The 115343-nt window shown below is 60.4% G+C and carries 113 protein-coding genes and 2 tRNA genes (1 of these 115 running past the window's edge); 33 read left to right on the forward strand and 82 right to left on the reverse strand.

What is annotated here, in order from left to right; translation table 11 throughout:
* The first annotated feature begins 150 nt into the window (after positions 1-150).
* The 26 genes from ACESUZ_RS02700 to ACESUZ_RS02825 all read left to right on the forward strand — a co-directional run bounded on the left by ACESUZ_RS02700 (position 151) and on the right by ACESUZ_RS02825 (position 22678).
* A tRNA-Ala gene (locus ACESUZ_RS02700) sits at positions 151-223 on the forward strand.
* A gap of 75 nt (positions 224-298) precedes the next feature.
* Positions 299-2332: an ABC-F family ATP-binding cassette domain-containing protein gene (locus tag ACESUZ_RS02705; protein WP_373198303.1), complete on the forward strand. Its 2034-nt coding sequence runs from the start codon at positions 299-301 to the stop codon at positions 2330-2332.
* On the forward strand, positions 2319-2615 hold the full coding sequence (locus tag ACESUZ_RS02710; protein WP_226802852.1) for a hypothetical protein: 297 nt from the start codon (positions 2319-2321) through the stop codon (positions 2613-2615). The genes ACESUZ_RS02705 and ACESUZ_RS02710 overlap by 14 nt, the downstream gene beginning before the upstream one ends.
* 9 nt (positions 2616-2624) lie before the next feature.
* Positions 2625-3308, forward strand: coding sequence for a site-2 protease family protein (locus tag ACESUZ_RS02715; RefSeq protein WP_373198306.1), 684 nt, complete (start codon positions 2625-2627; stop codon positions 3306-3308).
* A gap of 84 nt (positions 3309-3392) precedes the next feature.
* Positions 3393-4205 carry a segregation and condensation protein A gene (locus ACESUZ_RS02720; protein ID WP_373198307.1) on the forward strand — a complete coding sequence of 271 codons (813 nt, stop codon included), beginning with the start codon at positions 3393-3395 and terminating at the stop codon, positions 4203-4205.
* A gap of 11 nt (positions 4206-4216) precedes the next feature.
* Complete coding sequence (scpB, locus tag ACESUZ_RS02725) at positions 4217-4945, forward strand: SMC-Scp complex subunit ScpB (RefSeq protein WP_089571912.1); 729 nt, start codon at positions 4217-4219, stop codon at positions 4943-4945.
* Positions 4932-5897 (forward strand): pseudouridine synthase, encoded by a 966-nt coding sequence (locus tag ACESUZ_RS02730; protein WP_373198309.1) that lies wholly within the window; start codon positions 4932-4934, stop codon positions 5895-5897. Before scpB ends, ACESUZ_RS02730 begins: the two co-directional genes overlap by 14 nt.
* A 66-nt stretch (positions 5898-5963) precedes the next feature.
* Positions 5964-6650, forward strand: a complete 687-nt coding sequence (cmk, locus tag ACESUZ_RS02735) for a (d)CMP kinase (protein WP_373198311.1) — start codon at positions 5964-5966, stop codon at positions 6648-6650.
* 3 nt (positions 6651-6653) lie between these two features.
* Positions 6654-7382: a lysophospholipid acyltransferase family protein gene (locus ACESUZ_RS02740; protein ID WP_373198313.1), complete on the forward strand. Its 729-nt coding sequence runs from the start codon at positions 6654-6656 to the stop codon at positions 7380-7382.
* A 2-nt stretch (positions 7383-7384) separates the two neighbouring features.
* A complete protein-coding gene (locus tag ACESUZ_RS02745; RefSeq protein ID WP_373198315.1) occupies positions 7385-8284 on the forward strand; it encodes a 4-hydroxy-3-methylbut-2-enyl diphosphate reductase in 900 nt (299 codons plus the stop codon).
* 2 nt (positions 8285-8286) lie between these two features.
* Entirely contained in the window at positions 8287-9729 is a 1443-nt protein-coding gene (locus tag ACESUZ_RS02750) for a DUF512 domain-containing protein (RefSeq protein ID WP_373198317.1), read from the forward strand.
* Positions 9730-9739: 10 nt separating this feature from the next.
* Positions 9740-11074, forward strand: a complete 1335-nt coding sequence (gene der / locus ACESUZ_RS02755; RefSeq protein WP_035138458.1) for a ribosome biogenesis GTPase Der — start codon at positions 9740-9742, stop codon at positions 11072-11074.
* A complete protein-coding gene (gene plsY / locus ACESUZ_RS02760; protein ID WP_349114115.1) occupies positions 11067-11750 on the forward strand; it encodes a glycerol-3-phosphate 1-O-acyltransferase PlsY in 684 nt (227 codons plus the stop codon). The genes der and plsY overlap by 8 nt, the downstream gene beginning before the upstream one ends.
* 9 nt (positions 11751-11759) lie before the next feature.
* Positions 11760-12767: an NAD(P)H-dependent glycerol-3-phosphate dehydrogenase gene (locus tag ACESUZ_RS02765; protein WP_373198319.1), complete on the forward strand. Its 1008-nt coding sequence runs from the start codon at positions 11760-11762 to the stop codon at positions 12765-12767.
* An 18-nt stretch (positions 12768-12785) separates the two neighbouring features.
* Positions 12786-13457, forward strand: a complete 672-nt coding sequence (rpe, locus tag ACESUZ_RS02770) for a ribulose-phosphate 3-epimerase (RefSeq protein WP_373198320.1) — start codon at positions 12786-12788, stop codon at positions 13455-13457.
* Positions 13458-13463: 6 nt separating this feature from the next.
* Complete coding sequence (locus ACESUZ_RS02775) at positions 13464-14642, forward strand: cysteine desulfurase family protein (protein ID WP_373198322.1); 1179 nt, start codon at positions 13464-13466, stop codon at positions 14640-14642.
* Entirely contained in the window at positions 14639-15448 is an 810-nt protein-coding gene (locus ACESUZ_RS02780) for a Nif3-like dinuclear metal center hexameric protein (protein WP_373198324.1), read from the forward strand. The genes ACESUZ_RS02775 and ACESUZ_RS02780 overlap by 4 nt, the downstream gene beginning before the upstream one ends.
* Positions 15445-16164, forward strand: coding sequence for a zinc ribbon domain-containing protein (locus ACESUZ_RS02785; protein ID WP_271760390.1), 720 nt, complete (start codon positions 15445-15447; stop codon positions 16162-16164). Before ACESUZ_RS02780 ends, ACESUZ_RS02785 begins: the two co-directional genes overlap by 4 nt.
* 26 nt (positions 16165-16190) lie before the next feature.
* Positions 16191-17381 (forward strand): bifunctional phosphopantothenoylcysteine decarboxylase/phosphopantothenate--cysteine ligase CoaBC, encoded by a 1191-nt coding sequence (gene coaBC / locus ACESUZ_RS02790; protein ID WP_373198326.1) that lies wholly within the window; start codon positions 16191-16193, stop codon positions 17379-17381.
* An 80-nt stretch (positions 17382-17461) separates the two neighbouring features.
* Positions 17462-17538: transfer RNA gene (locus ACESUZ_RS02795), tRNA-Pro, on the forward strand.
* 292 nt (positions 17539-17830) lie between these two features.
* Positions 17831-18535: a CDP-alcohol phosphatidyltransferase family protein gene (locus ACESUZ_RS02800; RefSeq protein WP_040359866.1), complete on the forward strand. Its 705-nt coding sequence runs from the start codon at positions 17831-17833 to the stop codon at positions 18533-18535.
* Between the two features lie 66 nt (positions 18536-18601).
* Positions 18602-19036: an FHA domain-containing protein gene (locus ACESUZ_RS02805; protein ID WP_006236002.1), complete on the forward strand. Its 435-nt coding sequence runs from the start codon at positions 18602-18604 to the stop codon at positions 19034-19036.
* A gap of 3 nt (positions 19037-19039) precedes the next feature.
* Entirely contained in the window at positions 19040-19918 is an 879-nt protein-coding gene (gene ftsR / locus ACESUZ_RS02810; protein WP_138112611.1) for a transcriptional regulator FtsR, read from the forward strand.
* A 40-nt stretch (positions 19919-19958) separates the two neighbouring features.
* Positions 19959-20489, forward strand: coding sequence for an adenine phosphoribosyltransferase (locus tag ACESUZ_RS02815; protein ID WP_271731607.1), 531 nt, complete (start codon positions 19959-19961; stop codon positions 20487-20489).
* A 59-nt stretch (positions 20490-20548) separates the two neighbouring features.
* Positions 20549-21649, forward strand: a complete 1101-nt coding sequence (locus tag ACESUZ_RS02820; protein ID WP_373198330.1) for a coiled-coil domain-containing protein — start codon at positions 20549-20551, stop codon at positions 21647-21649.
* Positions 21650-21811: 162 nt separating this feature from the next.
* The gene (locus ACESUZ_RS02825; RefSeq protein WP_373198332.1) at positions 21812-22678 is read left to right on the forward strand and encodes a DegV family protein; all 867 of its coding nucleotides are present in this window, start codon (positions 21812-21814) and stop codon (positions 22676-22678) included.
* A gap of 73 nt (positions 22679-22751) precedes the next feature.
* On the opposite strand, the gene ACESUZ_RS02830 is transcribed toward ACESUZ_RS02825, so the two are convergent.
* Both ACESUZ_RS02830 and ACESUZ_RS02835 read right to left on the reverse strand, forming a co-directional pair.
* Positions 22752-23363 carry a DUF1836 domain-containing protein gene (locus ACESUZ_RS02830; protein ID WP_368142304.1) on the reverse strand — a complete coding sequence of 204 codons (612 nt, stop codon included), beginning with the start codon at positions 23361-23363 and terminating at the stop codon, positions 22752-22754.
* Between the two features lie 153 nt (positions 23364-23516).
* Positions 23517-24455 carry an NAD(P)/FAD-dependent oxidoreductase gene (locus tag ACESUZ_RS02835; RefSeq protein WP_373198334.1) on the reverse strand — a complete coding sequence of 313 codons (939 nt, stop codon included), beginning with the start codon at positions 24453-24455 and terminating at the stop codon, positions 23517-23519.
* A 222-nt stretch (positions 24456-24677) separates the two neighbouring features.
* Here ACESUZ_RS02835 and ACESUZ_RS02840 point away from each other — a divergent pair, with 222 nt between their 5' ends.
* Positions 24678-25874 (forward strand): MGDG synthase family glycosyltransferase, encoded by a 1197-nt coding sequence (locus ACESUZ_RS02840; protein ID WP_373198336.1) that lies wholly within the window; start codon positions 24678-24680, stop codon positions 25872-25874.
* A gap of 440 nt (positions 25875-26314) precedes the next feature.
* Here ACESUZ_RS02840 and dut read toward each other — a convergent pair whose 3' ends face one another.
* The 3 genes from dut to ACESUZ_RS02855 are packed head-to-tail and all read right to left on the reverse strand — an operon-like array spanning position 26315 to position 27707.
* Complete coding sequence (gene dut, locus ACESUZ_RS02845; protein ID WP_373198338.1) at positions 26315-26758, reverse strand: dUTP diphosphatase; 444 nt, start codon at positions 26756-26758, stop codon at positions 26315-26317.
* A 4-nt stretch (positions 26759-26762) separates the two neighbouring features.
* Positions 26763-27206 carry a transcriptional regulator NrdR gene (gene nrdR, locus ACESUZ_RS02850; RefSeq protein ID WP_022093781.1) on the reverse strand — a complete coding sequence of 148 codons (444 nt, stop codon included), beginning with the start codon at positions 27204-27206 and terminating at the stop codon, positions 26763-26765.
* Between the two features lie 51 nt (positions 27207-27257).
* A complete protein-coding gene (locus ACESUZ_RS02855) occupies positions 27258-27707 on the reverse strand; it encodes a LysM peptidoglycan-binding domain-containing protein (protein WP_373198341.1) in 450 nt (149 codons plus the stop codon).
* Positions 27708-27870: 163 nt separating this feature from the next.
* Between ACESUZ_RS02855 and lexA the strand changes: the two genes are divergently transcribed.
* Together lexA and ACESUZ_RS02865 are read left to right on the forward strand one after the other, a co-directional pair.
* Positions 27871-28515, forward strand: coding sequence for a transcriptional repressor LexA (lexA, locus tag ACESUZ_RS02860; RefSeq protein ID WP_040359862.1), 645 nt, complete (start codon positions 27871-27873; stop codon positions 28513-28515).
* A complete protein-coding gene (locus ACESUZ_RS02865) occupies positions 28515-29219 on the forward strand; it encodes a heparan-alpha-glucosaminide N-acetyltransferase (protein ID WP_373198343.1) in 705 nt (234 codons plus the stop codon). Before lexA ends, ACESUZ_RS02865 begins: the two co-directional genes overlap by 1 nt.
* Here the strand turns inward: ACESUZ_RS02865 and hflX are convergent.
* The 42 genes from hflX to pyrR form a co-directional block, all read right to left on the reverse strand.
* Positions 29204-30493, reverse strand: coding sequence for a GTPase HflX (gene hflX / locus ACESUZ_RS02870; protein WP_373198345.1), 1290 nt, complete (start codon positions 30491-30493; stop codon positions 29204-29206). The two genes, ACESUZ_RS02865 and hflX, sit on opposite strands and share 16 nt — an antisense overlap.
* Entirely contained in the window at positions 30493-31431 is a 939-nt protein-coding gene (gene miaA, locus ACESUZ_RS02875; protein ID WP_373198347.1) for a tRNA (adenosine(37)-N6)-dimethylallyltransferase MiaA, read from the reverse strand. The genes hflX and miaA overlap by 1 nt, the downstream gene beginning before the upstream one ends.
* A complete protein-coding gene (gene miaB, locus ACESUZ_RS02880; protein ID WP_055285164.1) occupies positions 31431-32801 on the reverse strand; it encodes a tRNA (N6-isopentenyl adenosine(37)-C2)-methylthiotransferase MiaB in 1371 nt (456 codons plus the stop codon). The genes miaA and miaB overlap by 1 nt, the downstream gene beginning before the upstream one ends.
* Before the next feature lie 49 nt (positions 32802-32850).
* Positions 32851-33168 (reverse strand): stage V sporulation protein S, encoded by a 318-nt coding sequence (locus tag ACESUZ_RS02885; protein WP_006235982.1) that lies wholly within the window; start codon positions 33166-33168, stop codon positions 32851-32853.
* Between the two features lie 74 nt (positions 33169-33242).
* Positions 33243-34328 (reverse strand): ATP-binding protein, encoded by a 1086-nt coding sequence (locus ACESUZ_RS02890; protein WP_373198350.1) that lies wholly within the window; start codon positions 34326-34328, stop codon positions 33243-33245.
* Position 34329: 1 nt separating this feature from the next.
* Positions 34330-35880 (reverse strand): ribonuclease Y, encoded by a 1551-nt coding sequence (gene rny / locus ACESUZ_RS02895; protein WP_089573375.1) that lies wholly within the window; start codon positions 35878-35880, stop codon positions 34330-34332.
* A gap of 257 nt (positions 35881-36137) precedes the next feature.
* Entirely contained in the window at positions 36138-36830 is a 693-nt protein-coding gene (locus tag ACESUZ_RS02900; RefSeq protein ID WP_373198352.1) for a regulatory protein RecX, read from the reverse strand.
* A gap of 11 nt (positions 36831-36841) precedes the next feature.
* Complete coding sequence (gene recA, locus ACESUZ_RS02905) at positions 36842-37990, reverse strand: recombinase RecA (RefSeq protein WP_022094695.1); 1149 nt, start codon at positions 37988-37990, stop codon at positions 36842-36844.
* Positions 37991-38247: 257 nt separating this feature from the next.
* Positions 38248-38778 (reverse strand): CinA family protein, encoded by a 531-nt coding sequence (locus ACESUZ_RS02910; RefSeq protein ID WP_055309901.1) that lies wholly within the window; start codon positions 38776-38778, stop codon positions 38248-38250.
* Positions 38779-38790: 12 nt separating this feature from the next.
* Positions 38791-39339, reverse strand: coding sequence for a CDP-diacylglycerol--glycerol-3-phosphate 3-phosphatidyltransferase (gene pgsA, locus ACESUZ_RS02915; protein ID WP_373198474.1), 549 nt, complete (start codon positions 39337-39339; stop codon positions 38791-38793).
* A gap of 99 nt (positions 39340-39438) precedes the next feature.
* Positions 39439-40788 (reverse strand): 30S ribosomal protein S12 methylthiotransferase RimO, encoded by a 1350-nt coding sequence (gene rimO, locus ACESUZ_RS02920; RefSeq protein ID WP_138112638.1) that lies wholly within the window; start codon positions 40786-40788, stop codon positions 39439-39441.
* A gap of 27 nt (positions 40789-40815) precedes the next feature.
* The gene (locus ACESUZ_RS02925) at positions 40816-41313 is read right to left on the reverse strand and encodes a YajQ family cyclic di-GMP-binding protein (protein ID WP_373198354.1); all 498 of its coding nucleotides are present in this window, start codon (positions 41311-41313) and stop codon (positions 40816-40818) included.
* A 26-nt stretch (positions 41314-41339) separates the two neighbouring features.
* The gene (locus ACESUZ_RS02930) at positions 41340-42851 is read right to left on the reverse strand and encodes a helix-turn-helix domain-containing protein (protein WP_373198356.1); all 1512 of its coding nucleotides are present in this window, start codon (positions 42849-42851) and stop codon (positions 41340-41342) included.
* Positions 42851-45631 carry an FtsK/SpoIIIE family DNA translocase gene (locus ACESUZ_RS02935; protein ID WP_373198358.1) on the reverse strand — a complete coding sequence of 927 codons (2781 nt, stop codon included), beginning with the start codon at positions 45629-45631 and terminating at the stop codon, positions 42851-42853. Before ACESUZ_RS02935 ends, ACESUZ_RS02930 begins: the two co-directional genes overlap by 1 nt.
* Position 45632: 1 nt before the next feature.
* Positions 45633-47303, reverse strand: coding sequence for a ribonuclease J (locus tag ACESUZ_RS02940; protein ID WP_006235967.1), 1671 nt, complete (start codon positions 47301-47303; stop codon positions 45633-45635).
* Between the two features lie 637 nt (positions 47304-47940).
* Entirely contained in the window at positions 47941-50187 is a 2247-nt protein-coding gene (locus ACESUZ_RS02945) for a polyribonucleotide nucleotidyltransferase (RefSeq protein ID WP_373198360.1), read from the reverse strand.
* A 149-nt stretch (positions 50188-50336) separates the two neighbouring features.
* On the reverse strand, positions 50337-50615 hold the full coding sequence (gene rpsO, locus ACESUZ_RS02950) for a 30S ribosomal protein S15 (protein WP_035138510.1): 279 nt from the start codon (positions 50613-50615) through the stop codon (positions 50337-50339).
* Positions 50616-50753: 138 nt separating this feature from the next.
* Positions 50754-51503, reverse strand: a complete 750-nt coding sequence (gene recO, locus ACESUZ_RS02955) for a DNA repair protein RecO (protein ID WP_373198363.1) — start codon at positions 51501-51503, stop codon at positions 50754-50756.
* Between the two features lie 15 nt (positions 51504-51518).
* Positions 51519-52586, reverse strand: a complete 1068-nt coding sequence (era, locus tag ACESUZ_RS02960; RefSeq protein WP_373198365.1) for a GTPase Era — start codon at positions 52584-52586, stop codon at positions 51519-51521.
* Positions 52587-52598: 12 nt separating this feature from the next.
* Complete coding sequence (locus ACESUZ_RS02965; RefSeq protein ID WP_055309897.1) at positions 52599-52976, reverse strand: diacylglycerol kinase family protein; 378 nt, start codon at positions 52974-52976, stop codon at positions 52599-52601.
* 9 nt (positions 52977-52985) lie between these two features.
* Positions 52986-53495 carry an rRNA maturation RNase YbeY gene (ybeY, locus tag ACESUZ_RS02970; RefSeq protein ID WP_373198368.1) on the reverse strand — a complete coding sequence of 170 codons (510 nt, stop codon included), beginning with the start codon at positions 53493-53495 and terminating at the stop codon, positions 52986-52988.
* Complete coding sequence (locus tag ACESUZ_RS02975; protein WP_195644940.1) at positions 53492-54478, reverse strand: PhoH family protein; 987 nt, start codon at positions 54476-54478, stop codon at positions 53492-53494. The genes ybeY and ACESUZ_RS02975 overlap by 4 nt, the downstream gene beginning before the upstream one ends.
* Complete coding sequence (locus ACESUZ_RS02980; RefSeq protein WP_373198369.1) at positions 54459-55751, reverse strand: MiaB/RimO family radical SAM methylthiotransferase; 1293 nt, start codon at positions 55749-55751, stop codon at positions 54459-54461. The genes ACESUZ_RS02975 and ACESUZ_RS02980 overlap by 20 nt, the downstream gene beginning before the upstream one ends.
* Before the next feature lie 9 nt (positions 55752-55760).
* Positions 55761-56909 (reverse strand): molecular chaperone DnaJ, encoded by a 1149-nt coding sequence (gene dnaJ, locus ACESUZ_RS02985; RefSeq protein ID WP_373198371.1) that lies wholly within the window; start codon positions 56907-56909, stop codon positions 55761-55763.
* An 81-nt stretch (positions 56910-56990) separates the two neighbouring features.
* On the reverse strand, positions 56991-58094 hold the full coding sequence (locus ACESUZ_RS02990; protein ID WP_172676294.1) for a DnaJ domain-containing protein: 1104 nt from the start codon (positions 58092-58094) through the stop codon (positions 56991-56993).
* 58 nt (positions 58095-58152) lie between these two features.
* On the reverse strand, positions 58153-59385 hold the full coding sequence (hemW, locus tag ACESUZ_RS02995; RefSeq protein WP_373198374.1) for a radical SAM family heme chaperone HemW: 1233 nt from the start codon (positions 59383-59385) through the stop codon (positions 58153-58155).
* Positions 59386-59387: 2 nt separating this feature from the next.
* Entirely contained in the window at positions 59388-60431 is a 1044-nt protein-coding gene (dusB, locus tag ACESUZ_RS03000; protein ID WP_055285151.1) for a tRNA dihydrouridine synthase DusB, read from the reverse strand.
* A gap of 4 nt (positions 60432-60435) precedes the next feature.
* On the reverse strand, positions 60436-62247 hold the full coding sequence (gene lepA, locus ACESUZ_RS03005; protein ID WP_373198376.1) for a translation elongation factor 4: 1812 nt from the start codon (positions 62245-62247) through the stop codon (positions 60436-60438).
* A gap of 96 nt (positions 62248-62343) precedes the next feature.
* A complete protein-coding gene (gene rpsT / locus ACESUZ_RS03010) occupies positions 62344-62610 on the reverse strand; it encodes a 30S ribosomal protein S20 (protein WP_022094714.1) in 267 nt (88 codons plus the stop codon).
* 134 nt (positions 62611-62744) lie between these two features.
* Positions 62745-63707: a DNA polymerase III subunit delta gene (gene holA / locus ACESUZ_RS03015; RefSeq protein WP_138374181.1), complete on the reverse strand. Its 963-nt coding sequence runs from the start codon at positions 63705-63707 to the stop codon at positions 62745-62747.
* Between the two features lie 78 nt (positions 63708-63785).
* The gene (locus ACESUZ_RS03020) at positions 63786-66089 is read right to left on the reverse strand and encodes a DNA internalization-related competence protein ComEC/Rec2 (protein ID WP_373198379.1); all 2304 of its coding nucleotides are present in this window, start codon (positions 66087-66089) and stop codon (positions 63786-63788) included.
* On the reverse strand, positions 66086-66799 hold the full coding sequence (locus ACESUZ_RS03025) for a ComEA family DNA-binding protein (RefSeq protein WP_195520386.1): 714 nt from the start codon (positions 66797-66799) through the stop codon (positions 66086-66088). Before ACESUZ_RS03025 ends, ACESUZ_RS03020 begins: the two co-directional genes overlap by 4 nt.
* Before the next feature lie 213 nt (positions 66800-67012).
* Positions 67013-68257 (reverse strand): tRNA uracil 4-sulfurtransferase ThiI, encoded by a 1245-nt coding sequence (thiI, locus tag ACESUZ_RS03030; RefSeq protein WP_006235944.1) that lies wholly within the window; start codon positions 68255-68257, stop codon positions 67013-67015.
* Positions 68258-68539 carry a DNA-directed RNA polymerase subunit omega gene (locus ACESUZ_RS03035; RefSeq protein WP_035138532.1) on the reverse strand — a complete coding sequence of 94 codons (282 nt, stop codon included), beginning with the start codon at positions 68537-68539 and terminating at the stop codon, positions 68258-68260.
* Between the two features lie 5 nt (positions 68540-68544).
* Positions 68545-69114, reverse strand: coding sequence for a guanylate kinase (gene gmk, locus ACESUZ_RS03040; RefSeq protein WP_006236131.1), 570 nt, complete (start codon positions 69112-69114; stop codon positions 68545-68547).
* Entirely contained in the window at positions 69115-69423 is a 309-nt protein-coding gene (gene mihF, locus ACESUZ_RS03045; RefSeq protein WP_006236130.1) for an integration host factor, actinobacterial type, read from the reverse strand.
* A gap of 239 nt (positions 69424-69662) precedes the next feature.
* Entirely contained in the window at positions 69663-70379 is a 717-nt protein-coding gene (pyrF, locus tag ACESUZ_RS03050) for an orotidine-5'-phosphate decarboxylase (RefSeq protein ID WP_148346226.1), read from the reverse strand.
* On the reverse strand, positions 70373-71281 hold the full coding sequence (locus ACESUZ_RS03055; RefSeq protein WP_006236128.1) for a dihydroorotate dehydrogenase: 909 nt from the start codon (positions 71279-71281) through the stop codon (positions 70373-70375). Before ACESUZ_RS03055 ends, pyrF begins: the two co-directional genes overlap by 7 nt.
* Positions 71282-71295: 14 nt before the next feature.
* A complete protein-coding gene (locus ACESUZ_RS03060; RefSeq protein ID WP_373198476.1) occupies positions 71296-72063 on the reverse strand; it encodes a dihydroorotate dehydrogenase electron transfer subunit in 768 nt (255 codons plus the stop codon).
* A 116-nt stretch (positions 72064-72179) separates the two neighbouring features.
* On the reverse strand, positions 72180-73469 hold the full coding sequence (locus ACESUZ_RS03065) for a dihydroorotase (protein WP_373198381.1): 1290 nt from the start codon (positions 73467-73469) through the stop codon (positions 72180-72182).
* Complete coding sequence (locus tag ACESUZ_RS03070; protein ID WP_373198383.1) at positions 73453-74397, reverse strand: aspartate carbamoyltransferase catalytic subunit; 945 nt, start codon at positions 74395-74397, stop codon at positions 73453-73455. Before ACESUZ_RS03070 ends, ACESUZ_RS03065 begins: the two co-directional genes overlap by 17 nt.
* A 4-nt stretch (positions 74398-74401) precedes the next feature.
* Positions 74402-74986, reverse strand: a complete 585-nt coding sequence (gene pyrR, locus ACESUZ_RS03075) for a bifunctional pyr operon transcriptional regulator/uracil phosphoribosyltransferase PyrR (RefSeq protein WP_117800135.1) — start codon at positions 74984-74986, stop codon at positions 74402-74404.
* Between the two features lie 451 nt (positions 74987-75437).
* On the opposite strand from pyrR, the gene rpmB reads away from it, so the two are divergent.
* The 3 genes from rpmB to ACESUZ_RS03090 all read left to right on the forward strand — a co-directional run bounded on the left by rpmB (position 75438) and on the right by ACESUZ_RS03090 (position 79645).
* Entirely contained in the window at positions 75438-75626 is a 189-nt protein-coding gene (rpmB, locus tag ACESUZ_RS03080) for a 50S ribosomal protein L28 (RefSeq protein WP_022094725.1), read from the forward strand.
* Positions 75627-76143: 517 nt separating this feature from the next.
* Positions 76144-78792, forward strand: coding sequence for a bifunctional acetaldehyde-CoA/alcohol dehydrogenase (adhE, locus tag ACESUZ_RS03085; protein ID WP_373198385.1), 2649 nt, complete (start codon positions 76144-76146; stop codon positions 78790-78792).
* Between the two features lie 88 nt (positions 78793-78880).
* Positions 78881-79645 (forward strand): aminoglycoside phosphotransferase family protein, encoded by a 765-nt coding sequence (locus ACESUZ_RS03090; RefSeq protein WP_006236119.1) that lies wholly within the window; start codon positions 78881-78883, stop codon positions 79643-79645.
* A gap of 178 nt (positions 79646-79823) precedes the next feature.
* Here ACESUZ_RS03090 and ACESUZ_RS03095 read toward each other — a convergent pair whose 3' ends face one another.
* The 26 genes from ACESUZ_RS03095 to rpsP all read right to left on the reverse strand — a co-directional run bounded on the left by ACESUZ_RS03095 (position 79824) and on the right by rpsP (position 106554).
* Complete coding sequence (locus ACESUZ_RS03095; RefSeq protein ID WP_373198387.1) at positions 79824-81545, reverse strand: proline--tRNA ligase; 1722 nt, start codon at positions 81543-81545, stop codon at positions 79824-79826.
* Complete coding sequence (gene ispG, locus ACESUZ_RS03100; RefSeq protein ID WP_373198388.1) at positions 81546-82610, reverse strand: flavodoxin-dependent (E)-4-hydroxy-3-methylbut-2-enyl-diphosphate synthase; 1065 nt, start codon at positions 82608-82610, stop codon at positions 81546-81548.
* 31 nt (positions 82611-82641) lie between these two features.
* The gene (locus ACESUZ_RS03105; protein WP_373198391.1) at positions 82642-84003 is read right to left on the reverse strand and encodes a M50 family metallopeptidase; all 1362 of its coding nucleotides are present in this window, start codon (positions 84001-84003) and stop codon (positions 82642-82644) included.
* A 25-nt stretch (positions 84004-84028) separates the two neighbouring features.
* Positions 84029-85216: a 1-deoxy-D-xylulose-5-phosphate reductoisomerase gene (gene dxr, locus ACESUZ_RS03110; protein ID WP_373198393.1), complete on the reverse strand. Its 1188-nt coding sequence runs from the start codon at positions 85214-85216 to the stop codon at positions 84029-84031.
* The gene (locus ACESUZ_RS03115) at positions 85216-86115 is read right to left on the reverse strand and encodes a phosphatidate cytidylyltransferase (protein WP_373198396.1); all 900 of its coding nucleotides are present in this window, start codon (positions 86113-86115) and stop codon (positions 85216-85218) included. Before ACESUZ_RS03115 ends, dxr begins: the two co-directional genes overlap by 1 nt.
* A 2-nt stretch (positions 86116-86117) precedes the next feature.
* Complete coding sequence (uppS, locus tag ACESUZ_RS03120) at positions 86118-86912, reverse strand: undecaprenyl pyrophosphate synthase (RefSeq protein ID WP_055309876.1); 795 nt, start codon at positions 86910-86912, stop codon at positions 86118-86120.
* A 1-nt stretch (position 86913) separates the two neighbouring features.
* Positions 86914-87450 carry a ribosome recycling factor gene (gene frr / locus ACESUZ_RS03125; protein ID WP_006236112.1) on the reverse strand — a complete coding sequence of 179 codons (537 nt, stop codon included), beginning with the start codon at positions 87448-87450 and terminating at the stop codon, positions 86914-86916.
* A 2-nt stretch (positions 87451-87452) separates the two neighbouring features.
* Complete coding sequence (gene pyrH, locus ACESUZ_RS03130) at positions 87453-88175, reverse strand: UMP kinase (protein WP_035138557.1); 723 nt, start codon at positions 88173-88175, stop codon at positions 87453-87455.
* Between the two features lie 117 nt (positions 88176-88292).
* On the reverse strand, positions 88293-89162 hold the full coding sequence (tsf, locus tag ACESUZ_RS03135) for a translation elongation factor Ts (RefSeq protein ID WP_022094736.1): 870 nt from the start codon (positions 89160-89162) through the stop codon (positions 88293-88295).
* A 45-nt stretch (positions 89163-89207) separates the two neighbouring features.
* Positions 89208-89936 (reverse strand): 30S ribosomal protein S2, encoded by a 729-nt coding sequence (gene rpsB, locus ACESUZ_RS03140; RefSeq protein ID WP_006236109.1) that lies wholly within the window; start codon positions 89934-89936, stop codon positions 89208-89210.
* A 219-nt stretch (positions 89937-90155) separates the two neighbouring features.
* A complete protein-coding gene (locus ACESUZ_RS03145) occupies positions 90156-91076 on the reverse strand; it encodes a tyrosine recombinase XerC (protein ID WP_373198478.1) in 921 nt (306 codons plus the stop codon).
* Complete coding sequence (trmFO, locus tag ACESUZ_RS03150) at positions 91073-92410, reverse strand: methylenetetrahydrofolate--tRNA-(uracil(54)-C(5))-methyltransferase (FADH(2)-oxidizing) TrmFO (RefSeq protein WP_260698842.1); 1338 nt, start codon at positions 92408-92410, stop codon at positions 91073-91075. The genes ACESUZ_RS03145 and trmFO overlap by 4 nt, the downstream gene beginning before the upstream one ends.
* Positions 92411-92424: 14 nt before the next feature.
* Positions 92425-93357, reverse strand: a complete 933-nt coding sequence (locus ACESUZ_RS03155; protein WP_373198402.1) for a DNA-processing protein DprA — start codon at positions 93355-93357, stop codon at positions 92425-92427.
* Entirely contained in the window at positions 93357-94880 is a 1524-nt protein-coding gene (locus tag ACESUZ_RS03160) for a YifB family Mg chelatase-like AAA ATPase (protein ID WP_373198404.1), read from the reverse strand. Before ACESUZ_RS03160 ends, ACESUZ_RS03155 begins: the two co-directional genes overlap by 1 nt.
* Positions 94880-95365, reverse strand: a complete 486-nt coding sequence (locus ACESUZ_RS03165) for a YraN family protein (protein WP_035138570.1) — start codon at positions 95363-95365, stop codon at positions 94880-94882. Before ACESUZ_RS03165 ends, ACESUZ_RS03160 begins: the two co-directional genes overlap by 1 nt.
* 189 nt (positions 95366-95554) lie before the next feature.
* Complete coding sequence (rnhB, locus tag ACESUZ_RS03170) at positions 95555-96343, reverse strand: ribonuclease HII (protein WP_373198407.1); 789 nt, start codon at positions 96341-96343, stop codon at positions 95555-95557.
* Between the two features lie 93 nt (positions 96344-96436).
* Positions 96437-96778 carry a 50S ribosomal protein L19 gene (gene rplS / locus ACESUZ_RS03175; RefSeq protein ID WP_006236098.1) on the reverse strand — a complete coding sequence of 114 codons (342 nt, stop codon included), beginning with the start codon at positions 96776-96778 and terminating at the stop codon, positions 96437-96439.
* 210 nt (positions 96779-96988) lie between these two features.
* Positions 96989-99739 carry a pyruvate, phosphate dikinase gene (gene ppdK, locus ACESUZ_RS03180; RefSeq protein ID WP_373198409.1) on the reverse strand — a complete coding sequence of 917 codons (2751 nt, stop codon included), beginning with the start codon at positions 99737-99739 and terminating at the stop codon, positions 96989-96991.
* A 343-nt stretch (positions 99740-100082) separates the two neighbouring features.
* Positions 100083-100958, reverse strand: coding sequence for a pyruvate, water dikinase regulatory protein (locus ACESUZ_RS03185; RefSeq protein ID WP_373198411.1), 876 nt, complete (start codon positions 100956-100958; stop codon positions 100083-100085).
* 34 nt (positions 100959-100992) lie between these two features.
* Positions 100993-103089 carry a glycine--tRNA ligase subunit beta gene (gene glyS / locus ACESUZ_RS03190; protein WP_373198414.1) on the reverse strand — a complete coding sequence of 699 codons (2097 nt, stop codon included), beginning with the start codon at positions 103087-103089 and terminating at the stop codon, positions 100993-100995.
* A gap of 3 nt (positions 103090-103092) precedes the next feature.
* Positions 103093-104004, reverse strand: coding sequence for a glycine--tRNA ligase subunit alpha (locus ACESUZ_RS03195; protein ID WP_006236091.1), 912 nt, complete (start codon positions 104002-104004; stop codon positions 103093-103095).
* A gap of 59 nt (positions 104005-104063) precedes the next feature.
* Entirely contained in the window at positions 104064-104627 is a 564-nt protein-coding gene (gene lepB, locus ACESUZ_RS03200) for a signal peptidase I (RefSeq protein WP_055285127.1), read from the reverse strand.
* Positions 104628-104629: 2 nt separating this feature from the next.
* Positions 104630-105388 (reverse strand): tRNA (guanosine(37)-N1)-methyltransferase TrmD, encoded by a 759-nt coding sequence (trmD, locus tag ACESUZ_RS03205; RefSeq protein ID WP_118385180.1) that lies wholly within the window; start codon positions 105386-105388, stop codon positions 104630-104632.
* A gap of 10 nt (positions 105389-105398) precedes the next feature.
* Positions 105399-105920: a ribosome maturation factor RimM gene (rimM, locus tag ACESUZ_RS03210; protein ID WP_271738388.1), complete on the reverse strand. Its 522-nt coding sequence runs from the start codon at positions 105918-105920 to the stop codon at positions 105399-105401.
* Between the two features lie 4 nt (positions 105921-105924).
* A complete protein-coding gene (locus ACESUZ_RS03215; protein WP_171021534.1) occupies positions 105925-106170 on the reverse strand; it encodes a KH domain-containing protein in 246 nt (81 codons plus the stop codon).
* Positions 106171-106212: 42 nt separating this feature from the next.
* The gene (gene rpsP / locus ACESUZ_RS03220) at positions 106213-106554 is read right to left on the reverse strand and encodes a 30S ribosomal protein S16 (RefSeq protein ID WP_022094749.1); all 342 of its coding nucleotides are present in this window, start codon (positions 106552-106554) and stop codon (positions 106213-106215) included.
* A 201-nt stretch (positions 106555-106755) separates the two neighbouring features.
* Here rpsP and dinB point away from each other — a divergent pair, with 201 nt between their 5' ends.
* The gene (gene dinB, locus ACESUZ_RS03225) at positions 106756-108009 is read left to right on the forward strand and encodes a DNA polymerase IV (protein ID WP_373198417.1); all 1254 of its coding nucleotides are present in this window, start codon (positions 106756-106758) and stop codon (positions 108007-108009) included.
* A gap of 219 nt (positions 108010-108228) precedes the next feature.
* Here the strand turns inward: dinB and ACESUZ_RS03230 are convergent, their stop codons facing one another.
* The 9 genes from ACESUZ_RS03230 to ACESUZ_RS03270 form a co-directional block, all read right to left on the reverse strand.
* Positions 108229-108978 carry a transposase gene (locus tag ACESUZ_RS03230; RefSeq protein WP_349073938.1) on the reverse strand — a complete coding sequence of 250 codons (750 nt, stop codon included), beginning with the start codon at positions 108976-108978 and terminating at the stop codon, positions 108229-108231.
* 227 nt (positions 108979-109205) lie between these two features.
* Complete coding sequence (gene rsfS / locus ACESUZ_RS03235; protein ID WP_006236081.1) at positions 109206-109661, reverse strand: ribosome silencing factor; 456 nt, start codon at positions 109659-109661, stop codon at positions 109206-109208.
* A 27-nt stretch (positions 109662-109688) separates the two neighbouring features.
* Entirely contained in the window at positions 109689-110222 is a 534-nt protein-coding gene (yqeK, locus tag ACESUZ_RS03240; RefSeq protein WP_368135829.1) for a bis(5'-nucleosyl)-tetraphosphatase (symmetrical) YqeK, read from the reverse strand.
* Between the two features lie 87 nt (positions 110223-110309).
* Complete coding sequence (gene nadD, locus ACESUZ_RS03245) at positions 110310-110987, reverse strand: nicotinate-nucleotide adenylyltransferase (protein ID WP_373198420.1); 678 nt, start codon at positions 110985-110987, stop codon at positions 110310-110312.
* A gap of 3 nt (positions 110988-110990) precedes the next feature.
* Complete coding sequence (gene obgE / locus ACESUZ_RS03250; protein ID WP_373198421.1) at positions 110991-112457, reverse strand: GTPase ObgE; 1467 nt, start codon at positions 112455-112457, stop codon at positions 110991-110993.
* Between the two features lie 85 nt (positions 112458-112542).
* Positions 112543-112800, reverse strand: a complete 258-nt coding sequence (gene rpmA / locus ACESUZ_RS03255) for a 50S ribosomal protein L27 (RefSeq protein ID WP_006236075.1) — start codon at positions 112798-112800, stop codon at positions 112543-112545.
* Positions 112801-112833: 33 nt separating this feature from the next.
* Complete coding sequence (rplU, locus tag ACESUZ_RS03260) at positions 112834-113208, reverse strand: 50S ribosomal protein L21 (protein ID WP_035138585.1); 375 nt, start codon at positions 113206-113208, stop codon at positions 112834-112836.
* Between the two features lie 67 nt (positions 113209-113275).
* Positions 113276-114088, reverse strand: a complete 813-nt coding sequence (locus tag ACESUZ_RS03265) for a TIGR03936 family radical SAM-associated protein (RefSeq protein WP_055285117.1) — start codon at positions 114086-114088, stop codon at positions 113276-113278.
* A protein-coding gene (locus ACESUZ_RS03270; protein ID WP_373198425.1) for a TIGR03960 family B12-binding radical SAM protein crosses the window boundary here: on the reverse strand, positions 114085-115343 show its 3' portion. The gene runs 619 nt beyond the window's last position; 1259 of the gene's 1878 nt are visible here — the last part of the coding sequence; the start codon falls outside the window, past its right edge; it ends in the stop codon at positions 114085-114087. Before ACESUZ_RS03270 ends, ACESUZ_RS03265 begins: the two co-directional genes overlap by 4 nt.

Genomic DNA, 115343 nt, shown 5'->3' on the forward strand with positions numbered 1-115343 from the left:
CGCGCCCCGCGGGCCGGATCCGGCATCGCGGGTCCCTTGCCCTCGAGTCCGCGCCGCGCTCTCGTCCCAGCGGCGCCCGCGCCTCCGGAAAGTTTTTCCAAAAATGTCCTTGCATCGGCGGGGGAGTTCCCGTATAGTACTTTTTCGCACGGGGGCGTAGCTCAGCTGGGAGAGCGCTTGACTGGCAGTCAAGAGGTCAGGGGTTCGATCCCCCTCGTCTCCACCCGAGCATTGAATGAGGCTCCAACGCAAGTTGGGGCCTTTTTTCATATAGGCACACAAGGTCAAAGGCGGCACCATGATCCTTCTGGTCGACAAGATCGAAAAAAGCTTCGGCGCACGCGTCCTCTTTAGTGGCGCGTCCTTCCAGATCAACCCCGGCGAGCGTTTCGCCCTCGTGGGTCCCAACGGCGCCGGTAAAACCACCATGCTCAAGATCATCATGGGCATCGACAGCCCCGACGCCGGCCAGGTCCAGTACGCCAAGGACTGCCAGGTGGGCTACCTAGAGCAGGAAACCAACCTGGAGCATAAGGACACCACCATCCTCGCCGAGGTCATGGCGGCCGCTAAGGAAATCCGCCGCATGGGCGAGCGCGCCAACGAGCTTCAGGCACAAATCACCGAGCTCTCCGAGCAGGGCAAGGACGTCGACGCACTCCTGAACGAATACGGCCAGGTCCAGGACCGCTTTGAGCACCTAGGCGGCTACGAGCTCGAAAGCAACGCCCGCAAAATCCTGTCCGGTCTGGGCTTTAAGGTCACCGACTTTGAGCGTCCCTGCTCCGAGTTTTCCGGCGGCTGGCAGATGCGCATCGCGCTCGCCAAGCTTTTCCTGCGCCACCCCGACCTGCTGCTCCTGGACGAGCCCACCAACCACCTGGATCTCGAGAGTGTCCAGTGGCTGCGCGGCTTTATCGCCAGCTACGACGGCGCCGTCCTCATCGTCAGCCACGACCGCGCCTTCATGGACGCCTGCGTCGACCACGTCGCCGCGCTCGAGAACCGCCGCGTGACCACCTACACCGGCAACTACAGCAGCTACCTCAAGCAGCGCGAGGACAACCTTGAGCAGATGCGCGCCAAGCGTGCCGCCCAGGAGCGCGACATCGCCCACATGCAGGTCTTCGTCGATAAGTTCCGCTACAAGCCCACCAAGGCCGCCCAGGCCCAGGAGCGCATCCGAAAGATCGAGCAGATCAAAAAGGAGCTCGTCATCCTGCCCGAGGGCCACAAGCAAATCGACTTTAAGTTCCCCGACCCGCCGCGCTCGGGCGATATGGTCGTGGGCCTCGAGGGCGTCTCCAAGTCATACGGCGACAAGCACATCTACAGTGACATCGACCTCAAGCTCTACCGCGGCGAGCATGTGGCGCTCGTCGGCCCCAACGGCGCCGGCAAGTCCACCCTCATGAAGATCCTCGCCGGCCTGGAACCGCCCACCACCGGCACCCGCGACCTGGGCACCAACGTGGGTGTGGCCTACTACGCCCAGCACGCGCTCGAGGGCATGACCGAGTCCAACACCGTCCTGCAAGAGATCGACACCGTCACGCCCAAGTGGACCGTGCCGCAGCAGCGCAGCCTGCTGGGCGCCTTCCTATTTAGCGACAACGACTCCATCGAGAAGCAGGTCCGTGTCCTCTCCGGCGGCGAAAAGGCGCGTCTGGCGCTTGCCAAGATGCTCGTGGCCCCCGAGGCGCTCCTGTGCCTGGACGAGCCCACCAACCACCTGGACATCGACTCGGTAGACATGCTCGAGAACGCCCTGCAAAACTTCCCCGGCACCATCGTGCTGATCAGCCACGACGAGCACCTGGTACGCGCTGTGGCCAACCGCATCATTGACATCCGCGATGGCAAGGTCACGGTCTACGACGGCGACTACGACTACTACCTCTACAAGCGCGAGGACCTCGCAGCCCGCGCCGCGGCCGATGCGGCAGGGGAGAGCGCACCGGCCGCGACCAAGTCCGCTAAGGTCACCGCGGCCCAGCCCGACACCCCCGCCACCGCCTCCAAGCCCGCCGAGGGCAAAAAGACCAAGGAGCAAAAGCGCGCCGAGGCCCAGGCCCGCGCCGCGCTCAACAAAAAGCTCAAGGGCGTGCGCAACCAGCTCAAGAAGATCGAGGCCGAGCTCGACAAAAAGCGCGCCCGCTATGACGAGCTTATGGAATTGATGGCGAGCGAAGAGCTTTATGCCGATCAGGACAAGTTCAATGCCGCGCTGGGGGAATATAACGGCCTTAAGCAAGAACTGCCCAAGCTCGAGGACGAATGGCTGGAGCTTTCCACCCAGATCGAAGAGGAGACCGCGCGTGAATTCTCGTAAGGCCGCTGCCGTGGCGATGAGCGTCATCGCCATCGCCTGTCGCATCTGCGGCATCTTTATGAGCGCGATGACCGTGCTGCTGTGCTTTAGCGGCCTGACCGCCAAGCTGCAGATTGTCGGCTTTGTCGTTGAGCTTTCTCGCGCGCTGCCGAGCGCCATCGCCGGCTACGGCGTCATCACCTCACCCTTTGGCGGCGTTTTCCGCTTGGATTACGCCATCGTGGCCGTCATCCTGTTTGTAGCTGACTACCTGCTCACGCGCGCCTCGCGCCGCGTCCGCTAGGGGAGCGCCATGTCCAGCAGCTACATCATGAACCTGCTCGCCAGCGCCGTCGCCGTCATCGTGGGCATCGTCATCCACGAAAGTGCGCACGCCGCCGCGGCCTGGGCACTCGGCGATAAGACAGCCCGTTCGCGCGGCCGCGTGTCACTCAACCCGCTCAACCATATCGATCCGTTTGGCACTATCATCCTGCCGCTGCTCATGCTCGCCGCCGGTGGCCCGGTGTTTGCCTTCGCCAAGCCCGTGCCCGTCTACCTCAACAACCTCAAGCACCCCAAGCGCGACGAGGTCCTGGTGAGCGCGGCCGGCCCCGCATCGAATATCGCGCTCGCGTGCCTGGCTGCAGCCCTCATGCACCTGGCCTATGGCAACCTCTACGCCAGCATGTCCTTTGCTGTGGCGTCTCAAATCATGAACTTCGGCGCCACGTTTATCGTGGTTAACCTGTCGCTTGCGTTCTTTAACCTTATTCCGATTCCGCCGCTTGACGGCTCGTCTATCATCGTGCCGTTCCTTAAAGGCAAGGCGCTGACCAACTACTACCACCTGCAGCAATACGCTATGCCCATCCTCATCCTAGTGCTGTACCTGCTGCCCATGTGGACCGGCATCGATGTGATCGGCCGCTATTTCGACGTTACCGTGTATCCGCTCGCTGAGCAGATGCTCAACTTCGCAATCGCCGGCATCTAAGGTAAACTTACAGGTCGACCGTGCAAAACGGTCGCAACATGCACCCAAACCGCGCCGCGAAGGCGCCGTCAAAGGAGGTCGAAGATGTCGTATCGCGTGTCGACGCAGGTCTACAGCGGACCGTTCGACCTGCTGCTGCAGCTGGTAACCCGCCAAAAAGTAGATATCGGCGCCATCTCCATTAGCGAGGTGGCCGAGCAGTACCTTGCCGAGGCCGAGCGCATCGAGGCGCTGGACCTGGACGTAGCAAGCGACTTTTTGCTGGTCGCGGCAACCCTTTTGGACATCAAGGCCGCCTCTCTGGTGCCGCAGGAGGCCCCGCGCAAAGTCGATGACGACGATGACGAGTTCGACGAAGACCTCGAAGAACTCAGTGCGCTCGACGGCGACGCCTTGCGCGAGGTCCTGATCCAGCGCCTGATTGCCTACAAGCAGTTTAAAGGCGCGGCGTCAGCCCTCGGTGCCCGCATGCAGGCCGAAAGTCGCATGCACCCGCGTGTGGCCGGCCCCGACCCCGAGTTCTTGGGCCTAATGCCCGACTATCTGGCCGGCATTACCCTGCGCGGCCTGGCCGTCATCTGCGCCGACCTGGACGGCAAGCGCCAGACCTTCCTGCTGGAGGCCGAGCATGTGGCGCCGCATCGCGTGCCGCTCGACCTGACCGTGGCCTCAGTCGACCGCTTTACCATGGCGCACCAAACCTGCACCTTCCGCGAGCTACTGGACGGCGATGCCACCACCGAGCAGCTCGTCGTCACCTTCCTAGCTATGCTTGAGCTCGCCAAGCGCGGCTCGCTCACGCTGAGCCAGGACGAGATCTTTGGAACCATCCGCATCAACCGCGTCGAGGGCGCCGAGGCCTATGTGCCCGGCGAGGGCCCCGAGCTCACCGAATAGGAGCCGCAACCATGTCAACCCTTTCCACGCTGGAGGCAAACAGCCTCAAAGGCGCCCTCGAGGCACTGCTGCTGGTGTCGAGCGACCCGGTGAGCGCGCCCGCGCTGGCAGGCGCGCTGGATATCGCCCCCGGCGAGTGCGCGTCGCTGCTCGCCGAGCTCAAGGTTGAGTACGAGGAGGCCAACCGCGGCTTTCAGCTGCGCGAGGTCGCCGGCGGCTGGCGCCTGTTCACGCACCCCGCTTACCACGACGTGGTCGAGGCCTATGTGTTGAGCTGGGACACACAAAAGCTGTCGCAAGCGGCGCTCGAAACCCTAGCCGTCATCGCATACCACCAGCCTGTGACGCGCGAGGTGGTCAAGGGCATCCGTGGCGTCAATTCCGACGGCGTCATCGCGTCACTCGTCGACAAGGGCCTGGTGCGTGAGCTCGGCCGCGACCCCCAGCGCGGTCAAGCCATCATCTACGGCACGACCAACGCCTTCTTGGAAAAGTTCGGTCTGCGTTCCACCCGCGACCTGCCCGACCTGGAGCAGTTTGCCCCCGACGAGCAGTCGCGTCAGTTTATCCGCGAGCGCCTGAGCGGCCGCAGTATTCAGTCCACGCTCGAGGAGCAGGCCGAGGACCTGGACGAAGAGCGCGAACTACTCGATACCGATGTTGAAGATGTTGAGGCAGTCGAGGACTTGGAGACCCTAGTCGTCGACGAGACCTCGGAGGATTTGCATGACGAGGACTAACGAAGTAGGGGAGACGCGCGCGTCAGCCGCTCCGGGCACCGCAGCGCCCGATGCCCAGCACGTCTATCCGCACACCATGCGCCTGCAGCGCTTTTTGGCGCGCGCGGGCGTGGCGAGCCGCCGCGGGTCGGAGGACCTGATGACCGCCGGCCGCGTGACCGTCAACGGCCAGGTCGCGACCGAACTGGGCACCAAGGTCGACGTCGACCGCGACCATATCGAGCTCGACGGCACGCCCGTCGAGCTCAACCAGGGCGCCGTGTACCTGATGCTCTACAAGCCGACCGGCTACCTCACCACCATGAGCGATCCGCAGGAGCGCCCTTGCGTGGCCGACCTGGTCCCCCGCGACCGCTTTCCGGGACTTTTCCCGGTGGGCCGCCTGGACCGCGACACCACAGGCCTTTTGCTCTTTACCACCGACGGCGACCTATCGCAGGACCTGCTGCACCCCAGCAAACACGTCTACAAGACCTACCAGGCGCTCGTGGACGGAGACTTGTCCGACCGCGATCTTACCCCGCTACGTCGCGGCATCGAGCTCGACGACGGCCTGTGCCAGCCGGCAATCTGCCGTGTCATCAACGCGCGCGAGGCAGAGGCCGTGGCTCCGCAAGGCGTAAAGCCCGGTACCACCGCCGTGGAGGTCATCATCCGCGAGGGTCGCAAGAATCAGGTCAAGCGCATGTTGAGCAAGATTCACCATCCGGTAATCCGTCTGCATCGCTGCAACTTTGCCGGCCTGGAGCTCAAGGACGTGGCCAAGGGCTCGTGGCGCGAGCTCACCAACCGCGAGGTGCAGATTCTCAAGGACGGCGGTATCCCGCCCAAGCAGGCCAGCTCCAAACGCGGCACCGCGCCGGCGACTAACACCGCCAGCCGCACGCGTCATCACGGCAGCCACGGCTCCGCGCCCAAGCGCAACACCTACCGCGAGCGCTACACGGGCTAGGCAACCCGCCGCGCCCCAACGCCCGCGAACCATACCAGCACGCCAACCATCGAAAGGAAGCATTGCATGATCGTCGCCATCGACGGCCCCGCCGGTTCCGGCAAGTCCACCATCGCCAAGGAGATCGCCCGCCAGCTGGGCTTTAACAAGCTCGACACGGGCGCCATGTATCGCGCCGTCACCTTCGCCGCGCTCGACCGCGGCATCGATCTGGATAACGAGGCGGCCATCGACGCCCTCGCCGAGCAGATCGAGATCCGCTTTACCAACGGCGCCGGCGAGGACACGCGCCTGACCATCGACGGCCAGGACGCTTCGGCTGCCATTCGCACCCCGCAGGTCGACGCTAACGTGTCTAAGGTCTCGGCCTACCCGGGCGTGCGCGCCGCCATGCTCATCCATCAGCGCCGTGCCGCCGAGGACCGCGATATCGTGGCCGAGGGTCGCGACATCGGAACCGTCGTGTTCCCTAACGCGCAGGTCAAGGTCTTCCTGACCGCCGACCCGCGCGAGCGCGCCCGCCGCCGCGTGCTGCAGCGTCACCAAAACGACGCCCAGCCGCTCACATCCGCGCTGCTCGAGGCCGAGGTCGACGAGACCCTCGACGCCCTTAAGCAGCGCGACAAGCTCGACAGCAGCCGCGAGGTCGCCCCGCTCGTGCCCGCCGAGGACGCCGTGCACGTCGACTCCACCGCCCACACCATCGACGAGGTCGTCTCGATAATCGAGGACCTCATTAACCAAAGGAGGTAGCCCATGCGCCTGTTTAAGCAGACGCCCGAGGACTATTACAACGCCCCCTACGCCGAGTTCCCGGCTCTCATCCGCGGCACTGTCGTCGTGGTTATGGCCATCCTTTGGGCCTTCTCCAAGCTCATGTGGCGCTGGAAGGTAGAGGACGCCGACCTGCTGTTTGAGCGCCAAGAAGGCCGCGGCAGCGTGGTCATCTGCAACCACACCTCGATGGCCGAGCTCTTGGCCGTGGAGACGGCGCTGTTCTTTGGGGGGCGCCGCATTCGTCCCATCTTTAAGTCCGAGTTCGCCAAGAGCAAGATTGTGCGCTGGGCCTTTAGCCGCGTTGGCGGCATCCCCGTGGAGCGTGGTACTGCCGATATGAAGTGCTTGCGCGCCGCCCAACATGCGCTGCAGCGCGGCGAGGACGTTCTGATCTTCCCCGAGGGCACGCGCATCCGCTCGCGCGAGATCAAGCCCGAGGTCCACGGCGGTTTTGCGCTCATCGCTCAGATGGGCAAGGCGCCCGTTAACCCGCTCGCCATCTGCGGCTGGTCCGACATCACGCCCTCGGGCAAAAAGATCATGCGTCCCAAGAAGTGCTGGATCCGCGCCGGCAAGGCCGTCTCGCTTTCCGACGCACCGGCTGGGCTTAAGCGCACGGAGCGCCTGGAATGGTTTGAGTCCGAGGCCATGAACCGCGTCTACGCCATGCGAGACGAGCTGTGCGCCGAGCATCCGGGCAGGTTCTAGCCATGAGCGAGAACGTGACGAACACCACCGCGACTGTGTCCGGCCAGGCAACCGCGCCTACCATCGAGATCGCCGCCCACGCCGGCACTTGCTACGGCGTACAGCGTGCGCTCGATATGGCGCTGGCCGCTGCGCCGCAGGCAGAGGAGTGCACTCAAGTTCACACCTTGGGGCCGCTCATCCATAACCCCATCGTGGTGCGCGAGCTTGCTGAGGCAGGCGTCGGTCTGGCCGACACCTTGGACGACGCCGCAACCGGCACCGTGATCATCCGCGCCCACGGTGTGGTGCCGCAGGTCGTCGATGCCGCTCGCGAGCGTGGCCTTAACGTCATCGACGCCACCTGCCCTTACGTCAAGAAGGTTCACGTGGCAGCCGAGCGCCTGGTGCGCGAGGGCTACCACGTGGTGGTCGTGGGTGAGCCGGGGCATCCCGAGGTCGAGGGCATTCTGGGTCACGCCGGCAATGATGCGCAGGTCGTGAGCTGTGCCGCCGATGCCAACGCTTTGCCGCTCAAGGGCAAGGTGGGCTTGGTTGTGCAGACCACCCAGACCGCGCAGAACCTCGCCGAGGTCGTGGCTGCCATCACCCCGCGCGTGCAGGAGCTGCGCGTGATCAACACCATCTGCGCCGCCACGAGCGAGCGTCAACAGGCAGCAGCCACACTTGCCAAACGCTGTGATTGCATGGTCGTCGTGGGCGGCAAGAACTCGGGCAACACCCGCCGCCTGGCTCAGATTTGCGCAGACGCCTGCGAGCATACGCATCACATCGAGGAAGCTTCCGAGATCCAGGCCGCGTGGTTTACCGACGCTCACCACATCGGCATCACCGCCGGAGCCTCCACCCCGCAAGAACACATCGAGCGTGCCGTTGCGCGCATCAAGGAGCTTTGCCGCTAACCATGGACCAGACCGTACCCGCATACGCCGCCGAGGTGGCCGATTACGGGCGCAGCCGCGACCCCGAGCCGGGTGAGGGCGCGCTCGTAAAGAACGTGCGTCCCGAATCGCCCGCATGGGATGTGGGTATCGAGCCGGGCATGCGCGTGCTCACGGTCAACGGTGAGGCGCTCACCGACATGATCGTGTGGCTCTGGGAGGCCGACGACGATACCGTCGAGCTGGAGGTTTTCGATCCGCGCGACAACACCGTCACGCCCGTCGAGCTCGACCGCTTTCCCGGCGAGGACTGGGGCCTGGAGTTCGACGGCCCCATCTTTGACGGCATGCGTACCTGTGTGAACGCCTGCGTGTTCTGCTTTATGACCATGCTGCCCAAGGGTGGCCGCTCCACGCTCTACATCCGCGACGATGACTATCGCCTGAGCTTTTTGCAGGGCAACTTTGTCACGCTCACGAACCTCACCGACGAGGACGTGCAAAACGTCATCCAGCGCAACATGAGCCCCATGAACGTGTCGGTTCATGCCGTGAGCCCCGACGTCCGCCGCCGCATGATGGGCCGCAACGCTCAGCGCGGCATGGACGTACTCGAGGCCATCATGGCCGCCGGCATCGAGATTCACGCGCAGATCGTGTTGTGCCCCGGCATGAACGACGGCGAGGAGCTGGAAAAGACCCTGCGCTACTGCGAGGAACATGAGCAGATCACCAGCCTGGGCATTGTGCCGCTTGGTTTTACCAAGCATCAGAACCGCTTTAGCTGGTCATACAGCGACAAGCCCGAACTGGCACGCGAGACCATTACCATGATCCGTCCCTACCAGGACCGCGCCTTCGAGCGTTTTGGCCGCCACACCTTCCAGATGAGCGACGAGTTCTACCTGGACGCCGGCATCGATCCGCCCGAGGCGGACTTTTACGACGGTTACCCGCAGTACTACGACGGCATCGGCATGATCCGCTCGTATCTGGACGAGACCGACGACGTGCTTACCGCCGACGCCGAGCGTCTGCGTCGCGTTCGCGAGACAATCGCCGAGCGCAACCAGCACCTGCTGTGCCTCTCGGGCGCCAGCGCACGCGACACGGTGGCCCGCTTTGTGGAGTCACCCCAGGGACTAGCCGGCACTGTCACGGCCATCAAGAACCGCTACTTTGGCGGCAACGTGGACGTGACCGGCCTCATCGTCGCGTGTGACATTCTGGAGCAGCTGCCGCAGGATCTCTCTGGGGTTATGCTCTTTGTGCCTAAGCTCATGTTCAACGCTGACGGCATGACACTTGACGAGTATCATCGTGACGATTTACTCGCAAGCCTTACCAGTCGCGGCGCCGAGGTTCATGTGGTGTCGACCATGCCGCATGAGCTGCTCGATACCCTAGAGCGCATCCTTGGCATTGTGCCCGCAGACTCTAACACTTCCACTGACCCTACCCATTAAAGGAGAGCAGATGAAACCTATCGTCGCCGTCGTCGGACGCCCAAACGTGGGCAAGTCCACGCTCGTTAACCGCCTGGCCCAGACCTCGGACGCCATCGTCCACGAGTCACGCGGCGTCACGCGCGACCGCTCGTATCACACGGCCGATTGGAACGGCCGCGAGTTCACCATCGTCGACACGGGCGGCATCGAGCCGCTCAAGAGCGATGACGTCTTTGCCACGTCCATCCGCGACCAGGCGCTCGCCGCCGCTGAGGAAGCCGCCGTCATCCTGTTTGTGGTCGACGGCCGCACCGGCGTCACCGAGGAGGACGAGTCGGTCGCCCGCATGCTCAAGCGCTGCGACAAGCCGGTCTTTCTGCTGGTGAACAAGCTCGACAACCCCGATCGCGAGAACGACAGCATCTGGGAGTTCTATTCGCTCGGCATCGGTGAGCCCACGCCGCTCTCGGCCCTGCACGGTCATGGCACGGGCGACCTGCTCGACGATATCGTGGCCCTGCTTCCGGAGGAAGAGGACGAGGTCGCCGATGAGTTCCCCGACGCGCTGAACGTTGCCATCATCGGCCGCCCCAATGCCGGTAAGTCGTCGTTGTTCAACCGCATCTTGGGCGCCGACCGCTCCATCGTCTCGAACATCGCCGGCACGACGCGCGACGCCATCGACACCGTCGTGGAGCGCAACGGCAAGCACTACCGCATGGTCGACACTGCGGGCATTCGCAAGAAGAGCACCGTGTACGAGAACATCGAGTACTACTCCATGGTCCGCGGCCTGCGCGCCATCGATCGCGCCGACGTGGCGCTGCTCGTCGTCGACGCCTCCGTGGGCGTTACCGAGCAGGACCAGAAGGTCATGGGTCTTGCCATCGAGCGCGGCTGCGCCATCGTTGTGCTGCTCAACAAGTGGGATCTGCTCGACGACGACCGTAAGCGCGAGGCCTGCATGGAGACCATCGACCGCCGTCTGGGCGTCATGGCTCCCTGGGCCCAGTACCTGCGCATCTCTGCCCTGACCGGCCGCAGCGTCGAGAAGATCTGGGCGATGGTCGACGCCGCCGAGAAGACGCGCTCGCAAAAGATCAGCACCTCGCGCCTCAACACGTTCCTCACCGACCTGCGCGAGTTCGGTCATACCGTGGTGGACGGCAAGCGCCGCCTGCGCATGCACTACGTGACCCAGACGGGCGTAAACCCGCCGACGTTCACGTTCTTCGTCAACCACAGCGATCTGGTCAACGACACCTATCAGCGCTACATCGAGAACCGCATGCGCTCGACCTTCGACTTTGCCGGCACACCCATTCGACTCTTCTTTAGAAAGAAGGAGCAAAAGGATGCATAATCCGATTCTGCTGACCGCCATCTGCGCCGTGGTCTCGTTCTTTATCGGGGCGATTCCGTTTGGCCTGATCCTGGGCCGCGTGTTCAACCACACCGACATTCGCAAGGCGGGCTCCGGCAACATCGGCACCACCAACGCCCTGCGTGTGGCCGGCCCCAAGGTGGCCGCGCTCACGCTGCTGCTCGACTGCCTTAAGGGCGCCATCTGCGTCCTTATCGCCCGTCCACTCATTGCCGACTTGGGCTATGGTTTTCCGCCGAGTATTATGGCCCCCGGCGCCGCCGGCGACTGGATGCTCGGCGTCATTTGCCTGGCAGCGGTGTGGGGCCATATCTTCTCGCCCTACCTCAACTTCCATGGAGGCAAGGGTATCGCCGTGGGTCTGGGCGTTATCCTCGCCTGGTACTGGCCCATTGGTCTGTCGCTGCTGGGCATGTTTATCGTGGCCGTCGCCATCACCAAGTTCGTGTCGGTGGGCTCGCTTGCCGCGGCCATCGGTCTTCCCATTGCCGCTTGTGCGGTCTTTCCGTACAGCAGCCTAGGACTTAAGTTTTGCATGGCGATGATCGGCATCACCGTGGTGTGGGCCCATCGTGCGAACATCAAAAAGCTCATGACCGGTAAGGAGTCCAAGCTCTCGTTTACCAAGCGCGTCACCGAGCCCGACGATAAGTAGGAGAGAGTCATGAATGTTGCGCTGATTGGCTCTGGCTCCTGGGGAACCGCCGTCGCCGGCCTTGCCGCCGCGCGAGCCGAGCGCGTGACCATGTGGGCCCATAGCGAGCAGACGGCCGCCGGCATCAATGGCGAGCACCGCAACCCCCGCTACCTTGTGGGCTACGAGCTGCCCGGCAACGTCGTCGCCACCACGGACCTGTCGCAGGCGCTCAACGGCGCCGAGGCCATCATCTTTGCCGTTCCATCGACGCACCTTCGCAGCGTGTGCCACCAGGCGGCGCCCTTTATCGCCGCCGATACCCCGGTGCTTTGCCTCACCAAGGGCATTGAGCCTGAGTCCGGCCTGCTCATGAGCGAGGTCATCGCCAGCGAGATCGGCAACGAGGCGCGCGTGGCGGCCCTCTCTGGCCCCAACCATGCCGAGGAGATTTGCCGCGGCGGACTTTCTGCCGCCGTCATCGCCAGCGAAGATCCGCAGATAGGGGAGGCCTTTAAGGACCTGCTCCTGTCCACGGCCTTCCGCATCTACCTGTCGCAGGACATGACCGGTGTCGAGGTCTGCGGCGCCATGAAAAATGTCATCGCCATCGTGTGCGGCATCTCCGCCGGCACCGGCGCGGGCGACAACACGCTCGCCCTCATCATGACGCGCGGCCTAGCCGAGATCAGCCGTCTGGTGCACGCCCGCGGCGGTCAAGCTATGACCTGCATGGGACTTGCCGGCATGGGAGACCTCATTGCCACCTGTACCTCGGAGCATTCGCGCAACCGCACCTTTGGCTACGAGTTTGCCCACGGCGTTTCGCTCGACGAGTACCAGACGCGCACGCATATGGTTGTCGAGGGCGCCGTCGCGGCCCGCAGCGTCAGCGAACTTGCCCGTTCACTGGGCGTAGACATTCCGCTCACCTTTGCCGTGGAGCAAACGCTCTACAACGGTGTTACTTTGGATAGGGCACTCGAGATTCTTACCGACCGCGTCCCCTCTCAAGAGTTCTACGGACTCACCGACTAGCGCAGAAAGGCTTCTACCATGGGTTCCATCAAAATCGCTCCGTCCGTCCTTTCGGCCGACATGGCCAACCTCAAGGGTGAACTCGACAAGATCGTCGGTGCCGACTACGTGCATTTCGACGTTATGGACGGTCACTTTACCGGCAACCTGACCTTTGGCGTTGACATCCTTAAGGCCGTCAAGCGCTCCACCGATGTACCGGTCGACGCGCACCTGATGGTGTCGAACCCCGACGAGACGGTCGATTGGTACGCCGACGCCGGTGCCGATATGATCACCGTCCACTACGAGGCCTCCACGCACTTGCACCGCACGCTCACCCATCTGCAGCAGCGCGGCGTCAAGGCCGGCGTGGTGCTCAACCCCGCCACCCCCGTGTGCGTGCTCGAGAGCATCATCGACGTCGTCGACATGGTGCTGCTCATGAGCGTGAACCCCGGCTTTGGCGGCCAGAGCTTTATCCCGGGCACTCTGCATAAGCTCCACGAGCTCAAAGCCATGTGCGAGCGCCACGGCGTGTCGCCCATGATCGAGGTCGATGGCGGTATCTCTTCCAAGAACGTCGCCGAAGTTGTCAAGGCTGGCGCCAACGTACTCGTGGCCGGTTCCGCCGTATTTAAGTCCGAAGATCCCGCCGCCGAGGTTGCGCTGCTGCAGAAGCTGGGCAACGAGGCTGCACAGGAGGCATAAATCCTTATGACCGCAGGTCAAAACCGCATACCCGTGAATCTTGACTACGCCGCCTCGACGCCCATGCGCGCCGAGGCGCTCCTTGCGCAGCGCGAGTACGACGACAGCGAGCTTGCCGGCGTCAACCCCAACTCGCTACACTCGCTTGGCCGCAAAGCCGCCGCGCGTCTGGAGGTTGCACGTCGCGAGATTGCCCGCAGCTTTGGCGCGCGCGTCCGCCCGTCCGAGATTGTCCTGACCAACGGCGGCACCGAAGCCAACCAGCTGGCGCTGCTCGGTCTTGCCGAGGGCGCTCGTCAGCGCGATCGCAAGCGCGATCGTGTAATCGTGTCGGCCATCGAGCACGATTCGATTCTGGACAACCTGCCGCTGCTGCGTGCCGCCGGATTTACCGTCGACCTGGTGCAGCCCTGCCGCATGGGCTACATTGAGCCTGCCGCGCTTGTCGAGCTGCTGGGCGACGACGTGGCGCTCGTGAGCATTATGGTTGCCAACAACGAGACCGGCGTGGTGCAGCCCATCCGGGAGCTTGCCGCTGCCGCACACGCCGCCGGCGCCCTGATCCACACCGATGCCATCCAGGGCTATCTGCATATTCCGCTCGATGTCACCGAGCTGGGCGTCGATGCCATGTCCGTCGCGGCCCACAAAATTGGCGGTCCTGTGGCATCCGGTGCGCTCTACCTTAAGACCCGCACCCCACTGCGTCCCCGCATCTTTGGCGGAGGACAGGAAGCCGGACGACGTGCCGGCACGCAGGACCTGCGCACGCAGCTGGCCTTTGCCGCTGCCGCCTCGTCTCTGGCGCCCCATGTGGCTCAGGAGCGGGCGACGCTGCAAGCCCTTTCCGACAAGCTCTACGCCACGCTAACGGCCCACCCGCGCATTCACGCCACCATGGGCGACTACGCACAGGCCGATCGTCTGCCGGGCATGGTTTCCATCTACGTCAACGGCATGGACTCCGAGGAGCTCATCGTCAAGCTCGACGCCGCCGGCTTTGAGGTATCGGCAGGCTCGGCGTGCTCGAGCGGCAGCATGGACCCGAGCCATGTTTTAAGCGCGATGGGCATCGGTCGCGAGCAGGCATTGGGCGCACTGCGCATTTCCTTTGACGACCGCGTGAATCCGGACGATCTGGACGAGTTTGCCCAGACGCTGCTCTCGATCGTAGGCGCCGCATGATCGTCGCCGAACTCGAGCGCGCTCTGCTTGCGCGCTATCCCAAGGCGGACGCCGAGGGCTGGGATCACGTTGGGTTATCAGTGGGAGATCCCGCTGCTGAGATCACCGGTGTTGCCTGCGCACTCGACGCGACCGAGGCCAACGTGCACCGTGCTCTTGGGGCCGGCGTCAACGTGCTGCTGACGCATCATCCTATCTACATCAAGGCACCCGAGGCCTTTTGTCCGGCGGATGCCGCACGCCCCCAATGCAGCGCGGCGCTCTACGAGGCAGCGCGTTGCGGCGTGAGCATCATATCGCTCCACACCAACTTGGACCGCTCGCACGAAGCCCGTGTCTGCCTGAGCAAGCTGCTGCGTTCTGCAGCCGTGAGCTCACTGGAGCACGTGGACGACCCCGAGGCCACCGGCCTGGGCGCGCTTGCAACGCTCAACGACCCGTGCACGCTGCGCGATCTTGCCACCCGTGCTGCCACGGCCTTCGGCAGCGACCCGCGCGTGTGGGGCGAAGCCGAGCACGCATGCCGAACCGTCGCTATTTTGGGCGGCTCCCTGGGCGACTTTGGAGAGCTTGCCATCGCCGCGGGCGCGGACGTTGTCGTGACGGGCGAGGCGGGCTACCACGTGGCGCAAGACCTTGCCTTACGCGGGCTGCCGGTGATCTTGCTCGGACACGATCGCTCCGAGGAGCCGTTCGTTGATATATTGATGAACTCTGCAGTTGACGCCGGGGTCGACCCCCGTCATGCGATTAAAATACTGAACCCTTGCCAATGGTGGACTGTGACAAAAGGAGAGAACTTATGAGCGCCGGCGCTACGCTACTCAAGCTGCAACAGATCGATTTGGAGCTCGCCCGCAACAAGAGCGAACTTGCCAATATGCCGGAGCTCAAGGAGCTCGCTTCCAAGCGCAAGACCTATGTGAAACTCAAGTCCGAGATGACCAAGCTCTACGCCCAGCGCAAGGATCTGGACATTGAGCTCGACGATCTCAACACCACCGAGATTCAGACCAACAACGCCATTGAGGCTGCCAAGAAGCGTCACGTCGACGGCTCCGACTACCGCGAGGTTCAGGACCTGGAGAATGAGCTCGCCACCTTGGCCAAGCGACTGGACAAGATTGAGCACACCCGCAAGGACGTCGTTGTCGCCCATAAGGAGGCGCTCGACCGCGAGACCCGCGCGCAGGCCATCATCGCCAAGTTCGAGGAGGGCGTGAAGGCCGATACCAAGGCCGCCCGCGCCAAGGCTGCCGACCTGCAGGCTCAGATTGACGCCGCCACTAAGGAGCGCACCGCGCTTGCCGCCACGCTGCCGGCCGACGTGCTCACCGACTACGAGCGTCTGCTCAAGCAGTTCCGCGGCCTTGCCGTCGAGACCATCCAGGGCAACATCCCCACGGTTTGCCACACCGCGCTGCAGGCATCGTCCATGAGCGACCTCAACCACGACGGTAGCGAAATTACGCACTGCCCGTACTGCCACCGCCTCCTGGTACTCCCGAGCAAGGAAGCCTAGCGATGACGGCGGCATCCAACAATTCAATGCAACTTGAGGGAAAAACGATCCTGCTGGGCATTACCGGCGGGATCGCCGCCTATAAGTCGTGCAATATCGTGCGCCTGCTCCAAAAGCGCGGCACGCGCGTCAAGGTCGTTATGAGCGAGCATGCCACCGAGTTTGTGGGCCCGCTCACTTTCCGTGCGCTCACCAACGAGCCCGTTGCCGTGGGCCTATTCGACGATCCCTCCGACCCCATCCACCACATTTCGCTGGCGCAGGAGCCCGACCTGGTGGTCGTGGCGCCCGCGACGGCCAATATCATCGCCAAGATGGCCAACGGCATCGCCGATGACCTTATCTCCACCACGCTGCTTGCCACGCCGCGTCCCATCGTGATTGCGCCGGCCATGAACAATGGCATGTGGAAGGCGCCGGCCACGCAGGCCAACATGGCCACGCTGCGCGAGCGCGGCGTCCACGTAGTGGGGCCCGGCAGCGGCTACCTTGCCTGCGGCGACGTGGACACGGGACGCATGAGCGAGCCCGAGGACATCGTCGAGGCTGTCTGTGAGGTGCTCAACCCCGCGCCTCAGGACCTGGTAGGCAAGCGTATCGTGATTACCGCCGGCCCCACGCACGAACCGATCGACCCGGTGCGCTTCATTGGCAACCGCTCTTCGGGCAAGATGGGCATCGCCCTGGCGGGGGAGGCTGCTCGCCGCGGTGCTGCGGTCACGCTCGTGCTGGGACCGACATCGCTCGATGTTCCCCGCGGCGTGGCGTGCGTACGCGTGCAGACCGCCGCAGAGATGCTCCAGGCGGCACTGAGCGCCTTCCAGACAGCCGATGCGGCCATTTGCGCGGCCGCCGTCGCCGACTATACCCCCGCCACCCCTGCGGACCATAAGCTCAAAAAGGCCAACGAACGCCTGGATCGCATCGAGCTTGTCGAAACGGTCGATATTTTGGCCGAGCTCTCGCGCCAGAAGGGCGAGCGGTGCGTAATCGGATTTGCGGCCGAGACCGATAACGTTGTCGAGTACGCCGAGCGCAAATTGGCCCGCAAGGGCTGCGATGCCATTATCGCCAACGATGTCTCGCGCGCCGATTCGGGCTTTGGAACCGACACTAACAAGGCCTGGATTGTGAGCACAACGGGTACGCAAGAACTTCCCGTGCTAACAAAACCCCAGCTCGCAGATACAATTTTGGACTTGCTTCAAAATTTATAAAAAAGTTCTTGCACAAGTCTAAAGTTTCGGGTTAATATACTCCCTGTTGCAAGCGAGAGCAGAGCAACAAACATAAGCTTCGGGACGTGGCGCAGCTTGGTAGCGCACTTGACTGGGGGTCAAGGGGTCGCTGGTTCGAATCCAGTCGTCCCGACCAGAAGTTTTCAGGTCAGGCACCTAGTGCCTGACCTTTTTTGTTTTCAGTCATCATGATTAATTTGCTTAAAGCAACAACGTTCCCGATCGATGTAATCACCGAATAAAAACGTGTACATCAGCCACCAAAATCGACATTTTTCGACATGTTTGGAGGCAGATGTACACGAATGCGAAATCCCCCGCCTAATAGCGCCCTCCACATGTCTGGACTCTCTATGGCTGCGCTGGATAGACATCGCCGGAACGGGTATAGTATCGAAAGTTTTGTCGTTAACCAGCGGGGGAGTCCTGTGGGCATCAAAAAGAAGATCAAAAAGGAGCTTATCGGCACTTCCGATTACCCGTCGAATAAGATCTTTACGATCTCCAATTTCATCACCTTTACGCGCCTGATCCTCACCCTGGTATTTCTGTACCTGTTTGTGACGGATAACAACCGCGTCATCGCCATCGTTATCTACGCCGTTGCCGCCTCCACCGACTGGATGGACGGTCAGATCGCCCGCATGACCAAGACGGTCTCATGGCTCGGCAAGGTCATGGATCCCATTTGCGACCGTGCGCTGCTGTTCACCGGCGTACTTGGACTGGTGGTCCGCGGAGAGCTGCCCATCTGGGTCTGCGTACTCATTATTGGCCGCGACATCTATCTGGGCATCGGCACGCTTATCGTGCGTCATTATCACCGTCGCCCCATCGATGTGGTCTTTCCCGGAAAGATTGCCACGGCGCTGCTCATGACCGGCTTCTCACTCATGCTGCTCGGTTTCCCCGTTATTGACGGCCTGCACCTTTTATCTTCAACCCTTACGGCCTTCCCGGGCCTCAACGGAAGCTCGGTGCCCCTCGGCATCTTCTTTGTGTACGGCGGCGTGATCTTCTCCATGCTCACGGCTGTCATCTACTCCATTAAGGGCGGAGTGGCCATTAAACAGGCTCTCGCGCATCCCGAGGACGAGGACATCGACTTTCTGAACCCTGAAATCGAAGACTGATTCGTTGGGGTATGATTACGTACGGTTCATTATTTGCGGCACGTCCGCGATAAGTTAGGGGTTGTCATGGACAACATGGTTAACAATATGCCTCAGAATGATAAGACTGCTGACGCTACCTGCGTATTCCGCGTGCCTTCAAGCGACGTCACCGTTCCCGACCTCATGGCCAACGTACGCATCACCGCCCCCGTCCTGTCCATCGTCAAGGGTCCGCAGACTGGTGCCGCCTTTGAGCTCGAGGACGACGTGACCACCATCGGCCGCGATCCCGCGAACGGCATCTTCCTTAATGACATGACCGTTTCGCGCAGCCACGCGCGCATTATTCGCGAGGGCCTCGGCGCTCGCATCGAGGACCTGGGCTCGCTCAATGGTACCTGGGTCGACGGTGCCATTGTCAATGCAGCCCCGCTGCACGACGGTTCTTCCGTTCAGATCGGTACGTTTACGCTCATCTACCACGAGAGCACGCCGGAGCGCATCGAAACCGGTGAGTAGGGCATGGCCGAACGCAACTATCTGAGTATCGGCCAAGTCGTCAACCTACTTCGAGGCGCATACCCCGATCTTTCGAACTCAAAAATTAGATTTCTAGAGGATGAGGGGCTCATTACCCCTCATCGTACGCCTAAGGGATACCGTCAGTACTCTAAGGAGGACGTTGATCGTCTGGAGGTCATCCTGCACTTGCAGAAGACCCGCTACATGCCGCTCAACGTGATTAAGCAGCGCTTGGAAAACGCCACGGACCTGTCAACGCTCGCCTACGAGGTGGGCTTGCTATCCGATGTTCCGCTCAAGACGGAGCCCAAGGAGACTAAGCAAAAGCTGCATCCCATCGAGACCATTCCCGATATGTTGGGCGTCGAAATTTCGTTTATCCGCTCGCTCGCCGAGAACGACCTCATTCGCATCATCAAGAGTCCGCAGAATCGCGAGCTTGTCGATGGTCGCGATTTTCCGATCATCCGCTACTGCTCCGAGCTGTCGCGCTTCCATATCGAGCCGCGCAACCTGCGTCAGTACGTGTCTTCCGCCAACCGCGAGTCCTCGATGTTTGAGCAGGTGCTTGTGAGCATGCTCGGCATGGATACCTCCGATGACGAGCGCGACGCCAAGCTCGAGCGTGCGTTTAAGAAGCTTCACGACCTGACGGAGGGCGTGCACACCGCGCTGCTCAAGAACCGCGTTTTTGAGTCGCTCAACGCCGTGGTCGAGGACGCCGACATCGATGCACTCGATGAGGAAATCACTCGCTCCGAGTCAACCAAGGCCAAAAACGAAGAGATAGGCGCGCCGGCTTCGCACGAGGATTCCCTCGTAAAGCCGCTCAAGGTCGTCACCCCTTCGCAATCCGGCACCGCCACCGCGGGCAAATAACAGCTGCCGCTTATCCGGCAACCCATTGAAAGGTCATGCAATGTACGACTTCGAATCTCAAATCGTCGACATCCCCGACTATCCCGAGCCCGGAGTCATCTTTAAAGACATCACGCCGCTCTTTGGCAATCCCGAGGCGCTCAAAGCCATGACCGATGCCCTCGCCGAGCACTTTGCCGGCATGGGAATCACCAAGGTCGTGGGCCCCGAGGCTCGCGGCTTTATGGTTGGCGTACCGGTGGCTGTAGCCCTTGGCGCCGGCTTTGTTCCCGCACGTAAACCGGGCAAGCTACCGCGCGAGACCGTGAGCCAGAGCTACGAGCTCGAGTACGGAACGGATTCCATTGAGATCCATGCCGACGCTATCAGCTCTAAAGATACCGTGTTGATTCTGGACGACTTGGTCGCGACGGGCGGAACCGTCGAGGCAACAGGTAAACTGGTGCGAGATATGGGCGCAAAGCTTGTAGGCTACGGTTGTATCCTTGAGCTTGCGTTTCTCAACCCGCGCAAGAAGCTCACGCCTTCTAACGAGGACGTTGAGCTCTTTAGCCTGGTAACGGTGGACTAGCCGCTACCCTTAGATACCGGAAAGGAAGCTACATGCGCACAGCAAACACGCACAGAAACATGGCACGCTGCGCTGCTACGGCAACCCTCGCTTGTGTTTTGGGCCTGGGCCTCGTGGCTCCGGCCTACGCCGATACCGCATCCGACCTTGCCGCTGCTCGTACCAAGCTCGAGCAGATTGGCACACAAACCCAGCAGATTTACGATGAGCTCGCCACGCAGACGCAGGCACTCGATCAGACTGCTGGCGAGATCACGCAAAAGCAGCAGGAGATCGCCGATGGTCAGGCCAAGCTCTCAACCTATGTCGCCGGCGAGTACAAAACCGGTGGTCTGAGCCTGCTTCAGGTTCTGACGGGTGTCGATGACCTGAGCGATATGCTCAACCGTCTGTTCTACTACGGCAAAGTTTCCGACAAGCAGGCTCAGACCATTCAAGAGGTCAAGGAGCTTAAGCAGCAGCTCACCGATAAGCAGACCGAGCAGGAAAAGAACGTCGCCGCCACGCAAAAGAAGGTCGACGAGCTTAACGCTCAGCAGGCTGAAGCCCAGAACGTCGTAAACTCCCTGGATTCACAGCTGCAGGCCGAACTTGCCGCCGAGGCCGAGGCCAACGCCGCGCTACAGGCCGGCATCAACGCCAGCACCGCCGAGAAGGCCACGGTGAGCAACGAGACTGCCGGTACGACCGAGAACACCAACAATGGTGGCCAGACCAGCAATAACAACAACCAGGGCGGCAACACTCCGGCTCCTACGCCGGCACCTGCTCCGACGCCGCAGCCTTCCACGCCCGCTCCGGCTCCGACGCCTTCTGCTCCGAGCCAGTCTGTTGATGGCGGTTCTGTTGTCTCGCGTGCATACAGTAAGCTTGGTTGCGCTTATTCCTGGGGCGGAATTGGCCCGAACAGCTTCGACTGCTCTGGTTTTGTTAGCTATTGCCTCACTGGTCGCTATTGCCGTCTGGGCACCACGGGTACCTTTATGGGCTGGACGCGTGTGTCCGATCCGCAGCCCGGTGACGTTGTTGTCAACTCGTACCACACCGGCATTTACATCGGTGGTGGTCAGATGATTCATGCTTCCGACTACAACACGGGTGTTATCATCAGCTCCGTTGCCGCCGGCATGAACAACAACTACATTTTCGTGCGCTACTAAGTATTCAGATAAAGCAAAAGAATGGACCTCGTGGCTTTGAGTCATGGGGTCCATTCTTTTGCCTTTCGTGCAGTCCGCTATCTAGTTTTGAATACTAGATAGCGGCCCAATCGGTCTGCAAGATGGCTATAATTGAATGGGAACGATTAGAAAGGACCCTCTATGAGCTGGGCACTTATCTCCGATTCAAGCTGCAACCTCCGCGATTGGCAACCGACCGCGCCCCATACCACCTTTGCATTTGCACCCCTCAAAATTCGAGTGGGGGAGCATGAATTCGTCGATGACCTTTCGCTCGATGTTCATGAGCTCAACTGCGCTGTTCAGGCGGAGACGAACGCTTCTTCGAGCGCTTGTCCCAGCGTAGGGGAGTGGGCCGAGCTCTTCAAATTGGCAGACATGACCATCTGCATGCCGATCTCTGAGGGCGTGTCGGGCAGCTACAACGCGGCAGCCACGGCTCGCGATATGGTTCTTGCCGAGGAGCCCGACCGACAGATTCATCTAGTCAATTCACGCGCAGCTGGCGGCAAAATGGACCTCATTTTCTTGCTGTTCGACCGCTATCTTGCAAGCAATCCGAATGTCTCATTCGAGGATGCCTGCGCATACTTCGATAGCCTTGAACAGAACAGCAAAATCCTCTTCAGTTTGTGCAATTACGAAAACCTCGCCAAAGCCGGACGTATCCCTAAGGCAGCCGGCGTCATTGCCAACAAGCTCAATATCCGCATTTTGGGCACGGCGAGTGAGGCCGGTAAAATCGAACTCGTCGGGCACACGCGTGGCGAAAAGAAGATGCTCAACAAGATCATCGACACTATGGAAGCCGAGGGCTTTACGGGCGGTGAGGTCGTCATCGATCATGTGGAGAATGAGGCAGGCGCCCAAGCACTTGCCAGGCGCATTGTGGAGCGATGGCCAGGCTCCAAGACTATCATCATGCCCTGTAACGGGCTAGATTCATACTATGCCGAAATGCATGGGCTCATTATCGGCTACGGCATGGGCGTAGCTTCGGGCCAATAAAGTCCAACCAAGCAAAATTACGGGCGGGACAAAGAGACAGCTGACTCTTTGTCCCGCCCGTTTTATACGTCGGCTAGCTATTAAACCCATTGAACTTGAGATAGCTCATCAGGTACGCCTTCGAAACGAAGGACGATACCGCGCTGCGCACAAGCAGCGACTCACGCGTTACCTGATGCGCCGTATCGGGAACCGGCGTCTGCTCGACAGAAAACGCCGAACGAATCGATGCCTCGAGCTGATCGACCACATAATCAAAGGCCGTCGGGGCATCGTAGCTCAAACGCTGAATGTTAAAGAGTGCCTGTACCGCAGCAATAGGTAGCACCTGCTTAAAGATGCAGATAGCAATCAGGCGGGCAATCTGCTCGCGGCCATATTGCTTTTTGACCGGAGCAGGCACTAGGCCGACCTTTACGTAGTTATTGATCATCGATGGCGTAATGATAGGCTGCTCAACGCAAATGGACAGCGGCTCCATCCACAGCGCAACATACTCAATGACCTGGTCGCGGTAGAGCGTCACATTGGGCAACTGGTCATAGCGCGGCAGACTCAACGTATTGAGTTTGCGTACGATATCGGACTGAATAAATGCATCGGGCAACACAGTAGGCTGAATATCCTCAGGCTTAATGCTGACCGACGAATCAGACATCGGAATAACGTGTTTAACGTGGTTCATAAAGGTCCTCCGTTCATTTTCTATATTGTATTCTACGTTATCTAGTTTTGCATACCACATAGCAGGCAAGAAAATTGGTGGGACAACGCACTGATGCATCGTCCCACCATTTAGTTAATTGATAACAACCTTACATAAGATATATTATCGTACTTATCTACGGAGAAATGCGTATGCGCTGGTTGCCGCTATGGCTCCGTCAGAAACCGCGGTCACAACCTGGCGCAAACGCTTGGAACGGATATCGCCTGCGGCAAATAGACCTGGCGTGCGGGTCGCCATGGATTCATCAGTCAGAATGCCGCCATCAGGCGCCAGATCGACTAGATGCTCGACAAGTTCGGTATGGGGTTGCGTCCCGGTATAGACAAAGATGCCGAAAGAGCCGGGCTCAAATGACTCGGTATGAATTTCCCCGGATGAATTGTCCTTAAAGGCGATCGTCGTTGGCATGGCTTCGCCCGAGAGCTCCACAATACTAGTTTGGTACCTAACTGTAATATTGTCCTTTTCGAGTACTTTCTGAACAACACCATCAGGCGCACGGAACTGGTCGCGGCGCAGCACGATGGTCACACTGCTGGCAATGTCTGACAGGAACAGTGCCTCTTCGCATGCCGAATTGCCACCACCGATTACAAAGACCTGTTTGCCGCGGAAGAACATGCCGTCACATGTTGCGCAATATGAAACGCCACGACCGCGATAGGTATCCTCGCCAGCGAAACCTGCCGGACGCGGGGTGGCACCCATGCAAGCGATAACGCTCGAGGCCAGCGTATCGCCCATGTCGTGATGCACTGTAAACAGCGCTGCATCGGCATCGTAATCGATACCCGTAACCATGCTCCATGCGACCTGCGCTCCCAGGCCCTCTGCATGCTGCTGAAAACGCTCGCCGAGTTCGGCGCCACTCAAGAGCGGAATGCCCGGATAGTTCTCGACTTCATTGGTCGTGGCGATCTGTCCGCCCGACATGCCCTGTTCAATCACGGTCGTCGTTAGGTTGGAGCGCGCCGCATAAATGGCCGCAGCATAGCCCGCAGGGCCGCCACCGATAATCGCAACATCGATCGGCTGATCGGTAGTCATGAAGAGACCTCCTGTCGAAAGATTGGCGTTCTTTGCGCTCATACCCAAATTTAGGCGAACGTGACACTCATGCACTACAATGATTCATTGCGAAACAAAGATGAAGGGGAGTTATCGATGGATCAAACGCAGACGAGCAACGACGCTCCCCTGCCAACGCAAAGCACTCCCCAACCGGAGCAAATGACCGTTTCACCTGCACAAAAACCCCTAGTAACCATTGTGCACGCATCGGTTGGATCGGGCCACAAAGCCGCCGCCAACGCGATTGCACAAGCATTTGATCTTATCCGCGGCACCAAGGGAATCCCTGAGGATATTGAAATTGAAGTGCTCGATATCCTTGATTTTGGACGTATTAAATTCGACGGCAATAAGACCGCGGCTTCTTTTACGGGAGCCACACGCCCCATTTACGACCTGACCTGGCGATATACGTTTACGGGACATCTGCTCTGGGGTGGCGGCACGGCATGGTCACGTATTATGTTCCCCGCCTTCAACGATTATGTCCGCACCCGCAGGCCCATGGCCGTGGTTGCAACACACATTACGGCAGCCAATGTTGCTGTGGGCGCCCGCGTCATCACGGGTATCGATTACCCGGTCATCTGCGTACCAACAGACTATGAAGTCGAAGGCTTTTGGCCCCACAAGGACACCGACCTGTTCTGCGTGGCCAACGAGTTTATGGCCGAAACGCTGCGCCCGCGCAAGGTTCCCGAGACCAAAATCCGCATTACAGGCATCCCCATCCGCGCCGGGTTTGATACGGACTACAATCGCGAGGAAGAACTCGAGAAGTTCAATCTCCCCACCGACAAGACCATTGTGCTGATGATGGCCGGCGCCAGTTTGCCTCAACCGTACGTTCGCTTTCGCGCGGAGATGGACCGCACACTTCCCTTCCTGCGCAGCTTCGAGGACATGCACTTTGTCTTTTTGCCGGGCAAGGATGAGGAATACGCCACCCGCCTCAAGACGCTCTTCGACGCCATGAAGCTCGAAAACGTCACGGTTCTGGACTACGTGGACGACATGGCAGCCCTCATGCACGGCTGCGACCTGGCAATCCTCAAATCGGGCGGGCTCACCGTCACCGAGTGCCTGTGCGCTCATCTGCCGATGATCCTGCTGGGCAAATCATACGGTCAGGAAAAGGCCAACACCACGATGCTCACCGGCATGGGCGCCAGCATGCATGTCACCACCGCACGAGAACTCATCGTAACCCTGCGCCATCTGCACGATCATCCGGAGTCGCTCAAGGCACTGCTCATCAATGGCGAAGTGCTGCGCCGCCCACGCGCAGCGGAGGACATCGCCATCGCAACCATGGAGCTCGTAGGCAAACCCCAAAAGCGCAAACGAGCCTTCTGCCGCTTCTACTGGGGCGGAAAGCCCGCGCATATCCGCTAGTCGAATGTCCGCCGCTCTGCCGGAGCCGCCCTTATATCATTCCATGCTCAAGCATTCTCGCTTCGCAGGGCGCACTAATCCCTCCCGTCCGGGGCTCACCCATATCATTCCATGCTCAAACATTCTCGCTTCGCTGCGCTCGCTGCGAAACTGCGCGTGGAACGATATGGGTGAGCCCCGGACGGGAGGCTTCTTGCTTGAAAACAAATTGAAATCCAACTAGTAAGCCGGTGCGACAAAGGAGAAATCCCCTTGTCGCACCGGCTTACCAATTGATTAATGCTAACGGTTACCAGCGAAGATACACGGTAGTTGCAAGCATGCAAACGTAGCTCACCCGTGGGAGGTCCCTATATATCGTTCCACGCGCAGTTTCGCAGCGCAGCGAGAATGTTTGAGCATGGAATGATATATAGGGGCCTCCCACGGGTGAGCGGACATTACAATACGCCGCTAGAACCGAAACCGCCGACTCCTCGGTCGGTTTTGTCTAGTTCTTCTACTTCTATGAGGTTGACCGTGGGGACTTCTTGGATGACGAGCTGGGCTATGCGGTCGCCTTTGTTGATTTGGATGTTGTTCGTGAGGTCTAGGTTAATGAGGATGACTTTGAGCTCTCCTCGGTAGTGGGCGTCGATGAGGCCAGGAGTGTTGACTATGGACAGGCCTTGCTTAATGGCCAGGCCGCTGCGGGGCTGGACAAAGCCGGCGTAGCCGTCGGGCAGGGCGATGGCCAGCCCAGTAGAGACCAGACGACGTTCGAAGGGCTTCAGGACGCAGTCCTCGTTGGAGCGCAAATCCAAGCCGGCATCGGTGGGATGGGCGTATTTGGGAAGCTCGACGGTGGGGTCGAGACGCTTTATGTTGACGGTAATGTTGGGCATGGAATCACCTTAGCTTGTCGAGCTCTTGCAGAAACTCATCGACGTCTTTGAAATCGCGGTAGACCGAGGCAAAGCGGATGTACGCCACCTTGTCGATCTTGGCCAAGCGCTTGAGCACCATGTCACCCAACTCATGGGACGTGACGGCCGTAAGCGTACGAGAGCGCAGCTCGACCTCGATGTCGTCGATAATCTCATTGAGCTTCTTAGTGTCGATATCGCGCTTGATGGTGGCGCGCATCAAGCCGACGAGCAGCTTATTGCGATCGAACCGCTGCTTGGTTCCGTCTGACTTAATGACCTCGATTGGGTCTTCACATCGCTCGAACGTTGTAAAGCGGTAGTTACACGAGCAACATTCGCGACGGCGCTTGATGGTGTTATTTGACTCCTGCATACGGGAATCAACAACGCGGGTATGTGCCTTGCCGCATTTGGGACAGCGCATGGTACCTCCTCTTAAACGATAACAAGGGTACCATGCGCAGCGCGATAATGATTACGAACGAGCAGGAACCTTAAGATGCGCACCGGCGGCGAGCGAACCATGCTCCAGATGATTGACGTTACGGATCATGTCGGAAGTCTCTTGCGTGGAAAGGCCTTCGATAGGATATTCCTCGGCAAGCGACCAAAGAGAATCACCAGGCTGAACGCGAATGGTCTCGTAGGTAACGTTGGAAACGGACTCGGCATACGAGGCGTGACGAGCGCTAAAGACCGACGTAGCGAGGACAACGAAGAGCGTAAGCGCAACGGCAACGGCGACAATCGTCGGAACCTTCAGGGCAACGCGGGCCGGCGCAACTACAGCCTGCTGATTGCGAGCAGGCTTTACGGTCAAAGGCTGAAAGCCGGAGCGGCCACCCCGAACAACCGTAAAAGTGGGTTCTGCAGGCGTCTCGAGCTTAAGGGCGAGGTTTCCCTGGACCATATTCGTTGCGTTCATCATGTTCTCCTCTCGCGTGTTTTGCTGAGAACAGTTTTATCAAGCCGCGCAGACAAAAATGTCTAGCGCGAGAACGAATGTTCGGTTATTATTATCTTCGAACAGTTGTTCCTGTCAAGCAAAATTCGAACATTTGTTTGACATGGGTAGAGAGGATGCCCTGATGGCTCGCAAAATTACCAAGCGTCAGCAGCAAATTTACGACTTCATCAAGGAATATCAGCAGGAGAAGGGTTATCCGCCCAGCGTGCGCGAGATGGCTTCTGCCGTGGGCCTTTCCTCCCCCAGCACCGTGCACGCCCATCTATCTGCCCTGGAGGCACGCGGGCTTCTCAAACGCGATGCCACCAAACCGCGCGCCCTGGAACTCTTTAACGAGGACGGTTCCTCTGTCTCAATTTCTAAATCTGACGAGCCCACCGCACCTCGCGGAACGGTCTCGCTACCGCTCGTTGGTCGCGTCGCGGCTGGGATTCCCATTCTGGCCGAGCAGAATATCGAAGACACTTTTACTATCCCGACCGAAATCGCCACCGATCAGGGTTCCTTTATCCTTGAGGTGCATGGGAGCTCAATGATCAATGTCGGCATCTTCAATGGCGATTACATCATCGTCCGTGAACAAAAGAGTGCCATGAACGGCGAAATTGTCGTGGCCATGATTGATGGTTCAGCGACCGTCAAGACGTTCTACAAGGAGCAGGGACGCGTACGCCTGCAGCCCGAGAATGACACCATGGAGCCTATCTATGCAACAAATCCCGTTATTTTGGGCAAAGTCGTCGGCTTGATGCGCCGGTTCTCGTAATGCAAAAACGCATCACCATCTTTGATACCGTCCGCGGGTTTACGATGATTTCAATGGCAGGTTTTCACGCTTGCTACGATCTCGCCTACCTGTACGACTGGGATATGCCCTGGTTTACCCAGACTGTCTTTCAAGACATCTGGCGCGCCAGCATCAGCTGGGTATTTTTGTTTATCGCGGGTTGGATGTGCACTCTTTCGCGCAACAATATCAAACGTGCCGCCAAATACGCCTTAGCAGCACTCGTCGTCTGGTTGGCAACAACACTTGTCTCAGTCGACGATTCGGTTAATTTTGGCATCATCTACTGTATGGCCGCATGTACCGGCATCGTAGCGTTGACCAATCCCGTCCTTAAGAAGATTTCAGCGAGATGGGGCATGTCCTTATGCCTTGTGTTGTTCGCCCTCACCTGGAGCATCCCCAAAACGACCTACCCTGTCCCCTACCTAGCGTGGCTAGGATTTCCGAGCCCTGGGTTTGTTTCAGGTGATTACTACCCCATCATCCCGTTTTTCTTTATGTATCTTGCAGGATACTTCGCCGCACACATAGCGCAGGGAATCGATAAGACCATCCCAAGCTGGGCCTACGCCAATCCCATCCCGGCGCTCGCCAGCCTTGGACGTCACGCACTCCCCTTTTATCTACTGCATCAGCCCATTATTCTGGGCTTTTTGGAGCTCGTCTACTCGGTGCGATAACGCTTGAGCCGCGGCGCGATACGAGCCGACAGCTTCGCAACAATACGAACGCCGCCCTCAAGATACTCCTCGTGCAAAAGGGTTCCCTGTTCATGCACCAGCGTGATGAGGGCGCCCTCGCGATACGGGATATCAGCGGAGAGCAACACATCGGTGGCAGCCGCCTCACGAGCAATACGGTCGACGAGATCGTCGAGCCCCTCGCCCGTCTGGGCCGAGAACAGCACGGCCTCGGGATAGCGACGACGGAAACTCAATCGATCAACGCTATCGAGAAGATCGATTTTATTGAATACGGTCAGCGTTAAACGCTCTCCGGCGCCGATCTCATCAAGCACGCGGTCGACAGCCTCCAGCTGCCGCTCATAGTCCTCGTCAGACGCATCTACGACTTTGAGAATTAGATCGGCACCCAACACCTCGGACAGCGTCGATTTAAAGGCATCAACAAGACCATGCGGTAGCTTTTGAATAAAGCCAACGGTATCGGTAATCGTCATGCCGCGACCGCCGGGCAGGCGATACGAACGCGTCGTCGGGTCGAGCGTAGCAAACAGCTTGTCCTGCGAAAGTACCGTAGAGCCGGTCAGGCGATTGAGCAACGTCGATTTACCGGCATTGGTATAACCGGCTAACGCGACGCGAAACGCCGGTGACTCAATGCGGCTCTTGGACTGGACATCGCGACGCTGCTCAACCTGCTTAAGCTCACGACGAAGCGCGGCAATCTTATTGCGAATGAGTCGACGGTCAACCTCGAGCTGGCTTTCACCCTGGCCAAAGCGCGAACCGATGCCGCCGCGCGTCTGCTCCTTGGCAAGATGGCTCCACATGCCACGCAGACGAGGCAAAAGATATTGAAGCTGCGCCAGCTGTACCTGTAGGCGTCCCTCACGCGTCTGAGCATGCAGACCAAAGATATCCAAGATCAGTGCTGTACGATCGATAATCTTTACCGGCTCGCCCACGGCTTTCTCCAAATAGGATTGCTGTGAGGGCGTCAGGTCGTCGTCAAAGATAACGACATCGGCATCCATGCGATGCACCAGGCCGCACAGCTCTTCAACCTTACCGGAACCGATAAACGATTTTGGATACGGCTTAACCAGACGCTGTGACAAACGCGCCACGCACTGGGCGCCAGCCGTATGGGCCAGGCGCTCAAGCTCGTCAAGCGAACGATCGAGCGGCCATGCATTGTCGCGCCACTCAACACCAACTAATATGGCACGCTCGGGCTCGGGTGCCGTGGGAACAAGGGGGAAACGGGCCATTAGGCAGCCTCAATACGATGCAGGATGTCCTCAATGACCTCATCGATCGTAAACTCGTCCATATCAAACCACACGATACGGTCATCGCGCTTAAACCACGAAAGCTGACGTTTGGCATAGCGACGCGAACGCATCTTGATGAGTTCGCGAGCCTCATCCATAGAAATCACGCCATTGAAAGCATCAATGATCTCTTTATAGCCAATTGCCTGCATCGACGTCAGGGCATCTCCCAGCCCCTGGTCCATAAGACCGCGAACCTCATCAACAAGACCCTGTTCAAACATCAGATCGACGCGCAGGTTAATGCGCTCGTAGAGCACCTCGCGATTACGCGTCAGACCAAACCATAGAGCATGATAATGCTCGCGCGGAACACTAAACTGACTTTTTTGCTGTGCATAGGAGATACCATCATCATGCATCTCGAGCGCACGAATCACACGGCGCACGTTATGGGAATGAATAACAGCAGCCGATTCTGGGTCGCGCTCGGCAAGCAGGGCATGCAGTTCTTTCTCGCCAATACGCTCGGCAAGCTCCTGATAGCCCGCACGGCGATCGTCCTCAAGTTCACCCGAGGGAAAGTCCATCTCATCGAGAGCAGCCTTGAGATACAGCCCCGTACCTCCGCAAAAAACCGGCAGGCGACCCGAACCAAGGAGACGTTCAACATGCGCGCGAGCGTCAGCCTGATAAAGCGCAGCAGAATATGGCACACCCGGCTCTACAATGTCGACGAGACGCAGCGGCGCCGTACACTCATTGGGCGCCATCTTTGCGGTACCGATGTCCATGCCGCGATAGATTTGCATCGCATCGCACGACAGCACTTCGGACGAAAGACGAGCGGCCAAACGGTCGGCAACATCACTCTTACCAACCGCCGTCGGACCGACGATCGCAACGGCGGAAAGACCTGCCCCGGAAGAAACCATTAGCGCGGCTCGCCCACAACGGAGCCGGACAAATACCAGGTCTTGGCAACGTCAACGTCAACATCAACGATCTTGCCAACAAGCTGATCGATGCTGTAACCCTCGGGGATAGGCGCATGCACGGTCTGATTCTTGGGACTCTTGCCCAGCAGGACCGCATCGTTCTTCTTGCTCGTGCCCTCAATGAGCGCCGGCACCACAGTATGAAGCTCACCCTGGTTATACTCATGTGCCGTGGTCTCGATAACCTTAACCAGGCGGTTGAAACGCTCGAGAATAACCTCATGCGGCGTAGGATCGTCAATCTCTGCGGCCGGGGTACCGGCGCGCTTGGAATAGATGAAGGTATAGGCCTGGGCATAGCGGACCGTCTCGGCAAGTGAAAGCGTCTGCTCAAAGTCTTCTTCAGTCTCGCCCGGGAAGCCAACGATAATGTCGGTCGAGAGCGCGATATCAGGCATACGGTTGCGAATGCGATCGACCAAGCCCAAATAGTCCTCGCGTGTATAACGGCGATTCATCTCTTTGAGGATCCGCGTCGAACCTGACTGGACGGCCAAGTGCAGCTGCGGCATAACGGCAGGCGTTTCGGCCATGGCGTCGATGGTCTCGGGCAGCAGATCCTTGGGATGCGAAGACGTAAAGAAGATGCGCTCCACACCCGTATCGCCCACGGCACGCAGCAGATCGGCAAAACGCGGCTTACCAAACAGATCGCGACCATAGGAGTTAACGTTTTGGCCCAGCAGCGTAATCTCACGCACGCCCTGGCGCACCAAACCAGTCACCTCGTCGACAATCTCCTCGAAGGGGCGGCTCTTTTCGCGACCGCGCACGTACGGAACGATGCAATAGGTACAGAAATTATTGCAGCCCGTCATGATGGGCACCCAAGCGTGATACTGGGTCTCGCGATGCCACGGCATGCTCATGGCATCCGTATCCTCATGCTCATTGGTGCGGATATGACGCTTACCATCAAGGAACGCCTCGGCAATGAGCTCGGCCACATGCGCGATGGAATGCGTGCCAAAGATAACATTGACGTTATCGACGTTGGTGAGCAGGCCCTCGCCATCACGCTGCGCAATGCAGCCGCCCACGGCAACCACACGCTTGCCCGAAGGCGAAGGCGGCAGGCTTTTGCAGGAATTACACTGACCGTACAGGCGAGTATCGGCGGCCTCACGCACACAGCATGTCATGAAGACAACGATATCGGCATGCTCGGGATCGAGCGCCATGAGGCAACCATACGAATCGAGCAGACCGCTCACGCGCTCGGAATCGTGCTGATTCATCTGGCAGCCAAAGGTGCGGATAAAGTAGGTTTTACCGGCAAGAATATCGCGTACGGAACGCTGGTCCATGTGCATAAGTCCTAACGATGGAAGGGAGGCGAATCGAGGCAAGCAGAAGCTATGCCACAGGCTTAACATCATCCATGACGACGTTATCCATAGCAGCTCGATTGATCTGGTGAACGTAGATAGAAAGGCGGATGGCCGTGCGCGACTCCCCGTTAATGAGGATGTCGGAGAACACGGGCGCGCAGGAAATATCAAAACCGGTTGGAATCAAAAAACCGCGCGCGATAGCCACGGCCTTAATGGCCTGGTTGACCGCACCGGCGCCGACACACTGGATGTTGACGGGTACACCATCCTTGACCATGCCGGCGATGGCGCCGGCAACGGACGCGGGCGATGATTTGCTTGATACCTTCAGGCAATCCATGAAGAAACTCCTGCGTTTAAAAGTACGTTTTAACTGCAATAACTTTATCGTACCGAGAGGACTCGGTAAAGGCACTATTCCTCTTTGGCAAGATCGAAAGTCACAGTGATTCGATCACGCGAAACACGAATCTTTGGGTCGCCGCAAAGGTTGAGATAGTACCTGGCGGCAAGGTCATTGAAGTCCCGCTCCACAGCACGCGAAAACTGTGCCATGTCATCCTTGGCAATACGTAGCCCGCGACGATCCTTCGCGAGATCGACAAGAGCCGGCGCATGCGAGGACGAATCACGCTCGCGCAGCAGACGCGCGGTCACACCGCGAACGGGCTTAATCTGCCCTGCCAAAATGCGATGTGCCGTGCGCTCGGACATCTCAAGACCCAAACCCGAGCAGATACGGATAAAGTCCTCGGCATCAGAGGCAAGGCCTAAACGATCGATAACCGGAAGCTCGCTCTCGTCATCAATAAACAGGAGACGAGACGTATCGAGCCTACTTGACGCCTGAGCATAAAGGGTCGCGGCAATCTCAGACGGAGAACCAAGATAGACATCGCAACCACGCAACTCCTCGAGCGCAAACTCACAAGCAGCGCGAATAATATTATGCGGGCCGCGAGCACAAACATAACGTCCGTCCTCATCCTTGACGGCCTGGGGCCAGCTGGACTGATCGGCACGCTCACTGAGGCGGTCGGCCGCAACGCTCACCTTAAAGGCCGAGCCAAGGTCGACACCAGACGTGACCACACGGGCCTCGTCGGTGTTCTGCTTGATCGAAAACAATGCCATGCCACGACCGTGAACGCCCCAACGGTCCATCTTCATGCTCTCGAGCTTGGAGGTAACGCGGGCATCGAAGATTCGCTCCTGCATATCCTGCGGAACGCCCGAACCGTTATCCAGAAAGACAAGCGTGCGGACGCCATCTTCCTTGGTCGTAGCGAGATAGACTTTGTCGGCGCCAGCATCGCGAGCATTACGGAGCATTTCGATGACGATATCCTCGACATGCTGAATGTCGTGCTTTGCCTGGCGCCGTTCGGCCTCCGAAACGCGGAGGCGGACATACCCCTCGCCAAGGTTCTCCTCGACGCGAAGGTTGCCCTCCCCCGACATCGACGCGATAAATGAGATGAGCTCGTTCGCGTCGCTCATGTTATTTAGCGATATCGACAGCGCGGCTCTCGCGAATCACGACGACGCGCACCTGACCGGGATACTCCATCTCTTCCTCGATCTGATGGGCGATATCGTGAGCCAGGACCGTGGACTGGGCATCGGAGATCTTGTCCGGCTGAACCATGACGTGGACCTCGCGACCGGCCTGCATGGCATAGGTACGCTCGACGCCGTCATGGGAGTTGGCAATCTCCTCGAGCTTCTCAAGACGCTTGATGTAGTTCTCGGCAGACTCGCGACGGGCACCGGGGCGAGAGGCAGAGACAGCATCGGCGGCCTGTACCAGGACATCGAGCACCGTGTTGGGATCGACATCGGCATGGTGAGCCTCGATAGCGTGGACGATAACGGGCTTCTCACCATAACGGCGGGCAAGCTCGGCGCCGATGACGGCATGCGGGCCCTCGACGTCGTGGTCGATTGCCTTGCCCAGGTCGTGCAGCAGGCCGGCGCGCTTGGCGGTCACAACGTCAAGGCCAAGCTCGGAAGCCATCACGCCGCACAGATCAGAGACCTCGAGGGAGTGCTGAAGAACGTTCTGGCCAAACGAGGTACGGTAGCGCAGGGCACCAAGTGTCTTGACGATCTCGGGATGCAGGTCGTGGATGCCGGTATCGAAGGCAGCCTGCTCGCCAGCCTCGCGCACGCGCTGCTGAACCAGGTCGGCAGCCTTGTGATACATCTCCTCAATGCGGGCGGGGTGAATGCGGCCGTCGGCGATGAGGTTCTCGAGGGCAACACGGGCGGTCTCACGACGGACCGGGTCGAAGCTCGAAAGAACGACGGTCTCGGGCGTGTCGTCGATCACGAGGTTGACGCCGGAAACCTGCTCGAAGGTCCGGATGTTGCGACCCTCGCGACCGATGATACGGCCCTTGAGGTCATCAGAGGGAATATGCACGGAGGTAACGGTGACCTCGGCAGTGTGGTCGGCAGCGCAGCGCTGAATCGCCAGGGACAGAATCTCCTGGGCGGTCTTGTGGCACTCGGCGCGAACCTGCTGCTCGGACTCACGAATGATCGTGGCAGCCTCGTGGGTGACCTCGCCGCGAACCTTGTCGAGGAGCTCCTTGTGGGCGTCCTCGCGGGTCAGGTCGGCGATACGCTCGAGTTCGGAGGTCTGCTTTGCGCAGAGCTCCTCGAGCTCACGGGAGCGCTTCTCGACCTGACCGGCCTGGCTGGACAGCTGGTGCTCGCGCTTGTCGAGAGCGTCGTTGCGGCGATCGAGGGATTCCTCGCGCTGCATCACGCGGTTCTCGAGCGTACGAATCTCGTTCTTACGCTGCTTGTCCTCGGCCTCGGCGGCCTGCTTGTTCTTGATGATCTCCTCTTTAGCCTCGAGTAGAGCCTCTTTTTTGAGGGTCTCGGCCTGACGCTTTGCATCACCGATCAGGGACTCAGCCTGTGCGTGTGCCGACTGGATCTTTTCGTCGGCCTCGTGAAGACTACCCTGCTTGGCGGTGCGCATGTAGGCAATGGCGGCGATGGCACCCAAAACGATGCCAACGAGCGCTGCGATGATAGGCATGCTCACTCCTTTTTATGGATTCGTTACACAACAAAGCGAACCGTCCTTACGAACGGCTCGCGACATTTGAGTAATATGGGCGCAGCTTATGCGGGTCGGATACAGATAAACATATAAACAAACTCATAACAGATGAGCACATATCACAAAGCAAATGACAGTGTTTATCGTACGTTGAACCACAACAACTGTCAAATAAATGGCCCCGGCACGGCGGCTAAAACGCGGTGAACGGCAGGGCCACAAAACGCATACGCCTAAACCGCACATTCCTCGCGTTCTGCATCGAGACGTGCCTTAACGGCATCGGCGGCGATGTGATACGAGAAGCCCTTGCCCATCAAAAACCGAATCAGTTTTTCGAATCCGCGCGTCTCTGGAACACGCCGCTTGGCGAGCAGGGCTGACGCACGCGACAAATCGTCTTCGACGGCAAAATAATCCTCGGGATAACCGGGAATGTCATCGAGCACGACATGACGGCGCTTGAGCTCGGTCTCGATTTTGCGCTGTCCCCAACCGCGCCGCTTGCGCTCCTCGATAAAGTACGAGCAAAAGCGGTTCTCGTCTAAAAAGTGATACTCGGTGGCGCGCTCGACGGCGAAATCAATCGCGGGCTGGTGAAAGCCGTAGCGAGCCAGCTTGACACGGACCTCACCCGTCGCATGGTCGCGGCGCGATAACATCTCGGTCACCATGGTAAGCGCACATTTACGCTCGATGAGCTGTACCGCCTCACGAAAGTTATCCCAATCGCAGGGCAGATCGGGGCGATTTTTGACATACAGGCGCGCGACCCGCACGGGAATCCAAATGGACCGCTCAAAACCGCCCTCAAGCTCACAATCGATATGTGCGCAAGGCTTTTTGGACGCATACCCACTCGAGAACGAGGAGGCCGCCTTCTTATCGGGAAAGACGACCGTGGCCTCGGTCACCGTATACGACATGAGCGTAACCGCTACTCGTCGTCATCATCGAGCATGGCGGAACCATCGATGGCGTAAAGCTCGTCAAACTCCTCAGGCGCAGGCTGATCGGTCAGCTCGACCTCGGACGGAGCATCGTCATCAAACTCAAGTCCGCAGGCAAGGCGGACCTTATGCTCAATCTCGTCAGCGCAATCGGGGTGTTCGCGCAGGAACGCCTTGGCGGCCTCGCGACCGTTGCCGAGCTTGTCCTCGCCATAGGCAAACCAGGAGCCCATCTTCTTGCAGATGCCGCACTCGACAGCCATGTCCAGAATCGAGCCCTCCTTAGAGATACCCGTACCGTACATGATGTCGAACTCAGCAGAACGGAACGGAGCTGCCACCTTGTTCTTAACGACCTTGGCGCGCACGCGGTTACCGATAACCTCGTCCTTAAGCTTAATGCTGTCGATACGGCGAATGTCGATACGCACCGAAGAGAAGAACTTAAGGGCGCGGCCGCCCGTCGTAGTCTCGGGGTTGCCGAACATGACGCCGATCTTCTCACGCAGCTGGTTAATGAAGATGCACGTCGTGTTGGACTTGGACAGCGAGCCGGCGAGCTTGCGGAGCGCCTGGCTCATCAGGCGAGCCTGAAGACCGACCGTAGTGTCGCCGATTTCTCCCTCGATCTCGGCACGCGGGGTCAGCGCGGCGACGGAGTCGACGACGATGGCATCGATGGCGCCGGAACGCACGAGCATGTCAACAATCTCGAGCGCCTGCTCGCCCGTATCGGGCTGGGAAATGAGCACCTCGTCGATATCCACGCCGATGCGCGCGGCATACGTGGGATCAAGCGCGTGCTCGGCATCGATAAATGCCACAACGCCACCCATTGCCTGGGCCTCGGCCAGGATCTCGAGCGAAAGCGTCGTCTTACCGGAGGACTCAGGACCGTAAATCTCGACGATACGGCCGCGCGGCACGCCGCCGATACCCAGCGCGGCATCGAGGGCCAGGGCGCCCGTGGGAATGGCCTCGACCTCGAGCTCGGGACCACCGTCGCCGTACCTCATGATGGAACCCTGGCCGAATTTCTTCTCGATCTCGGCCTTGGTGGTGGCGATCATCTCATCGCGCTCTTTACCCGTCGTGCGAGCATGAACGGTACGTACGGGACCTGAATTCTTGGCCATGAATAGCCCTCCTCTTAACAACCTGCATCGATAATAAACGAACGGCTGTTCGTGGTCAACCGTTCAGGCCAATCATATGCAGGCGGTCTTTCCAAAACCCAACCAAACGCCGACCAAACACTGACCAAATGCTTGACCACAAAGGACCAAATATGAACAAGGCAAGCAATAATACATCTACAACCAGCACAAACGCCAAATGAGCCTAAGGTCCCTATCTCCACAATTAAGGGGCTCGGAGGCCCCTTAAAACACGTCTATTCCATAGAGTTGAGCACAAGGGCAATGCGACCCAATGCCTCCGTGACCGCATGGGCACGAACACACGAACGGTCGCCCTCATAGTGGCAGCGCACAGAGTCCACGACCGGCACGCCCCCATCGGCGGAACGATGCGCCCAGCCAATATAGAAAGTGCCCGCCGGATCGTCCTCAGTGCCACCGCCGGGGCCGGCATAACCCGTTGCGCTCACTGCAATATCGCTCTGGTACAGCTCCAGCGAACCCACCGCCATCTCGCGCGCGGTCTGATGCGACACCGCGGTATAGCGGTCGAGCGTCTCCTGCTCAACACCAAGAACACGATGCTTAATCTCATCGCAATAGGTCACCGCACCGCCACGCAGCACCGCCGAGGCGCCCGGGATATCGGCAATCGTCGAGGCGATCATACCCGCCGTCAGCGACTCAGCCGTCGAAACCGTCACGCCCCGAGCGCTCGCGCGCTCGACAATATCACGCGCCAGCTCCTCGTTATGTGCGGAAATCTGCTCAAAAGAGTCCGTCATACCCACCAGGACCTAGACCGAAAAGACGATCTTGCGGCAGTTCCAGAAGTACTGGGCGCCCGAGATAACGGTCAGGACAACGGCAACGGCGTACAGGAAGCGCGACACCGAGTAGATGCCGAGCGTCAGCGCCACCGGGCCAAGGTGCAAGCCGGCCATAGCAAAAACGCACAGGTAACCGCAAATGGAGACCATCGTGGTTGCCGTCTTATACTTGCCGAGCTTATCGGCCGCAACGACCACACCGGCCGCACTCGCGACCATGCGAAGGGCGCTCACCAGCAGCTCGCGGAACAGGATAATGAACACGGACCACACGGTCACCGCGCCAAAATCCAAGAACAGCAGCAGGGCCGAGAACACGAGCAGCTTATCGGCGATGGGGTCCAAGAATTTACCGAAGTCGGTGATCTCGTTGCGCGAACGCGCCAGATAACCGTCGACCTTATCGGTGCACGACAGGATCACATACAGAATGAAGGCAGAGGCGGCGAGCGGGCCGTCGAAGGTGCTCCAATCCGTACCGGCAACACTCGTGTGAGAAAGCGCCGACACGATCATGAACACCGGGATAAAGACGATGCGAACGCACGTCACGATGTTGGCGGGCGTCCAGACACTCGTCAGTTCCTTATTGCTCTCGTTAGCCACGACGCTCTCCTACTCCACAACATGACCGATAAGCTCATAGCAGAAGCTATCGGTAAACTCGACGGTCAGAATATCGCCCACGGACGCCTCGCTGGCGTCCAGATGCACCGCGCCATCGGAATCGGGCGCCTGGAACCAGGCATGGCCGATCAGCTCGGCGCCATCCTCGGTCTCTTCGATACCGTCGACGATCACCTGGGCGCGCTCGCCCACATGTGCGGCGGTGGCGGCAAAACCGAGCGACTCGGCCAGGTCCATGGCCTCCTGGGCGCGCTCGAGCTTGACCTCTTCGTCGACCTGACCCTCCATCTTAGCGGCCAGGCTGCCCTCCTCCTGCGAGTAGGCAAAGACGCTCGTGTAGTCAAAGCCGACGGTGTCCATAAAGTCGATAAGGTCGCGGAACTCGTCGTCGGTCTCGGTCGGGAAGCCGACCATGGCCGTGGAACGGATCACGATGCCGGGGATACGCTCACGCAGATCGCGGAACAGGTCCTCGAGCTCCTGGCGCGAACCAGAACGGCGCATAGCCTTGAGGATGCGCGCGTCGCAGTGCTGCACGGGGATATCGATATAGGGCAGCACCTCGGGCGTATCGCGAATCGTCTCGATGAGTTCGTCAGTCATGCCCTCGGGCTGCAGATAGAGCACGCGGACCCAGACGTTGTGCGGGCGCACGGCCTCGGCGACGGCACGCAGCAGCTGCGCCAGATTGCGCGGCGAGCCATCGGCGACGTCCTCGTCGGCAAAGTCGGTACCCCAGATGCCCGTGTCCTGGCCGATCAGCACGATCTCGCGCACACCGCCGGAAACCAGGTCGCGCACCTCGGAGATGATGCTCTCGGCATTGCGCGAATGATAGCGGCCGCGGATGTAGGGAATCATGCAGAAGCTGCAGAAGCGGTTGCAGCCATCGGAAATCTTGACGTAAGCGACAGCACCCTCGACGGTACGTTTGACCTGCGGGATATAGGCTGCAATCTCGCGCTCGACACCCAGCACGCCATCGATGACCGCCACGATGCCATCTTCCTCGTCGGCCTTCACAAAGGCAGCGACCTCGGGCAGCTCGTCAGGCAGGTCATCGCCATAGCGCGACGGCACGCAGCCGCACATGACGATGGGACAAGAACGAACGCCGTCCTGAACCTCGTTGGCGAGCTCGAGCGTGGTCTCGATGCTCTCGGACGTTGCGGAGGCGAGGAACGAGCAAGTATTGACGATGGCGATATCGGCATCCTGCGGGTCGAATGCCTCCTCGTAGCCCGCGGCGGTCAAAAGAGAACGCATGCGGTCGGTGTCAACCTCGTTCTTAGCGCACCCGAGGGTGATGTAGAGCACGGAGCCCAACGGTGTATCCATGTTGGAGAGCGGTCCTTTCGATTGATATTAGCGGTAGTTGGTGAACTGCAGCGGCTGGCCGTAGTCCTGGGCGCGCAGGAACTGAATCACGGTCTGCAACGCGTCCTTCGAAGCAGAGGAAACACGCAGTTTGTCGGCCTCGATGGTCACCTTGACCTTGAGCTTTTGATCCTTGATGTCCTTGTTGATCTTCTTGGCGGTCGCCTGGTCGATACCCTCGACGATATGGCCGAGCACGCGCACGGTGCCACCCGATGCCGCCTGCGGAGCATCCCACGAGACAGCCTTGAGGTCGATGCCGCGCTTGATGAGCTTGGAGCTCAGCACGTCAACAATCTGTTTGGAGACAAAGTCGGCCGGGGCGTTGATCGTAAAGAGCTTGTCGCCCTTCGAAAGCTCGATCGTGGCGCCGGAATCCTTAAGGTCATAGCGCTGGGAAATCTCGCGCGTGGTCTGCTGGAAGGCGTTGTCGACCTCTTGCATGTTGACCTCGGACACGACGTCGAAGCTGGAATCTTTAGCCATGATGTTTCCTTTCGCGTACGAGCGGCCTAGTAGCTATCGTACGAATTGTCGGTAGAATCGGTGGGTGTCTGACCGTCAGTTGCGGTATCGGCGCCATCCGTGGACTGGGCATCGGTACCGTCGGTGGTATCGGTACCATCGGTGGTGTCGGTACCATCAGAACTTTCACCATTCTCGGAATCAGACGTCTCCTTCTTGGGAACGGTGATCGTCACACGCGCCACGCCCGAGGTCTTGGTATCGTAACGAACCTTTTCACCGTTCTTGGTAACGGTGACATCGGAAGGCTTGGACGTGGTGATCTCGATCGAAGACTCGGGCGTGTACTCCTGCTCAAAGGGGCCAGTCGCCTGGGCGCCATAGACCGACTTGCCGTCAACCTTGACCTCAATCCACGCGGTCTTTCCCTTGGCAACGGAGACTTTGACCTTCGTGACCTCGTTCTCTTCCTTCTTGGCCGTCGTCTTGGTAGCGTCCGAATCAGTCGACTCATCCGTCGCCTCATCGGTGTCATCGTCCTCGTCGACCGTTTCGGTCTTCTTAGAAGACTTCTTGGTCGTCATCTTGGTAGCAGTGGGCGTCTCGGGCGTGTTCTCGGGCGCCGAAGATGCGCAGCCACGTAGAAGCACCACGATGAGCACAATCAACAGCAGCACAACGGCACCGATGCCGGCGTAGACGATACGCGGATCGAGCCCGTTGTTTTGAGGAGTACGTGATCCGCCGCGTCCACGACCGGAACTGCTGCGGCCGCTTCCCTGAGGCATACGACCGCGATTGCTATCGGAACGGCCGCGATAGCCACCCTGGCCCTGAAGGCTGCGCTGACCCGAGCGGGGCGCAAGTTCACCGCGGCCTTGATAGCCACGCTGGCCCGAACGCGGAGCCGAAGAACGCTGGCCATACGGCTGTGATTGAGAGAGAAGACGCGGCGTCACCTGCGTGGTATCGGCATCCGCATAGCCACCGCGAGAGCGTCCCGTAGAGGCACCACGGTAACCGCGATCGGAATAGCCGCCGTCGCCGTAGCCGGCACGAGGGTCACGCGCCACGCCTCGGGCAGCGGGAAGTGCACGGTCCTCGGGCATCGGCGTACTGCGGAACCGGTCACGCTGTGAGCGAATCTCCTCGCCCGAACCCGTCTCGGTAATATAACCGGCCTGCTGAGGACGCTGTCCATAGCGGGTCGAACGACCGCCCTGAACCATCAGGAAGCGCCCGTTATCGACCGAGGAACGCGAATTGACGTAGCCGGCGGCGTCCTGAAAACGACCGCCCTGCTGCGACGTCTCGCGTTCGTATGCCATCAGATCGTCAAAGTAGGCATTGACGACCTCGCGCGGATTGAGGCCCAAAAAGCGAGCATAGCTCGAAATCATGCCCTGCGCATAGCCGCGCGGCGGCATCGAAGCAAAGTTACCGGTCTCGAAAAACTCGATGATCTGCGGCCTGATTTTGATGGTGTTGGCGACTTGCTGAATGGAAAGGCCCATTCGGCGACGCTGCTCAAGCAGCATGTCACCAAAGCGTGCAGCCATCAGAATCCTCCAAACTCACGATCTTCACGTGCCATCTCGGCGTCGACAGACTCCAGCGCGGCAAGCCCCTCCTCGTCCAACAGGACCTCGCGCGGCTTGGAACCGTCGGGCGGGCCGACGACACCCTTTTCTTCCAGCATATCCATAATACGCCCGGCACGCGCATAGCCAACCTTCAGACGACGTTGCAGGCCAGATGTGGAGCCAAGCTGCGATTCCACCACAATATGGGCGGCTTCCCAAATGAGCGGATCATCGTCTTGCGGCTCGGCGACTCCGGTACGGACAATGCCGCCGCCACCCGCCATGGACATGGAAGCGGGCGCCACGGCAGACAGGATCTCCTCGTGGTAGTCGGGCTCGCTCTGCGACTTGACGAACTCGACGACCTCGTTGATTTCATCATCCGAGACAAAGCAGCCCTGGATACGGCGAGGCTTGCCCCAGTCGACCTTGGAGAACAGCATGTCGCCCAAACCGGTGAGCTTTTCGGCACCCATCTGGTCGATGATGACGCGCGAGTCGATGCCCGTGGCGACATTAAAGGCGATGCGGTTGGTGATGTTGGCCTTGATAAGGCCCGTCACTACGTTGGAACTGGGGCGCTGCGTGGCCACGATAAGATGAATGCCGGCGGCACGGCCCAGCTGCGCAATACGCACAATCGAGGCCTCGACATCCTTACCGGCGACCATCATCAGGTCCGAGAGCTCGTCAATGATGATGACCAGGTAGGGCATCTTTTGCGGCGGGTTGTCGTAATGCTCAAACTCGCCGGCGGCCTGCTTTTCGTTGTAGGTCGAGATCTTACGCACGTTGAGACGCTCGAAGACCTTCAGGCGACGCTCCATCTCGGACACGGCCCATTGCAGAGCGCTCGCGGCCTGCTTGGGCTCGGTCACCACGGGCACATAGAGATGCGGCAAACCGTTATAGCCCGCAAGCTCGACGCGCTTGGGGTCGACCATGATCAGGCGAACGTCCTCGGGAAGTGCGCGCATGAGCAGGGTCGTGATGATGGAGTTGATCATCACCGACTTACCAGAACCGGTCGTGCCGGCGATCAGCAGGTGGGGCATCTTGGCAAGGTCGGCGACGACCGGCGTGCCCTCGGCATCTCGACCGATGGCCAGCTCGAGCGGACCGCCCTTCACATAGGGAAGCACGTCGCCCAGGTTGACGTTCTGGCGCTTGCGATTGGGGATCTCGATACCCACAAGCGAGGTACCGGGGATCGGGGCAAAGATGCGCACCGACTGAGCAGCGAGCGAAAGCGCGATATCGTCCTCGAGGCTCGAAATCTTGCTCACGCGCTCGCCCTCGCCAGGTTGCAGCTTAAAGGTCGTCACCGTGGGGCCGGCGATCCAGCCGACCACGCGGGCACTGCGGCCAAACTCAAGCAAGGTGGATTGCAGTGACTCGGCAGTCTGTTCCAGCTCCTTGTCAGATGACGCGGAGGACGCCGACTGCGGGTTGGCGTGCAGGATCTCGAGCGGCGGAAGCTTGAGGCCGTCCTCTTCTTCGCCCTCGTTATCTGCGGCGCCGCCGTCCGCTCCCCCATCGCTAGCCGCAGCCGATTCGACAGCACTCGAGGCAAACGCATCGGCAACCTTGGGATGCTTCAAGAAGTCGGGGATCTGAGGTGCTGCCGAAACAGGATTCACGGCAAACGGCGGCTCGGACTCGTCGATCTTATCGGGGTCGTCTTCCATCGAAAGCTGACCGGTTACCTGGTCGCGCTTTGCATGGCGGCGCGGCAGCAAAGTTGTCTTTGCGGTCTCAATCGGAGCCTCGTCATCCTCGTCATCGCCCTCGGTGAGCTCAATCTCGCTATCGGACCAAGACGGGTCGGGCTCGCTTGTATTGAGCTTAGGCGCAGCCTTGCCCTTCTTGGCATGGCGGCGCGGCAGCAGCGTCGTCTTAGCGCGCTCAACCTCAACCGACTCGGACACGTCGACAAACGGATTCTCGTCCTCGTCGTCATCGTCCAAAACCGGGTCCACATCGTTGCCCATGACCGTGGTCACGGCAGCATCGGAGCCCTTTTGACGAAGAATGCTCAGGTGCGGACGGGCAACGCCGGGCACCGACAGGGCTTCGTCGTCACCCCACGGGCTGGCGTTGACATCGGCACGACGGCGCTCGGCAAAATCGGCCGCACGGTCGCGAGCAGAGCGCAGCACGCCACCCACCGAAAAGCCGATGATGACCAAGCCCACGACGACAAGGCCCAACAGGACTACCATCGCGATAGGCTTACCCAGGGCATTCTGCAGCGCACTCGCAATAAACGCACCGATGTAGCCACCCGAGGCGGACAAATTTTGCGGCGTGAACATAAGGTCACACGAGACACTCGTACCCGGCACCATCAGCGAAAGAATGGAGACGACGGCGATAAAGACCACGGCTCCGCCCGCAACAGAGCGCACGTTGAGCGGCGAGTCCTCGCCTAAAAAGAGCGTGGCGGCAAACAGCAAAATAACGATCGGCAGCACGTAGGCGCCCAGACCAAAGCCCAGGTGGTAGAAACCGGCAACCGCAGCCGTAACGGGTGCAGTCGCCGGCGAAATCACGGCAATGAAGGACGCAATCGCCAAAACGGCGATGACCACGCCGGCGATATCGCGGTTGGCCGAGGGCTCGACCAGGGGCTCAAAATCGTCGAAGTCGGTCTCGTGGCCCTTATTGGCACGAAGATGGGAACCGGCACCCTTAGCAGATGCCGGTTGGTTGTTGGCTTTATTGCCTTTGGCGTTTTGTGCAGATCCGCGCGCCAAACTAAACCTCCATGACGACCGGGATGATCATCGGACGAGTGCGCGTACGACTCCAGATAAAGTTAGAGAGCGAGTCGCGCACGGCCTTGCGAATGGCATCGGAACCGCTGCTCGTAAAGCTGAACTTGCCCTTCTCAATCGTCTTCATAATAGACGCGGAGGCATCCTCGGAGAACTGGTCGTCGATGGCAAACGAGACGCCGCGGCCCGAGAACTCGATGGCCTCAATCTTCTTGTGCTTGAGCGAGACGATGGCGACGGCCGTGACCATACCGTCATTGGCGAGCTTCTGGCGATCGCGCAGGACGATGGGGTCGGTATCGCCGATACGCAGGCCGTCGACGTAGACGACGCCGGACTCGACGGGCGTACCACGCTTGACGATACCACCGCGCATCTCGAGCGTGTCGCCGTTATCGAGGATAAAGATGTGATCATCCTTGATGCCCATCTTGCGGGCCAGCTGGGCATGGGCGCGCAGATGCACGGCCTCACCGTGAACCGGCATAAAGTACGTGGGCTTGGCCATGGCCATCAGGAGCTTAAGCTCCTCCTGGCTGCCGTGGCCCGAGACGTGGACAAGAGCACGGTTCTTATCCCACACGTCGCAGCCGAGCTTGGCCAAGCTGTTGACGACCTGCTGAACCGCTTTCTCGTTGCCGGGAACGGGAGTTGCCGAGAGGATGACGGTATCGCCCTCGTGGATAGAGAGCGTCTTGTGCTCGCCATTGGCCATGCGGGACAGGGCCGACAGCGGCTCGCCCTGAGAACCGGTGCACATGACGACGATCTTGTCGTCGGGCAGGTTATCGATATCGAAGGCATCGATGATATCGGCATCGTCGATGTTGAGGTAGCCCAGCTCGCGCGCGACGCGGGTGTTGGTGAGCATGGAGCGACCGGTCACAACGACCTTACGGCCGCACTTGCGGGCGGCATCGCAGATCTGCTGCAAACGATGGATATGGCTCGAGAACGAAGCGACGAACACGCGACCCGGGGCGTTCTTGATGGCATGCAGTAGGTTGGGACCAACCTCGGCCTCGGACTTGGTAAAGCCGGGAACCGTGGCATTGGTGGAGTCGGACAGCAACAGGTCGATGCCCTGCTTGGCAAAGCGGCTGATAGCGGCATAGTCGGGCGTGACACCATCGATGGGCGTCTGGTCGAGCTTAAAGTCGCCAGTGTGCATAACGGTGCCCTGATTGGTGCGAATGAACACGCCCAGAGCGCCGGGGATGGAGTGCGTCATCGAGAAGAAGTCGAGCGAGATGCCGCCGAGGTTGACATGGCTGCCGCCCTTAACCTCGCGGAACTTGGGTGCGCGGATGCGGAACTCAGAAAGCTTGCCTTCGATAAAGCCAAGCGTCAGCTTGCTCGAGAAGATGGGCACCTTGTTGTTGAGGTCCTGCAGCAGATACGGAAGCGAACCGGTGTGGTCCTCGTGGCCGTGGGTGACGACGATACCGCGGAGCTTCTCCTCGTTCTCCAGAACATAGGTGTAGTCGGGAAGCACCAGGTCAATACCGGGCTGGGAATCGTCGGGGAACATGAGGCCAGCGTCAACGAGCACCATGTCGTCGCCGCATTCGAAGACCGTCATGTTCTTGCCGATGCCGTCAAGGCCGCCGAGCGGAATGATCTTCAAGGGAGATGATTTTTTAGCTGCCATAGGTTAGTGTGGTTTCCTTTCTTCGAAACGGGTCTGGAACAACCGACGGGGCGCTTCTGGCAAACCGACCGCCGGGAACGTACAAACATGCATCGCAGAGTCGATGCAATAACCACAGTATGATACCCATTTGCACAACAACAGACCACCCATGCATCAAAGCCCCATCTGAACTGGTCCATCCCGCCGGTTTCCCGTGGGGCGGGCACTGATGAAGTTTCCTGCTCTACAGTCCTGCTCACGACGGAGGCCACATTAAGTGGCCTCCTGTTCGTGCGGAACTCGCGATAAACTTCATCAGTGCCCGCCCCACGGGAAACCTGCCAAATAGAGACAGGTTTATTTTGGTCGGTTTTATCTGGGAAGATGCTGCTGCGGCTATCTACAGATCTGTAATCTGACTACTGAATAGACTGTCTAACTAAATAGCGAGCGGCATTAACCAGCCCTTTTGCTTGCGCCCGGGAGAGACGCATATGAAGTTTATCGCGAGTTCCGCACGCAAAGGAAAGCACTTAATATGCTCTCCGTGCGAGCAGGACTGTAGAGCAGGAAACTTTACCTGCGGCCCCGCCGAGAATAGCAAAAGGGCGACCCCCTTAGGAGTCGCCCTTGTTGAGCTGCTTATGTACGGCTGTTACTCGGCGTCGTGGTGACGGCGAGGCTTTCGGCCTCCGTTGTCGCCGGGACGGCGCGGACGGTCGCTGCGCTCAGAGCGCTCGCGACGCGGACGCTCACGGCGCTGGAAGTGCTCGCCGTCGCCCTCGGAGGCACCCTCGGCACGAGCCGGGGCCTCGGGCTTATCAAGACGATCGAGCGAGATCTTGCCGCGATCGTCGACCTCGATGACGACGACCTTGACCTCGTCGCCCACGTTGAGGACGTCCTCGACCTTCTCCACGCGGCCCTTGGCGACGCGGGAGATGTGCAGCAGGCCGTCCTTACCGGGCAGCAGGTTCACGAAGGCGCCGAAGGGCTGGATGGAGACCACTCGACCGGTGTACTCCTCGCCCGGCTCGGGAACCTTAATGATGAGCTTGATGCGCTCGACAGCCTGATCGACGGACTCGCCGGTGCCGCCGACAAAGACGGTGCCGTCCTCCTGGATGTCGACCGAAGCGCCGGTCTCATCCTGGATACCACGGATGACCTTACCGCCGGGACCGATGACGTCGCGGATCTTGTCGGTCGGAACCTGGATGGAGACGATACGCGGAGCTGTGCTGCGTGTGGTGTGGCGCGGCTCGGGGATCACATCGAGCATCTTCTGCAGAATGAAGGCACGACCCTCCTTGGCCTGCTGCAGGGCGCGGGCCAGGATGTCGAAGGTGAGGCCAGTGGCCTTGTTGTCCATCTGCAGGGCGGTGATGCCCTCGGTGGTTCCGGTGACCTTAAAGTCCATGTCGCCCAGGAAGTCCTCGAGACCCTGGATGTCGGACAGGACCACGGTCTTGCCCTCCTCCTGGATCAGGCCCATGGCGATACCGGAGACCGGGCGCTTAATGGGCACGCCGCCGTCCATAAGGGCGAGCGTGGAGCCGCAGGTCGAAGCCATCGAAGAGGAGCCGTTGGACTCCATGACCTCGGAGACGACGCGGATGGCGTAGGGGAACTCGTTCTCGTCGGGAAGCACCGGAAGCAGAGCGCGCTCTGCCAGGTTGCCGTGACCGATCTCGCGGCGCTTGGGGCTGCCCATGCGGCCGGTCTCGCCGGTGCAGAACGGCGGGAAGTTGTAGTGGTGCATGTAGCGCTTGCCCTCGGTGGGCTCGATGGTGTCCAAGCGCTGGCCCTCGTTGAGCATGCCGAGCGAAAGAACCGAGAGCACCTGGGTCTGGCCGCGCTGGAACAGGCCGGAGCCGTGAACGAGCGGCAGGTAGTTGTCCTTCACCATGATGGGACGGATCTCATCGGCGGCACGACCGTCGACGCGCTCACCGGTCTCGACGACCATGGTGCGCATGGCCTTCTTCTCGAGCTTCTTGAGCGCCACGGGGATCTCGCGCTCCCAAGCGGCCTGCTCCTCCTCGGTGAACTCGGCACGGATGGACTCCTTCAGAGCCTCGACCTTGCCGATACGGGAGAGCTTGTCGGCGTCACGAAGGGCGGCTGCCATCTCGTCGTAGTGGGCGAAGATGCGCTCCTGGACCTCCTCGACGGGCTGGTCGAGCGGGTACTCCTTCTTGACGATGGGGCCGTTAACCTGCTCCCACTCGGCGACGAACTCGTCCTGAGCCTGGCAGAAAGCGGCAAGGGCCTCCTGGCCAAACTTCATGGCGGCGAGCATGTCGTCCTCGGAGATCTCCTCGGCGCCGGCCTCGACCATCGAGATGAAGTCGGCAGAGCCGCCCAGCTCCAGGTCCAGATCGGAGTTCTCGCGCTCCTCGTAGGTGGGGTTGACGATAAACTCGCCGGTCTCCACGTTGCGGCCGATGCGCACGCAGGCAAGCGGGCCCTCGAAGGGCACGCCGCCGAGCGTCATGGCCAGGGAAGCACCCATGACGTTGATGACGTCGAAGGGATTGACCTGGTCGGCGACAAGCGAGGTAGCGACGATGTGCACCTCGTTGCGGAAGCCGTCCGGGAAGCTCGGGCGAATCGGACGGTCGATCATGCGCGCGGTGAGCGTGGCCTTCTCGCTGGGCCGGCCCTCACGCTTGAGGTAGCCACCCGGGATGCGGCCGGCGGCGTACATCTTCTCGTTGAAGTCGACGGTCAGCGGGAAGAAGTCGTAGTTCTTACGCTCCTTGGAGACGACCACGGTGTCGAGCATCGTGGTGTCACCCTGCTTGACCAGGCAGGCGCCGGTGGCCTGCTTGGCAAGCTCGCCCGACTCAAAGGTGTAGGTCTTGCCGTACAGCTCAAAGGTCTTGGATACGAGTGTCATTGTTCTCCTTTACCCCGCAGACCCCTTGCCTGCGGGCTTCTCATGTGACGCGGGCCCCCTGCCCCCGCCACGCTTCAGAGCGTGATTGTTCGCGCCCTTACACAAAAAGAGCGCCCCGCTGCGCAGGACGCTCTTAGCATGTACAAATCCTACTGGATGTTGTCGCGGATGCCCAGAGCCTTGATGAGCTCACGGTACTCGACGATGTCGTTCTTCTTGATGTAGGAGAGAAGACGACGACGACGGCCGACGAGCATGAGCAGGCCACGACGGGTGTGGAAGTCCTTCTGGTGGGACTTCATGTGCTCGGTCAGCTCCTTGATGCGCTCGGACAGGATGGCGACCTGAACCTTGGGGTTGCCGGTGTCGACCGGAGTGTTACCGAACTGGGCAGTCAGCTCAGCCTTGCGCTCTTTGGAAACAGTCATTGTTTCACCTTTCGTTTTGCGTCGCTATCGGGCGACTCGATTCGCCTCGGACTGGGAAGCCGCCGGTGGAGCGAGCAACCAAGGTCGAGGTACCAACAGGCCGATATGTTACCACAAGCAGCCCGCGCCTGCGCATCATCACCGACCCAACATGAATTCCATCGCACGGAGGCGCTGATCGGTGTGCGTCGCAGCCCAAACATGCGAAAGCCCAAGCAAGAATGCCGCCGTATGCGGGTCGATTCGCTCGGCCATAAGCGCATCGAAGGTCATGGATATGAGGGCGCGCAGCCATGCGACCTCGCCGGTCGACACGAGCTCGGCACCCGGAACGCTCGACGCGCACGATCCGCACATGAGCCCGCCCGCCTGTGGTGAAAAATACGACAGCATGGGGTCTCCGCACAGCACGCAGGCCGAAAAATCTGGTCGATAGCCAACGTGCGACAGCAGCTTAAAGACATATGCCGCCACAAGTAGATCCATATGCGCCGTGTCGAGCCCGCTGCCCACCAGGGCAAGCGCTCGCTGCGTTATAGCAAAGGTAAACGGGTCCTCGGCGTCCTCGAACGAGCACACGCGCGCGACCTCGGCGATCGCGCTTGCGGCGCAGGTCGTCTCGTAATCGGGCGCAACGCCGAGCGGCGCCTCCATAAGCTCGGCCTGGGAAACCACGTCGAGTGACCGTCCATGTGCGAGCAGCATATCTACCGTACAGAACAGCTCGCAGCGCGCAGCCAGGCGTCCGCCGGGTTTGCGGGCGCCCTTTGCCACGGCACGAACCTGCCGCCCCCGCTCGTCAAGCATCGTCAAGATCAGGTCGGTCTCTTTGAGCTTCGTCTTGTCGAGGACGAGCACCTTGGTGCGATATGTCCGGGAGCCTGCCATGCGCGCCGCGCGTCCTTAGTCCTCGGCGTTGTAGCCAAAGCGGCGAATCTGGGCCTCGTCGTCGCGCCAGCCGGCCTTGACCTTCACGTCCAGCTCCAAAAAGACCTGCGTGCCAAAGATGCGCTCAAGATCGCGACGGGCGTCGATACCGATATGCTTGATCATCTCGCCGCCCTTACCGATGATGATGCCCTTTTGGCCCTCGCGCTCGACGTAAATGGTGGCGTGCACGCGCAGCACCTTCTTGGTCTGCTCAAGCGCATCACAGATCACGCCAACGGAGTGCGGGATCTCATCACGGGTGCGGCGCAAGACCTTCTCGCGCACAAACTCGGCAACGAGCGTCTCATCGGAAGCGTCGGTACCCATATCCTCGGGGAACCAACGCGGACCCTCGGGCAAAAAGTGCGCAACGGTCTCGATAAAGGCATCGACGTTGAAGTTCTTGACCGACGACGTCACGATCTCGTCGTCATATTCCATGAGCTCGTGGGCGGCCTTGAGCTGTTCCATAACCAGGGCGGGATCGGCCTCATCGGCCTTGGTGAGCACCAGGACCTTCTTGGAACGGGAGCATCTGACGCGCTCGGCAACCCAGGCGTCTCCCCTGCCGATCGGCTTGGTGGCATCAATCAAAAACGCGACGACATCGACATCGTTCAGCTCGAACAGCGCGCTCTTGTTGAGCTCGGACCCCAGGCCGTCCTTGGGTTTGTGGATACCCGGAGTATCGACAAAGACCAGCTGGTAGCCGGGACGGTTGACGACGGCGCGCATGCGGCGGCGAGTCGTCTGGGCCACCGGCGAGGTGATGGCGACCTTCTTGCCGTAACAGGCGTTGAGCAGCGTGGACTTGCCGGCATTAGGGCGACCGACCAGGGCCACAAAGCCGCTGCGGAAACCGGGTTCCACGTCACCAAAGCCCGCGAGGGTCTCGCCCTCGTCGCACAGGGCATCGAGTTCCTCGTCGCTCATACCCTCAAACGGGTCGAACTCCTCGACATCCTCGAGCTCCTCGGTATCCACCGCGTCCAGGGACTCGTCGTCCAAAATCTCATCGGCAGGCTGCATATTGTCGGACATGGGAATCCCTTTCTAAATAAAGCCGAGCGCGTGGGCAAATACCAGCAAGCCCACAATCACGGCGGTGATGGAAAGAACGTATACGGAGGCGGCGGCGATGTCCTTCGCACGCTTGGCCAGCGGATGGAGCTCCTGGGTCGCCAGGTCGACGATGGCCTCCATGGCGGTATTGCAAAGCTCGCCGTGGATCACCAGGCCGCAACAGATGATAATCGTGGCCCACTCGGCAATGTCGAGCCCCACGATGCAGCCTGCAATGACGGTGCACACGCCCGCCACGAGCATGACCTTAATGTTGCGCTCGGTCTTGACGGCGGTGACGAAGCCCTCCGTAGCGTAAGAAAACGACTTTAAGAAGGACGGATGGTCCTTGTTCGATCCGGGAATCATAGACGGCTCCTAGTCGTGGGCGTGGTTGGTGATGGGGCCGACGTGGACTAGCTTGGGGTCCTCGCCGCGCTCGAGCGCCAGATCGCGCAGGATGGCGTCCTCGCGGGCCTCCATGACCTCGGCCTCGTCGTCCTCGATGTGGTCATAGCCCAGCAGGTGCAGCATGCCGTGAACGAGCATCAGACGACACTCGTCAGCGGGGCTATTGCCAAAACCAGGGGCCTGACGGGAAATAACCTGCGGGGCCAAGATGATATCGCCGAGCTCGAGCGTCTCATCGGCGGGAATGTCATCGTCGAAGGCCGAATCGCACTCAAACGAAAGCACATCGGTGGTGCGGTCGATACCGCGCCACTCGTGGTTGAGCTCGTGCATCTCGTCCTCGTCGACATACGAAAGGGAAATCTCGACTCCACGTTCAACGCCCTCGGCGGCAAGCACAACCTCGCAGATGTGCTCCACCTCCTGCGCGTCGAGCAGCGTATCGAGCTCGGCATCGTTGCTGATCAATACACTCAACGGGACTCCTTTCGGTCGCGCGAGCGCTGCTCACGCACGTCATCATAAGCATCGTATGCCTCGACGATACGACCCACCAGGGCATGGCGCACCACGTCGGCGCGCTCCAGGTGTGCAAACGCCACATCGTCGACACGGCCCAAAATCTTCTCGACATCCGCCAAGCCGCCACGACGACCCACCAGGTCGCGCTGGCTGAGGTCGCCGGTAATCACGAACTTGGAGTTGAATCCAAGGCGTGTCAGGAACATCTTCATCTGCTCGGGCGTGGTATTTTGCGCCTCGTCGAGCACCACGAAGGCATCGCTCAGCGTACGACCGCGCATATAGGCAAGCGGGGCGATCTCGATCACGCCGCGCTCCATAAGCTCATCGGTGCGCTCGCGATCCATCATGTCAAAAAGGGCGTCGTAGAGCGGACGCATGTACGGATCGATCTTTTCCTCGAGGGTGCCAGGCAAAAAGCCCAGGTTCTCCCCCGCCTCGACAACAGGACGCGTCAAGATCAAACGGCCCACCTCATGGCGTTTGAGCGCGGCAACGGCGAGCGCCATGGCCAGATAGGTCTTACCGGTACCGGCAGGACCCAAGCCAAAGGTGATGGTATGCGAGCGAATGGCATCCACATAGCGCTTTTGCCCGAGCGTCTTGGGGCGAATGACGCGACCGCGATACGAAAGCAGCACGTCATCGCGAAGCGACGTAGCCTCGTGCTCACCATCGCGCAAGACGGCCAGGCAGCGAGAGACATCGTCGGCAGACAGGGTACGACCGGCCGCCGCCTCGCGAAAAGCATGTTCGAAAAAGCGAGCCACGAGTTCGACCTCGTCCGGGTCACCGCTCACGGCGATGCTATCGCCACGGGCGACCACATGGGCGCGAACCAAGCTCTCGAGTGCACGAAGGACGCCGTCGCCGGCGCCCAAAACGCACGAGGAATCAATTCCCTCGGGAACGGTAAGTCTAATCTTCGAGGCTTCCATGGACCTCCCTGCGCGCATGGACCAAGCCGGAATCATCGACTCCGATGATAGCAACATCGAGCAGGCACGGGGCTGTAAGTCCACAGGTATCGTCAAGACGGGCATGATGGAACGAACCGAGCGTCAGGCTGTCACCATACTCGAGCACGGCACGCTCGACAGTGCCCACGCGACGACGAGCATCGGCAATAGCGAGCTCCTGCGCCGTGTCTCGCATACGACGGCTGCGCTCGGCCATAACCTCGGGCGGCACCTGGTCGGGCATGTCGGCAGCAAGGGTACCGGGACGCTTGCTATAGCGGAACACGTGCATACGCGAGAAACCCACACGGCGGCACAGCGCCAGCGACTCCTCGAACTCCTCGTCCGTCTCACCAGGAAAACCGACGATGACATCGCACGAAAGAGACGCCTGGGGCAAGTTGGCGCGAATCATACGCACCGTGTCCTCAAAGGCATCCGCACTATAGGGCCGACCCATGCGATGCAGGGTCGCCGTACAGCCGGACTGCACGGGCAGGTGCAAAAACGGGGCGATACGCTGCGGATAGCGCGCCATAACCTTAAGCAGGCGCTCAGAGATATCCATGGGCTCGACCGAGGAAATGCGCACATGCGCAATAGACGTGCGCTCCATGATGGCCTCGAGCAGCTCATCGATTTCGACATGCTCGTCGGTCGCGCTCTTGCCATCGTAGGCACCCAGGTTTACACCGGTCAGCACCACCTCGGGCACGCCGGCCTCCTGGGCCTCGCGAACTTGCTCAAGCACGGACTCGACGGGCACGGAGCGCTCGGGGCCGCGCGCCTTCCACACAATGCAATAGGTGCAGCGATGGTTGCAGCCGTCCTGGATCTTCACGCCCAGGCGAGAGCGACCGAGCGCATCGACCACCTCGCCATCGCTGCAGGCGGGAACGCTATCGGACTCAACGCCCAGCACATCGCAGACACGTTCGGCGACATCGATCTTAGACGGCTCGGCAATCACGCGATCCGAAAGCTCCAACAGCTCCTCGGGATGCAAATTGACCACGCATCCGGTCACGACCACATAAGGCTCGTTTGGATGGGCCAGCGCATGACGGACGGCCTTACGGGTCTTGGCCTCGGCCTCGCCCGTAACGGCACAGGTGTTAATGACGATCAGATCGGCATCCTGGGGCTCCACCATAGCAAAGCCCAGGCGCATAAGATCGGCAGTGATACGGTCAGACTCAACCCGGTTGACACGGCAGCCGAGGTTGACGACGGAAATATGGGGTGCGAGCACGCGGGCTCCTTAATCGAGGATATCGTCGAGGGCACTCTTGATACGGTCGGTCACCGACTTCTTACCAGAAGCGACGTCATCGCCCATCTCATCGGCAAAAGCACGGAGCAGCTCGCGTTGCTTATTGGAAAGATTGGTGGGAACGACCACGCGCAGTTGCACAATCAGGCGGCCACGCGAACCGCCACCGCCAATGCGCGGCATGCCGTAATTATTGACGCTCACGGTGTCGCCGTACTGGGCGCCGGCGGGAACCGTCACCTTAACGACCTCGTCGGGCATAATGCCCTCGACCTCGATCTCGCAGCCGAGCGCAGCCTGCGCAATCGAGATATCACTCACCAGGTACAGGTCGTCACCGTTGCGCTTAAAGCGCTCATGGTCGGCAACGCGCACGTTGACAATCAGGTCGCCCGAAGGCTCGCCGCGAAGGCCGGCCTCGCCAAAGCCGCTCACACGCAGCTGGCGACCGGTCGAAACGCCGGCGGGAATATCGATGTCAATCTTTTCATGCGAAGGCGTGCGGCCCTGACCGTCGCAGGTCTCGCAGGGATGGTCGATAACCGTGCCCTCGCCATGGCAGTCAGGGCAAGGCGAGGAAGACTGAACCTGGCCCAGGAACGAACGCTGAACCGTCGTGACGTAGCCCGTACCGTGGCAGCGGCCGCACTGCTTTTCCTGTGCGCCCTCTGCCCTACCGGTGCCATTGCAGTCCTCGCAAGGAGCAAGGCGGTCATAGCTGATTGTCTTTTTGCAGCCGAGTGCCGCCTCCTCGAGCGTCACCGAAAGGGAGATGGCCATATCGCGACCCCGGCGGCGCTCGCGACGGCTGCGGGCGCCACCGCCGGCACCGCCGCCAAAGAACGACGAGAACAAGTCGTCCATGCCCATGCCACCAAAGATATCGTTGATATCGACGTAGCCTGAACCACCAGGGCCGTCGACAGTGCCGTAACGGTCGTAGTTAGCACGCTTCTGCTCATCGGAAAGAACGGAATACGCCTCGTTAAGCTCCTTGAACTTGGCCTCGGCCTCGGGGTCGTCCGAAACGTCCGGGTGTACGGTACGGGCCTTCTTTAGAAACGCGCGCTTAATCGTCCGCGCGTCGGCATCCCTGTCGACGCCAAGTACCTCGTAGTAATCCCTATTTTCCGACACGACCGAATCCTTCCGACTTTCATTATTGTCACAGTGCGTCCTATACCCAAGCAGGGCCGGCCGCAAACAGAGGGTTTGATGTTATTGCATTTGGTACGGCGAAAGCATGGCCCGTTGCGAGCAGCTCGCGAACCAAACCGACACGAGCGCGAACATGAAGCCGTTGGCAAAACCGTTGGCAAACTGCATCGCACCGCGCTTCCACCACAGCAAGCTGCGATGAAGCACGCCGTCCGAAAGCACCATGAACAGGCCCATGGCAAACGGAATAAAGCACATCACGGCAAAGGCAGAGAACACGCCCGAGATGGCCGAGAGTACCAAAAACGGCGCCACGATGCCCATCAGGTAAAAACCGGTACGGGCCTTGCCTTCCAAGCGCTCGGCCTCAACATGGGCGCGACCGACCAGATCACCGCCAGAGGCGCCGTTGGTGCCGGCGTGACCCATGCCGCCAATACGGACCTCGTCGCCATCGTGCGTGCCGGCGGGAAACTCAATCGTCTGCTCGGAGGTCACACGGGTCCGCCCGCTGCCGCCGCAATCGGGACAGGGGTCGGCGACGACCTTACCGGAGCCACCGCACTCAGGGCAGACCGACTGGAACGTGCCGGCACCAAACAGAAAGGACAGGTCGACATCGATGTGACCGCGACCGCCGCAGCTCGGACAGGTATGTGCATGCTCGGACGAAACAGAGCCCGAACCACCGCAGTGACCACAGGTATCGAAGCGCGTATAGCGGACGGTCTTACGGGCACCGCCCTTGGCCTCCTTGGCGTCGAGTTTGATATCGACGACCACATTGGCGCCGTTCTCGGGATTGTAAGCAGCCTGCCCACGACGCTGCTGGCCCCAAGCGCCGCCAAAGGGAAAACCGCCCTCAAAGGGATTGCCATAGCCTGTGTTGCCGGCGTAGCCGCCACCATAGGGCGAAGCCGTAGGAGCACCGGCAAAGGGATTGCCCGAGCGCATGGCGTCGTAGCGCGCACGTTTTTGCTCATCCGAAAGCACGGCGTAGGCCTCGGAAACCTCTTTAAACTTTTCCTCGGCATCCGGCTCTTTGTTGACGTCCGGATGGAGCTTGCGGGCCTTTTGCTGAAAGGCCTTTTGAATATCACGCGAGGTGGCGTCCTTGGAGACACCCAGAATCTCGTAGTAATCTTTTTCGTTCATCGTCGCCATGCGCGGCAACCTCCTGCTCACAGCAGCGTATATATTCCGGTAATTCTACCCGAGCGGCCTAAGCTAGATCCCAAAACAGCTCGAACAGAACATTTCCATCGAGCCAGCCCAAGTGCGTCGGCGCCAGACGAGCTCGAACATAGCCCGCGACGACATCTGCCGAAGTGAAAGGTCCCTCATGGACCCCGAGCGTCTCGGGCACCCAAGTGGCAAGACCCAATTCGAGCGCGCGATCGCAGGCAGCTGCCAGCTCATCGGCCGGGATGACGCAAGCTGCACGAACCAACAGGTCGGACGCAACACCGCCCGTCATGCGACAAGACAGCATCAGGTCTTCAGCCGCAGCCTCACGCTGCGACAGATATTCGGCCTCAAACGCCGTCGCGTCATCGTCACGTTGCACCAGACGCACGCGGTACGAATCGCCTCGAGAAGACACGCCGGGGAACAAACCTGCAAGACGGTCGAAATCCTCGGCGTCGAGCATGCCCGCGGCGGAACGACCCAGGCCCAAATAGCCCTGGCCGGTCCAGTAGGCAATGTTATGGGCGCACTCATGTCCGTCGAGCGCATAGCTTGCCACCTCATACGGGTGATAGCCGGGCGCACCCAGACGCTCACGCGCCACATCCATGCACGAAGCTTGAAAATCCTCGTCGGGCTCGACCGACTCGTCGCGGCACGCCATGCGATAAAGGGGAGTCCCCTCCTCAAGCGTGAGCGGGTAGACCGACACATGATGCGGAGCCGCCGCCAGCACGCCATCGAGCGTGCGCTTCCAACTCGCTGCGGTCTGCCCGGGAAGTCCGCACATAAGGTCGCACGACACGTCAAGCCCAGAGTTCTTGACCGTCGCGATGGCGGCAAACGCCCGATCGGCATCGTGAATACGGCCGATGGCGGTAAGTTCGGTGTTATCGAGCGTTTGCACGCCCAGAGAGACGCGTGTGACACCAACCTTGGCAAGCGCAGTGGCAAGCTCGGCGGTCAGCGACTCGGGATTGGCCTCGCAGGTAAACTCAACGGGGGCGCACCACGCACGAATACGCCGCGCCAGCTCCACCAGGCGCTCCCCCGCCAGCGACGGCGTACCGCCGCCAACATAGACGGTGCGGATATGGTCAAGGGCCCCAGCCTTGCCAAAAGCATCGAGGCGCGCGAACAACTGCTCAAAATAGACATCGAGCGCAGCACTCAGGTCGCACGGAGAAAAACTGCGCGAGTCAAAGTCGCAGTACCGGCACTTTTGGGCGCAAAACGGCACGTGCACGTACAGCGCGGTAACGGCCACCCTTAAGCCTCCAGCGGATGAGGGGGCACCGATTCGCCGGCGGCAAGGGCAGCCTCGCAGGCCACCACATCGCGCTCGATATCATCGACCAGTGCCATAAACTCCTCGTACGTGGAGCAGCGCACCACCTGAGCGCGCCAGGCGGCGGCATGGGGCATGCCCTTTAGATACCAGCTCGCGTACGTACGGGCGCGTGACATAAGCGGCAGAAGCTCGTGCGTCAACGTCAGGTGCTCACGCAGAGCCTCCAGGCGCTCGACCGAGGAGCGAGAAGGAACCGGCGTGCCATCGAGCGCAAGGGCGCGAGCATCACCGAACACCCACGGATTGCCGTAGATGCCGCGCGCGATAAACACCGCGCTGGCACCCGAGCCTTGCAGATGCTCAGCAGCGTCCTCGGCCGAGAACACATCACCCGAACCAATCACGGGAATCTCGACAGCGTCGGCAACCTCATCGACGACAGACCAATCGGCCTGGCCCGTATAGAGCTGCGTGGCACAACGACCGTGCACGGCGACTGCGGCGGCACCGGCGCCTTCGAGCATCTGGGCAAACGTCGCGGCATTACGGTCCTCGGCATAAAAGCCCTTGCGGATCTTTACAGTCACGGGCACATGTGCCGCGCCCACCGCCGCCTCGACGATCTTCTCGGCCAGATCGGGCGTGCGCATAAGCGCCGAGCCCTCGCCCTTGGTAACGACCTTGCGCGCCGGACAAGCCATGTTGATATCAATCAATGACAGGCGATCGCCCACGCGTTCCTCGACAGCAGCGACGGCACTCGCAAACTGATCGGGCTTGGAGCCAAAGAGCTGCACGCAAATCTGCTGCTCCTCGTCGGCCGGTAGCACCAGGCGCCAGGTCTTGTTGCTGGCATAGGCAAGGCCCGCCACGCTCACCATCTCGCTGTAGGCAAGGTTAGCACCGCGGCGACGACACATGATGCGGTAGGCAGGGTCGGTCACGCCCGCCATGGGAGCCATAAGGAACGGCTGCTCGGCATAGGCGCCCAGCAGCCGCTTGCTGTATTCAGAAAGCGCCATAGACCTACTCGTCCACCTTGAGGATCGCCATAAAGGCTTCCTGCGGGACCTCGACCGAGCCGATGGCCTTCATGCGTTTCTTGCCCTCTTTCTGCTTCTCGAGCAGCTTACGCTTACGCGAAATATCGCCGCCGTAGCACTTAGCAAGCACGTCCTTGCGACGCGCCTTGACGGTGGAGCGGGCGATGATCTTGTTGCCGATAGCACCCTGGATGGGCACCTCGAACAGCTGACGCGGGATGATCTCCTTAAGTTTGTCGCACAGACCACGGGCCAGGCCATAGGCCTTGTCCTTATGGACGATAAACGACAGCGCGTCCACCTCATCACCCGAAAGCAAGATATCGAGCTTCACAAGCTCGGAGGGACGGTACTCGTTGAACTCGTAGTCGAGCGAGGCATAGCCCTTGGTACGGCTCTTGAGCTGGTCAAAGAAGTCCAAAATGAGCTCGGCGAGCGGCATATCAAAGCGCATCTCGACCGACTTGCTCGTGAGATGGATCATGTCGGTCGTAACGCCGCGGTGCTCGATAGCGAGCTGCATGACGGCACCCGTATACTCGGGCGGGCAGATGATCTTTGCCTTGAGGTAGGGCTCCTCAATGCGCTCGATGCGCGTAGCCTCGGGCAGATCCTGCGGGCTGCGGACATCAATCATCTCGCCGTCAGTCTTGTAGACGTGATAGTCCACCGAGGGGCTCGTGGCAATGAGGTCAAGATTGAACTCGCGCTCCAAGCGCTCCTTGACGACCTCCATATGCAGCAGGCCCAAGAAGCCCACGCGGAAGCCAAAGCCGAGCGCCACCGAGGTCTCGGGCTCCCACACCAACGACGGGTCGTTGACGTGCAGCTTATCGAGCGCGTCACGCAGGTTCTCGTAGTCCTTGTTATCGATCGGGAACAGGCCCGTATAGACCATGGGCTTAGCCTCGCGGTAGCCGGGAAGCGGCTCGAGGCAGGGATTCGACGCCCACGTGAGGGTATCGCCCACGTGAACGACCTCGGGGTCCTTCAGGCCCGTGACCACGTATCCGACCTCGCCGACCGTCAGCGCGTCGACCGGGGTCTCGGCGGGACGCTTGACGCCCACACCATCGACCAAAAAGTCGCCCTTTGCCTGCATCATGCGCAGGGTATCGCCCTTTTTGATGGAGCCGTCAAAGATGCGCACCGTGGCGACGACGCCACGATACTCGTCGAAGTACGAATCCAGGATGAGTGCCTTGAGCGGCGCGTTCGCATCGCCCTTGGGCGGAGAGATCAAAAAGACAATGGACTCCAGCAGATCGTGGATGCCCTCGCCGGTCTTGCCCGAGACACACACGGCATCATCGGCAGGGATCGCCAGGTCATCCTCGATCTCGGTCTTAACCTCGTCGGGATGAGCCGAGGGCAGGTCAATCTTGTTGATGGCCGGCACAATGTCCAGATTGGCGTTCATGGCGAGCGTCGCGTTAGAGACGGTCTGCGCCTCAACGCCCTGCGTGGCGTCGACAACGAGCACCGCGCCCTCACAGGCTGCCAGCGAGCGCGAGACCTCATAGGTAAAGTCCACGTGGCCCGGCGTATCGATCAGATTGAACTGATACGTCTCGCCATCGTCGGCGTCATAGGACACGCGAACGGCATTGGACTTGATCGTGATGCCGCGCTCGCGCTCGATATCCATGGTGTCGAGCAGCTGCGACTCCATGTCGCGCTCGTCGACGGTATGGGTGAGCTCGAGAATGCGGTCACTGATCGTGGACTTGCCATGGTCGATGTGCGCAACAATCGAGAAGTTGCGGATGTGGGAAATGTCAATTGAAGTATTCATGCGGACTATCTTACCCGAGCGGTACAAAAAATGGAGTCTGTTCCATAAAACAGGCTCCATTTATGCGCGTAATCTGTGTGGTGTGAAATTTACAACTTAAGCGTTGATGCTGTTCACGAGCTTGGCAAGACCGGACTTGCGGTTGGAAGCCTGGTTCTTGTGGATAACATGCTTGGCGGCAGCCATGTCGAGACGCTTGGTGACGGTCTTGAGGGCAGCCTGGGCCTTCTCGGCGTCGCCCTCGGCGACGGCGGACTGGACGTGCTTGGTCAGCGTCTTGAGCTCGGACTTGACAGCCTTGTTACGCATGCGAGCTGCCTCATTGGTGCGGATACGCTTCTTCTGAGACTTGATGTTTGCCACTTCTGGAGTTCCTTTCGAGTTCCTTGCAAAAAAATGTATGACACCTCTGAGACACGGTGAGGTCATGCAAGCGCCTACTATAGCACGCTCCCCCTCAAAGGGATAGAACGAATTTGTCAAATAGGCAGGTATCATCACGATTTTCTCAAGATGTTCGTAATCCAGAGCAAAAGCGCGGTCTCAGAATCGGCCGAACCCTTGAGCGCGAGCTCCACATCAACGGCACCCTCGAGCGCTGCAACGAGCTCTGCCATCGAAAAGCGACGTGCCCAGGTCAGGTGATTCTTGACCTGCCAGGACTGGAGCTTGAGCGTTGCGGCCAGCTCACGACCCTGTCCGCGCGCATCGAGCGCCTTGGCAACGATAAGCTCGCGAATGCGGCCGCACAGCAATGTGTACGTCCACACGTAGCTCTTGGCGGGCATTAGATTGAAGAGCTCGAGCGAACGGCGCATGTCACGGGCCGAGACCGCATTGAGAAAGTCCCAGGGCTGGACTTCGGCCGTGCGCACAATCCAGCGCTCAACGTCGGCAAGCTCAATCTGGGGCGCCTCGACCATCTGGGCAAGCTTAGCCAAATCGTTATCGAGCATGCGAGTGTTTTCACCCGAACGCGAGACGAGTTCCTCGGCGGCCGCCGTCGAGATCGACTTGCCATGCTGCGTCGCCATCTGCTGAACGCGGCGCGGTAGCTCCCAGCGCTTGGTGCCGGAGCAATCGATCACGGCCTTCTTGTCGATCTTGGCGATCGCCTTATACAGGCGCGTGTTCTTGGCAAGCGAGTCGGCGATGATGAGGCAGACCGTTGTGGGGCTGGGACTTGCGAGGTACTCGACGAGCGGCTCCGAGACAGCCTTAGCGAGCTTTGAGCAGCCATCAAGGATTACCAGGCGAAACTCGCTGCCCATCGGAAAGGTGTTAAGCGATCCGATAATGGACTCGATATCGGGGTCTTTGGTCATATCGCGCTCGTCGAGGTTGAACTCGACCATACCCGACTTTTCCAGACGCGCTTTCATACGCGAGACGGCGTGATCGCGCTTGACTCCGTCGGTACCGACGATCAGATATGCCGGCAGCAGACCGGTTTCGGACATTGCGCTCCCCTCCCGCAGGCCTTCGTATTCGTTCCGTGCCATTCTAGCCCAGGGGCCCACCACACGCCAACGACGTCGTCACGGTCGCTGGCATCGCATCGCAAAGCCATTCGCAGTCGGCGTGATGGTGATATCGCCGTGTTCGATGGTGCACGCGAACACGCCGCCCGCTTCCTTAACGGCATCGATGCAGGCATCGGACGGATGGCCGTATCGATTCCCCTCGCCCGCGCTCGCGAGGGAAAGCTCGGGCTTCAGGACGTCCAGCAACTCACCATCAACTGAAACCTTAGAGCCGTGATGCCCAAGTTTAAGGACATCGATATCCCCCACCTCCTGCACGAATTCCCGTTCTTGGTCAAGCTCGGCATCACCGGTGAGGAGTATGCGCAGGCCCTTGCCTTCCTGAACATAAGAGAGCAACAGGACAAGCGAGTCCTCATTTCCCTCGCCATCCACGGACTCGACTGGCCACACCACGCGGGCGCAAAAAGAGCCGATGTCGACCGTATCCCCACGGCACACCTGCCGATACTCCACGCCAGGTCGGTTCAATACCTCGGCAGGAGCATCCTCCAACGCATCCGCCGCCACGGCAATCGTTCCGACCGAAAACTGTTCGAGCACGGCAGGCAGACCACCCCAGTGGTCCTCATCCCAATGCGTCACAAAGACGGCATCGATATGGTGCACGTTATTGCGAACCAACGCCGCCACCACGCGCTCGTCGAGCCCGCAGTCGACGAGCGCCACTGCGCCGCCCTGGCGAATAAGAATCGCATCGGCCTGGCCCACATCGAGTACCGTCACCGAAGGCGGAGCGAATCGATCCCAAAAGACGTACGGAATCGCAGCCAAGAGCACCAGACATGCAAGCCCCACCGCCATAGGGAGCGCACGGGGACGCGGCCACCAGACCAGCAGGGCCGCCAGCAAACACGGCACTAGGTAAATCCACACGCTATCGGGCGGCACGCTCACGGATGCACCCGGCACGGCGGCAAACAGCTGCTCGAAGAACAGCGCGCAACGGGCGGCAATCATGGGCACAACGAGCGCCCAAGCCCGCAACGGTCCCACGAGCGAAAAGGGAACCAGCACGATCGACACAGCAAGCAGTACGCTCACCACCGGACCAATGACCGCATTTGCCAACGGAGCAATGAGCGAGAACGTACCGAAGGCAGGAATGGTAATGGGGAGCGTCGCCAACTGCGAGCACAGTGTGACGGAAAGCATACTGGCAATGCCCGATGGCACACCCAGCTCACCCAAAGCGTAGGAGGCGTACGGGCAAAAGCACAGGATGGCAAAGACGCTGGCACATGAAAGCTGAAAGCCTATCTCGAACAGCACCGTCGGCCGCAGTAGCACAAAGATGGACATGGTTGCGAAGAGTGCCGATGCGCCGTGCCGGCGACGCCCCGCGCCGTTTACGACAAGCGTCGTGAACACCATGCAGCACGCGCGCACGGCCGAGGGAGACGCGCCCGTAAAAGCAGCGTAGCCCACAAGCGTTATCGCCAATATCGCCCGCTGAAGACCACGTGAGCACCGAGTCTTTTGCAATACACCCTCGATTACAAACCCCACGATAGCCAAATGGCTGCCCGAGACGGCGATTAGATGCGCCGTTCCCGTCACCGAAAACCAGTCGCCCGCCGGTTGGGCGTGCAGCTCGGCCGAACGACCGCAGACGACACCGGCTATGAACGCACGCGCCGGGTCGGTCGCAGGCGCGATGGACGCAAGCAGCCCATTTCGCAGCCGAAGCAGCGGCCCCGGAGAGCCCTCATCGACCGATAAAATCCGAACGGCTTTTACCTTGCATACCTCGCCTCGGAGCACACGCGATCGTCCATACGCATCGTTCTCAAAACGTGAAACGCGACCGATAACACGCATGTGCGCCCCGACCCTGAGCTCGCGGTCACACGATAGGCGAACCGTTGCCAAGTTCTTGCCGTCCGCGCGTGCCTCGCAGGTATAGGAATACACGTCGTCGTTTATGGATGGATCACCCTGCACGACAGACTCGAGGCTGCTTGCCGCTCGAGCGTCGAGCGCCTTCGAGGCGCTTAGCGCGCCCACAGCCCACCACGCCGAGACGACCGCTCCCGCCACGAGACCGACGGACGCGGCATACAGCCACCGCTTCCAAGGGGCAAGCCGCGCACAAGATTGAGCCAGCACAACGAATACCGCCGCCGCGACGGGAATGGCCCATAGCGGCCCGACCGCCGGCGCCTGCTCCCTCAGCAGCGCATCAGCGGTCACGTTGAGCACCAAGGCGCAGCTCATGCACATGCCGGCACACAGGGCCATCGTCCACGGCATCAGGGGCCGCGGAGGCATCACATGCTCGCGCTCGGTCGCACTCATACGCAGATGCAATCTTTGATTTTGGCAAGCTTCTTCTCGCCGATTCCCGACACACGCATCAGATCGTCAACCGAAGCAAAAGCACCGTTCTTTGTCCGCTCATCGATAATCGACTGGGCCATGGAGGGACCGATGCCCGAGAGCGTCTGTAGCTCTGCCGCGCTTGCCGTATTGATATTTACTAGGCCTGTTGCGCCACTCACACCCGATGATGCGGAAGCCCCACCAACAACACCGGCTTCCGCAATGGACGCCTGCTGCTCCCCTACCGTTGGAACGTGAATCTTCTGTCCATCGACGACCTTAGATGCCCGATTGAGCCCCGTAACGTCTGCCTCGGGCGCCAGCCCGCCGGCGGCATCAATCGCCTGAGCCACCCGCGCGCCATCCTTGAGGCGATATACACCGGGCGACACAACGGCGCCATCGACATCGACATAGACCTCTGCCGCGGCAGAAGCCTTAGTCGAAGAACCTTCGGATGTCTTTCCGCTCGAGGCATCACCGGATCCCGGCTCCACCAACGAGCCCGTACCGTCAGTGCGCTCAAACGACACACCACCGGCACCGCCGCCAAGGTTCGCCATCGCCAAGCCGCTCGCCATCGCAATGACGACCAGTATCGCCATCACCACTGCCTTATGACCGAGCAGCTTGTCCGCCAAGCGGTCCATCCGTTTGACCCGTTCGTGTTGTTCGCGCTGCGCCATAGCAAAACCTCCCAACACCATCGTGTCAGGAAAGGAGTTCCACAACAGCCACGCCCCAAAACCGGTTTTCTCGGTCAAACCAAAAGCTGACCAAAACCTTGCACAAATCTGTCCATTTATTCAGGCACACGTCAGCAAATGAACACTTAGCCGCAAAATGCCCAGATAGCAAAAGACCGACGATGCAAGCGTATCGTCGGTCTATGCACAAATTTACTCGTGATCTTGGTAAATCTCACGCGGAGCAAGCTCCGAATGTTTGCGTTTTAAGGTCTTAGGAGCCTTATACGTGTTGCTCTCGAAGTCGATGTACTCGGTCTGCTTGAGCAGGCGCTCAATCATCTCCTCGTGATCGAACAACTCCCACGCCTCATGCACGGCATCGAGTTTGGCGTGCGTCTCGGGGCGGCGCGGCATAAAGAGCGTGCAGCAGTCGGGAGCGGCCTCGGTCGAGATATCGAAGGTACCGATCTCTTCGGCACGCGCGATGATCTCCTGCTTGTCCGAACCGATGAGAGGACGGAACACGGGGATCTTCACGGCCTCGTTAACGGCCATGATATTCTCAAGCGTTTGGGAGGCAACCTGTCCAAGCGATTCGCCCGTCACGATAGCCTTGGCGCCCTCGATGTGTGCAATGCGCTCGGCAACCGAATACATAATGCGGCGATACATGATCACGCGCAGGTTGCTGGGACAGGTGACCGAAATCTCACGCTGGCAGTCGCCAAACGGCACCACGTACAGGCGGCCGATCTGGACACCCGGCTCAAGCGCACGGATGATGTCCTGCACCAAATACTCGCTCGTGTCGGGCGTCTGCGGACGACCGGAGAAATGTACCGGCACGCACACCGCGCCGCGACGCGCGAGCATCCAGGTCGCTACCGGAGAATCGATACCCGAAGAAAGCAGCGTCACGACCTTGCCGGCAGATCCCACCGGCAGACCGCCCACGCCGCGCTCGGAGCGCGCGTACACATAAACGCTACCCTGGACCACCAGTACGTGCACCATCGCATCGGGGTCGTGCATTTGAACCTTTTTATCGGGGAAGGCCTCACACAACACCTCGCCCACCTGACGGTTGATGTCAATCGAGGTGAGCTCATAGTCGGTATTGGAGCGCTTGGCGTGCACCTTAAACGAATCGAAGGAACCAAACTCGCGCAGCGCCTTCACGGCGGCGGCACAGTACTCCTGAGGGTCGCGATTGGTGTGATACGCCAAAGACACGCGAGCAACGCCGGGAACGGTGCGAATGACACGCGCCGCCTCGTCGGCCTGATGCTCGTTAAAGGTCACGAGGATATAACCGGAAATTCGAGACACGGCATTCACGGAAAAGGCGGCCAAGGCCGCCTTAATGTTATCCATGAGGATATGCTCAAAATGTGCGCGGTTCTTACCCTTCAGTCCAACCTCGTGATAGTGGACCAGGCAGACGCGAGCCGCCATTTAGGCTTCAGCAACCTTGTGGCCGAGCGCCTTCTCGTAACGGGCCTCGTCGTAAGAGATGTCGCCGTCGACAATCTCGTCCATAGCCATCGAAATGGTATCGGCACCGGAAAGCCCGATGGTGATGTCATCGACATCCTGGACGGCAAGCACGCGGTTGTGCTGGCCACGCAGCATGCTGTTAATATCGCAGGCGCGCTTGGAGGCAAGCGAAGCAAGCAGGAAGCGGTTGTGATCGGTCTTCTCCAGAAGATCGTCAATGCAAGGCTTTACAACGGACACGGACCTCAGATCCTTTCATGCATATCGAGAACGCGAACGAGTTCATCGGTCGCGCGGTCGAGATCGTCATTAACCACGACGTCGTCGTAGCGGTCGGCAAGGGCAAGCTCATCGGCGGCGTTTGCCATACGCAGCTCAATCGTCTCGGGCGTCTCGGTACCGCGACCGACTAGACGCTCGCGGAGCACCTCAAGCGAAGGCGGCTTGATAAAGATCAGCACGGCCTCGGGGAAACGCTCCTTCACCTGCAGGGCGCCCTGGACATCGATCTCCAAAATCAGAGACGCGCCCGAGGCGAGCTTGGATGTGACCTCGCTCACCAACGTGCCGTAGCAGTTACCGTGGACCTCGGCCCACTCAACAAACTCGCCGTTTGCCACGCGGCGGTCGAACTCCTCGCGCGTCAGAAAAAAGTAGTTGACGCCGTCGACCTCACCTTTGCGTGGTGCTCGCGTGGTAGCCGAAACCGTCAGGCCCAGGTTCGAGCGGCGCTCGCGCACACGAGTGACGAGCGTACCCTTGCCTGCGCCTGACGGTCCAGAAATCACAAAGAGCTTGGAATCCTGAGCGCTCACTTATTTGGTCAGCTGCTCGAGGAGCTGCTCGCGCTGACGGACGCCGAGGCCCTGGACGCGACGGGTAGCGGAGATACCGAGCTCCTCCATGATCTTGGCGGCCTTGGCCTTGCCATAACCAGGGAGAGACTCGATGAGGGTGGAAACCTTCATGCGGGAAGCGATGGGGTCATCGGAGTTGAGCACGGACTCAAGGGACTTCTCGCCCTTCTTGATCTGCTCGCGAAGCTCAGCGCGGGCGTGACGTGCGGCAGCAGCCTTCTCAAGAGCCTGCTTGCGCTGCTCATCGGTAAGCTGAGGGAGTGCCATTCGTACCTCCAAGTAGTTGGGTTATATCTGATTCAATAATTGGCATTTTAGCACGTAGAACGTACAAAATGCCCAATCGCGGCTCCATAGGTTAGACGATACCCGCAAAAAGTGCAATATACTGCGCCCAAAGTTAAGCCCCTGACCTGCGATTCCACACAAAGGATGGGAAAGTTTACGCAGGCACAGGGGCTATTTTGTGCTAATGAAACCCAAAAGTGGTGACTTAGGGGAATCTTTTACGCGACGTTTTCGACCAGCTCAGCGACGATGGCGTCAAAGGCGGCAACCGGATCGTCGGCACCGGTGATGGGACGGCCCACCACAATGTGGCTTGCGCCACGCTCGATAGCCTGGGAAGGCGTCGCCACGCGGGACTGGTCACCTAAGGCGGCACCCACCGGACGCACACCCGGAGTCACGATCAGGGCATCAGGGCCCAGCAGCTCACGCATGTCGTGAGCCTCCATCGGCGAGCACACGATGCCATCGATGCCGTTTGCCTGAGCGAGCTTTGCCAGGCGGGCGGCCTCCTCGGCCACGGGCGACTCGACGCCGATCTCGCTCAAGGCATCCTGATTCATGCTCGTGAGCACGGTGATGGCGACGAGCTTGGCGCGGTCCTCGCGCGCCTCCTCGGCACCCTCGCGGCAGGCAGCGAGCATGGCGCCCGAACCCAAGCCGTGAACCGAGAGCAGGTCGGCACCGGCAAGCGAGGCCGAACGGGCGGCACCGCGAACCTGATGCGGAATATCATGGAACTTAAGGTCAAGGAAGACCTTAAAGCCCAGGTCCTTAAAGGTCTTGACGATCTCGGGGCCCTCAGCGTAATAGAGCGTCATGCCAACCTTGAGCCAGGCGGCATGGCCCGAAAGCTCGTGGGCGAGCTCGAGCGAACGTTCACGATCGCAGTCGAGGGCGACGATTACGCGGTCGCGGGCATCGGTCTCTAGCATTCGAAAGCACCTACCAGCTCGTTGATGTCCTTTACGCCCTGGGACTCGGCCCAGGCCTCGAGCTCATGCGCGATCTTGAGCGAAGCGCACGGATCGACGAAGTTGGCCATGCCGACCGACACGCAGGTGGCACCGGCCAGGATAAACTCAGCCGCATCCTCACCGGTCATGACACCGCCGACACCGTTGATGGGGATATCGACGGCCTGGGCAACCTCCCAGACCATGCGCACGGCGATGTGGTGGCACAGCGGGCCCGAAAGGCCGCCCTTGGGCTTGGCCACGCGGGACTTGCGGGTATGGACGTCGATGGCCATGCCCTGAATGGAGTTGATGACCGAAAGGCCGTCGGCGCCGGCAGCCTCGAGGGCCTTGGCGATCTCGGCGACGTTGACCGGCGCCATCTTCACGAACAGCGGCTTATCGGTCACCTTGCGGCAGGCAGCCATAACGGAAGAGGCGCCCTCGGGCGTGGAGCCCATGGCGGCACCGCCGGCGGCGATATTGGGGCAGCTCACGTTGATCTCGTAGCCGGCAGCCCAGGGGCACAGCTCGACATACATCTCGAGTGCGCGGACAAACTCGTCAACGGAGTGGCCGGCAACCTGACAGATGACCTGGCAGCCGTCCTTGGAGAGCTGCTCGAGCCACGGACCGGACTCGCGAGCAAAGGCGGCCACGCCGGGGTTCTGAAGGCCCACGGAGTTGATCATACCGCCGGGGATCTCGGCCATGCGGGGCGCGGGGTTACCGGGCCAGGGCTCGGCTGCGCAACCCTTGGTGGTGATGGCGCCCAGTTGGGAAACATCAAAGAAGTTCTGGAACTGCCAGCCGTAGCCAAAGGTACCGGCTGCGGTGTTGATGGGGTTTTGCATCTTGACGCCGCCGAAATCGACGGCCATGTTCACGGTACCCACTAGAAGACCACCACCTTGGAAGCATCGAACACGGGGCCGCACATGCAAGCGCCCTTCATACCGTCGACCGTCTCGACATTGCAGGTGTTGCAGGCGCCAAAGCCACAGCTCATCATGCGCTCAAGCGACACCTCGCAGTACGCACCGGCCTCGGCGGCAGCGGCGGCGACTTTCTTCATCATGACAGCGGGGCCGCAGCTGGCGACGTAGTCGTAGCCGCCCTCGCCGAGCAGCACGGCGGCAGGATCGGTGCAAAAACCGTGCGTGCCGAGCGAGCCGTCGTCGGTGCAAACGTTGACCGTGGCGCCCAGCGCGCGGAACTCATCGACACCCACGGCCTTGGAAGCGGTGCCAAAGCCCAGGCACACGTCAACATCCACGCCCTGCTCGGCAAGCATACCGGCAAGACACAGCACAGGCGGAACGCCGATGCCACCGGCGACGAGCAGGGCCTTCCTGGTGCCCTCGGGTACCATCCAGCCACGGCCACCGGGGCCCAGCAGGTTAGAGGTGGAGTCAGGGCCCATCTGCGACAGACGACGGGTGTCGTCACCCACGACGGCGTACCACAGCTCGACGGTACCGGCCTCGGCGTCAGCGCGATAGAAGCTCAAGGGCACGCGAAGCAGCGAGGACGCATCGCCGGGCACGGCAATGTTCACAAACTGGCCGGGCTTGAGCGCACTTGCAAGCTTGGGGGCCGAGATGACGAGCGAGAAGATGCCATCGGCGATCTCCTGGTTCGAGACGACCTCGAAGTCGTGCATGCGTGCAGTGGAAGGTGTGGGCATAGACGCTCCAATCCCCCATGCGGTTGCATGGTCAAAACGAACAGAAAGCGCGGCACCGCAAGGGCACCGCGCACAAAAGCGATAAGGCTATGCTAGCAGATGCAGCCGTCGGCGAGCGTCTGCTTACCGCCGACAAACACATCGGTAGCACGACCGGTAAGCGTGCGGCCGGCAAAACCGGAGTTCTCGGCGCGCGACTCGTAACCGTCCTCGCCGACCGTCCAGGTGGCAGAGGGGTCGAACACGGTCAGGTCGGCAACGGAGCCCGCCTTGACCTGAACCTGGTCGAGGCCCAGGATCTCACGCGGCTTGATGGCCATGAGCTCGACCATACGGCCCATGCTCATCTTGCCCGTGTTGACCAGCTCGGTGAGTACGAGCGACAGCGAGGTCTCGAGGCCGATCATGCCAAAGGGCGCAAGCTCGAACTCGCGGGCCTTCTCCCACGGGGTGTGGGGAGCGTGATCGGTGACGATAGCGTCGACGGTGCCGTCGATGACGCCCTGACGGATGGCCTCGGCATCTTCCTCGGTACGCAGCGGCGGATTGACCTTGAGCGAGGTGTTGTAGGTCTCGTCCAGGTCGTTCTCGGTCAGGAACATGTGGTGCGGGGTGGCCTCGCAGGTAACCTGAACGCCAGCGGCCTTACCGGCACGCACGATCTCCAGGCCATGGGCGGTGGAGATGTGCTGAATGTGCAGCTTGGCACCGGTCAGCTTGGCGATCTCGATGTCGCGGGCGATCTGGAGCTCCTCGCCGGCAGCTGGCCAGCCCTCGAGAGCCAAACGGGTAGAGACCTTGCCCTCGTTGATCTGGCCATGGCCGACCAGGTCCTCGTCCTGGCAGTGGCTCATAAAGACCTTGCCGAACATCTTGCCGTAGTCCATGCAACGACGGAGCATGCCCGCGCCCTGCACGCCGCGACCGTCGTCGGTGAAGGCGACGGCGCCGTGGGCGACCATATCGCCCATCTCGGACATAGCCTCGCCCTTAAGACCGCGGGTCATGGCGCCCGACGGATAGACGCGGCAGTGACCGACCTCGGCAGCGCGGGACTTGACGAACTCCACGACGGTGCCGTTATCGGTGACGGGATCGGTGTTGGGCATGGAGCACACGCCGGTAAAGCCGCCCTTGGCAGCTGCGCGGGTGCCGCTCTCGATGTCCTCTTTGACCTCGTAGCCGGGCTCGCGAAGGTGAACGTGCATATCCACCAGACCGGGGACGAGGTACTTGCCGGAAAGGTCGCGGACCTCGGCTCCCTCGACGGCGAGATTCTCGCCGACCTCGGCGATCTTGTCGCCGTCAATCAGGACGTCAACGACACCGTCAAGCTCGACGGACGGGTCGACGACGTGGGCATTCTTAAGAAGCAAGGCCATTATCGGCACCTCCAAGCAGCAGATACAGGATAGCCATACGCACGCAGATACCGGCGTAGACCTGCTCCAGGATGACGGAGCGTTGCGGGTGGTCGGCCATATAGGAGTCGAACTCGACGCCGCGGTTGATGGGGCCCGGGTGGCAGATGATCGCATCGGGCTTCATGAGCTTCTCGCGGTCCTTGGTCAGGCCGAAGAGCTTGTGGTACTCGCGAATCGTGGGGAACGGAGCGCCCTCGAGGCGCTCCTGCTGCACGCGCAGCATGTAGACGACGTCCAGCTCGGGCAGGACGGAATCGAGGTCGCTCGTCACGTGGTCGCAACCCAGAACCTCGGTCGCCGGCGGCAGCAGCGTGCCGGGGGCGACGGCGTAGGTCTCGCAGCCCATGATCTTAAGAGCAGGGATCAGCGAGCCGCAGACGCGGGAGTGGGCGATATCGCCGACGACGGCGACCTTCAGACCGTGGAAGTCACCCTTGTGCTCCCAGATGGTATACAGGTCGAGCAGGGCCTGCGTGGGATGGTTGTGCTTGCCGTCACCGGCGCAGATGACGCTCGCGGGCGAGTTCTGCGTGACGATGTAGGGAGCACCGGCGTGCTTATCGCGCACGACGATGCAATCAATCTTGTAGGCGTTGAGGGTCTCGACGGTGTCGACAAGGCTCTCGCCTTTGACCGTAGAGGTCGAGGAGCCGCCAAAGTTGAGGCTGTCGGCCGAAAGACGCTTCTCGGCAAGCTCGAAGGAGCTGCGGGTGCGCGTCGAAGGCTCGTTGAACATGTTGACGATGGTCTTGCCCTTGAGCGTGGGGACCTTCTTGATCGCACGCTCGTTGACCTCGGAGAACGCCTTGGCGGTCTCGAGGATGAGCTTGATGTCCTCTTCGGAGTACTCGGTAATGTCGATCAGGTGCTTATGGTTGAACGCCACGGTACTACTCACCTCCCAGCGGCGCGGAGCCCACGTGGGAACCCGGCGCGACGTCGTTAATCTCGACGGCGGTGTGGCCGTCGACTTCCTTCATATATAGGTGCACGTTCTCCTCATGCGACGAGGGAACGTTCTTGCCGACAAAGTCCGGCGAGATGGGGAGCTCACGGTGGCCACGGTCAACGAGAACTGCCAGCTCAACACGGCTCGGACGGCCCAGGTCCATGACGGCGTCGAGAGCGGCGCGGATGGTACGGCCCGTATACAGGATGTCGTCCACCAACACGACGCGCTTGCCGTCGACGCTGAAGGGAATGTTGGTAGCGTGGATCGCGGGAGCGAAATTGGTCGCATAGTCATCGCGGTAGAAGCTGATGTCCAGGCTGCCGAGCGGAACGTCGACGCCCTCGATCTCCTTGATCTCCTCGGCGAGCTTCTTTGCCAGAAGGTCGCCGCGCGTGACGATGCCGACCAGAGCGAGGTCTTCACAGCCCTCGTTGCGCTCGAGAATCTCGTGCGCGATGCGGGTCATCGCTCGATTGACGGCGGTCTCGTCCATGATGACCGCCTTGGGGGAAGTCGTGCCCATCGATCTCCTTCCTCACATGTCTTGACTGCTGACACAGTCAAAAAAATAGATGCCCGACCGCTCAAAGCGGACCAGACACCCACAGGAAGGGCTGCTCTTTGGCAGCTATGTAATTCCATGTGGGTATCTCGTACCCCTTTAATGGTCAAGGGATAGTGTAGCCAACCTTGAGCTTAATTGCGAGCATAAATACAGAGCAATCCGTAAACGGAGCCCTACGCTCAATAAACCTATATATATTTGTGGGACGAGCTTGAAAACCTTGTTGCGAGCTGGCATAATCCCCCCTGCTGCACGCAAATCGGATCTACGTCCAGGGCCGTGGCGTGGGCACTATCGCCAAAAGAGAAATATCTCTGTGTAGATTGCGCACAGGGAATGACTTCTGTGCTATAGTTCAGGCTTGTTTGTTAACGCGACATGTTCGTTTGTCGCCCAAGGAGGGTCAGTTATGTCCAAAGTTTGCGAAGTTTGCGGTAAGCACCCCGTTGCCGGTCGCTCCATCAGCCACTCTCACCGCGTCACCAACCGTAAGTTCCGCCCCAACATCCAGCGCGTCTACGTCGTCGTCGATGGTCACCGTCGCAAGATGAACGTTTGCTCCACCTGCCTCAAGTCCGGCAAGGTTGCGCGCTCCTAAATAAGGTCTTACCAACAAGTACCTCGGACTCTCCGGGTAAAAGACCTCGCGTTCACATAGAACTTACCAAAGGCGTCCTCCACTACGGAGGGCGCCTTTTTTGCACTCATTGGGGACAAACTTACATGAGTGTTTGCAGATGTCAAAGGAATCATAGCTCAGCTGATATGCCTTGTAGATTGACCAGCGGTACGCCTCGAGCGAGTTGAGCACACCTTTCACGGGATTGAGATGAATATAGTCGAGCAGCTGCACCACCTGCGTGTCCGACTCAACCGCGACCCGCGAATAGCGATTATCAAACAGGTGCCCCGTTCTCCCCGTTTTCCCATTGAAATACTCATGTAAGTCTCTCCCCAATGAGCGGGGCGATGCAGCAGGCAGATAATTTTAGTTAAAACGCTTCAGTTTGTTGAAGCGTTTTAGTGTGCCTTTTACAGGAATCTTACCGTTCACCGAATTATTTCTTGCTATCATGCATCTTGTAGGGTAAATCTCCGATCGCAAGGAGACACAAATGGTGAAAAAGTCACCGGAAAACACTACTCCCGCAATTGTGGACAACGTAGAGGCGCTTGAGGCCAAGCTCGCTCAGATGCGAGAGGCCCAGGCGCTTTTTGCTACGTACACGCAGGAGCAGGTCGACAAGATCTTCTATGAGGCCGCCATGGCCGCCAACAAGGCTCGTATCCCGTTGGCGAAAATGGCCATCGAGGAGACCGGCCGCGGCGTTCTTGAGGACAAGGTCATCAAGAACCACTACGCCGCAGAGTACATCTACAACGCTTACAAGAACACCAAGACCTGTGGTGTCCTGGAGCGCGACGAGGCTTACGGCATCACCAAGATCGCCGAGCCCATCGGCATCGTGGGCGCCGTCATCCCGACGACCAACCCCACCTCCACCGCGATCTTCAAGACGCTGATCTGCCTGAAGACCCGCAACGCCATCATCATCTCCCCGCACCCGGCTGCCGCCAAGTGCACCATCGCCGCCGCCAAGCTCGTGCTTGACGCCGCCGTCAAGGCCGGCGCCCCCGAGGGCATCATCGGCTGGGTCGATGTCCCCTCCATCGAGCTGACCAACATGGTCATGCGCGACGTCGACATCATCCTCGCCACCGGTGGCCCGGGCATGGTCAAGGCCGCTTACTCCTCGGGCAAGCCCGCCCTGGGCGTTGGCGCCGGTAACACCCCGGTCGTCATCGACGACACCGCCGACGTGCTGCTCGCCGTCAACTCCATCATCCACTCCAAGACCTTCGACAACGGCATGATCTGCGCTTCCGAGCAGTCCGTGACCGTCATCGACAGCATCTATGACCAGGTTAAGGCCGAGTTCCGGAAGCGCGGCTGCTACTTCGTCAAGCAGGGTGCCGAGATGGAGGCCCTGCGTGCCGCCATGTTCAAGAACGGCGCTCTCGATCACCGCATCCCCGGCATGGCCGCTGCCAAGATCGCCGAGCTCGCCGGCATCGAGGTTCCCGCCAAGACCAAGATCCTGATCGCCGAGGTCACCTCCACCGACCCCGCCAAGGAGGAGTTCTCCCACGAGAAGCTCTCCCCGGTCCTGGCCATGTACCACGCCAAGGACTTCCAGGAGGCCGTCGACAAGGCCGAGCACCTGGTGCTCGCCGGTGGCCCGGGCCACACCGCCTCTCTGTACGTGCACCCCGCTCAGGCCGAGAAGATCAGCCTGTTCGAGCACGTCATGAAGGCCTGCCGTATCGTCATCAACACCCCGTCCTCGCACGGCGGCATCGGTGACCTGTACAACTTTGGCATGAAGCCGTCTCTGACCCTGGGCTGCGGCTCCTGGGGCGGCAACTCCGTCTCCGAGAACGTTGGGGTGAAGCACTTGATCAACGTTAAGACTGTGGCCGAGCGCCGTGAGAACATGCTGTGGTTCCGCGCTCCCGAGAAGGTCTACTTCAAGAAGGGTTCCACGCCCGTCGCCCTCGACGAGCTGGGCAACGTCATGGGCAAGAAGCGTGCCTTCATCGTCACCGACCAGTTCCTCTTCAAGAATGGCAACACCCGCGCCATCGAGGCCAAGCTCGACGAGATGGGCATCGCCCACGACTGCTTCTACGACGTCGAGCCCGATCCGTCGCTGCAGTGCGCACGTCGCGGCGCCAAGCAGATGGCTCTCTTTGAGCCGGACGTCATCATCGCCGTCGGCGGTGGCTCCGCTATGGACGCCGGCAAGATCATGTGGATGATGTACGAGCACCCCGAGTGCAAGTTTGAGGACATGGCCATGGACTTCATGGACATCCGCAAGCGTATCTTCACCTTCCCCGAGATGGGCAAGAAGGCCTACTTCGTCGCCGTCCCGACCTCCTCGGGTACCGGCTCCGAGTGCACGCCGTTCGCCATCATCACCGACAAGGAGACCGGCATCAAGTGGCCGCTCGCCGACTACGCGCTGCTCCCCAACATGGCTATCGTCGACGCCGACAACTGCATGACCGCCCCGCGCGGCCTGACCGCTGCCTCCGGCATCGACGTCATGACCCACGCCATCGAGTCCTACGTCTCCATCATGGCTTCCGACTACACCAAGGGCCTCTCCGAGCGCGCTGCCAAGCTCGTCTTTGAGAACCTGCCCTCCAGCTTCACGAACGGCGCCAAGGACCCGCACGCCCGCGAGGAGATGCACAACGCCTCTTGCATGGCCGGTATGGCCTTCGCCAACGCCTTCCTGGGCCTCAACCACTCCATGGCCCACAAGCTCGGCGCCTTCCATCACCTGCCCCACGGCCTCGCCAACGCCGTCATCCTGACCCGCGTCATGCGCTACAACGCTGCTGAGGCCCCCGTCAAGATGGGCACGTTCTCCCAGTATCCTTACCCCAACGCGCTGCACAACTACGCCGAGATGGCCAAGTACTGCGGTATCGAGGGCAAGGACGACAAGGAGGTCTTCGAGAACTTCATCACGAAGCTCGAGGAGCTCAAGGACTTTATCGGCGTCAAGAAGACCATCGCCGACTACGGTGTTGACGAGCAGTACTTCCTCGACACCCTCGACGAGATGACCGAGCAGGCATTCAACGACCAGTGCACCGGCGCCAACCCGCGCTACCCGCTCATGAGCGAGATCAAGGAGCTCTACCTGGACGCCTACTACGGCCGCGAGCCCCAGGATTACGCCGTCTGCTAGTTTTAGCACGGTTTTTAACGGCGGGGGTGCACGGGTGTTTCACACACCCCCGCCGTCGCTTCTATCGCATCGTTGAAAGGATGCAACCATGCTGCTACCCGATTCCAAGACCGAGCTCGTCCGCCGTGGCAACAAGGTCGTTTACGACCTGGGCGACAAGATCGTCAAGGTCTTTAACGAGACCAAGCCTGTCTCCGACGTGTTCAACGAGGCTTTGAATCTTGCCCGCATCAATGAGTGCGGCATCCGCAGCCCCAAGGCTCTCGAGGTTTCCCAGCTCGAGAACGCCAACGGCTGGGCGCTCGTGACCGAGAAGGTTCCGGGCACCACCCTTGCCGAGAAGATGACTGCCGAGCCCCAGCGCTTTGGTGAGTACCTCGAGATGTTCGTCGACCTCCAGATCGAGATCCACGGCTACACCTCCCCGCTGCTCAACCGTCAGCGCGACAAGTTCGCCCGCATGATCGACAGCCTTGATCAGCTCAATGCCACCACGCGCTACAACCTTCAGGAGCGTCTGGACGGCATGACCAAGGAGTTCAAGGTCTGCCACGGCGACTTCAACCCCTCCAACGTCATCGTCGGCGACGATGGCCAGCTCTATGTGTGCGACTGGGCACACGCCACCCAGGGCTCCCCTGCTGCCGACGTTGCCACCACCTACCTGCTCTTTGCCCTCAACAGCAAGGATCAGGCTGAGGCCTACCTGGAGCTCTACTGCGACCGTGCCGACATGCCCATGCAGGTCGTGCGTCAGTGGACGAGCATCGTCGCCGCTTCCGAGCTCGCTCGTAAGCGCAACGTGAACGATGAGTTCCTGAAGAACTGGATCGACGTCGTCGATTATCAGTAATATCTGAGCGATTTATTTCGCATCGGAGGCACAATGGAAAACCCCGCAGCTCGCATGGGCTGTGGGGTTTTCCTTTTAGATATCGAGGATGCTACAAGATAATAGGACGGCCCCGCATCTCCCCGATTGGAGAAATGCGGGGCCGTCCCACATATCGAACTACAAGCGAAATCGTCGATTAACGGCGGGCTGCCTTAACAAGCTCGGCAACCTTGGCAACGACCTCGTCGATCGCCACGTCCTCGCGCTCGCCCGTAGCACGGTCCTTGAGCTCCACAGTACCATTCTTGAGGCCACGCTTACCCAGAACGACCTGATACGGGAAACCCATAAGGTCGTTATCGGCAAACTTAAAGCCGGGACGCTCGTCGCGGTCGTCGACGACGACCTCGATGCCCTCGGCACACAGGCCATCAACGATCTGCTCGCAGACGGTAGCGCACTCCTCCTTCTTGGAATCGAGCGGAATCACCGCGACCTCGTACGGGGCAACGGAGACCGGCCAGACGATGCCGTGCTCGTCGTTGTGCTGCTCCACGACGGCAGCAAGCGAGCGGGACACGCCCACGCCGTAGCAACCCATGATGAGCGGCTTCTCTTTGCCGTCCTCGTCCATAAAGGTGGCACCCATGGCCTCGGAATACTTGGTGCCCAGCTGGAAGACCTGGGAGACCTCGATGCCGCGAGCAGCAGAGAGCGGCTTGCCGCAGTGCGGGCAGGGATCGCCGGCAACGACGGTGACTAGGTCGGCCCACTCGTCGACGGTAAAGTCGCGTTCGGGACAGGCCCCGGTAAAGTGATAATCGACCTCGTTGGCACCGCAGGCCCACTGCTTGGACTCGCGCAGGCTCTCGTCGCACACCAGACGGATGCCCTCGGGCAGGTTGACCGGTCCGATAAAGCCCTTGTGCAGGCCGTTCGTCTGAAGCTCCTCGTCGGTCATCATGCGATAGCCCTTGCCAAAGACATGCTCGGCCTTGCAGTCATTGAGCTCGTGGTCGCCCGGGACAATGGCCACGACCGGCTTGCCCTCAGCGTCGATGAGTGCCAGCGACTTTCGCGTACCGTTCTCGGGGAAGCCGAAGAACTTTGCAACGGCCTCGATGGTGCCCATACCCGGAGTCTCAACCTTGGTAAGCGTACCATCGCCGGGGCCCTCGGTCACAACGACCTTGGTGCTTGCAGCCTCGTCATCGGCAGCAAAGCCGCAATCGTCGCAGTAGACCAGCGAAGCCTCGCCGGCGTCGGCCAGAGCCATGTACTCGACGGAAGTGTCGCCGCCGATCTCGCCGGAGTCGGCGACAACGGGCAGAGCCTTGATGTAGCAGCGCTCGCAAATGTTGGCATAGGCCTGCTTCATCTTGTCGTACTCCTCCTGCAGGCTCTCCTGCGTGGCGGAGAAGCTATAGGCGTCCTTCATGATGAACTCGCGGCCGCGCATCAGGCCAAAGCGGGGACGGAACTCGTCGCGGAACTTATCCTGGATGTGGTACAGGTTAACGGGCAGCTGTTTGTAGGAGCGCAGCTCGTTGCGCACCAGGGCCGTGACGGTCTCCTCGTGCGTGGGGCCCAGGACGAACTCGCGACCATGACGATCGTCAAAGCGCACGAGCTCCTTGCCATAGGCATCGATACGACCGGACTCACGCCACAGCTCGACATCGACCATGATGGGCATCATGAGCTCCTGGGCGCCGGCGGCGTCCATCTCGTCGCGCACGATGTTCTCGATCTTGCGGATCGAGCGCCATGCGAGCGGCAGATAAGAATACAGACCGGCGGCCTCCTTGCGGATCATGCCGGCACGGAGCAGCAGGCGGTGGCTGGCGAGCTCAGCGTCCGCCGGATCCTCTTTAAGCGTCGGCGCATAGAGCTTAGACATATACATTGCTCGAGTCATTTACTTCTCCTCAATAAGTTTGTCGACCTCGGCCATCAGCGCGTCGACAATTTGATCCTCAGCTACTTTACCAATGATCTGGCCATGCGAAAAGAGCAGGCCCTGACCTCGTCCGCAGGCAACGCCCAAGTCGGCGTCAGAGGCCTCGCCGGGGCCATTGACCGCGCATCCCATAACGGCGATCGAAAGCGGCGCGGAGTAGTTCTTAAGCCGCTCGGTGACCTCCTCGGCGATGGGAATGAGGTTAACCTGGCAGCGGGCGCACGTGGGGCACGAGACAATCTCGGGACCACGGCGACGCAGGCCCAGCGACTGCAAAATTCCCCAGGCGACCGGCGGCTCCTCAACCGGATCGGCCGTGAGAGAGACGCGCATGGTGTCACCGATACCCTCAGACAGCAGAATACCAAGGCCCACCGAGCTCTTAATGGTGCCCTGAAGCTTGGTACCCGCCTCGGTTACGCCCAGGTGAAGCGGAACGTGGGGAATCTCACGCGACAGGGCTCGATAGGTATCGAGCGTCGTTTGCACGCTATGGGCCTTGGCCGAAAGCACAATGTTCGTAAAGCCGCGGTCCTCAAAGTGCTTGACGAAGCGCTCGCTCGACATCACGAGCTTTTCGGGCTGCGTAAGGTCGTCGCGCTCGGCGATATCCTGCTCAAGCGAACCGGCATTGACGCCGATACGAATCGCGCACCCAGCGGCGCCCGCGGCATCGATCACGGCATCGACCTTGGCCCAATCGCCAATGTTGCCGGGATTGATGCGGAGCTTGGCAGCACCGGCCTCCACAGCGCCAATGGCCAGCTTGTGGTTAAAGTGAATATCGGCGACGATCGGCACCGGAGACTCAGCACAGATGGTGCGGAAACCCTCAAGCGCGGCCTCGGTGGGCACGCTCACGCGCACGATATCGCAGCCAGCCTGCACCAACGCGCACACTTGCGCAAGCGTTGCCTGGGCATCAGCGGTATCGGTGCAGGTCATGGACTGAACCACGACCGGAGCGCCACCACCGATCTGCACGCCGCCCACATGCACGGGGCGCGTCAACTCGCGAGGCAAAGGATGGGATAAAGACAATCCAAACACTCCCCTACAGAATAAATCGAAGGATGTCGGAACGAAGCATATAGACAAACAGCAGCACAAAGAGCGCGATGCCCACATAGCTCACAATCGTCTGGACCTTGAGCGGAAGCTCGCGGCCCGCAATCTTTTGAATGATCTCGATGACCAGCTTGCCGCCATCGAGTGGTGGGATGGGCAGCAGGTTCATAAAGCCAAGCGAGAACGAAATGAGGGCGGCAAACGAAAGGAACGTGGCAGGGCCGGCAGCAGCAGCCTGTGAGGACATAACGCTAATGCCCACGATCGAAGAAGACTGATCGAGAATCTCCATCGTATGCTGCGGCTGGAGCAGGCGCATCACGCCCTCCGCTGTCTGCACGACATAGGAGAACGAAAGTCGAGCCGACGTGATGGGGTCTAAACGGACCACCTGCGTAGAGGCATACACACCTAGGCGCTCGTCCTTTTTGAGCGCAACCGAGGTCGAATGCTGCTTGCCGTCGCGCTCATACTCAATGGCGATATCGTCCTTACCGGCGGCCTTGCCGATGGCATCGTAAACGTCCATCCAGGTAGAGCACGATACTCCGTCAACCGAAAGGATCGCATCGCCGCCCTCGATACCCGCCTTGGCGGCAATAGACCCCTCGTCAACCTGACCGATCACGTTGGTATCCATCGGCACGGTGACACCCGCAATGGAATAGATACTCATAAGGAGCAAAAAGCCCGTCAAGATATTGACAATAATACCCGCGAGCAGCATAAAGGCGCGCTTGAGAAAGCCCTGGCCAAGATAGGTGTGCGAACGTTCTTGCGCAAGGAACTCGGCCTCGCCGCACGGCAGCTCCCACACATCGCCCTCGGCAGTTGAATGTTCGCGATCGAACCGGCGGCCGTCAAAGGTGGTGTAGCCCGCCGCGTCTCGCGGCAGCGTCTGATACTTGGTGGGATAGTAGCTCGGCGAGGGCTTCTCCCCTTCCTCATACCAAGGCGCGATAGAGCCCCAACCCAAGAGCAAGGCGCATGCCTCGAGCACATCCTCCTCGGAAAGCTCAAGCTCAACAGCAAGGTCGGCCACGGTCACGCGACCATGACGATAGATAGCCGCGAGCACGCGGTCGGCACACGAGACGTCGGTCGGATCCATACCGCAAATGGCAGCGTAGCCACCCAGCAGCAGCGGGGTCACGCCAAACTTGGTTCCAATGCGACGCGACGTGTAATGGATGTCAAAGCGGCACGGCAGGCCCAAAAAGAACTCGGTCACACGGACGCCGCAGGCACGCGCCGCCAAAAAGTGGCCGCCCTCGTGCAAAAACACGAGGACGGAAAGCATCAGCAGGCCCCAAAAGACCGATGAGAGAACGCTCAGAACAGTATCCATAAAACGAAAAAGCAATCCTTATGGGTTAGGAACGGGTTGCGGCGAGCACCTGCGCAGCCTTTTCACGCGCCCACGCATCGATGTCGCGAAGCTGCTCAAACGAATCGACCGCCTGCATATCGTGGGCATCCATGCAGGATTCCACAATGCGATCGATATCGGTAAAGCTGCAGCCATCGTGCAGGAAGGCATCGACGGCGACCTCGTTGGCGGCATTGAGCACGCACGGCATGGTGCCACCCGTCTTGCCGGCACGTTCGGCCAGTGCCAGACAGCGGAAGGTATCCATGTCGGCAGCATCAAACGTGAGCTGCCCCAGCTCGCGGAAATCGATACGAGGCGCCGGGGTATCCCAACGCTCGGGATACGAGAACGCGAACTGGATGGGAATACGCATGTCGGAAGCACCGAGATGCGCCATCACGGAGCCGTCGGCAAACTCGACCATAGAGTGAATCTTGGACTGACGCTGCACGACCACGTTAATGAAATCGAGGTCGCAGTTAAACAGATGCATGGCCTCAATGCGCTCCAGGCCCTTGTTCATGAGGGTGGCGGAGTCGATGGTGATCTTGGCGCCCATGGCCCACGTGGGATGTGCGAGGGCATCGGCACGCGTCACGCGATTGAGCTCGTCGCGCGTGCGGCCAAAGAACGGACCGCCCGAGCAGGTGAGCCAAATACAATGAGCCTCGCGCGGGTCCTCCCCCAGATAGCACTGGTAGATGGCGGAGTGCTCAGAGTCGACTGGAATAAGCTGGCCCGGTTGTGCCAACGGCATAAGCAAGTCGCCACCGACGACGAGGGACTCCTTGTTGGCAAGAGCAAGGCGCTTATTTGAGGTCAAGGCCGCATGGCTCGCCTCGAGACCAGCGGCGCCCACAATAGCAACGAGCACGCAGTCGACATCGTCGCGACGCGCGAGCTCGCAAACCGCCTGCGCGCCAAGGCCAAGCTTCGTTCCCTCGGGCAACTCCTGCAGCACGGCGTCATCGCCATGAGCGACATCGGCCACGGCAACCGCCGGAACCGAGAACTCGCGGGCAGCGGCAACAAGCTCGGAGGTGCTGGAGTTAACGGACAGCGCCGTCACCTGCAGGCGATCGGCATGCTGGCGGCACACATCGAGCGCCTGGGTGCCGATGGAGCCCGTACAACCCAGGATGGCAACACGGAGGCGTCCATCGGGGCCATACGTCGTCTGGAATGACATTACAGCACGCCTCCGATCATCAGCATCAGCTGCGCGGTGATGCAGCCGAAGATAAGCGAATCGCTACGATCGAGCATGCCGCCGTGGCCCGGGATAAGGTTGCCGGAATCCTTGACGCCCACACCGCGCTTGATGCGCGACTCGATGAGGTCGCCGATAACGCCCAGAACGGACACGACCACGCCGCACAGCAGCGCATAGGGCAAGCTGAGCTTGTAGAAGTGCGTCGCCCACAGAATGAGCCAAATCAAAACCGAGCCCAGGATGCCGCCGACAAACCCCTCCCAGCTCTTTTTGGGAGAGATCTTGGGAACCATCTTGTGCTGGCCGATACGGCTACCCACGATGTAGGCAAACGAATCGGAGACCCAAAGGGACGCGCAAACGCCCACCGAAAGCAGGGCGCCGGCAAAACCGGGCACGGCATCGCGCAGCAGCACGATAGCCGACAGCATAAAGCCAGTGTAGATGGGACCCATGAGCGTCACGGCCACATCAGAGATGCGGGTACGCGGCGACCAGACATACCAAATGCCCACAGCGAGCATCAGGGCAAAAAGCAGGGCATTCAGCAACATCGAATCGCCCAACGCCGACAGCGGAAAGAGTACGGCGGCAGCGATACCCATGCGCTCGTTAGCCATCTTGCCATCGAGCCTCGTCATACGGAAAAACTCATAGCAGCACAGACCGCTCATGACAGAAACAAAGATGGCAGTGGGCACGATACCCAAAACCAGGCACAGGATAAAGACAACGGCATAGACGATACCGGCGGCGGCACGGGTAATAAAGCCCGCCAGCCACGAACCGGTGCCGCTCTTCACTGCAGGCGTTCCCGCAGTGGCAGCTTTGCGCGCAGGCGTCTTGGGAGCAGATGCCTTGGGACGATCGGACACGATTAAGCCTCCTCGGTCTTGCTCAGTCCACCAAACCTACGGTCACGGCCCTGATAGGCCAAAATGGCGTCGACAAGGCCCCAACGATCAAAGTCGGGCCAATAGGTATCGGTGACGTAGAATTCGGAATAAGCCACCTGCCACAGCAGATAGTTCGAAAGGCGCAGCTCACCAGAAGTGCGAATCACAAGCTCAGGATCGGGAAGGCCAGCGGTATAGAGGTGGGAAGCCACCATGTCGTCATCAATTGCGCCAGGATCGATCTTACCGGCGGCAGCGTCGAGTGCGATCTGACGGACAGCGCGGGTAATCTCGGCACGCGCGCCGTAGTTGACGGCAAGCGCCAGCGTCATGCCGGTGTGATTGGCGCACTCGGCAAGACCTCGCTCAAAGACATCGCGGGTCTTCTTAGGCAGTGCGGAAATATCGCCCAAAAAGACAACGCGAACGTTTTCGCGCTTAAGCAGCGGCAACTCATCGATAAACGTCTTGGCAAACAAATGCATCAAAACGTTGACCTCGTGCTGCGGACGATTCCAGTTTTCGGTGGAAAACGCATAGGCCGAAAGGACGTCGACACCCAAGCGCACGCATGCGGTAATGATCTCGCGCAGGGAGACGATACCCGCCTTGTGGCCCTCGGTGCGTGCAAGACCGCGCGACGTGGCCCAACGACCGTTACCGTCCATGATGCACGAGATATGGTGCGGAATGTTATTGAGGTCAAGGTCGGAAAAACCGACGCCCGCAGGGGCGTCGGCAAAGTACTCGACCAGTTTATGCTCGTCGTATTGCACCTTAGATCTCCATGACCTCGGCTTCTTTTTCCTTCAGAAGCTCCTCGACCTTGGCGACATACTCATCAGTGTGCTTCTGGACCTTGGCCTGCTCGCGACGGACATCGTCCTCGGTGAGCTCCTCATCGCGCTCGAGCTTGTTGTTGAAGTCGCGACGGATGTTACGGATAGACACCTTGGCCTGCTCGGCGTACTCGCGGCACTCCTTGACGAGCTCGCGACGGCGCTCCTCAGTGGGAGCCGGGAACGGAAGACGAACGACGGTGCCATCGGAGTTGGGGGTAATACCCAGATCGGAAGCGCCGATGGCCTTGACGATAGCATTGATGAGTGCCTTGTCCCACGGCTCGATGAGCAGCATGTGGGCCTCGGGGGTCTTGACGGCGGCAACCTGCGTGACCGGCGTGGGAACACCGTAATAATCGACGGTGATGTCGGACAGAATGTTGGCATTGGCGCGGCCGGTACGGACCTTGGAGAAGTTATGCTTGAGGGACTCGAGCGACTTATCCATATGGGCGGTGATGTTCTCTGCCATGCTTAATCCTCCTGATAGACGAGCGTGCCGACGGGCTCACCCGAAAGCGCGCGCTTGACGGTGTCCTCGCCATCGATGTTGAGGACCAAAATCGGCATACGGTTGTCCTGGCACAGTGCCGTAGCCGTGGAATCCATAACCTGCAGACCGCGGACGAGAACCTCGTGATAGGTAATCTTGTCAAAACGGACGGCATCAGCGCACTTGACGGGATCCTTATCGTAGATGCCGTCAACCTTGGTGGCTTTAATCAGAATCTCGGCGCCGATCTCGCACGCACGAAGAGCCGCGGCGGTGTCGGTCGTAAAGTACGGATTGCCCGAACCGGCGGCAAAAATAACGACGTTGCCCTTGGAAAGGTGGTTGATGGCGCGACGGCGAATATAGGGCTCGCAGATCTCGTTCATCTGGATAGCGCTCATCACGCGGCAGGGAACATCGTTATGCTCGAAGGCATCCTGCAGGGCGAGCGCGTTCATAACGGTTGCCAGCATGCCCATGTAGTCGGCCTGAGCACGCTCCATGCCACCGGCAGCGCCTGCCATGCCGCGGAAAATATTGCCGCCGCCGACAACGACGCCGACCTCATGGCCAACGGCGAGCAGCTCCTTGACCTGCTTAGCAAGATGGTCGGTAACCTTGGGGTCGATGCCATATTGGCCGTCGCCCATCAGCGCTTCGCCGGAAAGCTTAAGAAGCACGCGTTTATATCGGATGTCGGACAAAGCGATCCTCCTTTAGTTGAACTCTCAACATTCTATCAAAGGCTCTAAGAAGAGCCATGAAAAAGCAGGCTGTGAGTAAAACCCACAGCCTGCTCATTACCAGCTACAAGAGCTTATTTACTCGCCACGGACCAGACGGTCAAAGGCAACGACGGTAATGGTGTCGCCGAGCTCCTTGGAGACCTGCTCAGCGTACTTCTTGATGGTGAGGGAGCTGTCCTTGATGAACTCCTGCTCGGTGAGCACGGACTGCTTGTAGAACTTCTCCAGACGGCCGACAGCCATCTTCTCCTGGATAGCCTCGGGCTTACCGGACTCGGCAGCCTGAGCCATGTAGATCTGCTTCTCGTGCTCGACGGTCTCGGCCGGAACCTGATCGCGGGTAGCGCAGATCGGGGCGACGGCGGCAACCTGAAGGGCAACGTCGTGAGCGAAGGTCTTGAAGGATTCAGCCTGAGCGGTCTCAGCCTTCTCGAAGGCGAACTCGACGAGGACGCCGATCTTACCACCCATGTGGATGTAAGAAGCGAGCGCGCCGTTCTCAGCCTTGCGGGCAGCGAAGCGGGAGATCTTCATGTTCTCACCCATGATGTGAATCATCTCGGTGAGCTCGGAGGAAACGGTCTCCTCGCCCATCGGCTTCTCGAGCAGAGCGTCGACGTCAGCAGGCTCGGTGGTAGCGACAACCTCAGCGACCTTGGAAGCAAAGCCGGTGAACTTGGCGTTAGAGCCAACGAAGTCGGTCTCGCAGGAGAGCTCGAGCAGAGCGCCGGTCTTGCCATCCTCGGAGACGAACGCGGCGACAGCGCCCTCGTTGGTCTCACGGCCAGCCTTCTTGGCAGCCTTGGCAAGGCCGTTCTTACGCAGAACGTCGACAGCGGCGTCCATGTCGCCGTCAGCCTCGACGAGAGCCTTCTTGCACTCCATCATCGGGGAGTCGGTCATCTCGCGGAGCTGCTTGACCATAGCGGCGGTAATCTGGGCCATTGTGGTTCCTTTCAAAGAGATGAAAAAGAATTAACTAAGACTGATTTACTCGGCCTTGGGCTCAGCGGCCATCTCGGCCTCGGAGACCTGCTCCTTGCCGGAGCCAGCGAGGCAGGCGTCAGCCATGAGCTCGCACATAAGGGTGACAGCGGAGATAGCGTCATCGTTGCAGGGGATGCCGTACTCGACCTCGTCGGGATCGGAGTTGGTGTCGATCAGAGCGACGACGGGGATGTTCAGGCGCTGAGCCTCCTTGATGGCGTTCTCCTCGCGCTTGGTGTCGATGACGAAGAGAGCCTGGGGCAGACCCTTCATGTCGCGGGCGCCACCGAGGTTGGTCTGGAGCTTGGTGAGCTCCTTGCCGAGAACAGCCTGCTCCTTCTTGGGCAGAACAGCCATGCGGCCGTCCTCGACCATGGCCTCGAGCTCCTCCATGCGGTTGATGCGGGAGCGGATGGTGACGAAGTTGGTCAGCATACCGCCGAGCCAACGCTGGTTGATGTAAGGCATGTTGGCGCGCTCAGCAGCGTTCTTGACGGCCTCCTGAGCCTGCTTCTTGGTGCCGACGAACAGCACGTTGCCACCCTTGGCGACGTTCTTGACGAAGGTGTAGGCCTGGTCGGCGTCGAGGATAGTCTGCTTGAGGTCGAGGATGTAGATGCCGTTGCGCTCACCGAAGATGAACGGCTTCATCTTGGGGTTCCAGCGACGGGTCTGGTGACCGAAGTGGCAGCCGGCCTCGAGCAGGGTGCGGATATTAATCTTGGTAGCCATGTTAAACCTCCTGTGGTTTGCCTCCGCGCGGGGTCATCCTCCAAAACCAACCCGGACATGTGCTACCAAAGCCCGGGCACCACGGTATGAAGTAGCCGCGCGTGCGTGATAAAAACATGTTGCCGTGAAGCAACCCGATGAATGATAGCAGGAATGCATCTTCCTGCCAACCCGCAATCAAAACCACACACCTGAGTGCGGCGCGGGACGTCCCAGCCACTATTCGCCGCGGGGATGGGCTTGAGCCACGGCACGTTTGAGCCGATCGGGCGTGAGGTGCGTGTAAATCTGCGTCGTGGACAGGCTCGCATGACCCAGCAGCTCTTGAACCGAGCGCAGGTCCGCACCGCCCTCGAGCAAGTCGGTCGCAAAGGTATGGCGCATCGCATGCGGGGCAATGTCGGCCGGAATGCCGGCGAGCGTCGCCAGCATATGGAACCGCCGCCTGAGCATGGCGGCACTCATGCGATTGCCGCGCGCCGATATAAGCAGCGGATGCGGCCCGGTAGCGAGGTCGCGGCGCTTTGCCTGAGCGAGCAACTCCGGCCTCCCCTCCTCAATATAGAGACGCGTCGCCTCGAGCGCACGACGATACAGAGGGACGATACGCTCCTTGCTCCCCTTGCCCCAAAGTCGCAGCGTTCGCTCGGACCAACCAATAGACTCCACGTTGAGCGCCGCGAGCTCCGAGATTCGCGCGCCGGAGGCATAGAGCAACTCAAGCATCGCCGCATCGCGCAGTCCCGCGGGCGTCGAGGTATCAGGCGTCTTGAGCAGCGCCTCAACCTGCTGGGTCGTAAGGACGCCCGGCAGGTCACGCGGCAGCTTGGGCGATGCGATCGCCGAGACCGCATCGCCCTCGACAATCCCCTCGGCAGCCATCCAGCGATAGAGTGAGCGAATGGCAGACAGGTGTGCCGCAAGGGTCCGAGCCGCCGCCTGGCCACGCGACAGCTCGGCCAAATAGGAACGAACGGTCCGTACGTCGGCGGCGCGAGCGTCGATGCCCTCGCGCTCGCACCAGGCAGCAAAGCGCTCCAGCCTCGAGCAATAGGCCGTCACCGTGTTGGGAGAAAGACCCTCGACGCGTGCGATATAGGCGATAAACGAGTCGACGGTGTCGTACAGGTCAAAGGCTATGACCGGTCGCCTCCAAACAAGTCGGAACGCGTGGCCAAGTAGGCATCGAGGGCCTCGAGCGCACGGTCCGCATAGGCCTGATATCGGTCGCGCTTGCTGCGGCGCTTACCGTCCTCGAGCGGCGGCACCAGGCCAAAGTTGACATGCATAGGCTGATAGCCCACGGTGGCAGGATCGGTCGCATAGCCCACGAGCGCACCTAGGGCGCCCACACGCGGCAACTCGACGCCCGCGGCACCGATAGCCTCGGCATAGGTGTTGAGCGCCGCGAGAAGACCTGTCGCCACGGCTTCCATGTACCCCTCGGTGCCGGTGATCTGACCGGCCAGGCGCACGCCGGTACCGGGCACGGCAAAGGTGCCATCGAGCACGTGCGGAGCGTCGACAAAGGTATTGCGATGCATGACACCGTAGCGGAAGAACTCAGCGTTCTCCAGGCCCGGCACCATATGGAAGACGCGCTTCTGCTCGCCAAAGGTCAAGTTGGTCTGGAAGCCCACCAGGTTATAGGCGGTCTTCTCCTTGTTCTCGGCACGCAGCTGTATCGCCGCCCAGGGGCGACGTCCGGTACGCGGGTCGGTGAGGCCGACGGGCTTCATGGCGCCAAAGCGAATGGCGTCCTTGCCGGTGCGCGCAACTTCCTCGGCAGGCTGGCAGGCCTGGAACAGATCGCCGCCCTCAAAGTCTTTGAGCACCACGCGGTCGGCCGTGGTAAGCGCCTCGATAAAGGCCTCGTACTCCTCCTTATTGAGCGGAGCGTTGAGATAGTCGCCGCTCCCCTGCTCCTCATAGCGCGACTGCGAGAACAGCACGTCCATATCGAGCGTGGAGGCATCGACGATCGGCGCCGCGGCATCGAAGAACGCAAGGGCATCGCCACCGACGAGCTTCATAACCTCTTCGCTCAGCGCCGGTGAACACAGCGGGCCCGCGGCAATGACCACGTGACCCTCGGGAATCTGCGTGACCTCGCCGTGCACGACCTCGATATTGGGACGGGCGGCAACCTCGGCCTCGACAAGCTCGGAAAACTTGACGCGGTCGACCGCCAAGGCGCCACCGGCGGGAACAGCCGCGCGATGGGCGCAATCGAGCAGGACTGAACCCATGCGCTCAAGCTCGGCTTTCAGCAAACCAGCCGCGGAATCCGGACGGGTCGACTTAAACGAATTGGAGCAGACGAGCTCTGCCAGGTGATCGGTATGGTGGGCCGGGGAGCTCACCTGGGGGCGCATCTCGCACAGCTTTACGGCAAACCCGCGATCTGCCAGCTGGATCGCGCACTCCGACCCCGCCAGACCGCCACCGATAACTGTCACCTGATCGAACTGCATCTGCAAACACCTTTCTAATTGACACGTTTTCCATTGTGACCGAAGGGTGTCTGGGCGTGAAGGGCAAACTTGGAGGGCGCATACCTTCCATCCATCATGCGCTCGATAAGGCCCTCGAGTTCAAGCGAACCCAAGAGTTTGAGTACGCCGACAGCATCGAGCGAGACGAGCGCCGCGATGTCGTCGACCTTGAGCGGAGAGGCGATGAGCGCATGCATCACGGTCTGCTGTGTTGGATCCAGGTCGGCAATGCCGGGAGCATCGGGGCGCGAGTAGCGCAGGGTTCCGTAGATGCGTGAGATAGCCATCTCGATAGATTCCTCGTCGACGATGCAGCAGGCACCGTTCGCAATGAGGTAATTCGTGCCACGCGACTCGGGCGATAGGATCGACCCCGGCACGGCAAGAAGTTCGCGCCCCAAATCCATAGCAGCCTCGGCTGTAGAAAACGTCCCAGAAGGCATACCCGCCTCGGATACAAAGAGGGCTTGCGACAGGGCCGCGATCACGCGATTGCGGCGCGGAAAGGCGAACTTGCGCGGACCCATGCCCCACGGAGAGATCGACACGACCGCGCCACCCGTATCAAGCGTGCGCGTAATCAGCCCCGCGCTCGAACGCGGGTAGACCACGTCGGCGCCCGTCCCCAGCACCACAACGTGTTTGCCGCCGGCGTTGACCGCAGCCCAACCCGAGGCCTGGTCACAACCGACCGCACCGCCCGAAACTACCGTCACTCCCGCCTCAACCGCCACCTTCGCCGCAAGCTCTGCCACGGCAAGACCATACGGCGAGGCCTTGCGCGCGCCGATGATGGAGAGCGCGGGCGTCGAAAGCACCTCGGGGTTGCCGCGCACATAAAGCGTCTGGGGTACATCAGAAAGCTCCAAAACGGTCTCGGGATACAACGCATCACCTGGATGCAGCTCGAAGGTCCCCTCGGCCATCATTGGTCCCTCCTTCCCTGGTACATCGCCGCCTCGAGCACGTGGTCCTGCGTCACTTGCTCGCTCTCGGCGACATCTGCGATCGTACGCGCAATGCGAACCAGGCGCACGATGCCACGCCCTGTGAGATGCGTGCGTTTGGATAGGCCGAGTACGCATTTCTCGGCAGCATCATCAAGCTCAAAGGTCGAAACGACGCCGTCAATGGACCGCGTCTCGTCATCCTCGGCCTCGGCATCTGCATCGTCCATACGGGATTCGCGCCAAGCGCGAAAAGCGCGACCGCGCACAACGTAGTCACGTAACTCGGCCGACGACATACCCTCTGCGCCCTCGATAATCACTTGAGGGTCGGGACGGGTCACATCGATCATCATGTCGATACGGTCGGCCAAAGGACCGCGCAGTTTAGACCGATAGCGCTCGACCATCGCCGCCGAGCAGCGACACGGTACCTCGCGATCGCCCAAAAAGCCGCAGGGGCAGGGATTGCTCGCAGCCAGCAGCTGAAAGCGCGACGGGAAGGTAAAAGCCCCATCGACGCGTACGATCCTCACGTAGCCGCGCTCGATAGGCTGACGCAGCGTCTGCAGTACGCCCGTGGGAAACTCGGCAAGCTCGTCCAAAAAGAGCACGCCGCCATGAGCAAGGCTGATCTCACCTGGGTGCACCGGGCGTCCTCCGCCAATGAGGCCCGCCGTTGAAATACTGTGATGGGGACTGCGGAAGGGCCGGTGCCCCGCCAACAAGCCATCAATGTTCTCACCCAAAACCGAATGGATGCACAGCGCCTCCTGTTGATCCTCAACGGAAAGCTCAGGCAGGATGCCGGTCATACGGCGCGCAAGCATCGTCTTGCCCGATCCCGGGGACCCAATCATGAGCAAGCCGAGTTCTCCTGCCGCCGCAAGCGCCATGCCGCGTTTAGCGACTTCCTGCCCAAGCACGTCGGCATAGTCGAGCTCGGGCTCAAAGGTCGCCTCGACGCCCTCAGAATCCAAGTAGTGCCGCGCGGCATCGCCCATGCCGCGAGCAAGTTGAGACAGATGGTCGATAAAGCCGCAATCCACGCCCGCAAGCGGCACATGCTGATCGGACCTGCCGGCGATAAAAGACAGACCCATGTCACGAGCCAATAGCTGAAACGCCACCTCGCCCTTGACAGGAAGCACCGTACCGTCCAAGCCAAGCTCACCAGCGATAAGACAACGATCGAGGTTGTCGCGGGGAATCTGCCCATCGGCCGCCAATACCGCGATGGCGATGGGCAGATCAAAGCCGCTACCGGTCTTGCGGATATCGCCGGGCGCCAGATTGACCGTAATGCCCGAGCGCGGGATCTCGAACCCGGCGGAGCGCATCGCGCAGCGAATACGACCGCGCGACTCCATCACCTCCATACTCGGTATGCCGAGCATCTGGATGCCCGGAACGCCGCCGGCAAGCGAGACCTCGACCGTGACGGGAATCGCCTCGACGCCGCGGATGCAGGCCGCGTGAACGGCAAACGTCTCGAACGCCATCACGACACCTGCCAATCGAACGCGTTGTACTGGTGCTCGATCTCGGCGATATGCCCGCCGCGAATGGTAACGCCCACGGCATCGAAGCGAATCGCCTTGAGCGGATAATGCTCCATGAGATAGCAACTTGCGATGCGGCGGTAGCGACGTTGCTTTTGGGCGTCCACGGCCTCCTCGGGAAAGACCCGCGTGCTGCAATCCAGCGCAACGCGTCTGGTCTTGACCTCGGCCATCACCACGACATCGTCGAGCTCATCGAGCAGCACCAGGTCGGCCTCGCCCTCGGTGCAACGATAACCCTGCTCCAGCAAGGTGTAGCCGCGCTCGTTAAAGTAGTCGATGGTGATCAGCTCGCCCAGCATGCCCAGCTCGCGGGGACTGAGCCCCTTGATAAACTCGGGCGTCATCGCCCCGCAGTCGAGCTCGCCGTTTTCCCAACGCTCCTTGAGCTGCTGCGTCTTGCTCTTTTTGCTTGCGGCACTCATGGGGTCTCCTTTCCCGCACGCTGTAGTGCCCCGATGATGAGGTCACCTTTCATGCGGGTAAGTACCGGAAGCAAACCAAAAGCTGACCAAATGCCGACAAAAAACGGGCCGTACGCAACAATCACGTTGCACGCGGCCCGCTACCAGCAGGTTTATAAAACCCCAGGGGTCCCTGTCTCCACAATTGGCCTAGAAAAGGCGCTCAGTCTGCAGAAAGTTTCCGCAAAAGCTCACGCGGTGCAGCGGACAAAGTCCATGTTTGCGAATGGCCTCGATATGCTCGGGGCTCGCATAGCCCTTCGATTCGGCCAGATGGTACTCGGGGTACTCGGCGTCGTACTCGACCATCATCTCGTCACGCGTGACCTTGGCCATGATGGACGCCGCGGCGATGCAGGCGATCTTGGCATCGCCCTTCACCACATCACGCTCGTTAGGAACGGCGCCCAAGGGGTTGCCATCCATAAGCACGCAATCGGGCTCGAGCCCCGTATCGGCCACGGCGCCCGCGACGGCAGCGCGGATGGCCCGGGCCATACCCATATCATCGATATCCGCAGGCGCGATATGGCAAAAGCCGATAGCAGTCGCGACCTCGGCAATCTTCACCGAGAGCAGCTCGCGGCGCGCCGGCGTGAGCTTTTTGGAATCGTTGATACCCCAGACGCGCGGCTCCATAGGAAGACAGACGGCGCACACCGTCAAAGGACCGGCCACCGATCCGCGACCCACCTCGTCGACACCAACGACCACCCCATCGCCGCCAAGCTCATGCATCAACTCATACATGCCATTGACGCGCTCGCGCTCGGCAAGCTCTTTGGAATGGCGTTTGAGGGCACGCTCGCAAGCCTTGATCACCTGCTGGCGCGGGTCCTCGCGATAATGCTCCACGAGGGCGGGGATCTCCTCAAACGTTGCGCTCGCCAGCTCTCCGGCAACCTGCGATGCCGAAACCGAGCTCGTCATATTGGCCATACCAGGCCCTCCTTGCATGCAAATCAGATAAAAAGAAGGGCCACCCGAAGGTGACCCTTGTGTCCAAACGAGTGGACAGACGCTGCGATCTTCTTAGCGCTTCTCGGGGATGCGAGCAGCCTTGCCCACCTTGTCGCGGAGGTAGTACAGCTTGGCGCGACGGACGCGACCATGACGAACGACCTCGAGCTTGGCGATCTTGGGGCTGTGAAGCGGGAAGGTACGCTCAACACCAACACCGAAGGACATCTTGCGGACGGTGAAGGTCTCGCGGGCACCGGCGCCGGCCATGCGGATGACGTCGCCCTGGAAGACCTGGATGCGCTCGCGGTCGCCTTCCTTAATGCGGTAGTGAACCTTGACGTTGTCGGCGACGCGAACCTGAGGAATGTCCTCGCGGATCTGCTGACGCTCGATTGCGCGGATGTAATCCATGTGCAATTCCTTACTCTTCTAGAGGTGCCGTACCACCATGGCCGGCACGTAGTTGAACAAACGTATTCGAGTATACACGCGCGGGTTTCTGCTGCAAGAACAATTTTTTACGCAGACAAAAAGACAAAACCAGCACATGAATAACCGCCCGTCTCACGAATGAGACGGGCGGCATGAAGGGGGCTACGTTAGGCGTCTAAACCCAAAACGTTAGGCGGAACGCTTGGCCTCGAGCTTGGCCTGAGCGGCAGCCAGGCGTGCGAGGGGCACGCGGTAGGGCGAGCAGGACACGTAGTCCACGTCGGCCACGCTGAACAGGCCCTTAATGGATTTGGGGTCGCCGCCGTGCTCGCCGCACACGCCAAAGTGCATGTCGGGGTTGGCGGCACGACCTTTCTCGACGGCCATGCGCACGAGCTCCAGCACCGCCGAGTCGATGGTCTCGAAGGGGTTGTCCTTCAAGATCTTCTTGTGCATGTACAGCGGGATGAACTTGGCCTCGGCGTCGTCACGCGAGAAACCGAAGGTCGTCTGCGTGAGGTCGTTGGTGCCAAAGCAGAAGAAGTCTGCGTGATGGGCGATCTCGTCAGCGACCATGCAGGCGCGCGGCAGCTCGAGCATCGTGCCCACGGGAATATTGAGCTCGACGCCCTCTTCGTTGGAAACCTCGGCGATTACGCGCTCGATAACCTCGCGGGTCTGGACATGCTCGGCCGTGATGGAAACGAGCGGAACCATGATTTCGGGGCGCGGGTCGACGCCTTCCTTGATAAGGCGGGCGGCAGCCGTGGCCACAGCGCGGACCTGCATGAGCGGCAGATCGCCAAAGACGACGGACAGGCGCACGCCGCGCAGCCCGAGCATGGGGTTCGACTCGACCATGCCGTCGATACGGCGCAGGCGGGCGCGCAGGACGGCAAGCTCTTCCTCGCTGGCGCCAGCGGCTTCCTTCTTGGTGATGGCGACCTCGAGCTCGCGAGGATTATCCAGGAACTCATGAAGCGGCGGATCGAGCAGGCGGACGACCACATCGCGACCGGACATGGTCTTGAACATCGCCAGGAAGTCCTCGGTCTGAACCTTGAGCAGATCGGCGAGGGCCCGCTGCTTCACGGCCTCATCGTCGGACAGTATAAAGCTCTGGATGATGTTCTTACGGTCGCCCAGGAACATGTGCTCGGTGCGGCACAGGCCAATAGCCTCGGCGCCAAACTCGAGTGCGAGCTCGGCATCCTCGGGATTGTCGGCGTTGACGCGCACATGGTTGGCATGGCCACAGGTCTCGTCCAGACGAATCTCATCGGCCCAGGACAGGATAGTGTCCAGATCGCCGGTGAGCTCGGCCGAGACCAGATCAACGGCGCCGTCGACGACGATACCCTGGGTACCGTCGATGGAAATGACATCGCCCTCGCACAGCACGCGGTCGATGCCCTCGATACGCACGACCTTCTCGGCGGCGTCGATGTGGAAGCGCTCAACGCCGCAGACACAGGGCGTACCCATGCCGCGGGCGATAACGGCGGCATGGCTCGTCTTGCCACCGTGGCTGGTCAGGATGCCCTCGGCGGCGACCATGCCCTTCAGGTCGTCGGGGTTGGTCTCCCAACGAACCAGAATGACCTTGTGACCCTCGGCGGAACGCGCGACAGCGTCGTCGCTCGAGAACACGACCTCGCCCACGGCGGCACCGGGGCTGGCATTAAGACCGCTGGCGAGAGCCTCGTACTTCTTGGAGGCGTCGAACTGCGGGTGAAGGAGCTGGTCGAGTTGCGCGGGATCGATGCGGCTCACGGCCTCTTCGCGGGTGATCAGGCCTTCCTCGACCATTTCGATGGCGATGCGCAGGGCGGCGGTGGCGGTGCGCTTGCCCACGCGGGTCTGGAGCATCCAGAGCTTGCCCTGCTCGATGGTAAACTCGATATCGCACATATCGCGGTAATGATCCTCGAGCGTCAGGAACACGCGCTCGAGCTCCTCACCTGCGGACTCGAGGCCCGGGGTGGTCTTGAGGTCGGCGATGGGCTCGGTGTTGCGGATACCGGCGACGACGTCCTCGCCCTGGGCATTAACCAAAAAGTCACCGTAGAACTCCTTGGTGCCGTCGGCCGGATTACGCGTAAAGGCGACGCCCGTCGCAGAGGTCTCGCCCTTGTTGCCAAAGGCCATGGCCTGCACGTTGACGGCGGTGCCGAGCTCGTCGGAGATGCCGTGCTGCTTGCGGTAGATGCAGGCGCGCTCGTTCATCCAGCTGCCAAAGACGGCCTGGATGGCAAGGCGTAGCTGAAGCTCCGGGTCGTGCGGGAAGACGGGCTTGCCGTCAGCGACCTCGAGCTCGGGGTATAGGGCGGCCTCGACGTTCTCTGAGAAGATCCCCTTGAAGGTCTCGACGAGCTCCTGCAGATCCTCGGCCGAAAGCTCGGAATCGACGCGAACGCCGGCGACCAGGCGGGCCTGGGTCAGGGCGTTCTCGAACAGGTCGGCGTCAACGCCCATGACGACGTTGGAGAACATCTGGATAAAGCGGCGGTAGCTATCCCAGGCAAAACGCGGATTTTGCGTCTGGGCGATGAGGCCCTGAACGGAGTCGTCGTTGAGGCCCAAGTTGAGAACCGTGTCCATCATACCGGGCATGGAGAACGGAGCGCCCGAACGAACCGACACGAGCAGCGGATCGTTGTCGTCACCGAGCTTCTTGCCGCAGCGAGCCTCGAGGTCCGCCTCGGCGGCAACGATCTCATCAAGTGCGCCTTCGGGCCAGACGTTGCCGGCACCGGAGTACTCGACACAGGTCTGGCAGGTAATGGTAAAGCCACCGGGAACCGGCAGGCCGATGCGGCTCATCTCGGCAAGGTTTGCGCCCTTGCCGCCAAGCACGAAGTTCATGGACTTGTCGCCCTCAGTGACACAGGTGCCCTGGGCGTCGGTTCCAAAACGGTAAACCCTCTTGCAATCGCTCACGATACTTCCCCTTCCATGCGCCTACGCGCACGACCGTGGTAACGAATCGACCCGCCGGATGCGGGCCGTGAGGGAACTATACGGCGGGTTTTGGACAGGCTTGAGCAGGGGGTGCGCGGTTTGGTAAACGTGCTAAAACCGGCGGTAAACGGTAGGTAAAGGTGGTTACCTTATGAAGATACCACTACAAGGAAAATGCAGGTCGGATGCAAGTTTCTTACTAAATCGCTTTACCATAAGTAGCTAATTTGGGACGGGGCTTTTTTAGCTGCCCCCGTCGGCAATCGGCCAAAAAGCTCGCGACCTCAGCCGGGGTAGCTAAAAAAGCCCCGTCCCAAATTAGCTACTTTTGTCGGGTGCAGCGGGCGGCACGGCGGGCTCTTGCCTCTTGAATCTCTTCGAGGTGAGCAATGATCTCGGCAGCGCTTTCCTCGATGGCTTTGCCGTCGGTACGCACAACAAAGCAGCCTAAGCGCTTCATGAGGGCACGAGCTTCCTCAAGCTCGCTGCGCACGCTCTCAGGCTCGGCATAGGAGCCGGCAACGGCACGGGCGTAGTCATCGCCCAAGCGGCTATCGCGAATCTCAGAAATAACGTCGACGGTCGAAATCAGGCCGAACAGGTGCATCGGGTTAACCTCGTAAATCGACTTGGGCGGCTCCATGCCATGCGCCAGTGGGACATTGGCGACCTTGTAGCCCTGATAGGCTAAATACATCGACAGCGGCGTCTTGGATGTACGCGACACACCCAGCAGCACGATATCGGCACCCGACAGATCGTCGCAACCACGACCGTCATCGTGCTCAACGAAATACTCCATGGCCTCGATACGATGGAAATAGCGGTCATCGGTCTTGTGAATCACGCCCGCAACGCACTTGGGCGGCACACCGATGAGCGACGACAGCACGGCAAGCGTCGGGCCGATGAGGTCGACCGAACGGATATGCAGCATACCTAGGTAATCGAGCACGCGAGCACGAAGGGCCGGGTCGACGATGGTATGGAACACGGCGATATCGCGATGGTCCGCATCGACGCGCGGCCCCACAAATGACTTGACCTGCTCCACGGAGGTCACCTTAGGCAGGCGTAAAACGCGAAAAGCCCCTTCATCAAATTGCCCGGACGCCGCAAGCACCACCTCACAAGCGGTATCACCGAGCGAGTCGGAGATAACGATAACGGTGGGACGAGCGGTGACCGGGCAATCCATGCGGGGCTCCTTTTGCGCTTATGCGCAAGCTGGCTTACTTTTTGCGGGCAAGCTCACCGATGTTGGCGATGCCAGAGAAAACGGCCTCGAAGCGGTTGAGCAGCTTAAGGCGATTATCGCGAAGCTGCTCGTCCTTGTCCATGACCATGACCTCATCGAAGAAACGGTCGATGGGCGCGCGCAGGGCGGCGAGGGCGGCAAATGCGGCCGGGTAGTCCTCGGCAGCAAGGGCGGCATCGACAGCGGCCTGAGCAGCCTCGGAGGCGTCGGCGAGCGCGAGCTCGGCCTCGCCCATCAGGCTGCGGTCATACTCCGCACCCAGCTCGGGCTTGGAGATGTGCGCGGCACGGGCATAGGCGGTAGCCAGGTTGTCAAAGGTCTCGGCATCATTCTTGCGGGCCTCGTCGAGGGCGGCGCAGCGGGCGAAGAAGACGGACGGGGCGATGATGTGCACCGCGGAGACGGCGGCAACGGTATCGGCCGGGATCTTTTCGTCGCGGGCCATGCTCACCAGGCGGCCATGGAAGAAGTCACGAACCTGCTGGGCGACCTCGGCGGCGTCGAACTCAATGCCCTGCTCGCTGTAAAGCTGCAGAGCAAAGTCAATCAGCGACGTGGGGTCGATCGGCAGACGGTCGCGCAGAATGTTGATGATGCCGATAGCGGCACGACGCAGCGCGTAGGGATCGGAGGAGCCGGTCGGGGGCTCGCCGATGGCAAAGATACCGGCGATGGTATCGAGCTTGTCGGCGCAGGCCACGATGCAGCCAGCGGTGCCCTCGGGCAGCTCGTCACCGGCAAAACGGGGACGATAATGATCGCGAATGGCGTGGGCGACCTCGTCGTTCTCCCCCATCGCGGTGGCGTAGTAACCGCCCATCACGCCCTGCTGGCTCGTGAACTCGACGACGGCGTTGGACACCAGGTCGGCCTTGCACAGGTGCGCGGCGCGAGCGGCGTCGGCGGCAAGATGGGCGCCCAGATGAGCCTCGCGGGCAATAGCGAGCGCGAGCTGCTCAATGCGCTCGGACTTGGCGAGCACGCTGCCGAGCTTCTCCTGGAAGGCGACCTTGGCCAGGCGCTCACGGAACTCGTCGAGGGAGATCTTCAGGTCCTCCTCGTAGAAGAACTTAGCGTCGTCCAGACGGGCGCGCACGACGCGCTCGTTGCCGTCGATCACGCGCTCGGCATTCTCGGGCTTGCTGTTGGAGACGACCACGAACTCACGCGTCAGCTTGCCCTCGCCGTCATAGATCGGGAAGTAGCGCTGGTTGGTGAGCATGGACTCGCAGATGATCTCGTGCGGGACCTTGAGGAACTCCTCATCGAAGGTACCTACGAGCACCGTCGGCCACTCGCAGAGGTTGATAACCTCCTCGAAGACCTTCTTGGGCGTGTCGACATGGCAGCCGGGGCGAGCGGCCTCGACCTCAGAGATACCGGCGAGAATCACCTCGCGACGGCGCTCGGCAGAAAGCACGCCGGCGTCCTCGAGCACCTGCTCGTAGGCGGCGGGGCTGGCGACAACGTGGTCACCGGGGCCAAGCACGCGATGGCCGCGCGTGGTGTTGCCGCTCGTCACGTCGGCAAACGACACGGGCACAACATCCTCGCCTAAAAGGCAGCAGATCCAGCGGACCGGGCGCACGAAGGTGGCGTGCTCGTGGCCCCAGCGCTGACTACGGTAGTTGGGCCACTGCAGGCCGGCGATGGTCTTCTCGCACAGGGCCGTCAGGATCGGAGTAGCCGGAGCGGAAGGAATGTTCTTCTCGGCAAAGACGTACTCACGGCCGTCGGTGTCCTCGCGACGGACCAGGTCCTCGGCAGCCACACCGCACTTGCGGGCAAAGCCCTGGGCGGCCTTGGTGGCGTTGCCGTCGGCATCGAAGGCAATGTTTGCCGCGGGACCGCGCTTGACCTCGTGAACCTCATCGGTCGCGGTGGCGACGTCGGCAACGAGCGCAGCCAGGCGACGCGGGCTCGAGATCACGCGGACCTCGCCGTGGGCCAGACCGGCCTCGTCGAGACCCTTGGCGATCATGGTGCCAAGCTGCTTGACGGCATTGTTCAGCGGTGCGGAGGGCATTTCCTCTGTACCGATCTCAAACAGGAAATCCTTAGCGTCTGCCATGGCTTACGCCACCTCGCCTTCCTGGTCGGCATTCTCGTTGACTCCGGCGACCTCGGCCATATAGGCCTCGCAGCACGCCTTGGCTACGGCGCGGACGCGCAGGATGTAATTGGCACGCTCGACCGCGGACAGCGCGCCGCGGGCATCGAGCAGATTGAAAGCGTGGCTGCACTTCATGACGCAGTCGTATGCGGGCAGCGGCAGCTTGCGCTCCAGGCAGGAATGGCACTCGGCCTCGTAGTCGTCAAACTTCTGACGCATCATCTCGACGTTGGCGACCTCAAAGTTATAGGCACTGAACTCGCGCTCGTTCTCCAGGAACACGTCGCCATAGGTCATGGGCGTGCCGTCGGGCAGATAGCTCCACACCAGATCGTAGACCGAGTTGACGCCCTGGGCGTACATAGCGATACGCTCCAGGCCATAGGTGATCTCGACGGGCACGGGGTCGACCTCGATACCGCCTACCTGCTGGAAGTACGTAAACTGCGTGACCTCCATGCCGTTGAGCCAGACCTCCCAGCCAAGGCCCCAGGCGCCCAGCGTCGGGCTCTCCCAGTCGTCCTCGACAAAGCGGACGTCATGGTCGTTGGGGTCCAGGCCAATGGCGGCCAGCGAACCCAGGTAGAGCTCCTGGGCGTTGACCGGCGAGGGCTTGATAAGCACCTGGAACTGATAGTAGTGCTGCATGCGGTTGGGGTTCTCGCCGTAGCGGCCGTCGGCGGGACGGCGGCAGGGCTGCGCATAGCAGGTGCGCCACTCGGCGGGACCGAGCGAGCGCAGCGTGGTCGCGGTATGGAAGGTACCGGCACCGACCTCGGAGTCATAGGGCTGCATAATGACGCAGCCCTGCTCGCCCCAGTACTGCTGGAGGCGCAGGATGATGTCTTGGAAGGAAAGCGATGAAGCGTTCATGCCTCTAATATCCCCTCGTCGAAACGATTACACGGTTAGGTACTGTACTATAGCGGTTTTTAGTCGATAGCGCCGATGCGGTTGAGCGGCCAGTAACGCACAAGCGCCACGGCGATCAAGTCGGAGCGGTCGACCGGGCCAAAGTAGCGGGAGTCAGCAGAGTTCTCGCGGTTGTCGCCCATCACCCACACGCACCCGTCGGGAACGGTGTAGGGATAGCTTACCTGAGCGCCGGGCGCTTGGACCGAAAGTGGCCAGCTCATGCCCGTCGTATAGTCCTCGTCGAGCGCTTGGCCGTCAACGACCACCTTGCCATCCTGCAGGTCGACCGTCTGGCCGGCCGTGGCAATAACACGCTTGACAAGAACATCATGCTCGGAGGTGCCATCGGGGTTGTGAAACACCACGATATCGCCCTGCTTGACGGGCTGACCGAGCTCGAGGCTCACCTTTTGTGCCAGGATCTGGTCGCCAATCTCGATCGTGTCTTCCATAGAGCCGGTGGGCACCACAAAGGGCTCGACCACAAAGGTGCGGATTAGGAAGGTGGCGACGAGCGCGATCGCGATGACCGCGATCCACTCAAAAGCGCCCCTCAACGCGGAATGTTGCGTAGGAACCATACTCACTCCTCGCTCTGCGAATACGAAGCGTCAAGGATCTCCTGCGCGTAAGCGCGCTCCTCGGGCGTGAGCCGCGCCGTCTCGATCAGATCGGGACGCCAGCGGCAGGTGCGCTCGATGGCGTTCTTGCGACGCCAGGCATCGACCTTGGCGTGATCGCCGCTCACAAGCACCGGAGGCACGCCCTCGCCGTTGAACTCGGCAGGACGGGTGTACTGCGCGTACTCGAGCAGGCCTCCATCCTCGGCGGTCGAGAACGACTCGTCGACGTTGCTCATTTCGTCGCCCAAGGCTCCAGGAATGAGCCGTACGACGGCATCGGCCACGACCATAGCGGGCAGTTCGCCGCCCGTAAGTACGTAGTCGCCGATCGACAGACGCTCATCGGCATACGCATACGCACGCTCGTCGACGCCCTCGTAGCGGCTGCACACAAACAGCAGGCGCTCACTTTTGAGCAGGCGCTCGGCCACATGCTGCGTAAAGGGCTCGCCACAGGGGGTGAAGAACACTACGGTGGGCTTGGGACCCTCGGAGCTGATGGCCTCGATGGCCTCGGCAATAGGCTCGACCTTCATGAGCATGCCCTGCCCGCCGCCGTACGGCTCGTCATCGACGGTACGATGGCGGTCGTGCGTCCAGTCGCGCAGGTTATACGCCTTAAAATCAAAAAGGCCGGCCTTGCGGGCGCGGCCCAAGATCGATGTGGACATGACGGGCTCAAACATCTCGGGAAAGACCGAAAGGGTCTCGATCAGCATGTTGTCCTCCCTACTTGTCCATATCGATCAGGCCGTCCATAACGTGGACGGAAATTGTTCCTTTGTCGGGAAGATCGAGCACAACCTGCTCGATCACGGGAATCAGTACCTCGCCGTACCGATCACCCTCGACAACCCAAACATCGTTAGCGGGCGTCGACATGATCTCGACGATCGTGCCGAGCGAACCGAAGCGCTCGTCGACCACCTCGCGACCCATCAGGTCGGTATAGGCAGCGTCGAGCGAATCGAGCTCAAAATCGTCACGATTTGCCAGCACGTAGCATCCCGTGATGCCCTCGGCGGCCGTCAAGTCGTCAATGCCCTCAAACGAGACCAGATCGCCATCGCCCGTATCGGTGACGGACACGACCGTGCAAAAGCGGTCGCGCTTGAGCGCCGGCGGCGTCAGGGCGACGCGCATACCCGGCTCTAATACAGAAGGAAGCCCCCGCAGCGGCTGCGCGAGGACCTCCCCCTTCCTTCCGTGCGGCTTGACCACACGGGCGATGTTTTTGTACTGGGACCTCAAGGTCCTAGCCCAGAACCTCTACCTCGACAGCAGTGTCGAGGCGAGCGGCCAGTGCACGGGCGAGCGTGCGAATGGCCTTGATGGTACGGCCACGACGGCCGATGACCTTAGCGACGTCATCCTCGGCGACCGAAACCTCAATCGTAGAGGCGTCGTCACCATCGATGACCTCAAGGCTCACGGAATCCGGGTCGTCGACGATCTGAACAACGAGATATTCGACGAGATCGGCGATGCGATCTGAGAGCATTGCCTCACCCTCGAGCTGTGCAGCGTCAACCTCAGGCACGATTTACTCCTCGGCGCCCTCAGCGGCCTCAGCGGCAGCCTTAGCGGCCTCGGCCTCTTTGGCGAGCTGCTTCTTGGACTTCTTGACGACGGTCTCGGTCTTCTCGCCCTCGTTGGCGGCCTTGACCAGAGCGGCGACGGCGTCGGTGAGCTGAGCGCCCTTTGACTGCCAGTCGGCGATCTTCTCGAGGTCGAGGTTGATGGTCTTGGGGGCGGTCATCGGGTTGTAGCGGCCAACCTCCTCGATGATACGACCGTCACGCGGGGCGCGGGAATCGGCGACGACGACACGGTAGTACGGACGCTTCTTAGCGCCGTGACGAGCAAGGCGAATCTTGACTGCCAAAGGAAACTCCTCCAACCAAGCAGCTTTAGGCTGCAACTACAAACAAACAGTTGAACATAATACGCCATCGACGCGGGCAGGTGAAGTCCGTGAGACCAACTTCTTCGGTGTAGTCGAGGGCAAATCCATATCTTAGACAAGAATTCGGGATTTGCAAGCACATACACGCACCCCACATGAGCTGCGCGGTATACTCATGACATGGAAAGACGCGAACATACATACGGTTATGAGGATGCCATGGGCGTCACGCCGCCTCCCTGGACGGGTCCGGCGGTGGGCCTGATGGACCTCGATGCGTTTTTTGCGAGCGTGGAGATGCTCGACCATCCCGAATGGCGCGGAAAGCCGCTCATCGTGGGTGGCAATGCCGATTCGCGTGGCGTCGTGTCCACGTGTTCGTATGAGGCGCGTCGCTTTGGCGTGCACTCTGCCATGGCCTCGGCCGAGGCGCGGCGCTTGTGCCCGCAAGCCATTTGGACGCACGGGCACTTTGATCGCTACCGCGAGGTGAGCGCGCAGGTCATGGCGATTCTCGCCGACGAGACCCCGCGCGTCGAGCGCGTATCCATCGACGAAGCCTTTATCGATATCACACCGGGTCGCTTTGCGCCCGAAGACCCGCTGCTGGTTGCGCGGCGTATAAGCGACCGCGTGGCAGGGCTGGGAGTGACCTGCTCCATTGGCGTTGGCTGCAACAAGACGGTCGCAAAAATCGCAAGCGAGCGGGATAAGCCGTTTGGGCTGACCATCGTGCGCCCCGGAACCGAGCAGCGCTTTTTGGCCGCGCTGCCGGTATCTGCCATGAGTGGCATCGGGCGCTCGGCCGAGGAGCGACTGCGCCGCATGCGCATCTACACCCTCGGCGAGTTATCACGTGCACCGGAATCCACCTTGGCCTCTATTTTTGGCGTCAACGGCGAGCACATGCGCCAGCGTGCGCTGGGACTCGAAATCTCCGAAGTCACGAGCCTCGATGAAGAGCGCGAGGTCAAGTCGGTCAGCAATGAACGCACCTTTGCTAAAGATTTGACTGAGCGTGGGGATATTGAGGCGGCGATTGCGCTGTTGGGAGAGTCAGTGGGACGCCGTCTGCGCCGTCAGGGGCTGACGGGTGCCACGGTAACGCTCAAGCTTAAGTATTCGTATGGCAGCGGGCGTACGGCACAGCGCCGGCTGCCTCATCCGACCGACGATGAGAACATCTTCGTGGCGGTTGCACTCGATCTGCTCGACAACATCTGGCAGGAAGGAATGCACGTTCGCTTAGCAGGCATCGGCATGAGCGACTTTGACCATCGGGGCGGCATCCAGACCGACCTGTTCTGCGAGATCGATGACCGCGGAGCCCAATCCAGCGACCGCCGCGACCTCTCCGTCGCCATCGACGCCGTCCGAGACAAATTCGGCGACACCGCCCTATCCTTCGGCCGCCAATCCCGCTTCAATAACTAGTCTTTTTTGGACGGGGGGGTTGCTGCCTTCCGTCCGACACGGCATGGGTAGTCAATTTGGGACGGGGCTATTTTAGCTACCCCTATATATCGGTTGAGATTCATTCGGCCTAATTCATTCACCGTCAGCCAAAGGGTAGCTAAAATAGCCCCGTCCCAAATTGACTACCCCGGATGCCCGGTTTGGTGGCCGTAGCAAAATTACCCCGCCTGAAATGAGCTACTTTTCAACTTTGACTTTTTGAATCGTGCAGTGGCCGATGCCCGTGAGGCGCACGATCTGCTTGATCGAAAAGCCCTCGCTTTTGAGCTTGCGGATACAGTCATCACGCACGCCCTTTGGCAGAGCTTTGAGATGGTGAGGCTCGTAAGGTTTGAGCAACGCCTGCGCAAACTCAAGCGCGTCAGCATCACTCACGTGAGCGCCATAACGGAAGCAATAGCCATTGGGCTCGCCCGAGGTGCTAAATGCAAAAAACCTCTGGGAATTCCCGAGCAACTCGAGCACGCAATCAGTCTTACAAATACCCGGATAGCCCATATACTCGCTAAAGCTGCTCCAGCGATAGAGCGAAGCAGTGTCAATTCTGGCTTTCGCAGGGTTATCGTGAATGTAACGAACGCAGTTGAGCAGCTGATCATCATCAAGAATCGGCACGCTCTTAAATCGATCCTGGAAGAGTGGACCCTTTCTGCCTGTCTTAGAATTGAAATACATGGCATACGCCGTCGTAATCGAATGCATGCAATCACTCAGATGAGCATGCTCATCGTCAAGCAGAAGATGAATATGGTTATCCATAAGGCACCACGCGATGACATCAACTTTGAACTTCTGGCATTTCGAAGCAATCAGCCGAATCAAATAGAGTCGATCATCCTCATCCTCAAATATCAGCTGACCACCACACCCCTTTTGAACGACATGGTAAAAGCCATATTCAGAGATTTCTCGCGCAGTCCGAGTCATACGCATTCCCTCCTCTACAGATAAGAATTACGTTACCCGAGCCAGAGCAGAAAAAAACGTACTGGGTGCGACAAATCGCGTTGTTCGGCGAACGGTAGGTGGTAGCTAAAAAAGCCCCGTCCCAAATTAGCTACTTTTGGGCAAAAGAAAGACGGGCAGCTGCAAATGGTGCAACTGCCCGGCAAACGGATAAGGGTAGCTAAAAAAGCCCTGGCCCAAGCAAAGCTCTAGAGGAGGTCGAGGGGGAGCTGGGGGGCGTCTCCCCAGAGTTTCTCGAGGCGGTAGAAGTCGCGGGCTTCGGGAGTGAAGACGTGGACGACAACCGAACCGTAGTCCATGAGCATCCAGGTCTTCTGCTCGCGACCCTCGATGGAGAACGGGTGCTCGCCGCAAGCCTCGGCGACCTTCTCCTCGATCTCGTCGACGATAGAATCGACCTGGCGGTTGTTGGTACCGGTGGCAAGCACAAAGTAGTCGCACACGTCGGAAAGCTCGGTCAGGTCGAGCACCTGAACGTCCTCGCCCTTCTTGTCGTAGGCGGCCTGCGCGGCGGCGCGGGCGACATCCTCGGCGGCGACACCGCTCGCGGACAGCGAGGCGGCAGTGCGATCGGACGTGGCGACGAAGCTCTTGTGCTCCACACCTTCAAGAATCTGCTCGTCAGTCATGGTCTCGTCGGCCATGGAATACCTCTTTCTAGACAGCCCGAGCTAGCGCAGCTGGGCGTAATGGTTGTAAATCGAAATAGCCGTTGGATAAAGATAACGCCCGGACTGGATCACATAGACCAAACCCTGCGCAAAACAGGAGAAGAACAACTCATCGAGCGTCGACTCCCCCACCATCTTGCGCAGCGCATGAGCATAGTCGCCGTGGCGGTTGGGCTCGATGGCATCGGCCACAAAGACCACCATATCGAGCGGCGTCATGTCGCAGGCACCCACGGTGTGACGGTCGACAGCCTGGAAAACGGCCGGCGACAGCCCGGGAAAAAGCTGCGGAAGCTCATAGGCGGCAACAGGGCCATGCAAAAGCGGCGTCGCGGCGGAAGGAGAGCCGGCAATCTTAATGCCGTAATGCAGAGCGCGCGTGACCAGCTCGTCGTCGGAGAGCACTTTGTCCCAGTCATGGATCAGGCCGGCGGCAGCGGCATCAAAGCGGTCAACGCCGTAGACCTCGGCCAGATGAAGTGCGGTCTCGGCAACACCCAGCGAATGCACATAGCGCTTACGCTTATCCTTCATGCGAACATCGAGCAGCTCTCGAATGCGCTTGAGCAGCGCGCGCTCATCGCCCTCAAACTGATCCTCTACCGACAACGTAGACCCCCATCACTCAAAATCTTCTTGGCCCAAATCGGCATATAGCCTGCGTTTGCGAATGTAGCCGAGCACGGACTCGCTCGTAAGATAGCGCACGCTCATGCCGCGGGCAACTCGCTTACGAATGTTCGTCGAGCTGATCGCCAGCGCCGGAATCTGAATATAGCGCACGTCGAACGGCAGCCCCGACTCTTTGATTCGGGCACGCGCCGTATCGATATCAAAGCCCGGTCGCGTCGCCGCAATAAAGGTAGCAAGCTCAGCGATTCGTTCGGCATCATGCCAGGTCACAATTTCGATAATCGCGTCGGCGCCCGTAATAAAGTAGAGCTTTACCTGCGGCGGGTAAAAGTCGCGAAGGGCATGAAGCGTATCGGCCGTATAGGTTACACCCGGGCGGTCGATCTCGAACCGGCTCGCCAAAAAGGCCGGGTTCGCGGCGGTGGCGAGGACCGTCATGGCATAACGGTCCTCGGCAGGCGTCACCGGCTTGTCAAGCTTAAAGGCAGGAGAGCCCGCCGGCATAAAGAGCACAGCGTCCAAGTCGAGCGACTCGCGCGCCTGCTCGGCGGTCACCAGGTGCCCGTAATGGATGGGATCAAAGGTGCCACCCATAATGCCGAGCCTAAACTCCTGCCCGTCCTCTAGAGGAAGCTCAGGCAGACCGATTCCACCGCGCAGCGACATGGCTTACTCGCCCTCAGAGGTCTCGGCATCGCCCGCGGCATCCGCCGCATCGACAACCTCGACGCCCTCATCCGCAGCATCGGCCACGTCAAAGGCCTCAACGGCAACGTCCTCGTCAGCATCCTCGAGCTCCTCGTACTCCGAGAAGTCCTCGGCGCCCTCAAAGTCAAAGGCGCGCTGGCAAATGCGGACCTCGTCGCCCGCACGGCAACCGGCCTTCTCGAGCGCGTCGTCAACACCCATACGCGCAAACTTATGCTGCAGGTAAATGACGGCTTCCTCGTTTTCCCAGTCGGTCTGAATGACCATGCGCTCGATGGCACGACCGACCACGCGGAAGGCACCGGGCTCTTCCTGAACAATGCGGAAACGCTTCTCGCGCTGCAGACGGCGGCGCTCCCACTCCTCGTCGCGCAGATCAACCGGCTCATCAGCAACCGCCAGCTCGGCGCGCAGCTTAGCCACCTGCTCGCCCACGGCAAGCATCAGCGTGTTGAGGCCGGCGCCCGTAACAGCAGACACGGCAAAGAACATATGTCCATCGTCGAGCGCTGCGCGCTTGAGGTCGGCAATCTTGTCGGCCGTGCCCGGCGCGTCGCACTTGTTGGCAACGACGATCTGCGGACGCTCCGAAAGCTCGGCGCCATACTGCTCGAGCTCGCGGTTGATGATGCGATAGTCCTCAACCGGATCGCGATCCTCAAAACCGCCCGTCATGTCGACGACATGCATGATCAGGGCCGTACGCTCAATGTGGCGCAGGAACTGGTGACCCAGGCCCTTGCCCTCGCTCGCGCCCTCGATAAGACCGGGGACGTCGGCAACGACGTAAGAATATTCGCCGGCACGCACCATGCCCAGATTGGGCACGAGCGTGGTAAACGGGTAGTCAGCAATCTTGGGGCGGGCGGCACTCATGCGCGCAATGAGCGATGACTTACCCACCGAGGGGAAGCCCACGAGCGCGGCATCGGCCATGAGCTTCATCTCGAGCTCGATCCAGTGCTCCTCGGCCGGTTCGCCCAGCTGAGCGAACGCGGGCGCGCGGCGCACCGACGTCACAAAGTGCGTGTTGCCCAGGCCACCGGCACCGCCGGGCGCCACGACGACGCGCTCGCCGTCGTGGACCAGGTCGGCAATCTCGAACATCGGGGTCTGCGTCTCGGGATCGAGCTCGCGCACCACGGTGCCCATGGGAACCTTCAGGATCAGGTCCTCGCCGCTCTTACCGTTACGACGGGCACCCTGCCCGTGCGTGCCGCGCTCGGCGCGGAAGTGATGCTTAAAGCGGTAATCAATCAGGGAAGACAGCTGAGCATCGGCCTGGATGACGACATTGCCGCCACGACCGCCGTCGCCGCCATCGGGGCCGCCCTTGGGGACAAATGCCTCGCGCCTAAACGACATGCATCCGGCTCCGCCGTCGCCGCCGCACACGTTAATGCGGCTGATATCGGTGAACTGTGACAACAGAATCGCCTCCTACAAAAAAGAGGGAGACCCTTGAATCCTAAAACTCAAGTGCCTCCCACATATGTGCTCTATGAAGGGTGAATTACGCGTTCGCGAGCGGGCGTACGCTGACCCTGTGCTTGATACCCTTGTGGAACTCAACGGTACCGTCGACCAGCGCGAACAGCGTGTCGTCCTTACCACGGCCAACGTTCTCACCCGGGTGGATGTGCGTGCCGTGCTGACGGACGAGAATCGTGCCCGTGGTTACCGTCTGGCCGGCATAGCGCTTCGTGCCAAGGCGCTGACCGCGGGAGTCACGGCCATTACGGGAGGAACCGAGTCCTTTTTTGTGTGCCATTGTGTATACCTACTCTTTCGTTACGAGTGTAATCTACTCGGCGACGGGAGCCTCGGCAACAGCCTCAGCCTCTGCCTTGACAGCCTTCTTGGCGCGGGAGGTAGCCTGAACCTTCACGATCTTCAGCTTGGTGAGCTGCTGACGGTGACCCTTCAGACGACGATAGCGCTTGCGCTTGTGGAACTTGAAGACCAGCTGCTTCTCGCCCTTGAACTGCTCAACGATCTGAGCGGTAACCTTGGCCTTGGCCAGCTTGTCGGGATCGGTGACGATCTTCTTACCATCGTTGAGGAAGATAACCGGCAGGGTGACCTTGTCGCCCTCATTGCCCTCGATCTTCTCGACGGTGATGACATCGTCGGTGGCGACCTTGTACTGCTTGCCGCCCGTGTTAACGATTGCGTACATGTTTACTTGCCCTTCATGCATCAGTTAGTGCAACAGCCGAATATAGTAGCAGGCGAAAATACCCCCGTCAACGAGTATGTGGAGCAAATCCACAAGTTCGCACAGGTATGGGGCTGACGAGTCGGCCCTCGTCGTCCTCGCATGCTTGATTCTGACGCTCGACATCGTAGGAGCAGATGGTCACGAGGTCTTGCATACCGGTGGAAACAATAGGTGCATCCACGCCCGGGGTCAAGCCCTGCAACAAAACATCAGCAGCAGAAAGCAAAATTTCCGGACGCATGGAGCCCTCGTTGTCGGCATGGGTGTCGAGCATGAGCACCAAATGGTCCGGGCGCTCCCCCGCCGTGAGCTCATAGCCCACGAGCGTGTGATCCAAATCCAAGCGCTTGCTCTTTTTGCCGCGCGCGTAGTCGATGCCGTGGCCCGCGCGCAGCGTGTCGATCGCACGACGCACCTCGTCGGCGCTTACGGGCGCCTCGGGATCCAAGTGCAGGTCGATGCGATACGACAGGCGCGTGAGCTGCGCCGTCAACGCCGGCGTGCGCACGTCGATGTACGCCGCCTCGATGGGCGCCAGATCGGCCGGAGACGCCGCAGCCAGGCGCCCAAACGCCTCGTCGAGCGCCACGAACTCGGTCATAAACAGGTCATACCACTCGCAGGTCGACGACGTACCCACCGGCAGCGCCGAAGAGAAGCCCACGCGCATGTGCGGAGAGAAGCCCTGCGTGACGGCATAGGGAAGTCCCGCACGGCGCACGATGCGCTCAATGGTATGGATTACTTCGAGATGGCCCAGGTACTTAAGGCGATCGCGCTTGCCATAGCGAACACGAAGTCTAAAGAGCGAGGGGTTGTCGGTCAGGCGCTCACTCATGCGCGATCACCCATCAATACATTCTTGGCGTGGAGCGTGGGGCAGATCCCGCAGCCGGTGCACGACGTGCGGGTACAGTCGGGAGTCGTGACGCCCTCGAGCGAGCGACGGTACTCGCGCTCGAGGAAGCCGCGCGTGCAGCCGGGGCTCACGTGCTCCCACGGCAGGCGCCAGTCCAACTCGTGGGGCAGGTGCACGAGCTCATTGAGGTCGATGCCGTTTTTGGCAGCAGCTTCCTTCCAGTTATCAAGCGAGAAATGCTCTACCCAGGCGTCAAAGCGAGAGCCCGAGCGCCAAGCATCGATGATGACGGGCGTCATGTCACGACCGGCGCGGGAAAGCGCGGCCTCGATGAGCGAGGTCTCGGCATCGTGGTAATGCACGCGGACGGCACGGTTGCGAACGCTCGTGATAAGCAGCTTCTGGCGACGCTTGACGTCGTCGTAGTCGAGCTGCGGGCACCACTGGAACGGCGTGGCAGCCTTGGGGATAAAGACCGAAACCGAGATCGACACCGAAATCGAGCCGCGACGAGCCTTGGGCACCACGGAACGACCGAGCTCCAGCACGTGATCGGCCAGATTGGCGATGGCCACGATGTCCTCATCGCGCTCGCCGGGAAGGCCCATCATAAAGTAGAGCTTCATGCGGTTCCAGCCGGCCTCGAAGGCCGCCTTGGCCGCACGGTCCAGGTCCTCCTCGGTCACGTTCTTGTTAATGATGTCGCGCATGCGCTGGCTGCCGGCCTCGGGCGCGAACGTTAGTCCGCCCTTCTTTTCGCCGGCGACCGACTCGGCCATATCCACGCCAAACGAATCCAGGCGCTGCGACGGAATAGACACGCGAATACCCGTATCCTCCAGGCGACGGTTGAGCCTGCCGAGCACGTCGCGAATGCAGGAGTGGTCGGTCGTGGAGAGCGAGGTCAGCGACACCTCGTCATAGCCGGTCTTTTCCAGACCCTGAATCACCGACGAGACGATCTGGTCTGCCGAGCGCTCGCGCACCGGGCGATACGTCATGCCGGCCTGGCAAAAACGACAGCCGCGGGCGCAGCCGCGCAGGATCTCGATAGACAGGCGGTCGTGGACCAGCTGCGCATAGGGCACACACGACTGCGAAAGCGGATTCGTGGCGCCGAAATCCTCGACGACGCGCTTGTAGACCACGGTCGGCGCATCCTTGCCCTCACGCGGCACGGTGTAGCCATGCGGCGAGCAGGGCTCGTCGTGACGAACCTCATAGAGCGACGGCA

Source organism: Collinsella aerofaciens ATCC 25986, assembly GCF_964239575.1.
GTDB lineage: Bacteria > Actinomycetota > Coriobacteriia > Coriobacteriales > Coriobacteriaceae > Collinsella > Collinsella aerofaciens_BQ.

Coding starts and splice junctions, on each gene's coding strand:
- ACESUZ_RS02705 (WP_373198303.1), top strand. CDS start 299: ATGATCCTTCTGGTCGACAAGATCGAAAAAAGCTTCGGCGCACGCGTC.
- ACESUZ_RS02715 (WP_373198306.1), top strand. CDS start 2,625: ATGTCCAGCAGCTACATCATGAACCTGCTCGCCAGCGCCGTCGCCGTC.
- ACESUZ_RS02720 (WP_373198307.1), top strand. CDS start 3,393: ATGTCGTATCGCGTGTCGACGCAGGTCTACAGCGGACCGTTCGACCTG.
- scpB (WP_089571912.1), top strand. CDS start 4,217: ATGTCAACCCTTTCCACGCTGGAGGCAAACAGCCTCAAAGGCGCCCTC.
- ACESUZ_RS02730 (WP_373198309.1), top strand. CDS start 4,932: ATGACGAGGACTAACGAAGTAGGGGAGACGCGCGCGTCAGCCGCTCCG.
- cmk (WP_373198311.1), top strand. CDS start 5,964: ATGATCGTCGCCATCGACGGCCCCGCCGGTTCCGGCAAGTCCACCATC.
- ACESUZ_RS02740 (WP_373198313.1), top strand. CDS start 6,654: ATGCGCCTGTTTAAGCAGACGCCCGAGGACTATTACAACGCCCCCTAC.
- ACESUZ_RS02745 (WP_373198315.1), top strand. CDS start 7,385: ATGAGCGAGAACGTGACGAACACCACCGCGACTGTGTCCGGCCAGGCA.
- ACESUZ_RS02750 (WP_373198317.1), top strand. CDS start 8,287: ATGGACCAGACCGTACCCGCATACGCCGCCGAGGTGGCCGATTACGGG.
- der (WP_035138458.1), top strand. CDS start 9,740: ATGAAACCTATCGTCGCCGTCGTCGGACGCCCAAACGTGGGCAAGTCC.
- plsY (WP_349114115.1), top strand. CDS start 11,067: ATGCATAATCCGATTCTGCTGACCGCCATCTGCGCCGTGGTCTCGTTC.
- ACESUZ_RS02765 (WP_373198319.1), top strand. CDS start 11,760: ATGAATGTTGCGCTGATTGGCTCTGGCTCCTGGGGAACCGCCGTCGCC.
- rpe (WP_373198320.1), top strand. CDS start 12,786: ATGGGTTCCATCAAAATCGCTCCGTCCGTCCTTTCGGCCGACATGGCC.
- ACESUZ_RS02775 (WP_373198322.1), top strand. CDS start 13,464: ATGACCGCAGGTCAAAACCGCATACCCGTGAATCTTGACTACGCCGCC.
- ACESUZ_RS02780 (WP_373198324.1), top strand. CDS start 14,639: ATGATCGTCGCCGAACTCGAGCGCGCTCTGCTTGCGCGCTATCCCAAG.
- ACESUZ_RS02785 (WP_271760390.1), top strand. CDS start 15,445: ATGAGCGCCGGCGCTACGCTACTCAAGCTGCAACAGATCGATTTGGAG.
- coaBC (WP_373198326.1), top strand. CDS start 16,191: ATGCAACTTGAGGGAAAAACGATCCTGCTGGGCATTACCGGCGGGATC.
- ACESUZ_RS02805 (WP_006236002.1), top strand. CDS start 18,602: ATGGACAACATGGTTAACAATATGCCTCAGAATGATAAGACTGCTGAC.
- ftsR (WP_138112611.1), top strand. CDS start 19,040: ATGGCCGAACGCAACTATCTGAGTATCGGCCAAGTCGTCAACCTACTT.
- ACESUZ_RS02815 (WP_271731607.1), top strand. CDS start 19,959: ATGTACGACTTCGAATCTCAAATCGTCGACATCCCCGACTATCCCGAG.
- ACESUZ_RS02820 (WP_373198330.1), top strand. CDS start 20,549: ATGGCACGCTGCGCTGCTACGGCAACCCTCGCTTGTGTTTTGGGCCTG.
- ACESUZ_RS02825 (WP_373198332.1), top strand. CDS start 21,812: ATGAGCTGGGCACTTATCTCCGATTCAAGCTGCAACCTCCGCGATTGG.
- ACESUZ_RS02830 (WP_368142304.1), bottom strand. CDS start 23,363: ATGAACCACGTTAAACACGTTATTCCGATGTCTGATTCGTCGGTCAGC.
- ACESUZ_RS02835 (WP_373198334.1), bottom strand. CDS start 24,455: ATGACTACCGATCAGCCGATCGATGTTGCGATTATCGGTGGCGGCCCT.
- dut (WP_373198338.1), bottom strand. CDS start 26,758: ATGCCCAACATTACCGTCAACATAAAGCGTCTCGACCCCACCGTCGAG.
- nrdR (WP_022093781.1), bottom strand. CDS start 27,206: ATGCGCTGTCCCAAATGCGGCAAGGCACATACCCGCGTTGTTGATTCC.
- ACESUZ_RS02855 (WP_373198341.1), bottom strand. CDS start 27,707: ATGAACGCAACGAATATGGTCCAGGGAAACCTCGCCCTTAAGCTCGAG.
- lexA (WP_040359862.1), top strand. CDS start 27,871: ATGGCTCGCAAAATTACCAAGCGTCAGCAGCAAATTTACGACTTCATC.
- ACESUZ_RS02865 (WP_373198343.1), top strand. CDS start 28,515: ATGCAAAAACGCATCACCATCTTTGATACCGTCCGCGGGTTTACGATG.
- hflX (WP_373198345.1), bottom strand. CDS start 30,493: ATGGCCCGTTTCCCCCTTGTTCCCACGGCACCCGAGCCCGAGCGTGCC.
- miaA (WP_373198347.1), bottom strand. CDS start 31,431: ATGGTTTCTTCCGGGGCAGGTCTTTCCGCCGTTGCGATCGTCGGTCCG.
- miaB (WP_055285164.1), bottom strand. CDS start 32,801: ATGGACCAGCGTTCCGTACGCGATATTCTTGCCGGTAAAACCTACTTT.
- ACESUZ_RS02885 (WP_006235982.1), bottom strand. CDS start 33,168: ATGGATTGCCTGAAGGTATCAAGCAAATCATCGCCCGCGTCCGTTGCC.
- ACESUZ_RS02890 (WP_373198350.1), bottom strand. CDS start 34,328: ATGAGCGACGCGAACGAGCTCATCTCATTTATCGCGTCGATGTCGGGG.
- rny (WP_089573375.1), bottom strand. CDS start 35,880: ATGCCTATCATCGCAGCGCTCGTTGGCATCGTTTTGGGTGCCATCGCC.
- ACESUZ_RS02900 (WP_373198352.1), bottom strand. CDS start 36,830: ATGTCGTATACGGTGACCGAGGCCACGGTCGTCTTTCCCGATAAGAAG.
- recA (WP_022094695.1), bottom strand. CDS start 37,990: ATGGCCAAGAATTCAGGTCCCGTACGTACCGTTCATGCTCGCACGACG.
- ACESUZ_RS02910 (WP_055309901.1), bottom strand. CDS start 38,778: ATGACGGACTCTTTTGAGCAGATTTCCGCACATAACGAGGAGCTGGCG.
- pgsA (WP_373198474.1), bottom strand. CDS start 39,339: ATGATCGTGTCGGCGCTTTCTCACACGAGTGTTGCCGGTACGGATTGG.
- rimO (WP_138112638.1), bottom strand. CDS start 40,788: ATGGATACACCGTTGGGCTCCGTGCTCTACATCACCCTCGGGTGCGCT.
- ACESUZ_RS02925 (WP_373198354.1), bottom strand. CDS start 41,313: ATGGCTAAAGATTCCAGCTTCGACGTCGTGTCCGAGGTCAACATGCAA.
- ACESUZ_RS02930 (WP_373198356.1), bottom strand. CDS start 42,851: ATGGCTGCACGCTTTGGTGACATGCTGCTTGAGCAGCGTCGCCGAATG.
- ACESUZ_RS02940 (WP_006235967.1), bottom strand. CDS start 47,303: ATGGCAGCTAAAAAATCATCTCCCTTGAAGATCATTCCGCTCGGCGGC.
- ACESUZ_RS02945 (WP_373198360.1), bottom strand. CDS start 50,187: ATGACACTCGTATCCAAGACCTTTGAGCTGTACGGCAAGACCTACACC.
- rpsO (WP_035138510.1), bottom strand. CDS start 50,615: ATGACTGTTTCCAAAGAGCGCAAGGCTGAGCTGACTGCCCAGTTCGGT.
- recO (WP_373198363.1), bottom strand. CDS start 51,503: ATGGCAGGCTCCCGGACATATCGCACCAAGGTGCTCGTCCTCGACAAG.
- era (WP_373198365.1), bottom strand. CDS start 52,586: ATGTCCGACAATATGCAGCCTGCCGATGAGATTTTGGACGACGAGTCC.
- ACESUZ_RS02965 (WP_055309897.1), bottom strand. CDS start 52,976: ATGATTCCCGGATCGAACAAGGACCATCCGTCCTTCTTAAAGTCGTTT.
- ACESUZ_RS02975 (WP_195644940.1), bottom strand. CDS start 54,478: ATGGAAGCCTCGAAGATTAGACTTACCGTTCCCGAGGGAATTGATTCC.
- ACESUZ_RS02990 (WP_172676294.1), bottom strand. CDS start 58,094: ATGGCGACGATGAACGAAAAAGATTACTACGAGATTCTGGGTGTCTCC.
- dusB (WP_055285151.1), bottom strand. CDS start 60,431: ATGGCGCTTTCTGAATACAGCAAGCGGCTGCTGGGCGCCTATGCCGAG.
- lepA (WP_373198376.1), bottom strand. CDS start 62,247: ATGAATACTTCAATTGACATTTCCCACATCCGCAACTTCTCGATTGTT.
- holA (WP_138374181.1), bottom strand. CDS start 63,707: ATGTCCGAAACCGGTCTGCTGCCGGCATATCTGATCGTCGGTACCGAC.
- ACESUZ_RS03020 (WP_373198379.1), bottom strand. CDS start 66,089: ATGAGTGCGACCGAGCGCGAGCATGTGATGCCTCCGCGGCCCCTGATG.
- ACESUZ_RS03025 (WP_195520386.1), bottom strand. CDS start 66,799: ATGGCGCAGCGCGAACAACACGAACGGGTCAAACGGATGGACCGCTTG.
- thiI (WP_006235944.1), bottom strand. CDS start 68,257: ATGGCGGCTCGCGTCTGCCTGGTCCACTATCACGAGGTTGGACTGAAG.
- mihF (WP_006236130.1), bottom strand. CDS start 69,423: ATGGCACTCCCTCAGCTTACCGATGAGCAGCGCAAGCAGGCTCTTGAG.
- pyrF (WP_148346226.1), bottom strand. CDS start 70,379: ATGCTAGAGACCGATGCCCGCGACCGCGTAATCGTCGCCCTCGACTGC.
- ACESUZ_RS03055 (WP_006236128.1), bottom strand. CDS start 71,281: ATGGCCGTCGATTTCGGCGGCGTCAAGATGCAAAACCCCATCAACACC.
- ACESUZ_RS03060 (WP_373198476.1), bottom strand. CDS start 72,063: ATGCACGACTTCGAGGTCGTCTCGAACCAGGAGATCGCCGATGGCATC.
- ACESUZ_RS03065 (WP_373198381.1), bottom strand. CDS start 73,469: ATGGCCTTGCTTCTTAAGAATGCCCACGTCGTCGACCCGTCCGTCGAG.
- pyrR (WP_117800135.1), bottom strand. CDS start 74,986: ATGGGCACGACTTCCCCCAAGGCGGTCATCATGGACGAGACCGCCGTC.
- rpmB (WP_022094725.1), top strand. CDS start 75,438: ATGTCCAAAGTTTGCGAAGTTTGCGGTAAGCACCCCGTTGCCGGTCGC.
- adhE (WP_373198385.1), top strand. CDS start 76,144: ATGGTGAAAAAGTCACCGGAAAACACTACTCCCGCAATTGTGGACAAC.
- ACESUZ_RS03090 (WP_006236119.1), top strand. CDS start 78,881: ATGCTGCTACCCGATTCCAAGACCGAGCTCGTCCGCCGTGGCAACAAG.
- ACESUZ_RS03095 (WP_373198387.1), bottom strand. CDS start 81,545: ATGACTCGAGCAATGTATATGTCTAAGCTCTATGCGCCGACGCTTAAA.
- ACESUZ_RS03105 (WP_373198391.1), bottom strand. CDS start 84,003: ATGGATACTGTTCTGAGCGTTCTCTCATCGGTCTTTTGGGGCCTGCTG.
- dxr (WP_373198393.1), bottom strand. CDS start 85,216: ATGTCATTCCAGACGACGTATGGCCCCGATGGACGCCTCCGTGTTGCC.
- frr (WP_006236112.1), bottom strand. CDS start 87,450: ATGGCAGAGAACATCACCGCCCATATGGATAAGTCGCTCGAGTCCCTC.
- tsf (WP_022094736.1), bottom strand. CDS start 89,162: ATGGCCCAGATTACCGCCGCTATGGTCAAGCAGCTCCGCGAGATGACC.
- rpsB (WP_006236109.1), bottom strand. CDS start 89,936: ATGGCTACCAAGATTAATATCCGCACCCTGCTCGAGGCCGGCTGCCAC.
- trmFO (WP_260698842.1), bottom strand. CDS start 92,410: ATGCAGTTCGATCAGGTGACAGTTATCGGTGGCGGTCTGGCGGGGTCG.
- ACESUZ_RS03155 (WP_373198402.1), bottom strand. CDS start 93,357: ATGGCCGAGGGGACCTTCGAGCTGCATCCAGGTGATGCGTTGTATCCC.
- ACESUZ_RS03160 (WP_373198404.1), bottom strand. CDS start 94,880: ATGGCGTTCGAGACGTTTGCCGTTCACGCGGCCTGCATCCGCGGCGTC.
- ACESUZ_RS03165 (WP_035138570.1), bottom strand. CDS start 95,365: ATGAGTGCCGCAAGCAAAAAGAGCAAGACGCAGCAGCTCAAGGAGCGT.
- rnhB (WP_373198407.1), bottom strand. CDS start 96,343: ATGGCCAATATGACGAGCTCGGTTTCGGCATCGCAGGTTGCCGGAGAG.
- rplS (WP_006236098.1), bottom strand. CDS start 96,778: ATGGATTACATCCGCGCAATCGAGCGTCAGCAGATCCGCGAGGACATT.
- ACESUZ_RS03185 (WP_373198411.1), bottom strand. CDS start 100,958: ATGGATTGCCCGGTCACCGCTCGTCCCACCGTTATCGTTATCTCCGAC.
- glyS (WP_373198414.1), bottom strand. CDS start 103,089: ATGGCAGACGCTAAGGATTTCCTGTTTGAGATCGGTACAGAGGAAATG.
- ACESUZ_RS03195 (WP_006236091.1), bottom strand. CDS start 104,004: ATGAACGCTTCATCGCTTTCCTTCCAAGACATCATCCTGCGCCTCCAG.
- lepB (WP_055285127.1), bottom strand. CDS start 104,627: ATGGTTCCTACGCAACATTCCGCGTTGAGGGGCGCTTTTGAGTGGATC.
- trmD (WP_118385180.1), bottom strand. CDS start 105,388: ATGCTGATCGAGACCCTTTCGGTCTTTCCCGAGATGTTTGAGCCCGTC.
- ACESUZ_RS03215 (WP_171021534.1), bottom strand. CDS start 106,170: ATGCTCTCAGATCGCATCGCCGATCTCGTCGAATATCTCGTTGTTCAG.
- dinB (WP_373198417.1), top strand. CDS start 106,756: ATGGAAAGACGCGAACATACATACGGTTATGAGGATGCCATGGGCGTC.
- ACESUZ_RS03230 (WP_349073938.1), bottom strand. CDS start 108,978: ATGACTCGGACTGCGCGAGAAATCTCTGAATATGGCTTTTACCATGTC.
- rsfS (WP_006236081.1), bottom strand. CDS start 109,661: ATGGCCGACGAGACCATGACTGACGAGCAGATTCTTGAAGGTGTGGAG.
- yqeK (WP_368135829.1), bottom strand. CDS start 110,222: ATGAAGGATAAGCGTAAGCGCTATGTGCATTCGCTGGGTGTTGCCGAG.
- nadD (WP_373198420.1), bottom strand. CDS start 110,987: ATGTCGCTGCGCGGTGGAATCGGTCTGCCTGAGCTTCCTCTAGAGGAC.
- rpmA (WP_006236075.1), bottom strand. CDS start 112,800: ATGGCACACAAAAAAGGACTCGGTTCCTCCCGTAATGGCCGTGACTCC.
- rplU (WP_035138585.1), bottom strand. CDS start 113,208: ATGTACGCAATCGTTAACACGGGCGGCAAGCAGTACAAGGTCGCCACC.
- ACESUZ_RS03265 (WP_055285117.1), bottom strand. CDS start 114,088: ATGAGTGAGCGCCTGACCGACAACCCCTCGCTCTTTAGACTTCGTGTT.